Genomic DNA, 112,804 nt, shown 5'->3' with positions numbered 1-112,804 from the left:
AAGTCCCTCACTTCGGAGGCGCGCACCAGGCTGTTTGCCTGGTTGTCAAAGCCGGCGTACGGCGTTTCGAGCCGGCTCGGCACCAGCAAGGTCACGCCTTTCGGATGGATCACGGGGACCACATCGTTCCGGTTCGACAGGCTCATTGCGCTGTTATTTGCGCCAACGAAGGTGCGGAACGTATTGAGGCCACTGCCAACCATCTCGAACAAGGGGCTGACGCGGTCAGTTCCGATCTCCACTTTGCCATAGCTGAGGGCACCAAATCCCGAGCTCGTCAGCTGCTGCCACATCAGCGGCACTTCGGGCGTTCCCGCCAGCACCGTGCGCTGGGCCAGGTTGACAGCTTCATCGAAGCCAGCGCCCTTGCCCTGTATGGTACTGGTAGCGCGCATCGGGTAGTGACCGATCAGCGACACTTCATGGTTGCACATGCCGAAGCAATCGATCTGGGTCCGCGTCGGCACGGGCTTGTCGAACGCCCACGGGGTAATTTGAAAATCGGCCACGCTGGTCTTGATGCCCCGATCCCCATAGCCAATGGCAAACATGACGGTACCGGTGCGGAACGAATCGCTCAGCGGCGCCATGTCTGCAAAAATGGCCTGCGAATTGACGAAGACGGCACGGTCGTTATATTGAATGGACGACTTGCGCAGCGTCTCCAGTTCACCGGACGGCTTCCAGCGCGCCAGCGAATAGGTGTACACGCCGTCGCGCTCTGCGCGTCCGTGATCGGTCAGCTTTTGTACGAACCATTCGCCATTGCGCGGCGCCGGGCTGGCGAACAGGACGTCTTGCGGGCCCTCCGCCGAGCGCCCCGTGGAATCGAAGCCGACGTAATTCTTCAGGGTCAGGAAGCGATTGACGGCGCCTGCGCGCTGGGCGACAAAGATGGCCTTGTCGCTCACCGCCACGCCGGCGTCGATGACGGCAACCGTGCCGAGTCTGCGCGGATTTTTGCCGACGGCATCAATACGGTAGAACACTGCCTGGGCCCCCTGCGCAGTGGTGCTGACCGTGGCGGCGCCACGCGGGACCCCCTGCATTTTTGCCATCGCCTCCATGATACGCACTTGCTGTTCCGGCGTCATTTTCCTCAGAAGTTCCGGGTCGATCATCGGGGCCATGCTCACGCTATCGGCAGCCTGCACTTCCGATATCACCGCACCGCCGTGGGCGTCGAACAGCGCTACGATATAGCCGTCCGCCGCTGGCAAAAAGCCGATCACGTCCTGCGGTCCCTGGGGAAAAACCACCTTGCGCCCGCTGAGCCACAGGCTGCCGACGCCGGTATCGGCAAAACGGCCCGGAATGAACAGCGTGCGCGGACTGGCGATGCCGAGATCGGCCAGGCGGGTACTCGACCCGGCCTGTTCCAGGGCCGGCCACAAAGGCGGGCTGACGGGCGCCGCCGCAAAGGCGGTCGCCATGGCCATGAACAGGGTGAGAAACAATGGAGCTCGGCAGGTTTTTTTCATGGAGTGCTTTCTTTCTTTTGGTAAGTGCAAGATTGACCCTGTTTCGCCATGGATGGGGCGTGCAGGCCATCGCATGCGGGCCACGGCTTGCAGGTATGACGCGCTTTATTTAGCCGGCGCCTTCGCCGTCCTGGCCTGGTTGGTGGGTTCGTAGATACACGCCACGCCGCCATTGGTCAGCGCGATTGCATAGCGCATGTCGCAATTAACGGCTGCAAACAGGATTGGCAGCTGTTCGTTGCCGAACCTGTCCGGTGCGAAGATAATTTTCTGGCCGGGCATGCAGCCGGCTTGAACCGCGTTATCGTATTGCCAGCCTTTTACTTCGCAGACGTCGCCCTGATTGATAGCCAGGGCAGGCGCCACTGTCGTTGTTTGCTTGCAAGCGGACAGCGCCAGGGTCGCGGCTGTCATGAACAGTAAAGTCAAGCAGGAGGATTGTTTCATTGGTCATGCCTTTTGGAGTGGATGGAGATGGTCGTGTGTGAGGTTCGATGGCGGTCAATCCACGAACAAATGCTTACGGCAGCCCGTGCACTGGTGCCAGGTTGAATTCGACGCATATTGGCCCTGGCGGAACACGCCGCGGTGTCCGCAATACACGCAGCGGTGTTTACCGGATGTGTCGACAGAGCCGGGCAAGCTACGGTATTCCACTCCGCCGATGCCCTCCACGCTGGAATAGCTCTGGACCCAAAGCATTGCGGTGACCACCAGGCCGATGCCGGCGCCCGCCCAGCCGAACTTGAACGCGACAAGGCAGATAATTGGCGCGGCCAGTACCAGCACGATGCGCGAGACGCCCTTGGCGTGGTGGAGGCGCGCCGCCCGGACTGCCGCGCGTGCCGCCGTCAGGTCGGGGTGGGGCCAGGCATGGCGCCTTTCGTTGGCAGTCTTGTTGGCAGTCTCGTTGGCAATCGCCGCCGGCAACTCCGCCATCGCCATCGGCGACGCGGCAACCGGCACCGGATTCAATGCGGCGCGGCGATTTTTCACCCGAATCCACCACACCGGCAGGCCGACACTGGCGCCGCAGCCGCCGATGAGCAGTAACCAGTAGGCGCTGGCGCCCCATTGCGCAGGAAGTACGATATTCAGGCCAGCGGCCGCCGTCGTGGCGCCCAGCAGCATGGCCACCAGGCCGAATGCCAGGGTCGCCACGCGGCGCAGTTCGGGCACCTTCCCGGCCAGCACAGTGGCCATGGCTTTGGCGCTCAGGCCGGCCATCACGAGGCCGCAGACGGTCAAGCCAAGGAAAATAATAGTAATGGGTTGCATAGTATCCCTGTCATAAAAAGAGCCAGCTGGACGCTGGTCCGATGAAGTCATTATCGCGGCCGCGGCCGCCGAAAAAACGCGGCAATTCCAGCCTCGATTTGTCGACTATTCACGGGTGCCGCCGCGCCGCTGCATGTTATGCAGCGCCGGTCAGCGCATGCCAGTCATGGTGAACGAGGCCCAATAAAACGGGTGGCCCTGGCGCTGTTTGACGCGCAGTTTCGCCTGCCTCAGCGCCCCCGATTTGCTCGCGCCGCTGGCCAGTGCGCCATAAAAATCGGTCATGAGGAGGCGTGTTTCCAGATCAGGCACGGACCACAGCGAGGTCACCATGCTGCGCGCGCCGGCCACTTCGAGCGCCTGGCGCAGGCTGTCGACGCCTTCGCCCGGCAGCACTGGCCCGAGCGACGTGTCGCAGGCCGACAGCACTGCCAGTTCGGTTCCGGCCAGGTCGAGCTGGCGCAGCTTCGCGGCGTACATCAGGCCGTCGCCCGCGCCACTGGCCAGGGTGGCGTTCGCGCCCGCCAGGGCCAGGCCGCTGCTGCGTCCGGCCATGTAATCCTCGGTGACGTATTGCTGGCCGCCGTTGCCGGTGACACGCTGGCGCAGGATCCCTGCTTCCTCGACAAAAAACCCGTGGGTGGCAATGTGCAGGTAACGTGGCCCATGCAGTCGCGCGAGAGCCTCCATGCTGGCGCGCTCGCCGGTTAGCAGCTCGACGCCGGCTCCACCGCGTGCAAGTGCGGCGGCGACGGCCTTGCCTTCTTCCAGCGCCTGCGGCAATGGCGCAAAACGCATCCCGCGCAGGGCCGCGGAGCGGTTCGGAACGGCGCCGGCACCGGCGCCGACTGCAACCGGACCATAATCGGGGTCGGCCAGCACCACGGCCTGGCTGGTCCCGGCGCGGGCCGCATCGGTGCGCAACAGGGTCCGCGCCGAACTGACATAACGCCACTCGCCGTCGTCGATCAGGTAGCGGGCGCCGGCGTCGGCCAGCGCTTCGAACGGCACCAGCGCCAGCGGGCCGTCGAGGTCGGCGACATACGCGGCTTTGGCCGCGCGCGCACCGAGGAGGGGCTTGAGCAGCGCGTCATAAGCAGCCCGTGCCGACGCCAGGGCCGGCGCCATAGTCCCGGTCGCGGGCCGGCGTGCCAGGTCGGCACGCAGTCGGACCGCGGACGCGTCGAGCGCTTCGGCCGCGCCAAGGTCGTTCACCTGAACGCCGTCGCGCCCTATTTTCGCGCCCAGATAATGCGCCGCACCGAATTGCTGGCGCTCGAAGTCGAACGGCGTGAAGCGCGATATCGACACCAGGGTTTCGGTGCCGAGGCGTGCCTGGACCAGATCCATAAAGTGGGCGCCTTCCTCGAATTGCAGCGGCGGCATCAGCTTGCCGACCTTCTGCTGCAGCTCCACTGCAAGGTTGGCGCGCCGGGAAAACTGCACCATCCCGCCCGTCTCATCGATCGCTTCCATCTGCGCGGACAGCCGGGTGATGGCGGGATCGCCCGACAAGCCTATGGCGCGCGTGCGCCGCGCGAGAAAATCGCTTTGCATGCTTTTACTCTGCAACAGGTCGCCCAGTGCACCGCGCCACTGGGCGGGCGAGGCATGTTCGGCCAGGCGCAGCGATAGCAACAGGTCGAGCAGTTGGCGCCGGATCGCGAACGATCCCGCCAGCAGTTCCGGCGGCACGTCGGCGGCGCTGGCCTTTAGGCGCCGCGCATTGAGGCTCTGGGCCTGCGCGAATGCCTGCCCGGCCGGCGCATACTGTCCCAGCCCGGCGAACCAGGCGCCAAATCGCGCATATTCTTTTTCCAGCTGTGCCGGCGCGCCAAACGCGTTTTTCACTTCGCCCGTCCGGGCCGCATAGTCGCTGAACATCCCCGAATAAAGCCGCTGCAGCGCTGCTGCATTGCGCTGGCGATAATACAGCGCTGCCAGGTCGAACAGCGCCCCTTCCGTGTCAAGGATGCCTGCCGGCTTTGCATTCATGCCGGGCACGGCAACCAGCGCGCCGTCGCCGTCGGTGAGCGCGTGCTGGTTGCGAAGGGAAGCCATCGTCTCGTCGATCAGGCCCTTGACGCCGCCCATCGTGGCCATGGCGCCGACAAAACCGCTGTCCCGCACTGCCGGTGCCTGGGTCTGGGCGGCATCGTCCGCAATCGCCAGCAGCAGCATGGCTTCGGCCTGGCCATCGTCTCCCAACTGCAGCGCTGCGCGGCCCAATCCCGCATAAATGCTGCTGCGCAGCGGCCGTAGCATCGGCGAGGCGCTCTCTGGCGCCGCAAGCAATGCCTGGTAATCCTGGATCGCGGCCCGGGCGCCCCCTGTTTTCAAACGCAGGTCAGCAATTCTGAGGCGGGTCGAAAAAACGTCCGGCGCGAATGACATGGGCGGCCGCGGCATCGCCAGCACCATCTGGTACAAGACAATCGCCCGCGCCGGGTCGCCGCTGCGTTCGTGCAGCCCGGCCGCATACATGGCCGACTGGCGCAACCAGGGAGAGCCGGGAACATGTGCCTGTTCGTCGGCGACCAGAGCGTCGGCCAGGCGCAGCGCTTCCCGCATGTCGCCCTGGTTGGCACTGCGCACGACCAGGTCGAGTGCCTCGCCATGCCTGGCGCCGCCAGGCGCATACAGGCCCGCCAGCGGGTTGGACGGTATCAGTTGGCGCAGCAAGTCGAACTGGGCGTGGGCCGGGATTGCCGTGGCAAGGGCCAGCGCCACGCCAGCCGGGGCCAGCATCTGTGATAGACGTTTCATTGGGTGGGGTCCAGTTGATTGAGTTCGGGCGCGATCCGGGCAGCCAGCCCGCGTATGCCCAGTCGGTGCAAGTACAGCGCATACAGCACCCGGCTGGCGCTGTCCGCATTGGCAGGCGGCGCCAGGCGGGTCAGTTCTGCCTCCTCGTCGGCGCCAAGTGCCTGCACCGGCGCGACGTCGGTCTGCACGACGCCATCGCGGCCTTCCCAGCGCAGCTCCCGAAGGTAATGCTGGCCGGGCTGTAGCTGCAGCGCCGGCGGCAGGGTGAGGTTGGTTTGCGCCAGCGTTGTCGCGAACAATACCTGGCCCGCCGCGTCGGTAAAGCGAAGTTGCCACTGGCCACGATGAGGACGTGCCCGCCATTTCAGCACCGGCTGGGACAGCGCGATGCGTTCGGTGGTGTCCGCGCCGTCCGCGCGCACGACCGCGCCGGCGGCCACCTGGCCGCGTCCGCGCAGCACGCCGGCAAACACGAGATCGCGGCTTACGACGCGCACCGTGCCGCTTGCACCCTGGCGCCTGACGCCGTCGGCAGTGGTCACGAAACGGCCGGGGCCGGTCAAACTGAATTGCTGCCCATGCACCGTGTAAAACAGGACGAGGACGGCGCCGGCCTCCAGTTCAAGCGCCGCGCCGGGCTCGATTTGATCGAGTAGGGCAAGCTGACCCTGTCCCGCGCGCGCGCTGCCGTGCACTTCGGTCACCAGCACCGGCCGCGGTTCGCCGGCGCGGGCCGTCGCGCCAGCCACGCACAGCACCGCGCAGGCCAGCAAGCGCACCGCCGTTGAGATCAAAAAGCGCAGGCGATTATTCATGCTGTTCTCCTCCTTCGATACAGGCGGCCATCATCAGTTGGCCGTGTTTTTCCAGGTCCACGGCCAGCCTGCAAAAACGTGCGCGCTGCGTCGGTGTCAGTTGTGCCAGTTCGAATGCCCCCTGCTCGACCAGCAGCGCGTGTGGCACCCGTTTGCAGTGCTGCTGGATGTGGGCCGCCAGCGTGGTCGCGGCGCCGGTGGCGGTGTAATCGTGGCGCGTGGGCGAGCCGACGTTGCCCAGCACCGCGTCGCCGTACGCGATCCCGATCCCTACCTTGACCGGCTGCCCGCCTTCGCTTTCGAGCGTGCGGTTCCAGGCCGCCAGCGCGTCGAGCATCGCCAGCGCGGCCAGCACGGCGTCGCGTGCCGGATTGTCGCTGGGCTGGGGCGCGCCGAAGAACACCATGATGCCGTCGCCGCTGAACTTGTCGATGGTGCCGCCGTGGCGGTGCAGGGCCGCCGTCACCACGGTGTAGTAACGGTTCAGGAAGCCGATAACCTGCTCGGGCGGATTGGCGGCGCAATAGGCGGTGAAGCCACGGATGTCGGCAAACAGGAAGGCCAGTTGCTGGCGGGTGCCGACCCGGCCATCCTTCAGTGCGCCGCTCAGGATCGTGTCGAGGATGGCCGGGCTGACATAACCGGAAAAGATTGAGCGGATGCGGCGCTGCTCGCCCAGTTCGCGCCGGTACGCCCTTGCGCCCAGACAGCCAAGGCCGATAGCCAGCGCCAGCAGTGGTGCCATGATCGGCACATACACGCCCCCTGCCAGCAGCAAAACACTGGCGGCCGGCATACTGGCCCCCAGTGCCACGGAAACTACGACTGCCCGGCCCAGCCGGCGCCGCAGCGCCCACAGCAAGGCGATAGCGGCCAGTGCGGCGCCGTCGCCCAGCAGGGGCAGGCTGCGCAGCATGCCGTTTTGCATCAGGGTGCGCACAGCCTGGCCCTGGAACAGCACGCCGGGCGCCAATGCATCTTCCTCCCAGCGCGCCAGTGCGACCGGCAAGCGCTGACGGTCCTGGTCGGGCAGGATCGCGCCGATCAGCACGATTTTTCCCGCAAAGCGCTGGCGCAGGCCGGCCACGTCGCCGGCTTGCGCGAGGGTGGCGATACTGTGTAGTGACAGGTAATCGAACGGCGCGCCGATAGAGAAATCGACCAGGCCAGGCACCGGGTGCTGGCCCAGCCGCGAGGCAATGCGCGGCGCCAGCAGCGAAGCCAACTGGCCTTCGCCTTCGCCTTCGCCTTCGCCCAAGCGGCGCAAACTGCCGTCGGTGTCGACCGGCACTAGCAGCAAGCCTTCGCCACCGGCGCCGGCCATGGCGGAATACAGGCTGCTGGCCGCCCCTGTCGGCTGCCCCGCGGCGTCGAGGCGTCCCAGCACCAGCGGCGTGGCCGCGCGCAACCGGCCGATGGCCAGCGCCAGCCGCCGCCCCGCGCCAGGAATCAACCCGTCGAAATCGGCCGCCGGGAAAACCAAGTCGACCCCGACCGCCCGCGCCGCGCCAAGCCGCATGCCGTCCAGCGCCAGCGCGAATTCATCGAGCATCAGCGCAAACGGCTTGCCGCTCGCGCTGATCGATGCCTGGTCGACGCCGACGATGACCACCTGTGCCAGCGCCGGCTTTGCGTGCCAGTGGCGCAGCAGGCGAAACGAGGTGTCGAGCCATTGCAGCTGAAGGCGTTCAACAGGGTGCGCGCGCGCCAGCAGCATGCATATGCACGCAATCGCCGGCGCGAGCAGCAGCAGCGCGTGGCGCCTGCCCGCCACTACCATCTGGCTGGCAACGACCGCAGCAGGGTAATGCGCGTCTTGTGGTAATGCAGGTATTCGCCTTTGACCAGTTCCTTGAACAGCTTCGACACCATGTCGCGCGAACTGCCGATGCGGTCGCCAATGGCTTGCTGGCTCAGCGGCTGGTCGATGATGCGCACGCCGTCCTGCTCTACGGCAAGACTGTTGAGCAGGGCGACCAGACGCTGGTAGGCGCTGTCGAGCGCGAGGCGGCGCGATGACGTCGTCGTGTTGCGGCTGCGCTGGATCAGCGTGCAGATCAATTCAGTGGTGAAGCTGCTGTCTTCGCTGAGCATGCGCCGCAGCACGTCGATCGGCACGATCGCGCAACAGACGTCGGTGAGTGCTTCGACAGATGCGCTGCGCGCCATGCCATCGAGCGCCATCTCACCCAGGATGGTGCCGCTGTCATAGGTGCCGAACAAAAACTGTTTGCCTTCGAGGTCACTGGTGAACACCTTGACGCGCCCGGACAACACCACGTAGATCGAGGTGCCGGCGTCGCCCTCTGTAATGAAGCGGGTGCGCCGCGGGAAATGCCGTGTGACGCCAGCGTTGGCCAGCTGCCGCATGGAGGGCGAAAGATGATCCAGATTGAGGGAGGAAGTCATAAAGGCTCTCTTACATCTAGCCTCCATTATACGGCAATATAACTTTCTTATTGGCAATTTCAGTGCCGAAAATTCGACAAATTACCTTCGCATTAGTCACCAGACACCGCTGCACCGTTTGCCGAAAATGGCAACACGACATAGCGCAATCACGCGCCATGAACTGGAGAAAAGCATGACTGTAAAACTGATAGCAACACTCGCCGCGGCTTTCCTGGCACTTGCCACGTTGAGCGGCTGCGCCAGCACTGGCCGCAAGCTTAACCGCGAGGCACTGGTTTCGGCAGCGCAATTAGAGCGGGCGCGGTTCCAAGTGACGACGACGCGCCAGACCAACCTCCTGGTGTACCGGCTAAGTACCGCGGCGGTGGCCCAGTGTGCCGATGCCGGCGTCCGCCTTCGCGCACCGCTGTCGCTGCTTTTCAACGAGAGCCCGTCCGACGAGATGCGCACCGCCATCTACCGCGTGTCCGGAATGGCCGACTTACCCGTCATCCAGGCGCATACGTCGGCGTTGGCTCCCTATGAAGGCGCAAGAATCGTGTCTATCAATGGCCAGGACACCAGCAAGCCGAACAAGGCAGTCAATGCCATGTACGATGCCGTGCGCGCTAACAAGCCGGTTGAATTGGCGCTGGAAGACGGCACGCTGGTCAAGGAACTGCCGGTGGCCGGTTGCCCGACGATGGTATTAACCGATTACTCCACGCATCTAAAAGAAGCCTTCAACACCTTGGGCGGCACCGAGGTCACCCCCCAATCGTGGCTGCAACTTGCGCATGACGATAACGAGCGCGCTTTTATCCTGGCGCGCTCCATTTACTTCACCGGTGCCGCGGGAGAATCGCGATTGCGTTTTGCGCTGTACGGCGGCGCAGCGGTATCGGGCGTGGTTCGGGCGCTGACTTTTGGCGTCGGTACTTTACTGGTTGATCCGAAGACCGTCGCCATACGTATGCGGCGCCGTGCCAACCGCACCGAAGCCGATGCCTTTGCCGTCGTCGCGATGCGAAGCGCCGGCTTCGACCCGCAGGCCGCACTCGTCTTCGCACAACGATCGTTGGTCGAGAGCAGGGCATGGCCGGCGGACAGCGACGAACTCAAGTTTGACTCTGAGCGAATTGCGGCGCTGAAACGCAGCATCCAGTGAAGACGCTGGCAGGCGGCCATTCAGCAGGCTTCAGGCAAATCGTAGGGATGCCTCCATGTCCAACTGCGGGCGGCACATAACGTACTACAGACTTTTGTTGCAGCATGGGATTGTCGAACGGCAAAAAATGACATGAGGGAGACGCAGGTACCCAGCCAGCAACTACTTTGTGCGCTCGTCGCCATTACGGTAAGCCGAACAGAAAACCCGCGCTTCTTTGACGAAGGCAGCTTTGAGAAACGCATCGATGTGATCCTGGTCTGCGTTCGCTGGACAACCAAGCGCGACATGATGCTGAACAGTTAAAAACCCCTACGGCACCATGAAAGTCTGGATAGTGGCAACGCATTTTCTGAGCAAGGGTTTGAGGCGTGTGAAGAACGAAGTGAACGCAGTACAACACGTTTTCTCGCTCCAAACATAGCTTGGCGGCCCGAGTTGCCAGATGCAGAAACAGAATTGCGTTTTTATACAGACTAGGCAGGAAGCGGAAGTGCCCGAGAGCACGTTCGCCGCGGCTTCTTGTATCGGCATTATTGTTTTGTGTCTGACCTTATTGCCTGTCCATCCTTGTGCTCCAGTCACCGGATGCTCAGTGAGTTCTAACTGAGAAGAAGCTGGCCGATAAAAAAAGAAGTTGATTAGGCATCAGTACACGTCGCGCCGGTAGCGGCCATCCGCCATCATGGCATCGACCGTGGCCGCGCCCAGCACCTCGACCAGTGCATCATGCACGCCGCCAGCCATCCCCTGCAGGCTGCCGCAGACATAGATCGCCGCACCATCCTGCACCCACTGGCGCAGCCGCTCGCCCTGCGCGGCAACCAGGTGCTGGACATAACGCGCCGTGCTGCCGTCGCGCGAAAACGCCAGATCGAGGCGGGAGAGGGCGCCGCTGTCGCGCCACCCTTCGAGTTCGCCCCGGCATAGAAAATCGTGGGCCGCATTGCGCTCGCCAAACAGCAGCCAGTTGTCGTGGGTGCCGGCGTCGATGCGCGCCCTGAGCAGCGCGCGCAGGCCGGCCAGACCGCTGCCGTTGCCGATCGCGATCAATGGCCGTAGTGCATTCTCACCCAGCCGGAAGCGTGCATGCGTGCGCACCCGTAGCCGGATCGTGTCCGTCGCGAGCGCGTTCGTGCATAACCAGCCCGACGCTGCGCCTGGCGTTCCGTCGGCACGCTGCTGTAGTCGCACCAGCAACGTGAGCTGGCCTTCTGCAGGTACCGAGGCAATCGAATACTCGCGCGGATGCGCCGGGTCGGCTGGCGCACTCACTTGCGCCAGGTCGCCTGCTTCCCACGCCAGCAGCGCGCCATCCTGCGGGATCAACGCGAGGCGGTACAGCGGCGCGCCGGCGCTGCCGGGATTGAGCAGCGTGCGTTCGGCGATGCGCCAGGCGCCGTAGGCGGGTGCTTCCCAGTCCGGTGCGTCGCTCGTGCCGGCCAGATGGCTCAGGTGGTGCTGCCAGGCGGCCAGCGCATCCGGTGCACCGCGGTCGACGTCGATCCGCTCGAACAGGCTCGTTGCGCCGCGTTCGCGCAGCCAGGCATCGAGCGCGCGACCGAAGCCGCAGTAGTTGGTGTAGGTGATGTCGCCCAGGGCCAGCATGCCGAAGTGCAGCTGCGACAGGTCCGGCTGCGTGCTCATCGTCTGCGTGGCAAAGCGCGCGGCGGGATCGGGCGCGTCGCCTTCGCCGTAGGTGCTGCAGATGAACAGGATGCGGCTGGCGCTGGACAGGGTTGGCAGGTCGAGCGTCGAGATGCAGGCTGCGCGCGCGTCCAGGCCCCCAAGCGCCAGCGTCGCGGCCGTCCGTTCGGCCAGAAATTCTGCGCTGCCGGTCTGGCTCGCGTAGACCACGAGCCAGTCGGCGGCCACGCTTCTGGGGCGTGCCTTGGCCAGATGCATGCGCCACAGTCCCAGGCACATCGCAAGATAGGCGCCGGAGAGCGCCAATGCACTGCCCCAGCGCAGCGGTTCGATTGTCAACATCATTGGAGCATCATTGGAGCAAAAGGCGCCAGGCGCCCGTCGTGGTTTCTTTCAAGCCGGATCCAGTACGCACGAGAAAGCGCGCCACAATCCCGCGTTGTTCCGCAAACGCCAGCCCATCGTCAGGTCCGAGCACCGTCAGCGCAGTGGACAGCGCGTCGGCGGCCATGCAGGTCGGCGCCAGCACCGTGACCGAAGCCAGGTCGTGATCGACCGGGTAGCCGCTGCGCGGGTCGAGTGTGTGCGTCATGCGCCGCATGCCATATTGAAAACTGCGCCGGTAGTCGCCTGAGGTGGCGATCGCCAGCCCATGCAGGGCGACGACCGTCTGCCCGACAGCCTCGCAATCCGGCACGCCCTCGACCTCGACCCACCACGGCTGGCCATCCGGCTTGACCCCGGCGCCGCGCAATTCGCCACCCGCTTCGACAACGAAATGGCGCACGCTGCGCTCCTCGAGGCAGGCAGCCATGCGATCGACCGCATACCCCTTGGCCACCGATGAAAAATCCAGGGTTGCGCCGCCCGGTTGCAGCAGGCGCCGCCCGGCATGGTCGAGCAGCGGCTGGCGCTCGCCCCGGCGCGCAAGGAACCCTTCGACCAGCCCCGCCTGCGGCGCCTGGAACCCTGGCTGGTCGTAGCGCCCGCGGGCACCGAAGCCCCACAAATCGACGAGCGCGCCGGCTGCCGGATCGTAAGCGCCGCCGCTATCGGCTGCCACCTGCAGCGCATACTCGGCGACGGCAAAAAACTGTGGCGGCAGCGCGTGCCAGCTGCCGGCCGGCGCGCGGTTGTAGCGCGACAGCAGGGAGTCAAGCTCCCAATGGCTCATTTGCGCAACGATCTCGTCCAGCTCGCCTTGCAGCGCGCCGGTGAGAACGGCGCCATCGGCCCCTGGCGGCAGCATCAGCCGCGCCGACCAGGTCGTGCCCATCGACGTGCCGGATGTGGTGAACAGCGAGCTGCCGCCGGGCGGCATGGCCGCGTCGACGCTCAGGGGAACAAGAATGGTGCGCATTGAGCCTTTTCGCCCTTACTGCGGCAGAACGTCGAGCGTGGCCGTGTAGCTGTAGCGCTTCGCGCCCGGCGCTGGCGGACCTTTTTGCGTCTCAAGCGGGAACTTGGCCGAAAGCCAGTACATATTCGCTTCCGGCAGCGTGAACTTGACCTCGCCCTTGGCATCGGTGGTAAAGCGCAGCTCGCCCAGCGTGCCACGGTACTTGACGGCGCCCGGCACCATGCTGAACGGGAAGTTCGGCAGCGGCTTGCCGTCGAGCTGGAAGCGGAAGGTGATCGGCTCGCCCGCGCGCAGGTCGGACGGATTGGTGACCGGGACCATTTCGAGGCCGACGCCGCTCGGCTTGAGCGCCGTGTCGTTCATGTCATTGGCAGAGACGAAGGTTTCCAGGCGCGTGTGCGTGGTGCTGGTGGTCACGTCGGTGGCGCCGGCCGGCACTTGCGCGCCCGGTGTGCCTTCGACGCCGCGGAAGCGCTTGATCTCGCCGCCCAGCTTGTAGCTGCCCATCACGTTGTTGCTGACGATGGCCAGACGGTAGGTACCGTTCTTCGGCAGGGGAATGTCGATCGTGCTGCGGAATTTGCCAAGCACGGCGCCTTCGGCCTTGGTCGTCACGCCATCGGGCCCCGTGATCGTCAGGTTGTCCAGGCGCAGCGGCACGTGGTGGAATTCGAACAGGCCTTCCGAGATCGCGCCGTCAAGCGTGACCCACGGTTCCTTCGCTTCGACCATGGCCGTGCTGGGCAACAGCCAGCCACGGTGCGCCTGCGCGCTCATCGACATGCCGGCCAGGGCCAGGCCGAGCAGGGCGCCCTTGAGGATACGGTTGTGCATGGGATTCTCTCTGGATTGTTGTTATTGGAGTTCGAGGGCGACGGCGCCCAGTTCTTCCTTGCCTGCCGCATTGGCTGCGACCTTGCCCTTGCCGGTCCACGTGAACGGCACCTTGACCAGTTCACGCCCGCCCGCTTCGCGTGCTGCTTCGATGACCAGCTTGTAGTCGCCGGCCGGCAGTTTGTCGAGGCCATGCTTGGCGCCGTCGAACTTCATCGTCTGGCTACCCGCCGGGCGGGTCGCGCCGCTGACGCCATCGAGCGGGAACTTGGCATCGCGCCCGGCCTTGCGCCACCACGTGCGCAGATCCTTGACCCACTTCTCGCCGGCGGCGTCCTTCTTCAGGTCGTACAGCACGGCGAGATTGGCCGCGACGCTCTGGTCGGCGCGTTCGAGCCAGATCGCCACATACGGCTTGTGGTATTCGGCCACGTTCAGTTGCGGCAGGTCGAATTTGACCGACAGGTCGGCGGCCACGGCCCAGCCGGAAACGAGCGGCAGGGTCAGGACGAGCGAGTGGGACAGTTTCATTCTTGGTCTTCTCTCAGGTTGGAAATAGATGAATAGCTCAGTTGGACAAACTTCAGTGGACAAACAGCAACGCCAGCACGGCCGGCAGCACAATGCCGAACCCGATCACCGGCCAGGTCGACGGCCGGTTGGCGGCGTGATATTTCATGATCAAAAAGCCCGTGATGCAGAACACGATGCAAGCGACCGAAAAAATGTCGATGAACCAGCTCCAGACCGCGCCCGTGTTGCGGCCCTTGTGCATGTCGTTGAGCCACGAAATCCAGCCGCGGTCGGTGCGCTCGAATTCGGCGCTGCCGTCGACGGCGATGCGCAGCCAGGCGTCGCCGCCGGGACGGGGCAGGGCGATGTAGGCGTCTTCTTCGGTCCATTCGGCGCGCTGGCCGCGCACATCGACGGGGAATGCGCTGTTGGTCCAGTCGGCGATGCTGCTGGGCAGCGGCACCTTGGCGTCGGCATGTTCTTCGGCCCATTGCCTGAATTGCGGAAGCAGCGGTGCCGGCAACGTGGCTTTCAGGCGCGTGACCTCGGGCGTGGCCTTGATCAGCGCCGCGTTGTTCAGCGTCAGGCCCGTAAAGCTGAACAGCAGCATCGCCATCAGGCAGATCGCCGAGCTGATCCAGTGCCACTGGTGCAACTGCTTGAGAAACATGGCGCGGCCCGCGCCTGGGAGGCGCTGGGGCATGCCGCCAGTAGCGGGAGCGGGGGCGGTCGCGCTGGTTGCTTTGGTCGATGCCGGCAACACGGGCTGGACAACATCAGGGGACGGGGCAGAGGTAGACATGCGATAAATGATAACGATTATCATTTACATGGTCAATGTGGTATTGACGACAACCGCAAATTTGCCGCTCGGCAGCGAGTGTTCAAAAACACATTTGGAAATAAATTATTCTAGGAATGTAATCTGCCCTGCGGGAGATCATGCGTTACAATCATGAGCGCAAACAGGCAGGATTTTGCACATGTATCGGTACTGAAACAGTCCTTCCCCCACAACTTGATGTCTTGAAGTGCAATCCGCTAAACGGTCAGGCCGTGTCGCGGAAGGTTAAATAACCCGCCCAACCCTCGCGAAGCGCGAAAAGAAAGGTGAGCAAGAATGATGCAACAACAAAACGCCAACTCATACCTGTTCGGCGGCAATGCCCCGTACGTGGAAGAGTTGTACGAGGCCTATCTGGACAATCCGACGTCGGTGCCAGAAAACTGGCGCGCCTACTTCGACCAGATGCAGCACGTGCCGGCCGTCGATGGCTCGAACCGTCCTGACGTCGTCCACTCATCGGTCATTGCGTCGTTCGCCGAACGCGCCAAGCAAGGCCCGATCCGCACCGTAGTCGCCTCGGCTGACTCCGAACTGGGCCGCAAGCGCGTCGCCGTGACCCAGATCACCGCCGCCTACCGTTACCTCGGTTCGCGCTGGGCCAACCTGGATCCGCTGCAGCGCCAGGAACGTCCACTGCTGCCAGAACTCGATCCTGCGTTCTATGGCTTCACCGAGTCCGACATGGACACGGTCTTCAACATCACCAATACGTATTTCGGTCAAGACACCGCGCCACTGCGCGATATCCTGAACATGCTGCGTGACACGTACACCCGCTCGATCGGTGCCGAGTTCATGTACATCAGCGACCCGACCGAAAAGCGCTGGCTGCAAGAGCGTCTGGAATCGATCCGTTCGACCCCGACCTTCTCGGCTGAAAAGAAAAAACACATCCTCGAACGCCTGACCGCGGCCGAAGGCCTCGAGCGCTACCTGCACACCAAGTACGTCGGCGCCAAGCGCTTCTCGCTCGAAGGTGGCGAATCGTTCATCGCGTCGATGGACGAAGTCATCCAGCGCGCCGGTGAAAAGGGCGTCCAGGAAATCGTTATCGGCATGGCCCACCGCGGCCGCCTGAACGTCCTGGTCAACACCTTGGGCAAGAGCCCGGCCGACCTGTTCGAAGAATTCGAAGGCAAGCACGCCGACGACCTGCCAGCCGGTGACGTCAAATACCACCAGGGCTTCTCGAGCGACATCACCACGCCGGGCGGCCCGGTTCACCTGTCGCTGGCCTTTAATCCGTCCCACCTCGAGATCGTCAACCCGGTCGTCGAAGGTTCGGTCAAGGCGCGTATGGAACGCCGTGGCGACCGCAAGGGCAAAGAAGTCTTGCCGATTCTCGTGCACGGCGATGCTGCATTCGCCGGCCAGGGCGTCGTCATGGAAACCCTGAACCTGGCGCAGACCCGCGGCTACGGTACGGGCGGTACGGTCCACATCGTCATCAACAACCAGATCGGCTTCACCACGTCCGACCCGCGCGATGCGCGCTCGACGCTGTACTGCTCGGACGTCGTCAAGATGATCGAAGCGCCGGTGTTGCACGTGAACGCCGACGATCCTGAAGCCGTCGTGCTGGCCAGCCAGATCGCACTCGACTACCGCGCCGAATTCGGCAAGGACGTCGTCGTCGACATCATCTGCTACCGCAAGCTGGGCCACAACGAACAGGATACGCCAGCGCTGACCCAGCCGCTGATGTACAAGAAGATCGCCAAGCACCCGGGCACCCGCAAGCTGTACGCCGAAAAGCTGGCAGCGCAGGGCACCATCGAAGCCGACGGCGGCGACAAGCTCGTCGCTGCGTTCCGCGATGCGATGGACGCCGGCAAGCACACGGTCGATCCGGTGCTGACCAACTTCAAGAACAAGTACGCCGTCGACTGGGCGCCGTTCCTGAACAAAAAGTGGACCGATGCGGCCGATACCGCCGTGCCACTGACCGAACTGAAGCGCCTGGCGCAACGCATCACCACCACGCCAGAAAACTTCAAGCCGCACTCGCTGGTCGACAAGGTGCTGGCCGACCGCGCCAATATGGGCCGCGGCGACGTCAACCTCGACTGGGGCATGGGCGAACATCTGGCCTACGCGTCACTGTTGTCGTCGGGTTACGCCATCCGCCTGTCGGGCCAGGATGCCGGCCGCGGCACGTTCGTGCACCGCCACGCCGTGCTGCACGACCAGAACCGTGAACGTTGGGACCAGGGCATCTACCTGCCACTGGCCAATGTGTCCGAGAACCAGGCCAACTTCACCGTGATCGACTCGGTGCTGTCCGAAGAAGCCGTGCTCGCGTTCGAGTATGGTTTCTCGACCGCAGAGCCAAACACGCTGACGATCTGGGAAGCCCAGTTCGGCGACTTCGTCAACGGCGCGCAAGTCGTGATCGACCAGTTCATCGCCTCGGGCGAAGTGAAGTGGGGCCGCGCGTCGGGCCTGGTCATGATGCTGCCGCACGGCTACGAAGGCCAGGGTCCGGAGCACTCGTCGGCACGTATCGAGCGTTTCCTGCAACTGTGCGCAGACAACAATATGCAAGTGGTCCAGCCAACGACCGCCGCCCAGATCTTCCACCTGCTGCGTCGTCAGATGGTGCGTCAGTTCCGCAAGCCTCTGGTGATCTTCACTCCGAAGTCGCTGCTGCGTAACAAGGATGCCGGTTCGCCGCTGACCGATCTGGCCAAGGGCGGTTTCCAGACCGTGATCGGCGAATGCGACGAGAAGATCGACGCATCGAAGGTCAAGCGCGTGCTGGTCTGCTCGGGCAAGGTCTACTTCGACCTGGTCAATGCACGCAAGGCGCGCGCTGTCACCGACACCGCGATCATCCGCATGGAACAGATGTACCCGTTCCCGCACAAATCGTTTGGCGCCGAACTCAAAAAGTTCCCGAACGCCGGCGAAGTGGTGTGGGTGCAGGACGAGCCGCAGAACCAGGGCCCGTGGTTCCAGATCCAGCACAACATCTTCGAAGGCATGGAAGATGGCCAGCGCCTGGCATACGCCGGCCGCGCCGCCTCGGCGTCGCCTGCGGTCGGTTATGCCGACAAGCATATAGCGCAGCAGAAAGAACTGCTGGAGACGGCGTTCTCGAAGCTCAAGGGCTTCATTCTGACGAAGTAAGCACAAGCATAAGTAAGACCACGACCCCGGCGCAGCGCGTCGGGGTTTCTTGCAAAGAATAATTACTGGAGTTTTAAATGGCACAAATCGAAGTCAAGGTCCCTGTATTGTCGGAATCGGTTGCTGAAGCGACCCTGCTGTCCTGGCACAAGAAAGTCGGCGAGTCCGTCGAGCGCGACGAGAACATGATCGACATCGAGACCGACAAGGTGGTCCTGGAACTGCCAGCGCCAAGCGCCGGCGTGATCGTGCAACTGCTCAAGGCCGACGGCGCAACCGTCGTCGCCGGTGAAGTCATCGCCGTCATCGACACCGAAGCATCGGCGCAGACCAGCCCGCTGCCAGTGAAAGCCATTCCCTCGGCCGCGCCAAACGCACCGATCGCTGCCGCGCCATCGCAAGCCGCCCCGGAAGCTGCATCGAACCAGTCGAAAGCCGGCGTGGCAATGCCTGCCGCTGCCAAGATCCTGGCTGACAACAACATGAACGCCGCCGGCGTTGACGGCTCGGGCCGTGACGGTCGCGTGACCAAGGGAGACGCCCTGGCCGCTGTCGCCAACAAGCCAGCCGCTGCAGCAGCACCTGCACCAGCCGCCGCACCTGCCAAGGCGCCACTGCAGCAAGTCGCTGCCGCCGCCCCTGCCAGCCAGGGCGACCGTCCGGAAGAGCGCGTGCCGATGAGCCGCCTGCGCGCCCGTATCGCCGAGCGCCTGCTGCAATCGCAGTCGACCAACGCCATCCTGACCACGTTCAACGAAGTGAACATGGCGCCAGTCATGGAGCTGCGCAACAAGTACAAGGACAAGTTCGAGAAAGAGCACGGCGTCAAGCTGGGCTTCATGTCGTTCTTCGTCAAGGCTGCCGTTGCCGCACTGAAGAAGTACCCGGTGCTGAACGCATCGGTCGACGGCAACGACATCGTCTACCACGGCTACTTCGACATCGGTATCGCTGTCGGTTCGCCACGTGGTCTGGTGGTGCCGATCCTGCGCAACGCCGACCAGATGTCGATCGCCGATATCGAAAAGAAAATCGGTGAATTCGGCCAGAAAGCCAAGGAAGGCAAGCTGACCCTGGACGACCTGAACGGCGGTACGTTCTCGATCTCGAACGGCGGCGTGTTCGGTTCGATGATGTCGACCCCGATCATCAACCCACCACAGTCGGCCATCCTGGGCGTGCACGCGACCAAGGACCGCGCGGTTGTCGAAAACGGTCAGATCGTGATCCGTCCGATGAACTACCTGGCCATGTCGTACGACCACCGCATCATCGACGGCCGCGAAGCCGTCCTGGGCCTGGTCGCGATGAAGGATGCGCTGGAAGATCCGGCCCGCCTGCTGCTGGACCTGTAAGTCTCAACCTGGCCGGCGCCCCGTGGCGCCGGCCATAGTTTGCCGGAGAACGACATGCTGTCAGACGAAATCAAGCGGCTGCACGAACTGCACCAGGCCGGCGCGCTGACCGACGCCGAATTCGAGCAGGCCAAGGCGCGCATTTTATCCGGCGCGTCCACCGTCAGCCTGACGAAGGAGAGTGCGTTCAAGAGCGGCTCATCGTTCGACACGCACCGTGACGACCTGCTCAGCGGCCTGCGCCGCACGCGGCTCGATCGCTGGCTTGGCGGCGTGTGTGGTGGCCTGGCCCGCACCTATGGCCTCGAGTCATGGGTCTGGCGCCTGATCTTCGTGCTGTTCGTCCTGACGTTCGGCTTCGGCATCCTGATCTACCTGCTGCTGTGGGTATTTGTTCCGGAAGAATAAAAAAGGAATCATGTAATGAGCGATAAACAATTTGACGTCGTCGTCATCGGCGGCGGTCCTGGCGGTTACATTGCTGCCATCCGCGCAGCCCAGCTGGGCTTCAAGGTTGCCTGTATCGACGAATGGAGCAACGCCGCCGGCAAGCCTGCCCCGGGCGGAACCTGCACCAACGTCGGCTGCATCCCGTCGAAAGCACTGCTGCAGTCGTCGGAGCACTTCGAGCACGCCGGTCACGCGTTTGCCGACCACGGCATCAACGTCTCGGGTCTCGAACTCGACCTGGGCAAGATGCTGGGTCGCAAGGACACGATCGTCAAGCAGAACAACGACGGCATCCTGTTCCTGTTCAAGAAGAACAAGGTCACCTTCTTCCACGGCCGCGGCGCGTTCGCCGGCACTGCCGAAGGCGGTTACACCATCAATGTCAGCGGCCCGACCACCGACACGCTGACCGCCAAGAACGTGGTCATCGCGACCGGTTCGAACGCACGCCAGCTGCCGGGCGCCGAATTCGACGAGAAACTGATCCTGTCGAACGTGGGTGCACTGGCCATCGATGCGGTCCCGGGCAAGCTGGGCGTGATCGGCGCCGGCGTCATCGGCCTCGAAATGGGCAGCGTCTGGCGCCGTGTCGGCGCTGACGTCACCGTGCTCGAAGGTCTGCCGACCTTCCTGGGCGCAGTCGATGAGCAGATCGCCAAAGAAGCGCACAAGCTGTTCGTAAAGCAGGGCCTCAAAATCAACCTCGGTTGCAAGATCGGCGCGATCACAAAGGGCGAGAACAACGTCACCGTGGCGTATGCCGACAGCACCGGCGCCGAGCAGAGCACCACGTTCGACCGCCTGATCATCTCGATCGGCCGCGTGCCGAACACGATCGGCCTGAACGCCGAAGCCGTGGGCGTGCAGCTCGACGAGCGCGGCTTTGTCGTCGTCGACGACGAGTGCCGCACCAATCTGCCGGGCGTGTGGGCAGTGGGCGATGTCGTGCGCGGCCCGATGCTGGCGCACAAGGCCGAAGAAGAAGGCGTTGCTGTGGCCGAGCGTATCGCCGGTCAGCACGGTCACGTCAACTTCAACACGATTCCTTGGGTCATCTACACGTCGCCAGAGATTTCGTGGGTCGGCAAGACCGAGCAGCAGCTCAAGGCCGAAGGCATCGCCTACAAGGCCGGTACCTTCCCGTTCATGGCCAACGGCCGTGCGCGCGCACTGGGTGACACGTCGGGCATGGTCAAGTTCCTGGCCGATGCCACGACCGACGAAATCCTGGGCGTGCACATCGTGGGCCCAATGGCGTCCGAGCTGATTTCGGAAGCCGTCGTGGCGATGGAATTCAAGGCATCAAGCGAAGACATCGCCCGCATCTGCCACGCGCACCCGTCGCTGTCGGAAGCCACCAAAGAAGCCGCTCTGGCGGTGGACAAGCGTTCGCTGAACTTCTAAGCAGCAGAAACTTCGCCGGCATGCTTGCCGGCGCGTGAATTCCATGGGGTGGACGGCGTCGCCGTCCACCCCATGTTTTTATCGGTATCCCATGAACGTTCAAGAATATTATGTACACGAGCTCAACGCGCGTGGTTTCACGTCCGACCCCGCGCAGCAAATGGCGGTGGATCGCCTGCAGCAGGCGTACGACGACTGGGTCGCCTACAAGGCCCAGCGGTCGTCCGCTTTCAAGCGCCTGATCAACCGTCCCACGGTGCCCAAGGGCGTGTATATGTGGGGCGGGGTGGGGCGCGGCAAATCGTTCCTGATGGACTCGTTCTATTCGGTCGTGCCAGTGGTGCGCAAGACGCGCCTGCACTTCCATGAATTCATGCGCGCCGTCCACGGGCAACTCGATGAATTGAAGGGCGTGGCCGATCCGCTCGACGAAGTCGCCAAGCGCATCGCCAAGAAATACCGGCTGATCTGCTTCGACGAATTCCACGTCTCGGACATCGCCGATGCGATGATCCTGTACAACCTGCTCAAGGCGCTGTTCGACAATGGCGTGAGCTTCGTGATGACGTCGAACTACGAGCCGTCGACGCTGTACCCGGACGGCTTGCACCGCGACCGCATGCTGCCGACCATCGCGCTGCTGCAGGACAAGCTGGACGTGCTGAACGTCGATGCCGGCAACGATTACCGCAAGCGTGCGCTCGAGCAGGTGGAGGCGTATTACACGCCACTGAATGCCGCGTCCGACCGCGCCCTGCGCGACGCCTATGCCAAGGTGGCCGACATCGCGGACGAAGCGCCGGTCGTGCACATCGAAAACCGCGAGATCCGCGCGCTGCGCCGTGCCGGCGGCGTGATCTGGTTCGATTTTGCCACGCTGTGCGGTGGCCCGCGCTCGCAGAACGATTACCTGGAACTGGCCAGCCAGTTTCACACGGTGGTGCTGTCGGGTATTCCTGCGATGTCGGCGGCGCAATCGTCCGAAGCACGCCGTTTCACCTGGCTGATCGACGTGTTCTACGACCACAAGGTCAAGCTGATCATGTCCGCAGCCGTCGAGCCCGAAGAGCTCTACACGCAGGGCCAGCTGGCCAATGAATTTCACCGGACCGTATCGCGTATCATCGAGATGCAGTCGCGCGAATACATGCTCTCCGAGCGGCGCGGCGCGGCCGACAAGATCGCCTGATACGGCCAGGCACGACAACAAGGATCCACATGACACGCATTACCACGCTGCGCGCAGGCGCGCTGCTGGCCCTGGCAAGCCTGCTGGCGGCCTGCTCGACGACACAGCCGGCGGCGCCGGATGTGCCGCCTCCCGCATCGACCTCGACCGCGCAGGCCGAACAACGCCTGGCAGCGGTGGCCGCCGAGCGCCGCGCCATCGAAACCCGTTACGCCGAACGCGAAGTGGTCTGCTACGAGAAGTTCTTCGTCACCCGTTGCCTGGACGAGGCAAGCGAGCAGCAGCGCGTGGCGCTGCTGGAACAGCGCGCCATCGAGATCGAAGCATCGCGCTATCTGCGCCAGGCCAAGGTCGACGAGCGCGATCGCGCGCTGGCCGTGTCCGAGGCCGAGTTCCAGAAAGAAGAAGCCGAACTGGCGGCCAATCCACCGGCCGTCAAGGCGCCGCCAAGCACTGCCTTGCCGGCCGCGCGCACGACGCCGACTGAATCGCGCGCAGCCCGCACCAAGCGCCTGCAGGAGAATGCCGCCCGTACCCAAAGCGCCCAGGCGAGGGCGGCGCAGAATGTGGCCGCGGCCGAAGCGCGGCGTGTGGAATCGATCGAGCGACAGAAGCAGGTCGCACGCCGTGTCGCCGATCGTGAAGCAAAGGCTGCCAAGCGCGCGGCGGATGACGCCGCGAAGAAGGCGGGTCAGCCGCCGGCAGCGAGCAACTAGGCGCCGGGGGGGTTGACCAGCTTGACGATCGCCATCGTGCAGTTGCCGCCCTTGCCCTGAGAACGCTCACCGGCTTTGCTGATGAGCTTTTCGGCGGCCTGGCGCGGTGTGGACTTGGCGGTCACGGCGGCCAGTTCGGCGTCGGTGAAGAAATGCCACAGGCCATCGGAACCGAGCAAAAAGCTGTCGCCAGCGACCAGGCCCGTATGGCTGCCGGTCGTGACGAACGGTTCCTTGCGGCTGTTTCCCAGTACATTCAGGAGCAGCTTGGAGCGGCGGTGGTTGCGCGCCGCATCGGCCGGCAGGCGGTCGCTCGAAATCAGGTGCTCGACATAGGCAACGTCGCTGGTGCGCATTGCGCATTTGTCGTGCTCGAAGCGGTACAGACGCGAATCGCCCACATGGGCCCAGACCGCCTCGCCATGCGGACTGATGACCAGCCCGACGAAGCTGGCGTGCAGTTCGGTCTTGCCGGCGATGGCGTTCATCTTGATCACCGTGTGGGTTTCGCTGATGATTTCGTGCAGCAGCTGGGCGAGGCGCTCGATGTCCGGATGGTCGCCCGGCTTGAATTCGTCGAATACCTGGCGCGCCGTGTGCAGCACCTGTTCGGCGCCGGCGGGGCTGGCGATGCCGTCGGACAGCACCGCGAGCACATAGCCAGGCGCGCGCGCGCCCGTAAACAGGGCGGCGCGATCGTTCTGTTGGGGGCGGTTACCGATGTGTTGCGCGGTGCCCGCTTCAATCCTGTAGGAAGTCATAAATGCTTGTTTTCTTAGGCCTAACGCCAATCTTTGTTGGCGGCAATGACCGCGTGGATTAAACTATGCACCGAGAACCAAGCAACAAGCAAGAAGATTTGCTTGCAGCAATACTGGAAGGCCCGCTGCGCCAGCGCCGACCGGCTCCCATTTCCGCAATCCCATCTGTAAACACTGTTTGGAACAGACCATCATGATCGATGTCCAGGACATCCAGCGCCGTATTATTGAACTCGACGTGGAACACCGCGACCTTGACGCCGTCATTGCCCTGTTGACGGCGGACGGCCACGCGGACGGGTTACAACTGCGCCGCCTCAAAAAGCGTAAACTGCAGCTCAAAGATCATATTACGCTGCTGAAGATGCAGCTGGTCCCCGATATCCCGGCCTGAGCCATTGCTTCAAGCCACGTCTTACAAGCAAAGTTACGACACATACATTGACCGACCATCTCCCTGTTCCCGGCCCTGCCGCAGAGCCGGTCGGGACGGCTGGGTCGGCCACTGGCGCCGTGGAAGCACTTTCCGCCGCGTCGACCGACTCCGTTGTCCCCGCCGGCAAGTACGACGCTGACCTCGACCGCCTGTTCGGTGCGGGCGGCCCGCTCGCGCCCGCCGTCGGCACCTTCAAGCCACGCCAGGCTCAGACCGAGATGGCCAAGGCCGTCGCCCACGCCATCGACAACCAGCAAGTGCTCATGGCCGAGGCCGGTACGGGCACGGGCAAGACCTTCGCCTACCTGGTCCCGGCGCTGCTGTGGGGCGGCAAGACGATCGTCTCGACCGGCACCAAGAACCTGCAGGACCAGTTGTTCATGCGCGATATCCCGACCATCCGCGCCGCGCTGCGCGCGCCGGTCTCGGTGGCGCTGCTCAAGGGCCGCTCGAACTACGTCTGCCATTTTCATCTGGAGCGCACACTGCAGAATGGCCGCCTGACGTCGCGCGACGACGTCGGCCACCTGCGCGAAATCTCGCGCTTCATCAAAATGACGAACTCGGGCGACAAGGCCGAGCTGGCCAAGGTGCCGGAAACCGCCACGGTCTGGAACCTCGTCACGTCCACGCGCGACACCTGCATGGGCGCCGAGTGCCAGTACTACCAGGACTGTTTCGTCATGAAGGCGCGGCGCGAAGCGCAGCAGGCCGACATCGTCGTCGTCAACCACCACCTGTTCTTTGCCGACGTGGCGCTGAAGGACACCGGCGTGGCCGAGCTGCTGCCGTCGGCCAACACCATCATCTTCGACGAGGCGCACCAGCTGCCCGACACGGCGACGCTGTTCTTCGGCCAGTCGGTGTCGACCTCGCAAGTGCTCGAACTATGCCGCGATGTGCTGGCCGAGGGCCTGGCCCATGCACGGGGCGGGCCGGACTGGGCCAAGGTCGTCACCGTCGTCGAGAAAGCGGCGCGCGACCTGCGCCTGGCGTTTGGTGAAGGCAATCTGCGCCTGTCGCTGCCGCAGATCATGCCGACGTCGCAATTCTTCCCGGCGCTCGACAGGCTCAAGGCCGAGCTGGCGGGGATGATCACCGTGCTCGAAGAAAACGCCGCGCGCGCCGAAACGATCGAAGCCTGCCGCGTGCGGGCGCACGACCTGGCGGCGGCCATCGACGGCTGGAAGCCCGACGCCAAGGCGCCGGCAGCCGAGCAGGCGGTACTGTGGGCCGAAGCGTTCGCGTCGTCGCTGCAGCTGCACAAGACGCCGCTGTCGATCGCGCCGATCTTTTCCAACCAGCGCGAAGGCACGCCGCGCAGCTGGATATTCACGTCGGCAACCCTGGCCGTTAAAAACGATTTCAAGCATTTCTCCGATCAGCTGGGCCTGACGGGCGAGCCGGCCAAGACCTGGCCAAGCCCGTTCGACTACGTGAACCAGGGCTTGCTGTACGTGCCAACCGGCTTGCCGGAGCCGCAGGCAGCGGTCTACACCGATGCCGTCGTCGACGCCGCTCTGCCGGTGATCAAGGCCGCTGGCGGACGCACGTTCTTCCTGTGCACGACGATTCGCGCCGTCAACAAGGTGGCGGAACGCCTGCGGGTGGAGTTTGCCGAGCGCGGCTGGGATTTCCCGCTGTTCGTGCAGGGTGAGCGGGGCCGCACCGAATTGCTCGACTCGTTCCGCACGGCCGGCAATGCCGTGCTGGTGGGCAGCCAGAGTTTCTGGGAAGGTGTCGACGTGCGCGGCGATGCGCTGTCGCTCGTGATCATCGACAAGCTGCCATTCGCGCCGCCGGACGATCCGGTGCTGGCCGCGCGCATCGAGGTCATGGAAAAGCAGGGCCTCAACGGCTTCATGCACCACCAGTTGCCCGAGGCGATCATCACGCTCAAGCAGGGCGCCGGACGCCTGATCCGCGACGTCGACGACCGGGGCGTGTTGATGATCTGCGATCCGCGCATCATCACCAAGCCGTACGGACGCCGCATCTGGCAGAGCCTGCCGTCGTTCAAGCGCACGCGGGTGCAGGAAGAGGTGCTGCGCTTCTTCGATCCGGCGGCGGCAGAGGCCGGTGACAGCGACGCTGGCGTGACGTGATCCCGCTCAGGGCTGGTCTTCTCCTGTCCGACCGCAATCGATGGTCCCGACGGGGACGCTAGGATCGACAGGATCGCGCCGTTCTTTACCGCCTGGCACGCCATCCTTCCATTCACGAGGCGCCGCATGGACCAATCCAGCCTGTCATTCGCCTCGCCTGCGGCGCTCGATGCCCACGAAGCCTTCGCGCAGACGCTCGCGCGGCAGCACGCGCTCGCACATGCGCGGACGGTGCTGGAAAGCGTCGTCGCGGCGCGCCGTTGTCAGCAGGGCAGCGAGCATCGCGATACGTTGCGCTGCAGTTACCGGCTGGCGCTGCTGTTGGTCCAGACCGGCGAACTCGGTAGCGCACGCCGCTTGCTCGAAGCGGTACTGCGCGCCTGCGCACGGCAAGCCACCTGTGATGTCGCTGCCCGCCTTGCGGCGCGCCGGGCGCTGGCCGACATCTTCGCCACGCAAGGGGACATGGCGGGGTTGGGGCAGTTGAACGACAGCTAGTAGGCGTGGTTTTTTGGCCGTTGCCGCTCTTGCCATCCTGATTGTTAATTCGGCAAGATCCTCCCTTTAGTGACGTGTCAAACCGGCATTCAACGTTCCGGATCATGAAATCCGGGTGCATTTTTCCGCCGCCAAGTGTCGATAGAAGCGTTGCTTCAGGTAAAATCGCCTTCATGCGGATACTGATTAGCAATGACGATGGCTATCTCGCGCCCGGCATCCAGGCGCTGGCGGACGCGCTCGCGCCGATCGCCGAGATCGTCGTGGTCGCGCCGGACAGCAACCGTTCCGGCGCCTCCAATTCGCTGACGCTCGATCGCCCGCTGTCGGTCCACAAGGCCGCCAACGGCTTTTACTTTGCCAACGGCACGCCGACCGACTGCGTGCACATCGCGCTGACCGGGATGTCCGACGCGCTGCCCGACCTCGTTGTTTCCGGCATCAACAATGGCCAGAACATGGGTGACGACACGCTGTATTCGGGCACCGTGGCCGCTGCCACCGAAGCGTACCTGTTCGGCGTGCCGGCCATCGCGTTCTCGCAGGTCAACAGCGGTTGGGCCCACATCGACGATGCAGCGCGCGTGGCACGCGACATCGTCGAGCGCTTCGCGGCGGGCGGTTTTGCCGCCTTGCCGTCGCCGTTCCTGCTCAACGTGAACATCCCGAACCTGCCGTACGAACAGATCGGCCCGTTGACGCCGACACGTCTCGGCCGTCGCCACCAGGCCGAGCCCGTCATCCGCGCGCAGGATCCGCGCGGGCGCGAAATCTTCTGGATCGGCGCGCCTGGCGCTTGCCTCGATGCAGGCGAGGGCACCGATTTCCACGCGACGTCGCAGGGGCGCGTCTCGATCACGCCGCTGCAGATCGACCTGACCCACAAGACCCAGCTCGATTTGCTGGCTGGAGCCTTGCCATGAAGGACGCGCGTCCGAACTTCCCGTTGCCCCTGTCGTCGACGACGGGCGCGGCGCGTAAACCCGGGGCCCCGTCGCCCGTATTCACGCCGCAGACCGCCACCCGCAATGCCGCCAGCGGCAACATGGCGCCGCCAGCACCCGGACCGGGCGCGCGTGCCCCCGGTTACGTGCCGGCCGCTACCGGCGCGCCGACTGCCCAGCGTTCGGACCTGGCTGCCACCGAAGCGGTGCGCCGCGCGATGGTGGCCCGCATCGTGCGCCAGGGCGTGAATGACCCGCAGGTGCTGCGCGCCATGGAAATCGTGCCGCGCCATCTGTTCCTGGAGCCCGCCATGTCGGGCCAGGCGTATGTCGATGCGTCACTGCCGATCGGTCATCAGCAGACGATCTCGCAGCCGTACATCGTGGCGCGCATGATCGACATCCTGTGCGCGGGCCGCAAGCTCGATCGCGTGCTCGAGATCGGCACGGGCTGCGGCTATCAGGCTGCAGTGCTGTCGTTTGTCGCGAAAGACGTGTATTCGATCGAGCGCATCAAGCCCCTGCATGAGCTCGCCAAAACCAATCTGCGCCCGATGCGCATATCGAACCTGCGTTTGCAGTATGGCGATGGTATGTTAGGCTTGCCGCAGGTGGCGCCGTTCGACGGTATCATTCTCGCGGCCGCCGGCCTCGAAGTGCCGCGCGCGCTGCTCGAGCAGCTGGCCATTGGTGCGCATCTCGTGGCGCCCATTGGTGCCGAGGTGCAGCATCTGCACCGCATAACCCGCACCGGCAAGGCCGAGTGGACCAGCGAAACGCTGGAAGCGTGCCACTTCGTGCCACTGCGTCCGGGCACCATCTAATTTCAATCCGGGCCGCCAGGCCCGCAGCATGCCGACAAGACTAAAGAATGCCAATGACACAAGCACCGCGTATCGCTCTCCTGACGATTTTCATCGGCCTCGTGGCCGGCTGTTCCACCACTTCCCGCCAGGCGCCTGTCGTCGAACGCGGTACCCCGCCTGTCCAGACCCGTCCGGCCCCGGTGCGCGTCGACGAGGCACCCAAGCATGACGAGCGCGGCATGTACACCGTGCGCAAGGGCGACACGCTGCTGCGCATCGCCTTCGACTTCGGCCAGAACTACCGCGACCTGGTCGACTGGAACAAGCTGGCCAATCCGGACGACATCAAGGTCGGCCAGGTGCTGCGCGTGAGCGCGCCGGGCGGCGAACGCACCGCCAACGTCCAGACCCAGCCGATTCCGATGCCGCCGGCCGCCACCACGCCGCGCAAGACCGAGCCGCGCGTCGACAAGAAGCCATTCACCGAGAGCGCCGCAGCCGACACGCGCCCGAGCGTTCCTGCCGTCACGCCGGTCGTGCCGGCGGCGCCGGCAGCCCCGGCTGCCGCTGCCAGCGACGAAGCACGCCTGAGCTGGATGTGGCCATCGGACGGGCGCGTGATCGCCACCTTCGACGACGGCCGCAACAAGGGTCTGGATATCGCCGGCAAGGCCGGTCAGCCAGTGGTCGCCGCCGGTTCCGGCAAGGTCATGTACGCGGGCAGCGGAATTCGCGGTTATGGTAACCTCGTCATCGTCAAGCATAGCAACAGCCTGTTGTCGGCCTACGCGCACAATCGCAAGATTGTCGTGAAGGAAGGCGACAACGTGGCCAAGGGCCAGCTGATCGCCGAAATGGGCGATTCCGACGCCGATCTGGTCAAGCTTCACTTCGAGATCCGCCAGCAGGGCAAGCCGGTCGACCCGACGAGGTTCCTGCCCGTTCGATAGGATGGTATGACGCAGCCGCCGCACTCGCTCGATTCGCAGGATACCGACGAGTTTCCGGATGATCCGGAAAGCGAAGCGGCGCCTGCTGCGGACGACGGCGAACCGACGGCGGTTGCCGTGGTCGTCGACACGGTCGACGAGCTGCGCAAGGTCTTGCAGGCCGAGCTCGCGACCGACACCACCCAGCACTACCTGAACCAGATCGGTACCCGCGCGCTGCTCACGCACGCCGAAGAAGTCCATTTCTCCACGCTGGCCAAGGCCGGGGATTTTGGCGCGCGCCAGACGATGATCGAGCACAATCTGCGTCTGGTCGTCTCGATCGCCAAGCATTACATCAACCGCGGCGTGGTGCTGCTGGATCTGATCGAGGAAGGCAATATCGGCCTGATGCGCGCGATCGACAAGTTCGAGCCCGAGCGGGGCTTTCGCTTCTCGACCTATGCGACCTGGTGGATTCGCCAGAGCATCGAGCGCGCGATCATGAACCAGGCGCGCACGGTGCGCCTGCCGGTGCACATGGTGCGCGAACTCAATGGCGTGCTGCGCGCCAAATACCACCTCGAAGCGCAAACCCGCAACGGCAAGGACGCCTCGAGCGAGGACATCGCCAGCCTGATCGGCCGCCCGGTCGAAGAAGTGCAGGATATTTTGATGCTGTCCGAACACCCCACCTCGCTCGACGCGCCGCTCGACAACGACCCGCAGTCGAGCCTGATGGACGTGCTGCCCGACGATGGCGAGAGCAGTCCCGACGCCCACGCCGAGCAGCAGGAAGCCGCGCTGCTGGTGCGCGACTGGCTGGCTCGGCTACCCGACAAGCAGCGCCTGGTCGTCACGCGGCGCTTTGGCCTGGACAACGACGAGCCGGCCACGCTCGAGACGCTGGCCGACGAGCTGGGCGTTACGCGCGAGCGGGTGCGCCAGATCCAGCAGGAAGCGCTCATCAAGCTCAAGCGGGCAATGGCCGCCCGCGGCGTCCACCGCGATTCTCTGCTGTAACGGGTCCGGGGCCGCTGGTAGCGCCTCATCCGTTTCCTTGCTATCATGCGCCGCCTGTACGGCCGCGCCGCCAGCGCATCCTCCTCCCGACGTTCACTCCTTTCTGATCGCCCATGCACGACATTTTCATCGACATCAAATCCCTCGACATGGACGGGCGCGGCGTTGGCCACCTCGAGAACGCCGACGGCTCCCAGGGTAAAGTCGTCTTCGTCGAAGGCGCGCTGCCGGGCGAGCGCGTCAGCTACGAACTGCTGAAGAAAAAGAAGAACTGGGAAGCGGGCCGCATGGTCACGCTGCAGCGCGCGTCATCGATGCGGGTGGAGCCGAAATGCATCCATTTCGGTGACTGCGGCGGCTGCTCGATGCAGCACCTGGAGCCGGGCGCGCAGGTGGCAATGAAGCAGCGCGTGCTTGAAGATAACTTGAAGCACATCGCCAAGGTGAAGGCCGAGACCATCCTGCGGCCGATGTACGGCCCGACCTGGGATTACCGCTACCGCGCGCGCCTGTCGGTGCGTAACGTGCCGAAGAAAAACACGGTGATGGTGGGCTTTCACGAAAAATCCTCCGCACTGGTGGCCGACATCGTCACCTGCGAAATCCTGCCCGACCACGTCGCGCGTCTGATCGTGCCGCTGCGCGAATTGATCGCGGCGCTGTCCGTGATCGACCATGTGCCGCAGATCGAAGTGGCGATCGGCGAAGAATCGACCGTGCTGGTGCTGCGCATCATGGCACCGCTTAGCCGCCAGGACGAAACCCTGCTCAAGGCATTCGCCGATGAATGGAAGATCCATTGGTGGCTGCAGCCGAAGGGCCCCGATTCGGCGCATCCTTACTATCCGCTGGGTACCGACTTGTATTACACGCTGCCCGAGTTCGGGATCCGCATGCCGTTCAAGCCGACCGACTTCACCCAGGTCAACCACCAGATCAACCGCGTGCTGGTCTCCAAAGCGCTGCGCCTGCTGGACGTGCAACCGACCGACCGCGTGGCCGACCTGTTCTGCGGCCTGGGCAACTTCACGCTGCCGCTGGCCACCCAGGCGCGCGAAGTCGTCGGTATCGAAGGCAGCACTGCGCTGACCGAGCGCGCCCTGGACAATGCCCGCGCCAACGGCCTGGCCGCCAAAACGTCCTTCTCGACCCGCAACCTGTTCGACGTGACGAAAGAAGACCTGGTGGCGCTGGGCCGGTTCGACCGCATGCTGATCGACCCGCCCCGCGATGGCGCCATGGCGCTGGCGCAGGCACTTGCCGATCTGCGCGTCACCCACGAGCACCTGATGCCGCAGCGGATCGTCTACGTCTCGTGCAGCCCATCGACACTGGCACGCGACGCCGGCATCCTCGTGCACGAAGCCGGTTACGTGATGACCAAAGCGGGCGTCGTGAACATGTTCCCGCACACATCGCACGTCGAATCGATCGGCGTGTTCGAGCTGGGCGAAAAGCCTGCCCCGGTAGAAGAGTGGACCTGAAAGCCGGGGTCAGGTCTGACATTCGGACACAAGCTCGACTGCAAAGCCGGGGTCAGGTCTGACATTCGGACACGTGCTCGACAGTCGGGCAGTGGAAGCTAGCCGGCATCGGACCATGCTAATTTTGAGCGAGACACCGTTGAAGATGGCTAAGGCTGAGGTCGTGTCTGAATGTCAGACCTGACCCCTGCTGTGGAGGTGGTCACGGCTGGGGCCGTGTCCGAATGTCAGACCTGACCCCCCGCTGTGGGTCGAGAAATGGGTGAAAAAAAACCGGCCACTGGCCGGTTTTTTTATCGGGGCAGGGGACGATCAGTCGTCGCCGCCCACGATGCCCAGCAGGCGCAGCAGGCTGGAGAAGATGTTGAAGACGTTCAGGTAGATCGACAGCGTGGCGGTGACGTAGTTGGTTTCGCCGCCGTTGACGATGCGCTGCACGTCATACAGGATGAAGGCCGAGAAGATACCGATCGCCAGGATCGAGATCACGATCGACAGCACCGACATCTGCAGGAAGATGTTGGCGACGACCGCCAGCAGCAGCACGACGACGCCGGCCATCAGCCAGCTGCCCATCCCCGAGAAGTCGCGCTTGGTCGTGGTGGCGATGCTGGCCATCACGGCGAACACGATCGCGGTGCCGCCGAAGGCGGTCATGATCAGGCTGCCGCCGTTCGAATAGTTCAGCGTGTGCGTCAGCAGCGGGGCCAGCATCAGGCCCATGAAGAACGTGAAGCCCAGCAGCAGGGCAACGCCCAGACCGGAGTCCTTGTTCTTTTCGATCGCCCACATGAAGCCGAATGCCACGGCCAGGAAGATCACGAAGCCGAGCATGCCGCTGAACAGCGCGACACCCATGGACACGCCAAGGAAGGCGCCTGCCACGGTCGGGATCATCGACAGCGCCAGCAACCAGTAAGTATTGCGTAGCACTTTGTTACGCGAGGCCTGGCCACCTTTGGTCAGGTCGATGGTACTTTGGGTACTAGGATACATAGTGCCTCCGGAGAAATGAATAACTGCAGGTACTGTACAGCAACTACCTATCATCCTATAACACGCAGCTTAAACGAGCATGAAGGTTGATGAAGAAACTGGACGTAAGTTTGCTGCCACTGTACCACCTTGCCGACCGCCACTGCAATATGAGCTTTTCGGGTCGGATATGGTAAAATTGAAGGTTAATTGAGTCCCAAAGTTTGTTTACATCGCTCAGTTCTAAACCTTTCATTTTATTGGAGTTTTCTCATGGCAATCGAACGCACCCTGTCCATCATCAAGCCTGACGCAGTCGCAAAAAACGTGATCGGCAAAATCTACAGCCGTTTCGAAGAAGCAGGCCTGAAGATCGTCGCTGCACGCATGGTGCAACTGTCGCGCGCTGAAGCCGAAGGCTTCTACGCTGTGCACGCTGCACGTCCATTCTTCAAGGACCTGGTCGAGTTCATGATCTCGGGCCCAGTCATGGTCACCGCCCTCGAAGGCGAAGGCGCGATCCTGAAAAACCGCGACCTGATGGGTGCAACCGATCCAAAGAAAGCTGACGCTGGCACCATCCGCGCTGACTTCGCTGATTCGATCGATGCCAACGCTGTTCACGGTTCGGACGCTGCCGAAACCGCTGCTGTGGAAATCGCTTACTACTTCCCGGCACTGAACGTCTACTCGCGTTAATTAGTAAGGGGGAGCGCAGTCCGGGCGCGCCCCGGAGCATTCTCCCCGGACTAATGCAATGAGTAACCCGCTCGCCTGCGGCCAAGGGCCGATGCGAGCGGGTGCTGAAACTGAGGAATTTTTGCCATGACGACGCTCACCAACCTGCTGGACCTCGATCCCGCGCAACTCGTCGCTTATTGCGCCGACTTGGGTGAGAAGCCGTTCCGCGCCAAGCAACTCCAACGCTGGATCCACCAGTTTGGCGCCGCGGACTTCGACAGCATGACCGACCTGGCCAAATCGCTGCGTGAAAAGCTGAGCACGCGCGCCGAAGTGCGCGCACCAGCCATCGTCAGCGACAACACGTCCACCGACGGCACGCGCAAGTGGCTGGTCGATGTCGGCAATGGCAACGCGGTCGAAACCGTGTTCATCCCGGAAGAAAATCGCGGCACGCTGTGCATCTCGACGCAAGCCGGCTGCGCCGTCAATTGCCGCTTCTGCTCGACGGGCAAGCAGGGCTTCAACCGCAACCTCACAGTCGCCGAAATCATCGGCCAGCTGTGGATGGCCGAGTTCGAGCTGCGCCGCACCAAAGGCATTGAGCCAGGCCCGAAAGGCGAACGCCAGATCACCAATGTGGTGATGATGGGCATGGGTGAGCCGCTGCTGAACTACGAACCCACCGTTACCGCGCTCAAGCTGATGCTCGACGATAACGCCTACGGCCTGTCGCGCCGCCGCGTGACCCTGTCGACCTCGGGCGTGGTGCCGAACATCGACAAGCTGTCGCAGGATGTGCCGGTGGCCATGGCGGTGTCGCTGCACGCGTCGAACGATGCGCTGCGCGATATCCTGGTGCCGCTGAACAAGAAATACCCGCTGCGCGAATTGATGGCCGCCTGCAAGCGCTATCTCGAGTTCGCGCCGCGCGACTTCATTACCTTCGAATACTGCATGCTCGACGGCTTCAACGACAGCGACGAGCACGCACGCGAGCTGATCGCACTGGTCAACGACCCGGTGGTCGGCGTGAACTGCAAGTTCAACCTGATTCCGTTCAATCCGTTCCCCGAGTCCGGCCTGTTCCGCTCCAAGAATCCCCGCATCAAGGCGTTTGCCCAGGTGCTGATGGATGCCGGTATCGTCACCACCGTGCGCAAGACGCGCGGCGACGATATCGACGCCGCCTGCGGCCAGCTGGCCGGTGAGGTCAAGGACCGCACCCGGGTGGTCGAGCGCATGGAAAAAATGGCCGAGTACCAGAAAAAGTTTGGCGCCGACTTCGGGCGCATCGTGGAGATCCCGACCTGATGAAGCTTGCCGCCGCCGCGCTTGCACTCGCCTCGACCCTGACCCTGCTGGCCGGATGCGCCAGCAACGCGGGCGACGGGTCGGGTACTACCGGTGAGCTCAAGACGGCGTCGGACCAGACGGCGGGCGAGAAGCGTGCGTCGATCCGCATTCAACTGGCGGTCGGTTATTACCAGCAGGGCAAGTACGAAATCGCACTCGACGAAATCAAGAAGGCGCTGGCGGCCGATGCCGCCTATGCCGATGCGTACGGCTTGCGCGCGCTGGTCTACACGTCGATGGGCCAGTATCCGTTGGCCGAAGAGAATTACCAGCAGGCGCTGCGCCTGCGCCCGAACGATCCGGAGTTTTCCAACAACTTCGGTTCGTTTTTGTGCCAGTCGGTCAACCGTCCAGCCGAGGCAATGCGTTATTTCGATGCCGCACTGAAGAACCCCACTTACCAGACGCCGCTCAGCGCGCTGGTGAATGCGGGCGTGTGCAGCATCAAGAACCGGAACAACGATGCGGCCGAGCGTTATCTGCTCGAAGCCTTGCGTCTGAACCCCGGTCTGCCGACGGTCAATACCGGATTGGCGCGGGTGTATTACGAGCGGCGCGACCTTGAGCGCGCCGGTTTTTTCATCAACCGCCTGCTCGAGACAGCCAAGCTCGAGACGCTGCCGGCTGATGCGCTGTGGCTTGCCATGCGCATCGGCCGCAAGGCGGGTGACCGGACTCATGAAGCGTCGCTGGCAGCCCAGCTGCGGCGCCGCTTCCCCGGTTCGCCCGAGTACGCAGCGTACGAGCGCGGGGCGTTTGGTGAGTAAAGAAGAACAAGGACAAGGACAAGGACAATGAACGAGCAAGCAGACCAGCCAGCCGCACCGGGCAACGCGTCCGGCATCCCTGGCAAGACCCTGCAATCCCAGCGCGAGACCATGGGCTGGAGCGTCGAGCAGGTTGCCGACCAGCTCAAGCTGGCGCCGCGCCAGGTGCTGGCGCTGGAAGCGGGCGATTACGCCTCGCTGCCCAGCCCGGCCGTCACGCGCGGTTTCGTGCGCGCCTACGCCAAGCTGCTGCGCATCGACGCGGCGCCCTTGGTGTCGATGATCGAACTGAACATGCCGCCGGAAGCCCGTGCTGGCGCCCAGTCGGCGATGGCTGCTGCCCGCCGTGAACAAAAACCGGCGGCGTTCTCGGAAACCCGGTTCCCGATCAACGGCAAGCGCCGCAGCCTGCCGCTGGGCTGGATCGCCGCCGTGGTCGTCGTGGCCGGTGCTGCAGTTGCGGCCTGGCAGTTCAACCTGATACCAAGTCTGAACCGCGATGTCGAATCGGGCGATACGATGGTGCTCGAGAATCCGGCTGCCGGCGTCGTGGCACCGGGCGTTGCTGCGCCAGGCGCCGCCGCGCCGGTCCAGCAGGGCCTGATCAATCCATCGGTGCCGCTCATTTCGGTGCCGTCGCCGTCGAGCCAGGGCACGGCCCCGGCGGGCGCGCCAACGACGGCGCCAACCACACCAACCACGCCAACCGCACCTGCTGCCGCACCTGCCGCGGCGCCGGTCACTGCACCGGCGACGGCCACGCCGACACCAGTCGCGGCGGCGCCGGCTGCCGTAGCACCGGCTGCTGCCGGCGTCAACACCCTGGTGCTGAACGTGCGCGCCGATTCGTGGATCGAAGTGCGTCCGAGCGGCGGCGGTCGTCCGCTGATCTCGCGCCTGGTCAAGGCCGGCAGCACCGAGTCGGTCGAGGTCGCCGGCCCGGTCAACCTGACCGTCGGCGTGCCGGGCGCCGTGACCGCGACCCTGCGCGGCGCCAACGTCCCGCTGCCACAGCAGCCGGGCAAGACCATCGCACGCGTGGCCCTGAAATAAGCTGATCACTCGCTGGAACCAACATGAATTCCTTGAACGAAACCTCTGTCCCCGAGTTCGCATCGGCCGCCGCCATTCCGTCGGGCCCGATGGCCCGCCGCGCCAGCCGCAAGGTCCTGGTCGCGCATGGTGCGCGCCAGGTGTGGGTCGGCGGCGATGCACCGGTCGTCGTGCAGTCGATGACCAATACCGATACCGCCGATGCGATCGGCACCGCGATCCAGATCAAGGAGCTGGCACGCGCCGGCTCCGAGATCGTGCGCATCACCGTGAACACGCCGGAAGCCGCAGCGGCCGTGCCGGCGATTCGCGCCCAGCTCGACCGCATGGAAGTCGATGTGCCGCTGGTCGGCGACTTCCACTACAACGGCCACCTGCTGCTGCGCGACTATCCCGAGTGCGCGCAGGCGCTGTCGAAATACCGGATCAATCCGGGCAATGTGGGGCAGGGCGCCAAGCGCGACACCCAGTTCGCCCAGATGATCGAGATCGCTGCCAAGTACGACAAGCCGGTGCGCATCGGCGTGAACTGGGGCAGCCTGGACCAGTCGCTGCTGGCGCGCATCATGGACGAGAACGCATTGCGCGCCAATCCATGGTCGGCCCAGGCCGTCATGTATGAAGCGTTGATCACGTCGGCCATCGAAAACGCGATCCGCGCCGAAGAAGTGGGCCTGGCGCGCGACAAGATCATCCTGTCGTGCAAGGTCTCGGGCGTGCAGGACCTGATCGCCGTGTACCGCGAGCTGGCCCGCCGCTGCGATTATCCGCTGCACCTGGGCCTGACCGAAGCGGGCATGGGCAGCAAAGGCATCGTCGCCTCGACCGCCGCGCTGTCGGTGCTGCTGCAAGAAGGCATCGGCGACACGATCCGTATTTCGCTGACGCCCGAGCCGGGGGGCGATCGCACGCGCGAAGTCATCGTCGGCCAGGAAATCCTGCAGACGATGGGCCTGCGCAAGTTCACGCCGATGGTCATTGCGTGCCCTGGTTGCGGCCGCACGACGTCGACCGTGTTCCAGGAGCTGGCGGACAATATCCAGACCTTCCTGCGCGACCAGATGCCGGAATGGAAAAAGACCTATCCGGGCGTGGAAGGCATGAACGTGGCCGTGATGGGTTGCATCGTCAATGGTCCGGGCGAATCGAAGCACGCGAACATCGGCATCAGCTTGCCGGGCACGGGCGAATCGACGGCGGCGCCGGTGTTTGTCGATGGCCAGAAGTTTGCCACGCTGCGCGGCGAGCGAATCGTCGAAGAATTCCAGACGATCGTGCTCGATTACGTGAAGAAGAATTACAGCCGCGAGTCGGTCGCACAATAAAATTCGCCGCGGTGTCAAAACGCGGTGATCGAAGAATTTACTTACCATGTCCAAACCAGAAAAAATCGTCGCCATCAAAGGCATGAACGACATCCTGCCCAGCGATGCACCGCTGTGGGAGTTGTTCGAGAACACCACTGAAACGATCCTGAAAAGCTACGGCTACCAGAAGATCGTCACGCCGATCGTCGAGCAGACGAGCCTGTTCTCGCGCGCCATTGGCGCCGTGACCGACATCGTCGAAAAAGAGATGTATTCGTTCGAAGATTCGATGAACGGCGACCAGCTCACGCTGCGCCCGGAAGGCACCGCGAGCGTCGTGCGGGCCGTGCTCGAACACAATCTGGTCTACGACGGCCCGCGCCGCCTCTGGTACAAGGGCCCGATGTTCCGCCACGAGCGTCCGCAGCGCGGCCGCTATCGCCAGTTCTTCCAGTTCGGCGCGGAAGCCATCGGTTTTTCGGGCCCGGACATCGATGCCGAGCTGATCATGATGTGCCGTCGCCTGTGGGATGACCTGGGCATCGAGAACGTGCGCCTGGAGCTGAACTCGATCGGCAATGCCGAAGAGCGCCAGCGTCACCGCGCCGACCTGATCGCCTACCTCGAGCAGCACGAAAGCATCCTGGACGCCGAAGCCAAGCGCCGCCTGCACAGCAATCCGCTGCGTATCCTCGACACCAAGAACCCGGCCATGCAGGAGATGGTCAACGCGGCCCCGCGCCTGCTCGACTATCTGGGCGAAGAATCGCTGGCGCACTTCAACGGCGTCAAGTTCCTGCTGGACCAGAACGCGGTGCAGTACACGGTAAACCCGCGCCTCGTGCGCGGCCTGGACTATTACAACCGCACCGTGTTCGAGTGGGTCACCGATGCACTCGGCTCGCAAGGCACGATCTGCGCTGGCGGCCGCTACGATCCGCTGGTGGAAACCTTTGGCGGCAAGGCCACGCCAGCCGTCGGTTTCGCGATGGGCATGGAGCGCATCATCGAGCTGATGAAGGCAATGGGTGAGCCGGCCGAGCCGAACCAATGCGACGTCTACATGGTCCATCAGGGCGAGAAGGCGCAGCTGCAAGCCTTCATCCTGGCCGAGCGCATTCGGGATGCCGGGCTGGATGTTGTGTTACATTGCGCAACGCCAGCGGGTGCCGGCAGCTTCAAGAGCCAGATGAAGAAGGCTGACGGGTCCGGCGCAGCGTTTGCCGTGATCATTGGCGAGGACGAAGTCGCCAACGAAACCGCGGCCGTGAAGACCATGCGCGGCGAGATCGGCGAGCAGCAGCAGAGCACCGTGCCGTTCCTGGAAGTGGTCGATTACCTGGTCGACCAGATCACCGGCGCGCACGTGCATGACGAACACTGCGGTCACGACCACGATCACGTGCACAAGCATTAACATCCGTCGTACCTCGCAAACCATTCAACCACTACAAGAACACGCACATGGCATACGATCACCAAGAGCAGGAACAGCTTGATTCCTTCAAGGCGTTCTGGTCGAAATACGGCAACATCATCGTCTGGGTTTTGATCCTGGCGCTCGGTTCCTTCGCCGGCTGGAATTTCTGGAAGACCCACCAGGCCAACAAGTCAATCGAAGCTTCGGCGCTGTACGACGAACTGCAGACATCGCTGCTGGCCAACGACAACGCCAAGGTGCAGCGTATCGCCGGCGACATCCGCAGCAAGTACGAAAGCTCGCCGTACACCCAAATGGCAGCCCTGGCCGCGGCCAAGACGGCGTTCGAGGCGAACGACCTGAAAACCGCCAAAGCCCAGCTGCAATGGGCAGCCGACAACGGCAACGATGAGTACAAGTCGATCGCCAAGCTGCGTCTGGCTGGCGTGTTGCTCGATGAAAAAGCCTTCGATGAGGCCCTGAAAGTCTTGAACGGCACCTTTCTGCCGCAGTTCACTGCTGAAGTGAACGACCGCAAGGGCGATGTGCTGGTCGGCCAGAACAAGCTGAACGAAGCGCGTGCTGCGTATGTCGCCGCACTGGCCGCGATGGATGCCGCCAGCCCGGCCCGTCAACTGGTGCAGGTCAAGCTTGAAGCCATCGGCGGTACCGTGCCGGCAGACAAGAACACGGCACCATCGCCAGCCGCAGACCAGAAAGCGGCTGCGTAAATTTTTCGCATGAGATGGCCCGCGTCCGCCTTCGAGCGGCCGCGGGCTTTGCGTCCTTTATAGTCCAGGAACAAGGTAGAACATAATGCGTATTAGCAGCAAGCTTGTTGGCGTCGGCGTACTGGCCCTGATGACGGGTTGCTCGACCCTCAATTCGCTCAATCCATTTGCATCCGACAAGAAGGGCGATCAACCCGCCAAGCTCGTCGAACTCAAGGGCAGCATGGCCGTGCGCACCGCATGGAAACTCGACATCGGCAAGGCCAAGGGCTACCAGTTCACGCCTGCGCTGAGCGGCAACACGCTCGTCGTGGCCGCAGCTGACGGCGCCATCGCGCGCGTCGACGCCGCCACCGGCAAGCAGCTGTGGCGCGTCAAGGCCGAGAGCGACCTGTCGGCGGGCGTGGGCACGGATGGCAACCTGATCGTCGTGGGCGCCGAAAAGGGCATCCTGATGGGCTACGACATGGACGGCAAGCTGCTCTGGAAAACGCAGCTCTCGAGCGAAATCCTGTCGGCGCCGGTCGTGTCGCAAGGCATCGTCGTCGCCCGTTCGATCGACAACCGCATCGTCGGTGTCGATGCGACCGATGGCAGCAAGAAATGGACCGTGCAGAAGGTCGCGCCACCACTGACCCTGCGCAATGCGCCGGGCATGATCGTGGCCGGCACCGACGTCATCGTCGCGCAGCCGGGCGGCAAGCTGTCCGCACTGATCATCGCCACCGGCGCACCGCGCTGGGACGTCGAGGTCGGCATCTCGCGCGGCGCGACCGAACTGGAGCGCGTCACCGATATCGGCGGCGCCCCGGTGCTGTTCGAAAACGAGGTGTGCGCCGCTTCCTACCAAGGGCGCGTAGGCTGCTTTGACCTGGTGACCGGTTCGGCGCGCTGGACGCGCGACCTGTCCTCCAGCGTCGGCGTGGCCGTCGACCAATTGTTCGTGTTCGCACCGGACGACAAGGGAGCACTCAATGCATTCACCCGCGACACGGGCGCCAGCAGCTGGAAGAACGACAAACTGTCGTTCCGCCGCCTGTCGACCCCGCTGTCGTATGGCCGCGCCGTCGCGGTCGGCGACTACGAAGGCTACGTGCACTTCCTGTCGCGCGAAGATGGCTCTTTCCTGGCGCGCGCCGCAACCGACGGGAGCCCGATCGTGGGCACGCCGCTGGTGGCCGGCACAAACCTGATTTTTCAAACACAAAACGGAACTGTGACCGCCATCGCGGTCGAATAAGAAAACATGAAGCCGGTAATCGCACTCGTAGGTCGTCCCAACGTCGGGAAATCGACCTTATTTAACCGCATGACCCGTTCGCGCGACGCGTTGGTGGCCGACATGCCAGGCCTGACGCGCGACCGCCACTACGGCGAAGGCCGCATTGGCGAACGACCATTTTTGGTCATTGACACGGGCGGTTTCGAGCCGGTCGCCAAAGAAGGCATCATGCACGAAATGGCGCTGCAAACGCGCCAGGCCGTCGCCGAAGCCGACGTGGTCGTGTTCATCGTCGACGGCCGTCAGGGCCTGACCCCGCACGACAAGACCATCACCGATTTCCTGCGCAAGAGCGGCCGCAAGGTCATGCTCGTCGTGAACAAGTCCGAAGGCATGAAGTACACGGCCGTCACGGCCGACTTCTATGAACTCGGCATGGGCGACCCGTACGTCATCTCCGCCGCCCACGGCGACGGCGTGACCGACCTCGTGGTCGAAGCGCTCGACGCCGCGTTTGCCGCACGTCCGGACGAACCGGCTGAACTCGAGCACGTCGACCATGGCATCAAGATCGCCATCGTCGGCCGCCCGAACGTGGGCAAGTCGACCCTGATCAACACGCTGGTCGGCGAGCAGCGCGTGATTGCCTTCGACATGCCGGGCACCACGCGCGACTCGATCGAAGTGCCGTTCGAACGCGACGGTAAAAAGTTCACGCTGATCGACACCGCCGGTATCCGCCGTCGCGGCAAGATTTTCGAGGCCATCGAGAAGTTCTCGGTTGTCAAGACGATGCAGTCGATCGCCGACGCCAACGTCGTCGTGCTGCTGCTCGATGCCCAGCAGGACATCTCGGAACAAGACGCGCACATCGCCGGCTTCATTCTGGAATCGGGCAGGGCGCTGGTCGTGGCCGTGAACAAATGGGATGGCCTGAAGACCGACGAGCGCGATGAAGTCAAAATCGACCTCGACCGCAAACTCGACTTCCTCAGCTTTGCCAACACGCACTTCGTCTCGGCATTGCGCGGTACCGGCATTACGCAACTGATGAAATCGGTCGAGGCAGCCTACGCTGCCGCCACCGCCAACCTGTCGACGCCGCGCCTGACGCGCGCTCTGCAAGAGGCCGTGGAGAAGCAGGAGCCGAAACGCAAGGGCTCGGGTCGTCCAAAGATGCGCTACGCCCACCAGGGTGGCCAGAACCCGCCGATCATCGTCATCCACGGCAATGCCCTGGACGGGATCAGCGAGCCGTACAAGCGCTATCTCGAGAAGCATTTCCGCGAGACGTTCAGCCTGGTCGGCACCCCGCTGCGGATCGAGCTGCGCAGTGGCAAGAACCCGTTCGCGAAGCCTTAGCAGTACGACAAAAAGTGGCGAAACAGGTTACAGTAGTTCAGGGCCGCATTCGCTTTGGCAGAATATGGCCTCACCCATGTGGCATGACTACTTGAAAATCGGCAAATCGCCTCAAACTTTTAACTACAACAACATCACGGAGCTGTTATGAGCAACAAAGGGCAACTGTTACAAGACCCATTCCTCAACGCCTTGCGCAAGGAACACGTCCCTGTCTCGATCTACCTGGTCAACGGTATCAAGCTGCAGGGTCATATCGAATCCTTCGACCAATACGTCGTTTTGCTTCGCAACACCGTGACCCAGATGGTCTATAAACACGCCATCTCAACCGTCGTGCCGGCCCGCGCCGTCAACCTCAATCTTGACTCCAGCGAAGCCGAGTAAGGCCGATGGCTGACGCCCCCGGCACGCCGCTCATGCGCGCAGCCCTGGTCGGCATCGACTTCGGGACTGGCGACTTCAACGCCAGTCTCGAAGAGTTGTCCCTGCTTGCGCAGTCCGCTGGCGCTGAACCGATCACCACGATCACGGCCAAGCGCTCAAGCCCCGATCCCGCACTCTTCATCGGCAGCGGCAAGGCCGATGAAATCGCCCTCGACGCCAAGGCACTCGGCGTTGACATCGTCATCTTCAATCACGCACTCTCGCCTGCCCAGCAGCGTAACCTCGAGCGTCGTCTCGAATTGCGCGTCGTCGACCGTACCAGCCTGATCCTCGATATCTTTGCGCAGCGCGCCAAGAGTCACGAGGGCAAGCTGCAGGTCGAGCTGGCGCAGTTGCAGCACCTGGCCACGCGCCTGATTCGCGGCTGGACCCACCTTGAACGGCAAAAGGGCGGTATTGGCCTGCGCGGTCCGGGTGAAACCCAGCTCGAGACCGACCGCCGGCTGATCGGCGAGCGGGTCAAGGCACTGCGTGCGCGCCTGACCAAACTGCGCAAGCAGCACGAGACGCAACGCCGCCAGCGCGGCCGCAACAACACGTTCTCCGTTTCGCTGGTTGGCTACACCAACGCCGGCAAATCGACGCTGTTCAATGCGCTGACCAAGGCCGGCGTGTATGTGGCGAATCAATTGTTCGCGACACTCGATACCACCAGCCGCCGCATGTACCTGGGCGACGACGTCGGCAGTATTGTGATTTCTGACACGGTCGGGTTCGTGCGCGACTTGCCGCACCAGCTGGTGGCGGCGTTCCGCGCCACGCTCGAAGAGACGATCCACGCCGACCTGCTGCTGCACGTGGTCGATAGTGCGTCGCCGACGCGCATGGAGCAGGTCGAACAGGTCAACGAGGTATTGCGCGAGATCGGCGCCGATCATGTTCCTCAAATTTTGGTCTGGAACAAGATCGATGCGGCGGGGCTGGAGCCTGAAATCGAGCGTGATGAGTATGATAAGATCAACCGGGTGTTTATCAGTGCCCATAGCGGCGCCGGCCTGGATCTGCTGCGTTCGGCGATCGCCGAAACGGCCCGATCCGCGCCTGGTCAAAGCTACCGGACTACCCCGGAAAACGAAGAACAGGACGAAGCTTTCGAGCTCGCCGAGGACGATGCGTCGGTGGACGCACTGCCTGGCGCGCTACCCGAAAGTCCTGCCGACCATCTGCCAACTTCCACCCTTGTCGGGCCACGCTAAGCCTATGTTTGTTTCCATACTAAAAAGATTCGGCGTCAAACTGTCGCTGAACGACCCACGCTGGGGCCGCAACCCAGAAGATGACCGCAAGGCCCAGGACGGTCGCCGTCCGGGCGACGGTCCGCCCGACCTCGACCAGATGTGGCGCGACTTCAATGCGCGCCTCAACAAGATGTTCGGCAACCGTGGCAACAATAACGGTGGTGGCGACAGCGGTGGTCCGAACCGCGAAATGCGCGGCGCGGGCATTGGCGCCGGCGTTATCGCGATCATTGTCGGTTTCATCTGGCTGGCCTCTGGTGCGTTCATCGTGCAAGAGGGTAAAACCGCCGTGGTCACGACATTCGGCCAGCTGAGCCACACGACGACGCCGGGCTTCAACTGGCGTTGGCCGTACCCGATCCAGGCCCACGAAATCGTCGATGTCTCGACGATCCGTACCGCCGAGATCGGCTACCGTGGCACCGCGACCAACAAGCAATCGCAAGAATCGCTGATGCTGACCGACGACGAAAACATCGTCGACATCCAGTTCGCCGTCCAGTACACGCTGAAAGACCCGGTCGCCTGGGTGTTCAACAACCGTGACCAGGACGACACCGTGCGCCAGGCCGCCGAGACGGCCATCCGCGAAGTGGTCGGTCGCAGCAAGATGGACTTCGTCCTGTACGAAGGCCGCGAGAAAGTCGCCGCCGATGTGCAGACGCTGATCCAGACGATCACCGATCGCTACAAGCTGGGCGCCCTGATCAGCAACGTGACGATGCAGGGTGTGCAACCGCCGGAGCAGGTGCAGAACGCGTTCGACGACGCCGTGCGCGCCAGCCAGGACCGTGCCCGCGCCCGCAACGAAGGTGAAGCGTATGCCAACCAGGTGATCCCGGCCGCGCGCGGCCAGGCGTTCCGCCTGCAGCAGGATGCCGAAGCGTATCGCTCGATGGTGGTTGAAAACGCGACGGGTAATGCGTCGCGCTTCGATCAGGTCGTCGCTGCCTACGCCAAGGCCCCGGGCGTGACCCGTGACCGCATGTACGTCGACACGATGCAGCAGATCTTCTCCAGCACCACCAAGGTGATGATCGACTCGCGTGCCAACAACAATATGCTGTACCTGCCGCTCGACAAGCTGATGCAGCAGGTTGCGGCCAACGATGCCCAGGTCGGCAGCAAGTCGGGTCCGGTGCAGGTGCCAAGCACTGCCCAGCCGGCCGAAGTGACCCAGGCCCTGGAAGCGGTGCGCCAGCGTGATGAGCGCAGCCGTGATTCCTCACGTGATCGGGAGACCCGTTAATGAACCGCCTCGTTACCATCTTCGTGGCCGGCTTCATCGCACTGATGCTGCTGTCGTCCACCATTTTCGTCGTCGACCAGCGCCGCTTCGCGATCGTGTTCGCGCTTGGCCAGGTCAAGGAAGTGATCGACACGCCGGGCCTGCACTTCAAGCTGCCGCCACCGTTCCAGAACGTGGTCTATATGGATAAGCGCATCCTGACGCTCGACACGCCTGACGTGAATCGCTTCATCACGTCCGAAAAGAGCAACGTGCTGGTCGACTCGTTCATCAAGTGGCGCATCAGCGATCCGCGCCTGTACTACGTCAGTTTTGCGGGTGACGAAACGCGCGCGCAGAACCGGCTGTCGCAGGTCATCAAGGCAGCGCTCAGCGACGAGATCACCAAGCGCACGGTGCGCGAAGTGATTTCGGGTCAGCGTGCAGCCGTGATGGCAGCAGTTCAGGCCAAGCTCGTATCTGAAGCAAAGGAAGTCGGCATCGGCATCGTTGACGTGCGCCTCAAGCGCGTCGAGTACACCGAGCAGAACATCAACTCGGTGTACGAACGCATGCGCGCCGAACGTGTCCGCGTCGCCAACGAATCGCGTTCGACCGGTGCTGCCGAATCCGAGCAGATCCGCGCCGACGCCGACCGTCAGCGCACCGTGATCATCGCCGAAGCGTTCCGCGACGCTGAAAAAGTCAAGGGTGACGGCGATGCCAAAGCATCGGCCATCTACGCCGAAGCCTTCGGCAAGAACCCGGAATTCGCGCGCTACTACCGTTCGCTCGAAGCCTACCGTGCGAGCTTCAAGGATCGCAGCGACGTCCTCGTCGTCGATCCGAACTCGGAGTTCTTCAAGTACTTCAAGGCGCCTGCAGGCGGCGGCAAGTAACGCCGTTCCTGCTTCATTGCGGGAGTAATTGAACAAGCTGGGGGAGCAGGGCCATTGGTCTTGCTCCCCCAGTGTCGTCTGCGGCAGGCATTGCCCGTACCGTCCGGCGTCGTGGCAGATTATCAACCTTGAACCCCGCCGGTCCCGCTTTCGCTGCCTCATTCGGGTGGTTTTCGGTTAAAATCACCGATTCGGCGTTCGCGTCGTGCGCTGGCACGCCTGTCGTACGAAGCTTGCCATTGACTATCCCAAACCCATAACGTCGTTGCCCATGCCGAATTGGCTATTGCCTGAAAATATCGCGGATGTCTTGCCGTCCGAAGCGCGCAAGATCGAAGAGTTGCGCCGACTGATGCTCGACAACTTCCGGCTCTACGGTTACGAACTGGTGATGCCGCCGATGCTCGAGTATCTCGACTCGCTGCTGGCTGGCGCCGGTGCCGACACCGACCTGAAAACCTTCAAGGTCATCGATCCGCTGTCGGGCCGCCTGCTCGGCCTGCGCGCAGACATGACCACGCAGGTGGCGCGCATCGACGCGCACTTGCTCAACCGTGAGTCGATCACCCGCCTGTGCTATGCCGGCAGCGTGCTGCATACCCGCCCGTCGGGCCTGCATGCCACGCGCGAGCCGATGCAGATCGGCGCCGAGATCTACGGCCACGCGGGCCTCGAAGCCGATGCCGAGATCCAGGAACTGGCGCTGGGTTCGCTGGCCCTGGCCGGCTTCACGAACGTGCGCCTGGACCTGGCCCACGTCGGCGTGCTGCGCGCACTGCTCGACGACGACCCGGCTGCCAAGCGCGACGAGAACCAGCTCTACAGCCTGCTGCGCGCCAAGGATGCGCCGGGCCTCGACGCCATCTCGCAGAATTACTACCCGCAGACCCGCAAGGCGCTGCTGGCCTTGCCGCGCCTGTACGGCAATATCGACGTGCTGGCCGAAGCCCGCGACGCGCTGCCGGCGCTGCCGGGCGTGCAGCGCGCGCTGGCCGAGCTGGCGGCGCTGGCCGCCGGCGCACTGGGCCGCGCCGAGATCGCGATCGATCTGGCCGACCTGCGCGGCTACCAGTACGAAAGCGGGGCCATGTTCGCACTGTACGTGACGGGCTTGCCGAATGCAGTTGCGCGCGGTGGTCGCTACGACCATGTGGGCGAAGCGTTCGGCCGTGCGCGGCCCGCGACGGGCTTCTCGCTCGACCTGCGCGAACTGGCCCGGCTGCTGCCGATGGCCGAGCGCAAGCATTCCATTCGCGCGCCGTGGGGCAATGCCCCCGAGCTGAAGGAAAAAATCGCTGACCTGCGCAAGGCAGGCGAAGTCGTGATCCAGAGCATGCCGGGTCACGACAATGTTCAGGACGAGTTCGAGTGCGACCGCGTACTCGTCCTCGAAAGTGGAAATTGGATTCTCAAAAACTTAGGTTAAGTGATGTCAAATACTAACGTGGCAAAGAACGTCGTTGTCATCGGCACCCAGTGGGGCGATGAAGGCAAGGGCAAGATCGTCGACTGGCTCACCGACCACGCCGCTGGCGTGGTGCGTTTCCAGGGCGGCCATAACGCTGGTCATACCCTGGTGATCAAGGGCCAGAAAACCGCGCTGCAACTGATCCCGTCGGGCATCATGCGCGAAGGCGTCGCCTGCTACATCGGCAACGGTGTCGTGGTCTCGGTGCCGGACGTCATGCGCGAAATCGACAAGCTGGCTGCGGCCGGCGTCGAAGTCGTCTCGCGCCTGATGATCTCGGAAGCCTGCCCGATCATCCTGCCGTACCACGTCGCCATCGACAAGGCACGCGAACTCAAGCGTGGCGAGAACAAGATCGGTACCACGGGCAAGGGCATCGGCCCGGCCTACGAAGACAAGGTCGCCCGCCGCGCCATCCGCATCGCCGACCTGCTCAATGCAGAACGCTTTGCCGAGAAGCTCAAAGAGAACCTCGACTATCACAACCACGTGCTGGTGAACTACCTGGGCGCCGAAGCGATCGACTTCCAGACCACGTTCGACGACGCGATGGCTCTGGTGCCACGCCTGCGTCCGATGGTCGGCGACGTGTCGTCCGCCCTGTACGCCGCGCACAAAGCCGGCGGCAAGCTGCTGTTCGAAGGTGCACAGGGCTCGCTGCTGGACGTCGACCACGGCACCTATCCGTTCGTCACCTCGTCGAACTGCGTGGCCGGCAATGCCGCTGCCGGCGCTGGCGTCGGTCCGAACATGCTGCACTACATCCTGGGCATCACCAAGGCCTACACCACCCGCGTCGGTTCGGGCCCGTTCCCGGCCGAACTGCCAACCGACGCTGGCGTCGGCGAGCACCTGTCGCGCGTGGGCCACGAGTTCGGCACCGTCACGGGCCGCGCCCGTCGCTGCGGCTGGTTCGACGCCGCGCTGCTGCGCCGCTCGGTCCAGATCAACGGCGTGTCGGGCATGTGCCTGACCAAGCTCGACGTGCTGGACGGCATCGAGTCGCTCAAGCTGTGCACCGGCTACAAGATCGACGGCCGCGCGGTCGACATCTTCCCGGTCGGCGCTGAAGACGCAGCCCGCTGCGAGCCAGTGTACGAAGAGATGCCAGGCTGGACCGAGAGCACCGTCGGCGCCAAGTCGATGGAAGAGCTGCCGGCCAACGCCCGCGCCTACATCCAGCGCATCGAAGAGCTGGTCGGCGTGCCGATCGACATGGTCTCGACCGGTCCTGACCGCGAAGAAACGATCGTGCTGCGCCACCCGTTCGCGGCCTAACGACAAAATCTGGAGTCAAAAAAGATGAATTCCCCTGTATCGACGGAAAAAGACCTGTGGGTCTCGTGGGACGAATACCACCGCCTGATCGAGCGCCTGGCGCTGCAAGTGTATGAATCGGGCTGGAAGTTCGACCAGGTGCTGTGCCTGGCGCGCGGCGGTGTCCGTCCAGGCGACGTGTTCTCGCGCATCTTCGATGTGCCACTGGCGATCCTGTCGACCAGCTCGTACCGCGAAGAAGCCGGCACCAAGCAAGGCGACCTGGACATCTCGAAGTACATGACGATGACCAAGGGCCCGCTGGCCGGCCGCGTGCTGCTGGTCGACGACCTGGCCGACTCGGGTGTGACGCTGCGTAAAGTCAGCCAGCACCTGACCGAAAACTACCCGCAAGTCACCGAAGTCAAATCGGCGGTCATCTGGGTCAAGGGCACGTCGTCGATTCGTCCGGATTACTTCCTGGACGATCTGCCGCACAATCCGTGGATCCACCAGCCGTTCGAAGAGTACGACGGCCTGCGCCCGCATCAGCTGTCGGCCTGGCTGAAGAAGTTCGAGAAGTAATTCACCCGCTCAAGCGGGCGACGAGCGGGGAAGGGCAGATGCCTTTCCCCGCTTTTTTATTGGCGCTTCACTGTGTCAACCGAGCTCACCAACAGATAACGTTACAGCGCCTTCTTTTTCTTCTTGGGCAGCGGTAGTTCCTGCGCAGTGATGCGCACCAGCTGGCTTAGCCATTCCCGGTCTTCGCACAGGTCGCCGTCAATCTGGAAACAGGGTTTCGCACCCGCGTAGGGCGGCGCCTCGACAGCGGTTCCGATATGGGATCGGCCGCCCTCCGTCGGCTTGATGAACAGGACATCGTCGCACACCAGCGCGACCATCTTCTCGTCGAGATAGACACCGTATTCGCCGAACATCTTTTTGGCGCTGACCGCCCCGGCAGCGCTCATCTGGTCGAGGACGAAGTCGACCGTGCTTTGTTGTGATCCCATGTCTGCTTTCGATGGTGAGGTGATCGGCCTTGGTGCCAGATCGTCCGGCACGTTGATGCACTCTGGTAAGATTACGCCTTTACTGTAGTCGCGTATTCAAAAGAATAATAGGCCATGACCCAAAGCTTTTTCTCCACCTTCATTCTGCTCATCCTCGTGACGGACCCGTTCGGTAACGTCCCGCTGTTCGCCGCTGCCCTGAGAGACACGCCAATCGAGCGCCGCAATCGCATCGTGATCCGCGAGTGCGCCATTGCCTTCGTGCTGCTGCTGGTGTTCATGTTCTTCGGCAAGCACTTCCTGGAAGCGTTGCACCTGAGCCCTATCGCGCTGCGCATCGGCGGCGCCGTGATCCTGTTAATGATCGCGATCCGCATGATCTTCCCGCACCCCGATGGCGTGCTGGGCAAGAGCGAGGGCGGCGAGCCGTTTATCGTGCCGCTGGCGATTCCTGCGCTGGCCGGCCCATCGGCGCTGGCCACTGTGCTGCTGCTGTCGGCCACCAGCTTTACTGAAACAATGGTGCATGTGGCCGCGCTGGCGGCGGTCGGTATCGTCTGGCTGGCCGTGTTCCTCAGCGCCGAGAAGCTGCAGCAAAGGCTTGGCCCGCAAGTCATGACGGCCTTCGAACGCCTGATGGGCCTGATCCTGACGGCGATGGCGGTCGAAATGCTGCTGGGCGGTATCCGCGAGTTTGTGCGCACGCTGTAACGCTCGTGTCACGCTGGCGTGCGTGAGCGGCGCTGCAAATCTGGCACACTTCGGTTGCGCGATGTGCGCGGATCAACACGAAGCATCATGGGTATGAATCAGGTAGTGGGAGCGCCGACGGACGTGCGGCAAGAACCGACATTATTCCTCGGCGACGGCACGGTGCGTGCGCTGATGCGCGAACACGACTGGACTACCTCGCCACTCGGTCATCCGCGCGACTGGCCGCAGGCCTTGTGCACGACCGTTGCGTTGATGCTCGACGCCAAATTCCCGATGTTCGTCGCCTGGGGCGACGAGCTGGGCTTCCTGTACAACGACGCTTACAGCGTGATCCTGGGCGCCAAACATCCTGCCTCGCTCGGCCTGCGCTTTCGCGATGTGTGGCCGGACATCTGGGATGACATCGCGCCACTGGTCGAACGTACGATGGGCGGCGAGTCCATTTACCTGGATCGCTTTCCACTGACCGTGCGCCGCCATGGGTACGATGAGGCAACCTGGTTCCGCTTTTCGTATTCGCCCGTGCGGCACGAAGATGGCCTGATCGCCGGTATGTTCTGCACCTGTGTCGAGACCACCAACGAAGTGCTGGCGCAGCGTTACCGCGAGGAAGAACACAGCCGCCTCATCAACCTGTTTGAAGAAGCGCCCGGCATCATCGCCGTGTTGCGCGGCCCCGATCATGTATTTGAACTGACCAACCGTTCTTTCCTCACGCTGGTCGGCCATCGCGATCTGATTGGCAAGCCGGTGCGCGACGCGATGCCCGAGGTCCAGGGGCAGGGCTATTTCGAGCTGCTCGATCAGGTCTATACCAGTGGCCACCCGTTTGTCGGTCATGCCGTGCCGCTGCGCGTGCAGCGCGAGCCGGGCGGCCCGCTCGAAGAATGCTTTCTCGATTTTGTCTACCAGCCGATCCGCGACCAGTACGGTAAGGTGACGGGTATTTTCCTGGAAGGCAGCGACGTCACGGTGCGCAAGCGCATCGAAGACGAACTGCGCGAAGCCAACCGTCAGAAGGATGACTTCTTGGCAATGCTTGCGCACGAACTGCGCAATCCGCTGGCGCCCATCACCACCGCCGCGCAACTGCTGCAGCGCGGCCAGATGGACGCGCCCGGCATCGCGCGCGCCAGTGCGATCATCGCGCGCCAGGCCGAGCACATGACGGCGCTCGTCAACGATTTGCTGGACGTCTCGCGCGTCACGCGCGGGCAGGTCACGATGGCACAGGAAACCGTGGCGGTCGAGCCGCTCGTGCAGGAAGCGGTGGAGCAGGTGCGGCCGATGCTCGACAGCTGCCACCATGAACTGTTCCTCGACGTCGAACCGGGCCTGTACGTGCTGGGCGATCGCACGCGCCTGATCCAGGTGCTGTCCAATATCCTGAACAACGCCGCCAAGTACACGCCGGCAAGGGGCCGCATCGTGCTGAGCGTGCGTCCGGACGGCGGCGACGTGCGCATTGCCGTGCGCGACAATGGCCAGGGCATCGACTTGCCCGTACTGCCGTATATCTTCGACCTGTTCACACAGGCCGAACGCACGCCGGACCGCTCACAAGGCGGGCTGGGCCTCGGGCTGACGCTCGTCAAGAGCCTGGTCCTGCTGCATGGCGGCCGCGTCGATGCGCTCAGCGACGGGCTGGGAGAGGGCAGTGAATTTGTCGTGTACCTGCCGCTGCTCGAGCCGGTCGCGCCCGTAGCGGCTGCCGAGTCGGCCGCCCCCGTGACGCAAGCGTCCGGTTTACGCGTGCTGGTGGTGGATGACAACGTCGATGCGGCCGAGATGCTGGCCACGCTGCTGGAGATGAATGGGTACAAAGTCCGTGTCGAGTTCGATGGCGCGAGCGCGCTGACGACGGCATTGCGCGAGCCGCCCACCGTGGCGCTGCTTGATATCGGCTTGCCCGATATGGATGGCCACGAACTGGCGCGCCGCCTGCGCGCGCAGCCCGCGACAGCGGGAGCCGTGCTGGTGGCGCTGACCGGGTATGGCCAGGCCGAAGACCAGCAGCGTGCGCACGACGCCGGCTTCGACCATCACATGGTCAAGCCGGCCGACCTGGACCGATTGCTGACGTTGCTGGCCAGCATAGAGCGCTAAGCCGGCAACGCACTGCTGGCCTTATTTGCCCAGCATTGAGACGACGTTGTCGGCGCCCGGCGCACCGAACGCCTGCTGCTTGAGCACATGCAGCTGGTCGCGCACCTGCGCGGCTTTCTCGAACTCCAGGTTCTTGGCGTGATCGACCATGAGTTTTTCGAGGCGCTTGATCTCTTTGCTGATCTGCTTCTCGCTCATCGATTCGATCTTCGCCGTTTCCTTGGCGTCTTGCAGCACCTCGCGCTCCGTATTCGGGTTGTACACGCCGTCGATCATTTCCTTGATCTTCTTGTGCACGCCTTTCGGGATGATGCCGTTCTCGAGGTTGAACGCAATCTGCTTGGCACGCCGGCGTTCGGTCTCGTCGATGGCGCGCCGCATCGAATCGGTGACGCGGTCCGCATACAGGATCGCCACGCCGTTCAGGTTACGCGCCGCGCGGCCGATCGTCTGGATCAGCGAACGCTCGGAGCGCAGGAAGCCTTCCTTGTCGGCGTCGAGCACCGCCACCAGCGACACTTCCGGCAAATCGAGGCCCTCGCGCAGCAAGTTGATACCGACCAGCACGTCAAAGGTGCCCAGGCGCAGGTCGCGCAGGATTTCCACGCGCTCGACCGTGTCGATATCGCTGTGCAGGTAGCGCACCTTGATGCCGTGGTCGCCCAGGTATTCGGTGAGCTGCTCGGACATGCGCTTGGTCAGCGTCGTCACCAGCACGCGTTCGTCCTTGGCGATGCGGTCGTTGATCTCGCCCATCAGGTCGTCGACCTGCGACAGGGCAGGGCGCACGATGATCATCGGGTCGACCAGGCCCGTCGGGCGCACCACTTGTTCAACGACGTTGTCGGCGCGGCCCTGTTCGTACTCGGCCGGCGTGGCCGAGACGAAAATCGTCTGGCGCATCTTGCCTTCGAACTCGACGAATTTCAGTGGCCGGTTGTCCAGCGCCGATGGCAGGCGGAAGCCGTACTCGACCAGGTTTTCCTTGCGCGAACGGTCGCCGTTGTACATCGCGTTGAGCTGGCCGATCATCACGTGCGACTCGTCCATGAACATCAGCGCGTCTTTCGGCAGGTAGTCGATCAGCGTCGGCGGCGGCTCGCCCGGCATCGCGCCGGACAGGTGGCGCGAATAGTTCTCGATGCCCTTGGTGAAACCGATCTCGGCCATCATCTCGAGATCGAAGCGGGTGCGCTGCTCAAGGCGCTGCTCTTCGATCAGCTTGTTTTGCTGGCGGAATTCTTCGAGGCGGTCGCGCAGCTCGGCCTTGATCGATTCGACCGCGCGCAGCACCGTCGAGCGCGGCGTCACGTAATGCGAGCCGGGATACACGGTAAAGCGCGGGATCTTCTGGCGCACGCGGCCCGTCAGTGGATCGAATAATTGCAGCGATTCGATCTCGTCGTCGAACATCTCGACGCGGATCGCCAGCTCGGCGTGCTCGGCCGGGAAGATGTCGATCGTGTCGCCGCGCACGCGGAACGAGCCGCGTGAGAAATCCATTTCGTTGCGCGTGTACTGCATCTGGATCAGGCGCGCAATGATGTCGCGCTGGGCCACCTTGTCCTTGTGGCGCAGCGTCAGAATCATCTTGTGGTATTCGTTGGGATTACCGATACCGTAGATCGCCGAGACGGTGGCCACGATAACCACGTCGCGCCGCTCCATCAGTGACTTGGTGCACGACAGGCGCATCTGCTCGATGTGCTCGTTGATCGACGAGTCCTTTTCGATGAACAGGTCGCGCTGCGGCACGTAGGCTTCGGGCTGGTAGTAATCGTAGTACGAGACGAAATACTCGACCGCGTTTTGCGGGAAGAATTCGCGGAACTCCGAATACAACTGGGCCGCCAGCGTTTTATTGGGCGCAAAAATGATCGCGGGCCGGCCGGCCTGCGCGATCACATTGGCCATCGTGTAGGTCTTGCCGGAGCCCGTGACGCCCAGCAGGGTCTGGTACATCAAGCCGTCGTCGATGCCTTCCATCAACCCCTTGATCGCGGTGGGCTGGTCGCCCGCCGGCTCGAACGGCTGGTGCAGTTTGAACGGCGAATCCGGGAACGTGATGACGGTCGGTTCGGGAGAAGTTGCGATGGATAATTCAGCCATGCTTACAGACCTTTGTTAGAATGAGAATCCGCTCGCGGCCCCGCAGGTTCAAGGGCCGCTGTCTATACAATTGCAAACCCCGCCGCTGTCAATCCAGCCAACAAAACCGAGTTTATCAGATGACTTCCACTGCCTCCGCCAGCTTGTTCAGTGCCATTGAAATGGCCCCACGCGACCCGATCCTGGGCATCACCGAAGCCTTCAACGCCGACACGAACACCGCGAAAATCAACCTCGGCGTGGGTGTCTATTATGACGACAAGGGCAAAGTGCCGCTGCTCGAGTGCGTGCAGAAAGCGGAAGCGAAACTGATGGAGCAGCCGACGCCGCGAACCTACCTGCCGATCGAAGGCCTGGCAGCGTACGACAAGGCGGTGCAAGAGCTGGTATTTGGTGCCGACAGCCCGGTAATTCAAGAGAAACGGGCGCTGACTGTGCAAGCCATTGGCGGCACCGGCGCACTGAAGATCGGCGCCGACTTCCTCAAGCGCTTCCTGCCAGCGTCCGATGTGTATATCAGCGATCCGAGCTGGGAAAACCACCGCGCGCTGTTCGAAAGCGCCGGTTTCACGGTCCATAACTACGCGTATTATGATGCGGCCACCCGCGGCGTGAATTTCGACGGCATGCTGGCCGCCCTGAAAGCAATGCCGGCCGGCGCCATCGTCGTGCTGCACGCGTGCTGCCACAACCCGACCGGCGCCGACCTGACGCAAGACCAGTGGGATCAGGTGATTGCTGCCGTCCAGGCCGGCAATCTGGTGCCATTCCTCGACATGGCCTACCAGGGATTTGCCAACGGCATCGATGAAGACGGCGCCGTCGTGCGTCGCTTCGCCGCAACCGGCATGGCGATGCTGGTGTCGAACTCGTTCTCCAAATCGTTCTCGCTGTACGGCGAGCGTGTCGGCGCGCTGTCGATCGTGGCCACCACGAGCGAAGAAGCCACGCGCGTGCTGTCACAACTCAAGCGCGTCGTGCGCACCAACTACTCGAACCCGCCAACCCATGGCGGCAAGGTCGTCGCCACCGTGCTGGCAACCCCTGAGCTGCGCAAGCTGTGGGAAGAAGAACTGGCCGGCATGCGCGTGCGCATCCGTGAAATGCGCGGCGCGATGGTCGAAAAGCTCAAGGCCAAGGCGCCAGGCCACGACTTCGAATTCGTGCGCGAGCAGGTCGGCATGTTCTCGTACTCGGGCTTGACCAAGGAGCAAGTGGGCAAGCTGCGCGACGAATCGATCTACGCCGTGGACACGGGCCGCATCTGCGTCGCGGCGCTCAATTCGACGAACATCGATCGCGTCGTTGACGCCATCGCCAAAGTTCTCTAAAATCCTGGCTCTCTTGATCGCTGCAAGCGCGCAAGAGGGCAGCAGTAGATGGAAAACGAAACGCCTGTGCTGATTTGACAGAAACGTTTCATGAACCATATAATGCCAGCTTCAATTCCCTGATAGCTCAGTTGGTAGAGCGACGGACTGTTAATCCGCAGGTCCCTGGTTCGAGTCCAGGTCGGGGAGCCAGAATATAGAGAAGGCCGCATCGAAGGATGCGGCCTTTTTCGTTGTGCGGCGCCATGTCGGCTCACAGGAGATATCGCTTGAAGCAACCACTCAAGAGTCACGCCACCCTGATCGAAGGGCAGATGTTCCGCTTTGCGCGAGCCGGGCAGGGCAGCCCCTCGATCGTGCTGATCGGCGGCGCCGGTGGGCCACTTGATGGCTGGTTCAAGCTGTATCCCGAGATCGAGGCGCTGGGCACCGTGTTCAGCTACGACCGGCCGGGTACGGGCGGCAGTCCGAAGCCGACGGAAGCGCAGTATGGCGAGACCGTCGTCGCGCAGCTGCGCCTGTTGCTGCAGTTCGCCAAGGTGCCGCCGCCGTTCGTGCTGGTGGCGCATTCGTTCGGCGGCCTGCACGCCAACCTGTTCGCGCGCGAGTTCGCCGATGAGGTGGCAGGCGTGCTGTTCATCGAGGCGACGGCGCCGCAGGACGTCGACAATCTGAAGCAGCACCAGTCGGCGCTGCAGCGGGGCTTCGTCAAGCTGCTCGACCGCGTGTCGCCGCGCGATGCGTTCGACGAGCTGCGCAACGAGCGCGAGACCGTCAGGGATATTCTCGAGGCGCCGGCGTTCCCGCCCGTGCCGGTGACGGTGCTGTCGGGTACGAAGCGCCTGCCGCGCTGGCTGGTGCCGGCGGCGCTGGTGCGTGAACGCGAACGTTCGCAGCTGGCGCTGGCGGCCTTGTCGCCGTTGGGCGAGCGGGTCGTGGCCGAGCGCAGCGCGCATTTCCCGCAGTTGTCCGAGCCGGAACTGGTGATCGATACGCTCAAACGCTTGCTGGCGCGGATCCCTCGCTAGATTTTCTTTTCGAAAAATTTGCGAAATCGACACCAGCAGGTATAATGCGGCCTCAATTCCCTGATAGCTCAGTTGGTAGAGCGACGGACTGTTAATCCGCAGGTCCCTGGTTCGAGTCCAGGTCGGGGAGCCAGAATACGAAGGGCCGCATGCAAATGCGGCCCTTTTTGTATTCCGCGCGTGATGCGCTTATTTGCCCGACACCGGTTTGACCTTCGCCGCCGCCGCCAGCGCACGTTCACGCGCCGTAGCGATATCGTCCGCCGTCGCCAGTGCCACGCCCATGCGCCGCCGCGCAAACGACTCCGGCTTGCCAAACAGGCGCACATCCGCGCCAGGCACCTGCAGCGCCTCGGCCACGCCCTCGAACGCAATCCCGGCTTCATCGAGCTGACCGTAGATCACGGCCGATGCGCCTGGCGCGCGCAGGGCCACGTTCACCGGCAGGCCGAGGATCGCCTTCGCATGCAGTTCGAACTCGCTCTGCACCTGGCTGGCCATCGTCACCATACCCGTATCGTGCGGGCGCGGGCTCACCTCCGAGAACCACACCATGTCGCCCTTGACGAACAGTTCGACGCCGAACACGCCCAGACCGCCCAGATTGCCGGTCACCTTGGCGGCGATCTCGCGCGAGCGCTCCAGGGCCAGCGGCTGCATCGGATGCGGCTGCCACGATTCGACGTAGTCGCCCTGGACTTGCTTGTGCCCGATCGGATCGCAGAAGCTCGTTATGACCTCGCCATCCGCGCCCAGCGAGCGCACCGTCAGCAACGTGATTTCATAATCGAAGTCGATGAAGCCTTCGGCAATCACGCGCCCGGCGTCGACACGCCCGCCACTGGCAGCGTATCCCCAGGCTGCAGCCACGTCATCCGCGCCATCGAGCTTCGACTGGCCCTTGCCCGACGACGACATCACCGGCTTGACCACGCACGGAAAGCCCACGGCAGCGCAGGCAGCCTGCAGTTCGGCCAGGCTGCTGGCGAACTGGTACGGCGATGTGGCCAGGCCCAGTTCTTCGGCGGCCAGGCGGCGGATGCCTTCGCGGTTCATCGTCAGTTGCGCTGCGCGTGCGGTCGGGATGCAGGTGATAACACCCGCCGCTTCCAGTTCGGCCAGCTTGTCGGTGGCGATCGCCTCGATTTCCGGCACCACGAGGTGAGGGCGCTCCTGCGCGATCAGCGCTTCGAGCGCCGCGCCGTCGGTCATGTCGATCACGTGCGCGCGGTGCGCGACCTGGTGGCCCGGGGCGTTTGGATAGCGGTCGACGGCGATCACCTCGACGCCCAGGCGTTGCAGCGAGAGGATCACTTCCTTGCCCAGTTCGCCCGAGCCGAGCAGCATGACGCGGGTTGCGGATGGGGAGAGCGGGGTGCCGAGGGTGCGTGAAATGGTCATGGTGGTTCGGGGATCAAGGAGGGTGATGGGAAGCTGCGACTATAGCAAAATGGCTCTTTCGAAGCTGGCGGCCAGCCAATGCACACACTGCACTGGTCAAACCGCAAATCCCCGGCTATAATATTGCCTCAATTCCCTGATAGCTCAGTTGGTAGAGCGACGGACTGTTAATCCGCAGGTCCCTGGTTCGAGTCCAGGTCGGGGAGCCAGAACAAGAGAGGGGCCGCATGCGAATGCGGCCCTTTTTGCATTTCCGGCGTCATTCACTCCGTCAGCGCCCCTTCTTCTTGTTCGCGGTGTAGGTGCGCGTATAGAACCCCGCCGGCTTCTTCGCTACCCACGCGATGAACGCCGCGATATCTGCGTGCCCGCGCAGCGCTTCCCACGTGTGATAGGTCTGCAGCAATTCGCGCTCGGTGAATGCCGAGTGGATCTTGCGATGGCAGATCTTGTGGATCGGGTACTGGTCGCGTCCCTTGAACGTCTTCGGGATCAGGTGATGGCGGTCGACGTGCTCCGTTCCCAGCGGCCGTCCGCACAGCGGGCAGGGGTCCTCGGGCGTGGTGGTGGCGTGGTGATGTGGCATGCGCGCCATATGCAGGGCGATTTTTTACCGCACAAGTCTTGACCGTGTTTGCCGGAATGATACCAATCGTGACGAACCCTTGTTAAATGGTATTAGTGTAGAATTAACCCTGAATTCTCGCGCAGCACGCAACCCCTTCAGCCTAGAAAGCGACGTAGTTTGCAATGATCGAAGACAACTCCACCGTTTGTTCCGTGCTGTTGATCGACGACGAGTCGTTTGCCCAGGACATCATCGCCCATGGCCTCAAGAGCTGTGTCGGCCACCAGCTCCGCTATGAATCCAGCGCTTCACGCGCGGTCGAGGTCGCGCGCGATGTCGATGCAACGGTCGTGATCGTCGACCTGCGCATGCCGGGTGGCGTCGACGGCTTTGACGTGATCGCGATGTTGCGCGCCCACCCGGACACGCATGACGTGCCGGTCATCCTGCTCTCCTCCGAAGACGACCCCGACACCAAAGCCAAGGCTTTCGCCGTTGGCGCCAACGACTATATGGTCAAGTGGCCCGACCCGCGCGAACTTGTCGCGCGCGTCCGCTATCACAGCGGCGCCTGCATCGCACGACGCGAGCGCGACGAAGCCTTCGCATCGCTGCGCCTGAGCCAGGAGCAGCTCGCTGCCAGCCAGTTGGCGCTGCACCAGGCGCAAAAGATGGAGGCGATCGGCCAGCTTACCGGCGGCGTGGCCCACGATTTCAACAACGTCCTGCAAATCATCGGCGGCAATCTGCAATTGCTGAAAATGGTCGGCAATCTGGGCGACGCTGCGCGCACCCGCGTCGAGATGGCGCTGTCGGGTGTCGAACGCGGTGCCAAGCTGGCCGCGCACCTGCTGGCCTTTGCACGCCGCCAGCCACTGCAGTCGGTCGTGATCGATCCGACCCACCTGGTGCGTGAACTCGACGACATGGCCCGCCGGGTTCTTGGCGCCGGCACCCGTGTCGAGACCGAGGTCGCTCCTGAGCTGGGTAGCACCATGGTCGATCCCAATCAGCTCAACAACGTGCTGCTGAACCTGGTCATCAATGCGCGCGACGCAATGCCCGATGGCGGCACGCTGACCATCCGCGCCGTCAACGCTGCGGCGGACGACGATTTGCCGGCCGACGTCCCGCACAACGATTACGTGATGCTCGAGATCGCCGATACGGGCAAGGGTATGCCGCCGGACGTGCTGCGCCGGGCGTTCGAGCCGTTTTTCACCACCAAGCCCACTGGCCAGGGCACGGGCCTGGGGCTGTCGATGGCGTATGGTTTCGTCAAACAGTCGGGCGGCGAAATCGTGCTGCGCAGCGAGCCGGGCAAGGGCAGCAGCGTGCGCATCTATCTGCCACGCAGCACTGCGATCCCGGCCGAGCAAGCGGAGAGCGTCGTGCATTCATCGCTCGCTGGCGGCCTGGAAACGATCCTGGTGGTCGAAGACGAAGACGACGTGCGCTCGTCGACCTGCGGCATTCTGTCGGCGCTGGGCTACGACGTGCTGGAAGCGCGCGATGCGGCCAGTGCCGCGGCGCTGGTCGAAGAGGGCCGGCATATCGACCTGGTATTTACCGATGTGATCATGCCGGGGCCGCTGTCGAGCCTGCAACTGGGCGAGATCGTGCGGCGCCATCTGCCGGAATGTGAAGTGCTGTATACGTCGGGGTATGCCGAGGGCGTGCTGACCCATGAGGGCAAGCTGGACGCCTCGGTCCACCTGCTGCAGAAACCCTACCATCCGGACGCGCTCAGTGCGCGCATCCGTCATTTGCTGCGTCGTTCGCGGCGCGTGTCAGGCAAGCCGCAAACGGCCAGTCACTTCGGCTTGATGTAGCGGTGCGAGCCTGGTGGCGGCTCATTGAGCACCGCCCAGAAGATCCCCAGGTCGGCAATCGCGCGCACGAACTCGTTGAAATCGACCGGCTTGACCACATACGCATTCACACCCAGCTCATAGCTGCGGATCACGTCCTGTTCTTCTTTGGACGACGTCAGCATCACCACCGGCACTGATCGCAGTTCGGCGGTGGTGCGGATTTCCTTGAGCACTTCCAGACCATCGACCTTCGGTAATTTGAGGTCGAGCAGGATCACGGCCGGATTGCCGAGCTGGCGGCCGTCAAATTCGCCGCGCCGGTGCAGATAGTCGAGCGCCTCGGCGCCGTCGCGCGCGACCACGACTTCGTTGGCCAGCTGGCTCTTCGACAGGGCGATAAGGGTGAGCTCCAGGTCGTGTGGATTGTCTTCTACCAGGAGGATGGGCTTAAGCATGCGTGCCTTGTTCTGTGATGGCTTGTTTTGGGAGAGTAAAGGAGAAGGTCGCGCCTTCGCCTTGGATCGAGTCGGCCCAGACGCGGCCGTTGTGGCGTTCGATGATGCGCCGCACATTGGCCAGGCCGATGCCGGTGCCCTGGAAATCTTCCATCCGGTGCAGGCGCTGGAACACGCCGAACAGCTTGTGCACATAATCGCGGTTGAAGCCGGCGCCGTTGTCGGCCACGTGGAAGGCGATGTCGTCGCCGGCGTCCTCGGCCCAGATCCGGATCACGGCCGGGTCGCGCCCGTTCGTGAACTTGACGGCGTTGGACAGCAGGTTGAACATCGCCAGGTGCAGGAAGCTCGGATCGCCCTGCACGACGGGCATGCGGTCGATGTGCCAGTCGACGCGGCGCTGGCCGATCTCGATGCCCAGCTTGTCGATGCAGCCCGACACCAGGTCGGTCATGTCGATACTGGTGGGGCGCAGCGCGGCGCGGCCCATCTGCGAGAACGACAGCAGATCGTCGACCAGCTTGCCGGCCAGGCGCGCTGACTCCTTGATGTTCTTCAAAAAGCGCTGGCGCAGGGCCACGTCTTCGCTGCCGGCCGATTCGAGCAGCAGGTCGGAAAAGCCCGCAATGTGGCGCAGCGGCGCGCGCAGGTCGTGCGAGACCGAATACGAAAACGCTTCGAGCTCCTTGTTGGCGCGGCCCAGTTCTTCGGCCAGTTCGGCCATCTGCTCGGCGCGCTCGAGCGCGATGCCCAGCAGCGCGGTGCGGAACTCGGTGGTCAGTTCGATTTCGGCCACGTGCCATGGCAGGCTGTGGCCGTGGATGGTTTCGCGCCAGGTGGCAAAGCTCTGGCGCGGCGACAGCTGGCTCGGTGCACCGGGGGCGGCTTCCTTTTCGTACGGATTGCCGGCCCATTCGACGGTCTGGATCATTTCGGGGCGGAACCACAGCAGATAGTGCTGGTGGATGCGCGAGATCGGCAGCGCCAGCAAGCCGCTGGCATTCTGGATGAATGCCTCGGCAGGCGGGTATACGGTGGCCAGTTCGTCGGTGTGGAATACCTCGGTGTGGCCATGCACGGCAAGCCAGGTCGACAGGTCGCGAATGGCGGCGTCGTCCGGCGTGTCGCCGTAAGTGAAGATACGTTCTTCTGCCACGATCGCCACGCCGCCGGCGCGGGCAAAGCGCAGCAGCTCGCCGGACACGCCGCGCAGATTGTCGATGAAGTCGGCGCTTTTGGTCAGGCGGCCAAGGATTTCGACCATGATGCGGCGCACGTCGAGGCGGAACTGCAGCTCCGCGCTGTCTTCGCGGCTCTCGACGCACAACGCGAGGATCTGGCCGAGCTGTTCGCAGGCTGTGCGTTTTTCGACCGACACCGCGCGCGGGACGGCATTGTGGCACGCAATCAGGCCCCACAGCTTGCCACGGACGATCAACGAGACCGACATCGACGCCTGCGTGCCCATATTGCGCATGTATTGCAGGTGCACGGGCGAGACGCTGCGCAGCGCCGCATACGTCAGGTCGTTACGGGCACCGGTGGCTGGATTAACCTCTGGCACCAGCGGCGAGGAATGGTAATCGGCATCCTGGATGACGCGGATTGGCGAACTCACATACAGTTCGCGCGCCTGGGATGGGATGTCGCTGGCCGGAAACGACTGGTTCAGATACGAATCGTAGTCGGGCGCTTTTGCTTCGGCCACCACGCGGCCGTGGCCATCGGGATCGAACCGGTACACCATGACGCGCCCATAGCCGGTGACTGAACGAATGTGGCGGGCGGCCAGGTCGGTCAGCGCAGGGATCGATGCCTGCTCGCCGACCTTGGCGAGAAAGTCGGTAATGAGCGGATACAGGTGCCGAAAATCGGCCGGCTCGGCGCGCTCGACCGCTTCGAATTCGGCGATCACCAGGCCATCCCAGACGTGGCCCATCACATCGAAATGGCGGTCGTTGCCAAGCGTGACGGTGCCCAGATACATCGGGCGCTGGCCAAGCGTGTCGGTGGCCAGTTCGCGCGCCATGCGCTCGCCGCATGCCTTGCCGATGACGGCTGCCAATGGCAGGCCGATCGCTGCTTCTGCCGCCAGGCCGGCCAGCGGGAGCAGGTTGGCGCTGGCCTGCAACACGTCGAGTGCAGGCGATAGCGTCAGCATGAAGCCGTGCGGCTGGATACCGCCAGGCGTGCGGATGGGCTCGCTGGCGCAGCTGGAAAAGTCGAGTTGGTCGGGAGATGCCTGGGTCATGGGCCGTCGGGTTAACGCACAGGTGAGCAGGGCCATATTGTATCGTGAAAGTTTGTTCTCACGTCACGATGTGTCGATTTGTCCCTGCTTCGACGCACCCTTGAAATGAGAATCGTTCTCATCTAAGATGGGGCCTGGTTCAGTAACAGGAGGTGCAGATGGCCGCATACCGGGAAGCCGATGGCCTGGCTGGCGAGCACGTGACCTTGCTACGGGCGCATGCGCAGGCGCAGGAACGCTGCAGCGCATTGCTGCAGGCGCAGGCCACGCGCATTGCCGACATGGAAGCGCAGCTGATCCGCGCGCGAGGCGCAACAATCCGCACGACGACGGCGCTGGCCTGGGAACGCGAAGACCGCGCCGCCCTCGACGCGGCGCTGCCAGGCCTGGGCCGGCGCGTCGCGCTGGGCCGCCAGGTCGCCGCGCTGCAGGCGCGCGTGCACGACTTGATGCGCACGCTGCAGCGTCGTGAGCTGGCCGGGCAGACGGGCAGTGCGGGCGATCCGGCGCACACGCCAGCTGGCGTCGCGGCGGACCTGGAAGCGAGCCTGCAAGCAGCCGACCTAGTGATTTGCCAGACCGGGTGCATGAGCCACGGCGACTACTGGCGTGTGCAAGACCACTGCAAGCGTACCGGCAAGCTGTGCATGCTGGTGGACCAGCCCGATGGCTTGCAGATCGTGCGCATCCACCGGCCTGCCGAGGTGTTGTCACCCTGAGCTACAGTGCGAAGATGATGTCGCTGATCCGTTCGTACAGCGGATTGGCCGACGGCCCCTGGTTGGGCCAGTTCAGGATGTCGAAATGGTCGTACCCTTTATAGTTGCCCAGAAAATTCCACGTTCCCCGCAGCGCCGTCCCGTCGTAGTCGCGCGCCGGGTGCCCGCCGGGCGCACGCATGCTGACGGTGTTGACGACGCCATCGCTCGGGAACCAGTCGCTGTCGATGCGCACCCGTCGTGGCGCATTGACGGTGTAGCTGCCCATGCCGCGCTGCGCGGCGGAGGGCACGATCCACTCGCCCGCGAACGATTTAAAGTAAGGCATCATGTCGGCGCGCGCGTACTGGAACGCCGTCGTCTGGATCGGCGCGATCGCGCGGTCGGTGCCGTTGCAGCACCAGCTGCCGCTGGCGGTGGCAAGGGTACCTACTGAAAAATAGTAGACGTTGGGCGACGTCAGCGCCCACCGGTTGAATTCGCGCGCGCCGTCCGGCGCAAGCTCCCAGCTGGCAGCCCGGTGGCGCAGGATGTCGCGCAGCACGATGGGCACATTGGGCAGGATAGTCAAGACCGCGTCACTGAGCGTGGTGCCATCGTGCGGCGCCGAGATGGTTGTCGCGCTGCGGATCCAGCCCGTCTTGCCGCCCTTGAACAATGCGCCGTCACCTTCGTCGGTCATTGCGCCGTGCTCCAGCAGCTGGATCAGGGCGCGGATGGTCGTGCCGCCCTGGCTGTGGCCGATCATGTGGATCGGATGCTCACGGCCCCACCGCGGGTACAGCGCGAGCGGATAGGCTTGCGGGTTGTCGCGTGGATCGGTGGCCCAGCATTTATCGGGCGGCTTTTGCACCTGGCCGGGCACGCCCTGCGCGGCAACGTGCGCCTTGCCATAGTCGACACAGCCACCCTTGATCTGCGCATACAGCTCGGCGGCGCGGTCCCAGTTGGACGCGATCGGGCTGACGGCGGCGGCAACCACCGTGTGCGGGCCGCGGTAGGCCTGCATGTGCGCCGCGATGTCGCCGTAGCCGCCCCAGTAATTGAAGCCGCTCCCCTGGAACTCGTCGGGGCCGAAACCCAGAAAACCGTGCACCAGCACGACAGGATCGTTGTTCGCAGCAGGCGCGACAGGGGCTGCCAGCAGGCCGAGAACAAGAAGCGCGGCAGCGCAGACGTGGGCGAGGCGAACCATCGGTATGCTCCTGACAATGCGACAGCCGCATTGTCAGGCGCATCGCCAGGCGACGGTTTGCGCTGGATCGACCGGATGCGCGATAAAGCGAACTCGTGCAGAAACAACTGCGCAGGCCGCTTGACAAGCCCGCGCGATCAGCGCGCGGTCGTGCTGCCCACCGACGTCGTCGGGTCGGATTCGGCCATCGGGTTCGGCGCCGGTATCAGCGCCGCCGTGGCTGCGGCTTTTTCGGCCCTGTCGATGCGCTCGTCATGCCAGACGACATAGTCGTCGACGGAATACAGCCGGCACGGCTCCTTGCTTTTTGCCGAACAGGTCGCCAGTGCGCGCCCGTCCGGATCTTCGCCTTCCTCGGCCCAGGTCCAGCCGCCGCTGGCCGACACGGCAAATGCGCGTGGCGTCAGCTTGGTCAGGTAGTCGCGGTAGGCGCGGCGGCCGGTCTCGGACAGGAACGGCACCGCGGCGATATCGTCGACCTGCGCGTAATCGGTGCGCGCCGGGCTGGGCGGGGCAGGGACGTCGACCACGATCGCGGTCGGCATGCCGATCTCGCGCAGGAATTGTTCAGTATCTCGCAACCACACTTTCTCGCCGTCGCGGCTGGCCAGCATGCCGTGGGCATCGCGCTTGAAAGCGGGAAACTCGACCAGCCGGCCACGGCCCCCGGCTCCGACATAGGCGGCGTGCATGCGCGCGGCCAGTTCCGGGCCGAACAGCGAATCGTTCTGGCCATACAGCCACAGGCTCGGGACCTTCGCTTTGGCGCCATAGTCGGCAAAGGCCGCCACCAGTTGCGAGCGCCAGGCGCAGCGGTTGCTGTCGTCGCGCAAGCCCCCCGCGACATTGATCAGGCCGCGCACACCGGGCAGCGCCTCGGCGCCCAGCGCGATGGCCGCCAGCCCGCCATAGGACTGGCCGGCCACAATCATGCGCGCGCCGTCGATCCACGGCTGCTGGCGTGCATAGTCGAGGGTGGCGCGGATGTCTTCGGCCTGCGTGTAGCCATTGGCCGCCATGTCGCAGCCGCGATCGCGGTAGCGTCCGCCCGATTTCGAAAAACCCTGGCGCATCGGCACCATGACCGCGTAGCCGCGCTTCACGAATACCGACGCCATATGATAGAAGCGGTCCCGTGTCTGCAGGCTCGGGCGGCCCGGGTCCTTGCCATGGTTGATGACGATCAGGGGAAACGGGCCAGCGCCATCGGGCTGGAACACTGTGGTCTCGAGCAGCACATCGTCAGGGCCGGCCGGCACCTGGATGACGTGCTCGTTCATCCGGTAGTCAAGCGTGCTGGCGAGGGGCGTCGATGCCGGCAGGTCCTGCGACTGGGCAAATGCGGGCAGCATGGCCAGCCCGGCAATCGAAGCGGAGATCAGGGTGCGAATGGACTGGATTCTCGACATGGCTGACTCTGGAAGTGCTGCTTCACGGAACAATTTCCGCAAAGAACAAATCCGAGTCTAGAGCCAATAAATCCGTACGGCAATATCTGGTTAGCCAACTTTCGTAGAAAGTGTCCGGGGTGTGGCGAAAGCGCCATCCGACGCGATGTCGAGCAAAGGCGTAAGATAGCAAGCCTGACAATTATGGTGAAATAGCAGGATGAGCAAGTACGCGCCACGCGAATGGGCACCCGACGAAAAGCCGATGCTTCCCGGCTCCCCGTCCACGCCGGCGCACACGACAAAGCTGCGACTGGCCTACCTGGCGGTCGGCATCCTCGTCACGATCACGGGCGGCCTGGGCAATGCACTGGTTGCCGTCAATCTCATCAATCTGCAAGGTGTCCTGGGCGCGTACCAGACCGAAACGGCCTGGCTGCCGGCCGCCTACGTGATGGCCAACGCGTCGATGAACCTGCTGCTGGTGAAATTCCGGCAACAGTTCGGCCTGCGCCTGTTCACCGAGTGTTTCCTGGTGTTGTACGCGCTGGTCACGCTGGCCCACCTGTTCGTCAACGATCTCGGCTCGGCTATCGCCGTGCGCGCCGCCCACGGCATGCTGGCCGCCGCCGTCAGTCCGCTTGGCCTGTATTACACGTTGCAGGGGTTCAAGAAGGAGTGGCGCCTGAAAGGCATCGCGATCTCGCTTGGCACGGCTCAGCTGGCGCTGCCGCTGGCCTATATTTTCTCGGGTGACCTGCTGCGCATTGCCGAGTGGCGCGGCCTGTACATGTTCGAGCTGGGCCTGGCGCTGGTGTCGTTGGGCGCCGTGCTGCTGCTCAAGTTGCCACCGGGCGACCGGATCAAGGCGTTCCGCCCCACCGACTTCGTCACGTTCGCACTGTTTGCGCCGGGCATGGCGCTGCTGTGCATGGTGCTCACGTTCGGGCGCATCTTCTGGTGGACCGAGCAGGCGTGGATCGGCGTGGCGCTGGCGGTGTCGATCTTCCTGCTCGCGGCCGCGATGTGCGTCGAGCACAACCGGGCCAACCCGCTGCTCAACCTGCGCTGGCTGACCAACCGCAGCATCCTGCGCGTGGCGCTGTCGCTGCTGCTGGTGCGCATCGTGCTCTCCGAGCAGAGTGTGGGGGCAGTGGGCTTCCTGCGCGCCGTGGGACTGGACAATAACCAGATGCAGTCGCTGTTCCTGTGCGTGCTGGCGGCCACGGTCGCCGGCATCGTGGTGTCGGCCCTGACCGTCAACGTGAAGCACCTGATGGCGCCGCAGGTCATCGCGCTGGTGCTGATGGCGCTGGGCGCCTGGATGGATGCGCATGCCAATAACCAGACACGCGTCGAGCAGATGTACCTGAGCCAGAGTCTGCTGGCATTTGGCGGCACGCTGTTCATCGGGCCGTCGCTGATTTCGATGATCGTCACCGTGATCGGCAATCCCGGCGCCCTGATCAGTTTCTCGGTGCTGTTCGGCCTGACCCAGAATCTGGGCGGCCTGATCGGCTCGGCGCTGGTCGGCACGTTCCAGATCATGCGCGAGAAATTCCACTCCTCGTCGATCGTCGAGGGCCTGAGCTTGCTCGATCCGCTGGTGGCCGGGCGCATCCAGTCCGGCGCGGCGGCGGCCGGGCAATTGCTGGCCGACCCGGCGGCGCGCACGCGCCAGAGCCTGGCGTCGCTGGCCGCCAGCGCCACGCGCGAAGCCAACATCCTGGCCTACAACGACGTGTTCCTGATGATCGCCCTGATCGCCGCCGTGAGCGCGACCTGGATCTTCCTGCACGCTGTCTGGATGCATTACAACCCTCCGGCTACCGCGCCGGCTGCTGCACCCACACCCGCCGCACCTGTCAATAACATTCCCGCACCCATCACTGTGACCGATTGATATGTCAGAACCTGTTCCTACCCCCGCGCGCCCGACGCGCAAGATCATCCTCAGTGCGCTGGCCTTTGCCGCCATCGCGCTCGCCGGCATCCTGATCGTGCTGTACGCCTGGAACCTGCCGCCGTTTCGCAGCACGTTGCAGGCGACCGAGAACGCGCTGGTACGCGGCCAGGTGACGATCATAAGTCCCCAACTGAGCGGCTACGTGAGCGAGGTCCGCGTGCAGGATTTCCAGACCGTCAAGAAGGGCGAGCTGCTGCTGCGCATCGATGACCGGATTCCGATCCAGCGCCTGGCGCAGGCACGGGCCGAATTGGCCAACCGCAAGGCGGCGCTGGCCAACTTCGCGCAGACGAACGCCAGCGCCCGCGCCACCATTGCCCAGAACCAGGCGCTGCTGGCCTCGAACGAAGCCCAGGCCCGGCGCAGCAGTGCTGATTTGCGCCGCGTGGAAGAGCTGGCGGCCGACGGTTCGCTGTCGGCGCGTGAACTCGACGCTGCGCGCGCTACCCGCGCCCAGTCAGCGGCCAGCCGCGACCAGGCCCGCGCCTCGGTCGAGATCGCCCGCCAGAACCTGGCGTCGGTCGGCGTCAACCGCGCTGCCCTTGAAGCGGCGGTCGCCAGCGCCGAAGCGGCCGTCAAGCTGGCCGAGATCGACCTGGCCAACACCAACATCACCGCGCCGCGCGACGGCCAGTTGGGGCAGGTGACCGTGCGCCAGGGTGCCTTCGTCAATGCGGGTGCGCAGCTGACTGCACTGGTGCCGAACCAGATGTGGATCATCGCCAACCTGAAGGAAACGCAGATGGCGGGCGTGGCCGTCGGCCAGCCGGTCAGCTTTAGTGTCGATGCGCTGGGCGGCGCAAAGCTGCGCGGCCACGTCGAGCGCATCGCGCCGGCCACCGGTTCGGAGTTTTCGGTGATCGCACCGGACAACGCCACCGGTAACTACGTCAAGATCGCTCAGCGCATTCCGGTACGCATCAGTATCGATCCCAACCAGTCGCTGGCCAATCGCCTGCGGCCCGGGATGTCGGTGGTGACGACGATCGATACGGCTGCTGCCACGACGGCGAACGCGGGGCAGCGGTGAAGCGGCGGTTAGTGGTTCTGGCGGCGCCACTCCTGTTGGCCGCCTGCGCGATGGCGCCGCAGCCGGCGCCGCCGTCCTCGGTGACCGTGCCGGTGGCGTGGCGCACGACCTTGCCCGGCGCGAATGCCAGCGTCGAGCGTGACTGGTGGCGCGCGTTCGGCGATCCGGCGCTGGACGCCCTCGTGCAACAGGCGCAGGCGAACAATGGCGACCTCAAGATCGCCCGCGCGCGGCTGCAGGAATACCAGGCGCGCATTCGCGTGGCCGACAGCGCGCGTCTGCCGGCACTGAACCTGTCGCTGGCGCCGACCCGGGCGCGCGCCATCGGCCCGCAAGGCACGCCGGTCGAATCGACGTCGCTCGTAGGCGCCGTGCAGGCTAGCTACGAGCTGGACCTGTTCGGCCGCGTGGCCAACACCGTCGAGGCGGCGCGCTTCGAGGCGCTGTCGCAAGAGGCAGCGCTGGAAGCAGCGGCGCTGGCGGTGGCGGCCAATACGGCGTCGGGCTACCTGAACCTGCTGGGCCTGGACGCCCAGCTGGCGCTGGCCAAGGCCACGCTGGCCTCGCGCGAGCGCTCGTACAACCTGGCGCGGCATCAGTTCGAAGTGGGTTACAGCTCGCGCCTGGAAATGTCGCAGGCTGAGGCCGAATTGCACGCGACGGCCGGCACCGTGCCGCAGCTGGAACGGCAGGTGGCGCAGCAGGAGCAGGCGCTCAATCTGCTGCTGGGTGCAAGTCCAGGGGCGATTGCGCGCGGTACCGATCTGCTGTCGCTGCGCGAGCCGACCCCGGGCGCCGGCTTGCCGTCCGAACTGCTGCGGCGCCGGCCCGACATCGCCCAGGCCGAGCAGGCCATCGCTGCGGCCGACGCCAGCCTGGCCGTGGCGCGCGACGCGCTGCTGCCGTCGATCCGGTTGACGGCGTCGCTCGGGGCAGGGGCGGGCGGGATCTCGCAATTGCTGCGCTCGCCGACGGAACTGTGGAGCATCGGCGGCAGCGTGCTTGCGCCATTGTTCGACGCGGGCAGGCTGCGTGCGCAGGCGGAGATCGCCGGTACGGTGCGCGATCGCGCCATCTACGGCTATGAGACCGTGGTGCGCACGGCGTTTGCCGAGACCGAGAATGCCCTGGCGTCGATCGATGGCTTGCAGCGGCAACTCGTAGAAGCCGAGGCGCGCCGCGCGGCGGCCGGTGAAGTGCTGCGTGTGGCCCACAACCGTTACACGAACGGCTACGCGTCGTACCTGGAAGAGCTAGACGCGCAGCGTACGGCGTTCAGTGCCGATCTCGCGGCGCTGCAACTGCGCACGAGTTTGCTGGCGGCGCACGTCGATCTGTACCGGGCACTGGGCGGTGGCTGGACGCCGGCGCCGTGAGCGGTGCGGCTGGCTTGAAACGTGCTGTCTGCACGACGTGCCTGCGGGCGCAATCGGCCTGCATCTGTCGCTGGATCACGCCTGTGCAAGCGCAGGCGAACCTGCTGATCCTGCAGCATCCGCTTGAGGTGGGCAACGCCAAGAACAGCGCGCGCTTGCTGCACCTGTGCGTGAATGGCAGCGTGATGGCGACCGGCGAAGCCTTCGATGCCGGGGTGCTCGATGGACTGTTGCATGCGGATGGGCGCACGCCCGTGCTGCTGTATCCGGCCACACCAGATGATGCCGGCCTGCCCGCACCGCCGCCGATACCGGCGCTGCCTGTCGAGGCCCTGCGGCTGGTGCTGCTCGACGCCACCTGGCGCAAGAGCCGCAAGATGTTGTACCTCAACCCGGCGCTGCAACGGCTGGCGCGCCTGGGCCTGACGGACGTGGCGCCATCGAACTACCGCATCCGCAAGGCGCACGCGCCGCATCAGCTGTCGAGCCTGGAAGCGGCTGCGCTGGCGTTGGGTCAGCTGGAAGGCGCGCCCGGGCGCTTCAGCCCGCTGCTTGATGCCTTCGACGGGTTTGTCGCACAACAAGCGGCCTATGTACGCGCTTGCGCTGCCGGATCACGCGCAGACAACGCAAGTCAATCTGATGAACAGGGCGTGAACCGTTTAGCGGGGCATTAAACTGAAACACCCGTGACGGTGAACCGCATTTTGACCTGTTTCCTGTATGATCAAATCATGCAAGAACAATCCTCTACCTCCCCCACGGTGTACTACGACGGCGGCTGCCCGGTATGCACCCGCGAGATCGCCCTCTATCAGCGTCAGGACGGCGCAGACCAGGTTTGCTGGGTCGACGTCGCCCACTGCGCGCCCGAAGCGCTTGGCCCGGGACTGAACCGCGAGGCGGCCATGGCACGCCTGCACATGCGCCGTCCCGACGGGACCCTGGCCAGCGGTGCGGAGGCATTCACCCTGCTGTGGCGGTCCTTGCCGCGCTGGGCCTGGCTTGGACGGCTGCTGGGGTCCAGGCTCGCATTGGCGGTGCTGGAGCCGGCCTACCGCCTGTTCCTCGTCATGCGGCCGCTGTGGCGCGGCCGCGGCAGCAAGCGATGAGTGGCATGAGCCTGCGGGTGGCAGTGGTGGGGGCGGGCATTGCCGGGGCCACCTGCGCGCGTGCGCTGGCCGATGCCGGGCATGCGGTGCAGGTGTTCGACAAGTCGCGCGGGGTTGGCGGGCGCATGTCCACCAGGCGTGTGACGTCGGTTGCTGGCGCCAACGCCATGCTGGGTCTCGATCACGGGACGCCGGCCTTTGCTGCCCTGGGGGCCGACTTCCTGGGTTTCGTCGAGCAGGGGCAGCGCGCCGGGCTGCTGGCGCGCTGGACGCCGCGCCTGGCCCCACACGGCGAAGCCCTGCCTGGCGGCGCGATGTGGGTTGCCACGCCCGACATGCCGGCCCTGTGCCGCGCCTTGTTGAAGGACCTGCCGTTGCATACGTTGTGCACGGTCGATGGCGTGCGTCGCAGCGGCGCAACGTGGTCTCTGGAGAGCGCCGGTGTGTGCGTGGCCGATGGCTTCGATGCCGTGGTGTTGGCGATTCCGCCGCAACAGGCGGCCGCGCTGCTGGGCGCGCATCGTCCGGACTGGGCCGCGTGCGCGCAGGCCGTGCCGATGTTGCCCGTCTGGGTCTTGATGGGCATGACCGACGCGCCCGCAAGCGGCAGCGACTGGGAGCTGGCACTGCCCGCATCCGGCCCATTGGCGCTGGTGCTGCGCAACGATGCGAAGCCGGCGCGCACAGCGCTGGCGGGGCAGGCCCAATGGGTTGCGCATGCAACGCCCGACTGGACTGGCGCACATCTGGACACGCCGCACGATCAGGTGCAGGCGATGCTGCAGGCGGCGCTTGCCGATTGTATCGGCGGCGCTCTGGTCTGGCGCTTCGCGGCCGTGCATCGCTGGCTGTATGCAACGCTGGCAGCGGCGCCCGATGACGAGCGGGCCGCTGGTGCCTGGTGGGACGCGGGCATGGGGCTTGGCGTGTGCGGCGATGCCCTTGCCGGCGGCGGTGTGGAAGGCGCCTGGCGCTCCGGCCGCGCATTGGCAGCGCTAATGACCGCTGCTGCGAGCGGAGATCAGACATGAGCGCGCTTGCAGACGAAATCGCCCGCTTCGACCGACTCGGCGCCACCTGGTGGGACCCGAACGGCCCGATGCGGCCGCTGCATGTGACGAACGCACTGCGCCAGGCTTATCTGCTGGCATGCATGGCGTCGCATTTCGGTCGCCCCGATACGTCGCTGGCGGGTCTGCGCATCCTCGACGTCGGCTGCGGCGGCGGGCTGCTGTCCGAACCGCTGGCGCTGCGTGGCGCACACGTGGTTGGCATCGACGCCTCGCCTGGCAACCTGGCGGCGGCGCAACGCCACGCCGACGCCAGCGGCGCGGTAGTCGATTATCGCCTGGGCGAACTGGAGACTGTTCTGCAGCCCGATGAATGCTTCGACGTCGTATTGGCGCTCGAGGTGGCCGAGCATGTGGCCGACCCCGACGCCTTCATCGAAGAGGCAGCTCGGCGCGTTGCGCCTGGTGGTTTGCTGCTGGCGTCGACGATCGACCGCAGCTGGAAGAGCTATCTGTTGGCCGTCGTGGCGGCGGAGTACGTGTTGCGCGTGCTGCCGCGTGGCACGCACCAGTGGCGCCGCTTCGTGAAACCCGCCGAGATGCTGGCTGCAGCCACCGGGGCCGGGCTGCAGCGGATCGATCTGCGCGGCATGCGTTACCTGCCGGTGTTGCATCGCGCCTCATGGTGCAGCGATACGAGCGTGAACTATCTGGCAACGTTTGCCCGTCCGGCCTGACCGGAGCAGCTGGGAAAAGTAATCCGATGCTCATCGGGCAGCTGGCGCTTGAATTTGACGGGGTAGCGGCGTAATATACTGTATAAACATACAGTATGGAGCAGCGGCCATGATCGACACCGATGAGCCCATCCGCCGCGAGCGGGTAGAAGAACACATCATGCTGGCGCCGCCGCGCGTTGCACGCAAGGGGCGTGGTGCGGTGTCGAACCTGCAAGGACGCTATGAGGTCAACGGTCGCGAGCGTTTTGACGACGGCTGGTCTGATGCCGATTCTGAGTCGACTACCGGGGCTGCCGGTGAATCGGCCGCGTTCAAGACCGTGGTCACCGACGAGTTCGCCAAGACGATCCTGTCGCGCAACACGTCACCCGATATTCCATTCAGCGTGTCGCTCAATCCGTACCGGGGCTGCGAACACGGCTGCATTTATTGCTTCGCACGGCCCACGCACAGCTATCTTGGCCTGTCGCCGGGCCTTGATTTTGAATCCCGGCTCTTCGCCAAGGTGAATGCTCCCGAACTGCTGCGGCGCGAACTCGCCAAGCCCGGCTACGTCCCCGAACACATCGCCATTGGCGTGAACACCGACGCCTACCAGCCTTGCGAGCGTGAGCGCCAGATCACGCGGCAAGTATTGGAGGTATTGTCCGAATGCCGCCACCCGCTTGGCCTGATCACCAAGTCGTCGCTGATCGAGCGCGACATCGACCTGCTTGCGCCGATGGCGGCCAACAACCTGGCGTGCGCGGCGGTGACGCTCACGACACTCGATGCACAGATTTCGCGCACGCTCGAGCCGCGCTCGGCCGCGCCGATGCGCCGTCTGCGCACGATCCGTACGCTGACCGACGCCGGCATTCCGGTCAGTGTGAGCGTCGCGCCGATCATCCCGTTCGTGACCGAGCCCGAGATTGAACGCATCCTTGAAGCGGCGCGCGATGCCGGCGCGGTCGGCGCGCACTACACGGTGCTGCGCCTGCCGCACGAAGTCAATCCGCTGTTTCAAGAGTGGTTGCAGGCGCATTTCCCGGACCGCGCGCAGCGAGTAATGAACCGCATCCGCGAGATGCGCGGCGGCAAGGATTACGATGCCGACTTTGCACAGCGCATGCATGGTGACGGCGTGTGGGCCGACCTGATCCGGCAACGCTTTGAAAAAGCAGTCGAGCGCCTTGGCTACAAGTCATTGCGCGGGCGTTTCGGGCGGCTCGATCGCTCGCAATTCCGGCGACCAGTGGTGGTGCCTGCAACGACACGCCGCGGTAGTACTCAGGGGGCAGGGCAGCTGGACCTGTTTTGAGAATGCAGGAATAGCCCAGGACGTTGCTGACCAGCCCGGCTGCCGACCTGCGCAAGCTCGATGCAGCCGTCTACGCGGAAAACGCGACCGCGAACGCCGGGGACTGGTAACTGCGCGCCGTGTCGTTCGACGTAAACGACGGGCTGGCCGACAACCAGCGCATCCAGGTTTTAGGCCAGCTGGGCGGGCAACTGATGCGCTTGGTGTCGGAACACGGTCAGCGCGGTGGCGCCCAGGTGGACAACGTAACGAGCAGAACCGGCGGGGCGGGCAGGGCGACGGAACCGGCAACGGGTGTGGTCTGTGATTGAGCCTGGGCGCCATCGGCAATATGGGTGGCATGGGCGCCAGGCGGGGCGTCGATGAACTTCGGTCGCTGATGGTGCACCAGGGACATCGGTCCAGCGCAAATCGCTCGGCCCGAATACCCTTGGTAAAACGTCACTGAAGAGCTCGTTTTATTCTAAGATGCGGCATTGACAGGCGCGCCGCTCCGCGCGCCGTCCAGTCGCCTCGATAAGAATCCATGACCACACCAGTGACACCAGGGCAGCCCGGCCTTTCCGGCAACGGCCCGAACGAGGCCGGCGCTGCCGCCGTGACGATGGAGCAGGGCTTGCAGGCCGCCGGCGTCGGCAAGTTCCAATACCGAATCTTCCTGATCTTCGGCCTGGTCTGGCTGGCCGACGCGATGCAGGTACTGTCGATCGGCTTTTCTGCACCGTCGATCGCGAAGACCTTCGGGCTGTCGATGCCGCAGGCCTTGCAGACGGGGACCGTGTTCTTTGTCGGCATGCTGATCGGCGCCTTTGTCTTCGGGCGCCTGGCGGATCGCATCGGTCGCCGGCCCGTGCTGCTGATGGCAGTCGTGATCGACGCCTGCTTCGGTGTGGCGTCGGCGTTCGCGCCTGATTTCACTTGGCTGCTCGTGCTGCGCCTGATGACGGGCATCGGCGTGGGCGCAACGTTGCCCGTCGATTACACGATGATGGCCGAATTCCTGCCCAGCGACCGGCGCGGCCGCTGGCTGGTGCTGCTCGAATCGTTCTGGGCATTGGGCACGATCGCCCTGGCCGTGCTGGCCCTGTGCGCGGTCGGTTGGGGAGACGATGCGTGGCGCGTGATTTTCTTGGTTACCGGGATTCCAGCGCTGATCGGCATCGTGCTGCGCTGGTACATCCCCGAGTCGCCGATGTACCTGCATCGCAGCGGCAAACCGGACGAGGCGCGCGCCGTACTGGAACGCGTGGCCAGGACGAACGGCCGTACGCTGACGATGCCGCCGTTGCTGCCCGAGCCGCAAGTCAAAACGACGCTGTTATCGCTGTTCTCGGGCGGGCTGCGCCGGCGCAGCGTGGCGCTGTTCGTCGCCTGGGGCCTGATTTCGATTGCCTACTACGGCGTGTTCGTCTATCTGCCGATCCGGCTGAGCGCGGAAGGCTTCGGCTTCATGCGCGGTCAGGAGTTTCTGATCGTGCTGGCGCTGGTCCAGTTGCCCGGCTTCGCGCTGGCGGCGTATGGCGTCGAACGCTGGGGCCGCAAGCCGACACTGGTCGGTTTTCTGCTGCTGAGCAGTGTCGGATGCCTCGGCTACAGCCTGGGCAGCTCGACCGCACTGGTCGTCGGTTCGACGCTGCTGATGAGCTTTGCACTGCTGGGCACGTGGGGCGCGCTGTATGCGTTCACGCCCGAGGTGTACCCGACCCGCCTGCGCGCCAGCGGCATGGGCATGGCCGGGGCAGTTGCCCGGTTCGGCGGCCTGTTCGCGCCGGCGATCGTCGCCCCGGTGATGGCGACGCATTTCACGCTGGCGCTGATCATGCTCTCCGGCTTCCTGCTCATGGGCGCGATTGCCATCCTGTGCGTGGACACCGAGTCGCGCCAGCGCGCGCTCGACTGAACCGTTGAGTTGTCACGGCGGCTCGGCTAGGATGTCGCATCGATCGTTACAGGATGCAGGCATGGGTGAGCAGGGGGCAGATAGTCGGCTGGTGGTGTTTGTCGGCGCCGAGTCGACGGGGAAATCGACATTGGCCAGCATGCTGGCGCGTGAGCACGGCGCGCAGTTCGTGCCCGAAATCGGTCGCGTCATCTGGGAAGAAAAGCAGGGCCAGCTGGTGGCCGCGGATTATGTCGAGATCGCCGAACGGCACCGCGCTGCCGAAGACGCCGCTGTTGCCATCGCGGGCGGCGACTACATCTTCGTCGACACCAATGCACTGACCACGCTGCTGCTCGGCCTGCGTTTTGGTCAGGTCACCGAGCCGGTGCCACCGGCCTTGCTGCGCTACGCGCTCGAATGCCGCACGCGCTACTTGCACCATTTCGTGTGCGCTGACGACATCCCGTATGAAGAAGAGCCGGGCGTGCGCGAAAACGTGGCATGGCGCACGCAGATCCAGCAAATGGTACTGGAAGACCTGGACCGACGCGGCATCGTCTATACGATCCTGACGGGCTCGCTCGAGCAGCGTGCTGCGCGCGTGCTGGCCACGCTTGCGGCCATCGCGCAGCGGGCCGACTCAAACGCTGACACCATCAAGCGTACTGCTGCGTAACCCCCATGGCCGCCAAATGCCGCTCGATCTCGAACACGTGCGGATCGGGTTTGCCCAGTGCGCGCAACGACTGGGCCAGGCGGAGGAGGTAATCGCTGTTCGGGCCGCTCGGACCACGCGCCGTGGCAATCTGGCGCGCAATGGCGTGCTCGTCGGCCGGGCCCAGGTAGGCTGCGTTGTCATGCGTGGCGATGTACACGATGCCTTCGTCGCTGCTGCCGTCGTCAAAACGCATTTGTGTGGCCAGGCGCAGGTAGCCGTTCTTTTCGCGATGGTCGAGATGCGCGAATTCTTCGGGCGTGACGAGAAACGCCATACCATGGCAGACAGCGTCCGGGTCCGGCACTAGCGTCACCACGCGCCCCGGCGCCGTCTCGGTGCCGCGGTGATCGTGCGAGCCTTGCCAGAAGCGACGCGTCCAGCCGCGGATGGACGCAGCGCGCTGCTGAAGAAACGGGAAATCGGGCTTGAAGATCAGGGAGCCGTAGCCAAACAGCCAGACGCTGGCATGGCCATCGAACTTGTTCATCTGGCGGTTGATCGCGATGGTATCGTGGGACATCGTGGGTCCGATTAAAAAAGACACGACCCATTGTAGCGTGCCTTTTTGTGAGAATCAGCCTTTCACTTGCGCCCGTTTTACATATCCAAAGAGGAATTCCACATAACTCTCGGCGGCCGGCGACAGCGACCTGCCAGGCCGCGTGTAGACGAAAAAGCGCCGCTGCAGCGTCGGCGCATCGAGCGGGCGCATCGTCAATCCGTACAGCGTGGCCAGCGGCGCCGCATAGGGCAGGCACACCGTCACGCCCAGGCCGGCGCTGACCATGGCCAACGCCGTCGTCATGAACGTCACCTCGTGCGCCGGCGTGAGCGCAATGCCCGTGCGCGAGGGCTGCACCGCGTCGAGCAGCAATTCGGTGAACTGGCCCTGCAGCGAAATGAACGGGTAGGCCGCCGCATCCTGCCACGTCACCCGCTCGAGCGCGGCCAGCGGATGCTGGTGTGGAAACACGAGCGCGAACGGCATGGTAAACAGTTCGCGCGCCAGCAGCGGTGGCGCTGGCGTGCGCTCCGGGCCGATCCCCACATCGGCCTCGCCCGACAGTACGCGCGTAATGACACCCTCAACCTCAGTATCGGCCAGGCGCACGACGATCTCCGGGTGCTCCGCGCGGTAGGCGGCAATGCTGGGTGGTAGCAGCGTGCACGCCATCAACTGTGGCGCCGCGATGCGCACGACGCCTTTCTTCAGGCGCGTATGGTCGGCCACGTTAGCCAGCGCACCGTCCAGGTCGTCGATGATCTGGCTAAATAAGGGCAACAATTCGCGACCGATGTCGGTCAGGCCGATCCGGCGCGTGCTGCGGTCGACGACCCGGGCGTCCAGCGTCTGCTCGAGCTCCTTGATCAGGCCCGAGAGTGCCGATTGCGTCACGTGCAGTGTCTGCGCGGCCAGCGTGAAGTTGCCGGTGCGGGCCAGCGCAACGAAGGCACGCATTTGTCGTAATGTTGGATTCATCAGATAGGGTGATATATCGAGCTGAAAATATCGTTTGTATGATAGTGCGTTTTACCTTGTAATGGCGGCTACTCAGCAATAACAAAAGGACAGTCCATGAAACTCGCCACCCTCAAAGCCGGCGGCCGCGACGGCACCCTGGTCGTCGTCAGCCGCGACCTGGTCACTTGCCAGCAAGTCCCGACCATTGCGCGCACGCTGCAGGCTGCGCTCGATAACTGGGACGCCTGCAAGCCACAGCTCGAAGACGTCTACGCCCAGCTCAACGACGGCAATGCCGACAGCGCCGAGTCGTTCATCGAGGCTGCCTGCCACTCGCCGCTGCCGCGCGCCTACCAGTGGGCCGACGGCTCGGCCTACATCAACCACGTCGAGCTGGTGCGCAAGGCGCGTGGCGCCGAGGTGCCGGCGTCGTTCTATACCGATCCGCTGATGTACCAGGGCGGTGGCGATTCGTTCGTCGGTCCGACCGACCCGATTGCGGCCCTGTCCGAAGACTGGGGCATCGATCTCGAAGCCGAGGTGGCCGTGGTCACGGGCGACGTGCCGATGGGCGCTGATGCGGCCGAGGCCGCCAGTGCCATCCGCCTCGTCATGCTCGTCAACGACGTGTCGCTGCGCAACCTGATCCCGAACGAACTGGCCAAGGGGTTCGGGTTCTACCAGTCCAAGCCGGCCAGTGCGTTCTCGCCGGTGGCGGTCACGCCGGACGAGCTGGGCGACGCCTGGCAGGGCAACAAGCTGCATCTGCCGATCCTGGTCACGCTCAATGGCGCCGCGTTCGGCAAGCCGAATGCCGGCGAAGACATGACCTTCAGCTTTGCCCAGCTGATCGCGCACGCGGCGACCACGCGCGAACTGTGCGCGGGCAGCATCATCGGCTCGGGCACCGTGTCGAACAAGCAGGGCGGGCTGTATGGCTCGAGCGTCGAGCATGGCGGCGTGGGCTATTGCTGCCTGGCCGAAGTGCGCATGTACGAAACCATCGAAGGCGGCGCCCCCAAAACGCCGTACCTGTCATTTGGCGACACGGTGCGCATCGAGATGCTGGATGCGAGCGGGGCCAGCATCTTTGGCGCCATTGATCAGGAAGTCGTCCCTTACCACGAGAGACAACCATGAAACTGTATACCTACTTTCGCAGCTCGGCCGCCTACCGGGTGCGCATCGCGCTGAACCTGAAAGGACTGGCGTATGACGCGGTGCCGGTGCACCTGCTCAAGGATGGCGGGCAGCACCTGCAGGACGACTATCGCCAGATCAACCCGAGCGGCCTGGTGCCGGCGTTCCAGGATGACCGCATCACGCTGTCGCAGTCGCTCGCCATCATCGAGTATCTCGAAGAAGTGTATCCGGACGTGCCGCTGCTGCCGAAGGATGCACCGGGCCGGGCGCGCGTGCGCGAGCTGGCCCAGATCATCGGCTGCGATATCCACCCGATCACCAATCTGCGCGTGCTCAATTACCTGGCGCGCGAGATCGGTGTGCCCGACCAGGCAAAGAGCGAATGGTACCGTCACTGGGTGATCGAGGGGCTGCAATCGCTCGAAGCCCATCTGGCGCGCGATCCGGGCGCGGGGCCGTTCTGCCATGGCGCCCAGCCGACCATTGCCGATTGCTACCTGGTGCCGCAGGTATTCAATGCGCAGCGCTTCAATATCGATGTTTCGGCCTATCCGAATATCGACCGCATCAATGCGTTGTGCATCGCGTTGCCTGCGTTCCAGGCCGCGCACCCATCGCGCCAGCCCGATTCCGAATAGCGCGCGGGTGGCAGGACATGAGGGCGGCGCGCTACAATCGCCGCCTCTTTCCATTGCCATTTCGCCATGACCGATACCGCTTTTTCTGCTGCGATCCCTGCACCGATCCTCCAGGCCCTTGACCTGGCCGATGCCTCGTGGCGTCCGATCCTCGAAGCGGGGCTGCAGGCAGTGGCCCGCGCTGATCCTGATTATTTGCCTGCGCTGGCGCAGGACGATTACGTCCCCACCGAACACCGCATGTTCGCCGCCTTTGCCCAGCCGCTGGACAAGGTGCGTTACGTGCTGGTGGGGGAGGGGCCGTACCCGCGCGCTGCAAGCGCCACCGGCGTGAGCTTCATGGACGGCGCCGTCGGCGATCTGTGGAGCGATGCTGGCCTGTCCAAGCCGGTGAACCGGGCCACGTCACTGCGCAACTTCATGAAAATGCTGCTGGTGGCAAGCGGCCGGTTGCAGGCCGATGCGACGAGCGGGGAAGCGCTGGCGCCGGTCGCGCAGGCGGCGCGCGCTGACGGCTCGATCCAGACGCTGGCCCAGTTGCAGGACAATCTCATGCACGAGGGCTTCCTGCTTCTGAATGCCGCGCTGGTGTTTCGCAAGCATGTCAAGCCGGTCATCGATGCACGCGCCTGGTTGCCGTTCCTGCAGACGGTGCTGGCGGCGCTGGCCGCCCAGCCGCAAGTGCCGACGCTGGTCCTGTGGGGCAAGATCGCCGAGCAACTGCAGAAGCTGCCAGAGACGGCCGCGTTCCCGCAGGCGGTGGCCGAGCATCCCTATAACCTCAGCTTCATCGGGCATCCGGGCATGCAGGCGCTGTTCGGGCCGATGGCATTGTTACGGGCCCGTTGATAGTCGTGCGGACGACTTATTTAGTAAGAACGTGACTCGCCGTTTTTGGGGTGGTCCAAGACAAGATCATTGCGATTTGCTATACTTGACTAAATCGTTCAACTAATCAGGTCTTTCCCCGCTCTCAGAGGGAAACGTGCTGCAGACTGCGGTGCCGACTTGGTACTTGAACAAGAGAAATATTTTATCATTAACCGGGGTTGAAATGCGTCTGACCACCAAAGGCCGTTTTGCTGTCACTGCGATGATCGACCTTGCCATGCGTCAAGGCAATGGCCCGGTCACGCTGTCGGGCATCAGCCAGCGCCAGGCCATTTCGCTGTCGTACCTCGAGCAGCTGTTTGGCAAGCTGCGCCGCCACGAGATCGTCGAATCGATTCGTGGTCCGGGCGGCGGCTACAGCCTGGCGCGCGCGGCGGGCAAGGTGACGGTGGCGGATATCATTATCGCCGTCGACGAGCCGCTCGATGCAACCCAGTGCGGCGGTAAAGAGAACTGCCATGGCGCCCACACCGACGGCGCCCGCTGCATGACCCACGAACTGTGGACCACGCTGAACGAAAAAATGGTCGACTATCTCGATTCGGTATCGTTGCAAGACCTCGTCGACCAGCAGCGCCAGAAAGAACAGAACGTCGTGCACGTGCACCGCGGCGCCCCCGCCGCAGTCGGACAAAACTAAGTTACCGGAGTAAATCAGATGAACGCGCCAATGGACAAGACCACCGAGCAGAGCTTCGCGCCAGCTCCACATTTCCCGATCTACATGGATTACTCGGCCACGACGCCGGTCGATCCACGCGTCGCCGACAAGATGATCCCGTTCCTGCGCGAGCAGTTCGGTAATCCTGCGTCGCGCAGCCACGCCTACGGCTGGAACGCCGAAGCGGCCGTCGAAGAAGCGCGCGGCCACGTTGCCGCGATCATCGGCGCCGACCCGCGCGAAATCGTCTGGACCTCCGGCGCGACCGAAAGCAACAACCTGGCGATTAAAGGCGCGGCCCAGTTCTACAAGACCAAGGGCAAGCACATCATCACGGTGAAAACCGAGCACAAGGCCGTGCTGGACACCGTGCGCGAACTCGAACGTGTCGGCTTCGAAGCGACTTACCTCGAGCCGCAAGCCAATGGCCTGATCACCGTCGAGCAGCTGACAGCGGCGATCCGCCCTGACACGATCCTCGTGTCGGTTATGTTCGTGAATAACGAAATCGGCGTCGTGCAGCCGATCGCCGAAATCGGCGAACTGCTGCGCTCGAAGGGCATCATCTTCCACTGCGACGCGGCCCAGGCTGTTGGCAAGGTCGAGATCAACCTTGAAGTGCTGAAGGTCGACCTGATGACCTTCACCGCGCACAAGGCCTATGGCCCGAAAGGCATCGGCGCCCTGTACGTGCGTCGCAAGCCGCGCGTTCGCCTCGAAGCGCAGATGCACGGTGGCGGTCACGAGCGCGGCATGCGTTCGGGCACGCTGCCGACGCACCAGATCGTCGGCATGGGCGAAGCATTCCGCCTGGCCAAGGTCGAGATGGACAGCGAGCTGGCGCGCGTGCGCGCACTGCGCGATCGCCTGGCCCGTGGCCTGATGGAGATCGAAGAAGTCTATATCAACGGCGACATGGACCACCGCGTGCCGCATAACCTGAACGTCTCGTTCAACTATGTCGAAGGCGAGTCCCTGATCATGGCGATCAAGGATCTGGCCGTGTCGTCCGGTTCGGCCTGCACCTCGGCCAGCCTGGAACCGTCGTACGTGCTGCGCGCCCTGGGCCGCAGCGACGAGCTGGCGCACAGCTCGATCCGCTTCTCGATTGGCCGCTTCACGACCGAAGAAGAAATTGATTTTGCCGTCAACCTGCTCAAGAGCAAAGTTGGCAAGCTGCGTGAACTGTCGCCGCTGTGGGACATGTTCAAGGACGGGATCGACATCAGCTCGATCCAGTGGGCTGCACACTGATCTGCTCATACCGAGCGCGCATTTTCTAACATACTGGAGCATCACCATGGCATATTCGGACAAAGTACTGGACCACTACGAAAACCCACGCAACGTCGGCGCGTTCGACAAGGGCGACGATGACATCGGCACCGGCATGGTCGGCGCGCCGGCCTGCGGCGACGTCATGAAGCTGCAGATCAAGGTCAACGACCAGGGTCTTATCGAAGACGCAAAGTTCAAGACGTATGGTTGCGGTTCGGCCATCGCATCGAGCTCGCTGATCACCGAGTGGGTCAAGGGCAAGAGCCTGGACGAAGCACTCGCGATCAAGAACACGCAGATCGCCGAAGAGCTGGCACTGCCGCCAGTCAAGATCCACTGCTCGATCTTGGCAGAAGACGCGATCAAGGCCGCTGTGGCCGACTACAAGGCAAAGCACGCCGACAAAGCAGTTGCTGCAGCGTAATCCCTGGTAGCAGCGTAATTCCTGTAATAGAACAGAGCTGGAGAAGCACAACATGGCAATCACCCTGACCGAAAAAGCTGCAAAGCACGTCAACCGTTACCTCGAACGCCGGGGCAAGGGCATTGGCTTGCGTTTCGGTGTGCGCACCACCGGCTGCTCCGGCCTGGCCTACAAGCTCGAGTACGTCGATGAAAGTGCAAACGAAGACAGCGTCTTCGAATCGCATGGCGTGCAGGTGTTCGTTGATCCGAAAAGCCTGCCGTACATCGACGGCACCGAGCTCGATTTCGCCCGTGAAGGCCTCAATGAGGGCTTCCGCTTCAATAATCCGAACGTCAAGGACAATTGCGGCTGCGGCGAGAGCTTCCGCATCTGATCGCGCATGCAGAATCATTTCGAACTGTTTCAACTGCCGGCCCGTTTCGAGGTCGACCAGAGCGCCCTGGATACCGCCTACCGCGAAATCCAGGGCCGCGTCCATCCTGACCGGTTCGTCGGCAGCAGCGATGGCGAAAAACGCGTTGCGATGCAATGGGCGACGCGCGCCAACGACGCCTACCAGACCCTGCGCAATCCGCAAAAGCGCGCGCAGTATCTGTGCGAACTGAACGGCGTTGACCTGCAGACCGAATCGAACACCGCGATGCCTGCTGCGTTTCTGATGCAGCAGATGGAATGGCGCGAAGAGCTCGGCGATGCGCGTGCTGGCAAGGATGCCGCTGCGCTTGACGCCCTCGATGCGCAGGTGCGCGCCGAACGCAAGCAGATGCTGGTCACCGTTGGCCAGCAGCTCGATGCGGGCGACTACGCCGCTGCCGCGCAGGGCGTGCGCTCGCTGATGTTCCTCGACAAGTTCGGCGACGAAGTGCAGTACGCCTTCGAAGCGATCGAGGCATAACCTTCCCGCACTTCATCGTGGGCGGCAGCGTCGTCCACGCCCCGCTATGCCGGTCGGACGCGTAAAATAGCGTCCGCACCGTCCCCGGCACGCAAAAATAACACTGGTATCACGACTATGGCACTCCTCCAAATCGCCGAACCCGGCATGTCCACCGCCCCGCACCAGCACCGTCTGGCCGTCGGCATCGATCTGGGCACCACCAATTCGCTCGTTGCCACCGTTCGCAGCGGCAGCCCAGAAGTGCTCAGCGACGAGGAGGGCCGCTCACTGCTGCCGTCGATCGTGCGCTACCTGGATAACGGCCACGCGCATATCGGCCACAAGGCGCGCGCGCACCAGACCACCGACCCGAAGAACACGATCGTTTCGGTCAAGCGCTTCATGGGCCGCGGTCTGAAAGACATCGCGCACGCGGAAAACCTGCCGTACGACTTCGTCGAAGGCGAGGGCATGGTCCAGCTGAACACCGTCGCGGGCGTGAAGAGCCCCGTCGAAATCTCGGCCCAGATCCTGGCCACGCTGCGCCAGCGCGCCGAGGATTCGCTCGGCGACGACCTGGTGGGCGCCGTCATCACGGTGCCGGCGTACTTCGACGATGCACAGCGTCAGGCCACCAAGGATGCGGCCCAGCTGGCCGGCCTGAACGTCCTGCGCCTGCTGTCCGAGCCGACCGCCGCCGCCATCGCGTATGGCCTCGACCAGGGCAAGGAAGGCGTGTACGCCGTCTACGACCTGGGCGGCGGCACGTTCGACATCTCGATCCTCAAGCTGTCAAAAGGCGTGTTCGAAGTGCTGTCGACCGGCGGCGACTCGGCCCTGGGTGGCGACGATTTCGACCATCGCCTGTTCTGCTGGATCATGGAAAAGGCGCGCTTGGCGCCATTGTCCGACCAGGACACCGCGACGCTGATGGTCAAGGCCCGCCAGGCCAAGGAACTGCTGTCGACGAACGAAGAAACGACGATCGAGGCGATCCTGAAATCGGGTGAGCTGGTGCAGGTGACGATCACGGCGCGCGAATTCGTCGAAATCACCAAGCACCTGGTCGGCAAGACGATGAATGCAATCCGCAAGGCGATGCGCGATGCCGACGCCAGCGTGGAAGACGTCGATGGCGTGGTCATGGTCGGCGGCGCGACGCGCATGCCGCACGTGCGCCTGGCCGTATCGGACTTCTTCCAGACCATTCCGCACGCCAATATCGATCCGGACCGCGTCGTGGCGCTGGGCGCGGCGATTCAGGCCAATCTGCTGGCCGGCAACCGCGCCGACGGCGAAGACTGGCTGCTGCTGGATGTGACCCCGCTGTCGCTCGGCATTGAGACGATGGGCGGCCTGGTCGAAAAAATCATTCCGCGCAACTCGACGATTCCGGTCGCGCGCGCGCAGGAATTCACGACCTTCAAGGATGGCCAGACGGCGCTGGCAGTGCACGTGGTGCAGGGCGAGCGCGAGCTGGTATCGGACTGCCGTTCGCTGGCGCGCTTCGAGCTGCGCGGCATCCCGCCAATGGCGGCGGGCGCCGCGCGCATCCGCGTGACCTACCAGGTCGACGCCGATGGCTTGCTGGCAGTGGCCGCGCGCGAAATGCGCTCGGGCGTCGAGGCATCGATCACGGTCAAGCCGTCGTACGGCCTGGCCGACGATCAGGTGGCGCGCATGCTGCAGGAGTCGTACACGTCGGCCTCGAGCGACATGCAGATGCGCGCGCTGCGCGAAGAGCAGGTCGAGGCCGAGCGCATCCTGCTGGCGACGCAGTCGGCGCTGGACAGCGATACCGATCTGCTCTCGCCCGACGAGCAGGCCACGATTGCCGCGCAATTGCAACTGGTGCGCGACGCGGTGGCGATGTCGAACGATACTGCGCTCGAACCGGGCCTGCGCCAGAACGCGGTGCACGACGCAGTCCAGGCGCTGGCGCACGGCACCGAAGAATTCGCGGCGCGCCGCATGGACAAGAGCGTGCGCAAGGCATTGTCGGGCAAGTCGCTGGACGAAATCTGATCTGCACACCCGCACAAATACAACAATCAACCGAGGTAATCCAAGTGCCACAAATCGTCATCCTTCCCCATCCCGTGCTGTGCCCAGAAGGCGCCGTGCTTGAGGCGCCTAGCGGCAAATCGGTCTGCGACGTCCTGCTCGAAAACGACATCGACATCGAACACGCGTGCGACCGCGTCTGCGCCTGCACCACCTGCCACGTGATCGTGCGCGAAGGCTTCAATTCGCTGAACGAACAGCAAGAGCAGGAAGAAGACATGCTCGACAAGGCATGGGGCCTGGAGCCCAATTCGCGCCTGTCGTGCCAGGCGATCGTCGCTGATGAAGACCTCGTCGTCGAGATCCCGAAGTACACGATCAACCACGCTGCCGAAAAGAACCACTGATCTTCATGAAGCGTGTCGAGAACGTCAAGAAAGCCCCCGCTGTGCCGGAGCTGCCACCCGAGGTTCGCCCGGGCCAGTCGATTGAGCTGCTCAAAGAGCTGCACATCCTGACCCGCGACGGCAAGTTGAACCAGGACAGCCGCCGCAAGCTCAAGCAGGTCTACCACCTGTACAACTTCATCGAGCCGCTGCTGCGCGATGTGCAGGGAGCAAAAGGCAGCGTGTCGCTGGTCGACCATGGCGCCGGCAAATCCTACCTTGGCTTCATCCTGTACGACCTGTTCGTGAAAGCCCAAACCGAGGGTTCGCACATCTACGGTATCGAGACGCGCGAAGAGCTGGTCACTAAATCGACCGAGCTGGCTGCGCGTCTGGGTTTCAAGGGCATGTCGTTCCTGCCGCTGTCGGTGGCCGAATCGACCACCTCGAGCGCGCTCCCTGAATCGATCGACATCGTCACCGCACTGCACGCCTGCAATACCGCCACCGATGACGCCATCGACTTCGCGCTCAAGAAGAACGCGAAGCACATGGTGCTGGTGCCGTGCTGCCAGGCCGAAGTCGCCACTGTCCTGCGCAAGAACAAAGGCAAGGACGTGAAACGCAGCGCGCTGACCGAAATCTGGCGCCATCCGATCCACACGCGCGAATTCGGCAGCCAGATCACCAATGTGCTGCGCTGCCTGCAGCTCGAAGCGCATGGCTATCAGGTCACCGTGACCGAGCTGGTGGGCTGGGAGCACTCGATGAAGAATGAACTGATCATCGCCACCTACAAGAACCTGCCGCGCCGCCGCCCGACCGAACGCCTGCACGAGGTGCTGGGCGAACTGGGCCTGGCTGAGATGACCGAACGTTTCTACGCCCCACAAGCCGCCACCACGGAGTGACAACAAGCATGAGCGACAACACGCAAGGCTGGATCGACCTGCGCAGCGATACCGTGACGCAGCCAAGCGCCGCGATGCGCGCCACGATGGTGGCTGCCCACGTCGGCGACGATGTGTATGGCGACGACCCCACTGTCAACCGCCTGCAGGATTACGCGGCGGAGCTGTTCGGTTACGAGGCCGGCATGTTCGCCCCGAGCGGCACGCAGACCAACCTGATCGCCCTGATGACGCACTGCGGTCGCGGCGATGAATACCTGGTCGGCCAGGAGGCGCACACCTACAAGTACGAAGGCGGCGGCGCTGCGGTGCTGGGCAGCATCCAGCCGCAGCCGATCATCAATCAGCCGGACGGCTCGATCTCGCTTGCCGACATCGAGGCCTACATCAAGCCCGACGACATGCACTTCGCGCGCACGCGCCTGCTGGCGCTGGAAAACACGATCGGCGGGCGTGTCCTGAGCCAGGAGTACGTGGCTGCGGCAACGACGCTGGCACACGAGAAGGGCCTGGCCACGCACCTGGACGGCGCGCGCATCTGCAACGCAGCCGTCAAGCAGGGCATCAGCCTGGCGGACGCCGTCAAGGGCTTCGACACCGTGTCGGTCTGCCTGTCCAAGGGCCTGGGCGCACCGGTCGGCTCGGTGCTGCTTGGCCCGAAGGCCTTCATCGAGCAGGGCAAGCGCTGGCGCAAGATGCTGGGCGGCGGCATGCGCCAGGCCGGCGTGATCGCCGCTGCCGCGCACTACGCGCTCGAACACAATGTCGCGCTACTGGCGCAGGACCATGACAACGCGGCCGAACTGGCACGCGGCCTGGCCCTGATCCCGGCGCTCACCGTCAGCACCCCGCAAACGAATATCTTTTGGATCGACGTGCCGGCTGGCGCCTGCGCACCGCTGCGCGGGGCGCTCGAACGGGCGCAGATCCGCGCCACGGTCGGCCCCAGAATGCGTCTCGTGACACACCTCGATGTCTCCGCGCGCGATGTCCAGCGCACGGTCGACGTCTTCACCACATTTTTTACTGATTGGCGTGCATGACAACTGAAGAAGCAATCCGCCTGGCCAAGCGCGTGGCCGACGTGGCAGGGTGCTCGCGCGCCGATGCCGAGCGTTATATCGCCGGCGGCTGGGTCAGCGTCGACGGCGCCGTGGCCGAAGATCCCGCCACCCGCGTCACGCCAGAGCAAAAGGTCGAGATGCTGCCGGGCGCGACGCCGGTCGAACCGGACCCGGTGACGATCCTGATGCACAAGCCGGCCGGCATGGAAATCGAGGCGGCGCTCGCGAGCATCACCGCCGAGAACCAGGTGCTGGAACACGGGCGCGGCAAGCCGTTCCTGCGCCGGCACCTGTTCAAGACGACGGCCGCCACGCCGCTGGAAACCATGGCCTCGGGTCTGATCGTGTTCAGCCAGGATTTTCGGGTGATCCGCAAGCTGGTCGACGATGCATCGCGCAACGAGTCCGAGTACGTCGTCGAGGTCGACGGCCAGATCGCCGACAATGGCATGGCCAAGCTTGGCCGCATGTTCAAGGCCAGCTGGCAAAGCGAACAGCGCCTGCGCATCGCCGGCAAGAACATCCAGCGCGGCCAGATCGAGCGCCTGTGCGGCGACGTGGGCCTGCGCGTGACCGCATTGCGCCGCCTGCGCATCGGCCGCATCTCGATGGGCCCGATGCCGGCCGGTGGCTGGCGCTTCCTGCGCGACACCGACCAGTTCTGATTCTGATATAAGGATCGTGTTGATGACATGTCATGCTGCTGTCATCGACGCGTCCTATGCTGGCGGTTTTTCTTCCCTGGAAAACCGACCATCATGCTGCATCGCTCCCGTGCTACCACCCGTTACCTTCCGATGATTGCCACGATTGCACTGGCCTGCACGCTCGCTGCCTGCGGCGGCGACCATGACGACGAACCGACGCCCACCACACTGACGCTGGAAAAAATCGGCAGCTACAACGGCGGCGCCGTCGGCGCGGCCGAGATCACCGCTTACGATGCAGCCAGCAAGCGCCTGTTCGTCGTCAATGGCGCCAATGGCACCGTCGACGTGCTGGACCTGAGCGCACCGAATGCGCCCAAGCTGCTTGGCACGATCAGCGTCGCGGGCCTTGGCAAGGCCGTCAACAGCGTCGCCGTGCACGACGGTCTGGTGGCGCTGGCGATCGAAGCGGCGGTCAAGACTGACCCCGGCACCGTGGCGTTCTACAATGCGGCCGACCTCAAGCTGATCAACAGCGTGAAGGTCGGCTCGCTGCCCGACATGCTGGTGTTCACGCCGGACGGCAGCATGGTGCTGGTCGCGAACGAAGGCGAGCCAAGCGGCTACGGCGTGGCCGGGACGAGCGATCCGGAAGGCGCGGTCAGCATCATCACCGTGAATCGCGGCGGTGCACCGAGCGTCGCCACCGCCGACTTCCGCAGCTTCAACGGCCAGGAAACGGCGCTGCGCGCGCAGGGTATCCGCATCTTTGGCCCCAACGCCAGCGCGGCGCAGGACTTCGAGCCGGAATACATCACCGTCAGCGAAGACGGCAAGACGGCCTGGGTCACGCTGCAGGAAAACAATGCCATTGCCATCGTTGACGTCGCGAGTGCGAAGGTCACAGCGATCAAGCCGCTCGGCTTCAAGGACCACAATGTCGCCGGCTTCGGCCTGGACGCGTCGGACGAAGATGGCGGCACCAATACCAACAGCGGCACGCCGGCCACGAAGATCGGCCCGCAGCCCGTCAAGGGCATGTACCTGCCGGACGCGATTGCCGGCTACACGGTCGACGGCAAGCATTACCTGCTGACCGCAAACGAGGGCGATGCCCGCGCCGACTGGCCGGGCTTCAATGAAGAGACGCGCATCCGCGCCTATTGCACGGCAGGGCTGGATCCGAGCGTGTTCCCGAACGCCGGCAACGCGACGTTTGACTCGAACCTGGGCCGGCTGCGCGTGACGACGACGCCGAATGGCGGTGGCATGACCGGCAAGAACGCCGCCGGCCAGTGCACCGAGCTGTACACGTTTGGCGGTCGTTCGTTCTCGATCTGGGACACGGACATCAAGCGCGTCTACGACTCGGGTGACGAATTCGAACGCCGCACCAGCACTCTGCCGAACGCGCGCTTTAACGCCAGCAACGACAACAACAATCTGGAAGACCGCAGTGGCTCGAAAGGCCCGGAGCCGGAAGGCGTCGTGGTCGGCAAGTTCGGTGACAAGCAGTATGCGTTCGTCGGCCTGGAGCGCATCGGCGGCGTGATGGTCTACGACATCACGAAACCGGCAGCAGCGTCGTTCGTGACCTACCTGAACACGCGCGATGGCGACAAGGGCGACCTGGGACCGGAAGGTTTGACGTTCATCCCGGCGCACAAGTCGCCCAACGGCAAGCCGTTGCTGATCGTCGGTAACGAGGTCAGCGGAACGACTGCCGTCATGCAGGTTAATCTGACGTATTAATTGTCAGAGCGTTTGCCCAGCAAGGAGAGGCCGATGGCGGTCGCGATCAGCACGGCGCCCACGGCAAGCGTGCGGTCATTCGACGGCGCAGCAGGCTGAGCGTCGCGCCGCACTCTGGCAGGGACAGGGGCAGGGGCAGGGCGCTTCACCTGGCCGCTGTGCACGCCGCTGGCGCCTTGCTGCGGCTCGTACAGGGCGCCCACCGTGTCTTCGGTCGGGTCGGCCCGCCTGGCCCAGGTTTCCATGAAGCGGTTCACGCCCGATGCGATCAGGTCGGGCGCCAGTTGCGTCAGTTTCTTGGTCACGTCGGGCGCGCCCAGTAGCGTGACGGAGCGCGGCTTGCGCACCAGGGCGACGACGGCGTCGGCCACTTTCTCAGGCGTCAGCACGCCCGGCGGGAACGACAGCTTGGCGCCCGTGTAGTTGGCGGCGTGCCTGAAGCCCGGCGTATCGACGAAGGAGGGGTAGATGTCGCACACGTGGATGTTGCGCTTCTTGCCCAGTTCGGCGCGCAGCGCCTCACTGAAGCCGCGCAGCCCGAATTTGCTGGCGCCGTAGGCCGCCGCGTACGGCGTGGCGACGAAGCCGCCCGACGAAATCATGTTGACCCAGATACCGTAATCCTGCTCCAGGAAAATCGGGATCACGGCGTGCGCATCGTTCATGTGCGTGATCAGGTTGGTCTCGATGACCTGGCGATGGTGCGCGATCGGCACGTCGGCGAACCTGCCGACGACGCCGCTGCCCACATTGCTGAACCAGAGGTCGATCTGGCCGAGAAGGCCGCGGGCATCCTGTGCGAACGCGGCTACCGCGTCGGCATCGGTGGCGTCGACGACCAGCACGTCGGCATGGCCGCCGGCCTGGCGGCAGCGCCGGGCGATGTCGTCCAGGCCGGCCTTGCCGCGGGCGCCGAGCACGAGGTGGGCGCCCTGGCGGGCGAAGGCGATGGCAGTGGCGGCGCCGATGCCGCTGGAGCCGCCCATGATGACGACGCGAAGATGTGATTGCTTCATGGAATACCCTTATTCAATGATTGACGAGTTCGTAGACCGTTCAATTATTGGGGTATTTCCGCGACGACGTATTTCGAATTCCGCGTGACAAGTTAACGCTGTTGCAAGCGCAGCGCATCCGTCGCATCGACGGCGCCGGTGACCGTATCCGCAATGGCAAGCCGGACCGTGAACGTGCTACCGCGGCCGATACCGTCGCTGGCGGCGATGACGTCGCCGCCATGCAGGTCGATGATGCTCCTGACCAGCGCCAGTCCGATACCCAGGCCGCCCTGGGCCCGGTCCGGCGAGCGTTCGGCCTGGGTGAACAGGTCGAACATGCGCGGCAACAGCGACGCATCGATGCCGACGCCGTTGTCGCGCACGGTGATGGCCACCGTGTCCGGTTCGCGCGTCACCGTTACCTCGATGCGTCCGCCATGGGATGTGTACTTCGCTGCGTTGTTGAGCAGGTTGGCCAGCACCTGGACCAGGCGGTGCGCGTCGCCGGCAATGTGCGCGCCGGCAGCGTCGCCCGTCATGGTCAAGGTATGGCCGCGCGCCGTGATCAACGGCTGCGACTGCTCGACGGCATTGGCCACGAGCTGCATCGGGTCGAGCAGCGCGCGGTCCAGCTTGATCAGGCCCCGGGTCACGCGCGACACGTCGAGCAAGTCGTCGACCAGCGACGTCATGTGGCGCACCTGGCGGCTGATCACTTCGCTCGAGCGCCGTACCCGTTCTTCGTTCGCGGTGCCGAACTTGAGCATCTCTGCCGCTGCGGAGATCGGTGCCAGCGGGTTGCGCAGTTCGTGCGCCAGCATGGCCAGGAACTCGTCCTTGCGGCGGTCCTGATCCTGTAGCGAACCGTACAGCCGTGCGTTCTCGAAACCGGTGGCCGCGATCGACGCCAGTTGCACGAGGATGGCTTCGTCCTCGTCCGTGAAGTCGCCCTCGAACCGGTCCGACGCCTGGATCAGGCCGATGTTCTTGCCCATGCGGTCGATCAGCGGCACGGCCAGCCAGCCACGCAGCACCGGATGTGCACCGGCATGCTCGCCAAAGCCGCGCCAGGCGGGATGCGCCTCGAGCTGCGCCTGGGTCAGGCGCATGACGCGGTTGTCGCGGCATACCTGCGCGTAGATCCCGGAGCCGTCCGTCCTGGCGTCGTAGCCACGGTAAGCGGCGTACTTGTCCGACAGCGAGACGGCATTGATCGCCTGCGTCCAGCCGCCCGCTTCGGTCAGCGAAACGACCGCCTGGTGGGTCTGCAGGATGTCGCGTACGGCCGTCACCAGCGCCTGCGCGATGTCTTCGGCTGCCAGCACCGTGTGCAGCGTGCGCGCCGCCTGCGCGACCTTGGTCAGCAGGGCGCTGTTGCGTTTTTCGCGTTCGAGCCGCTGGGCCAGTTCGAGCTCGGCCGCGATCATGTCGTGGATGTCGGTGTTGGCGCCGATCCACTCGCGGATCGTGCCGTCGTCCGCCAGGATCGGGATGCCCTTGACCGCCGTCCAGCGGTAGCTGCCGTCGGCACTGCGCAGCCGGTACTTCGTCTCGAACACCGAGCGCGCGGCAACGCAGGCCAGCCACAGGGTCTGGGCCGGTGCGCGGTCATCGGGATGCAAGGCATCGACCCAGCCGAAATCCTTCCACTCGTCGTAGGTCTGGCCGGTATAGGCACGCCAGGACGGCGAGTCTTCCAGCACCCGGCCATCCGGGGTATTCGACCAGACGATCTGCGACGTGGCCATCACGAGCGAGCGAAAGCGCTGTTCGCGCAGGCGCAGCGCACTGTCGGCCGCCATGCGCTCGGTGATGTCCTCGTGCATGAGCATCACTTCGAGGATGTTGCCGGCCTTGTCCTTGATCGGCCGCGCCTTCGCGGTGACCCATCGCTTCGGACCGTGGCCATCGAGCGCGCTGACGTCGTACAGCGCGGCCGGCAATTCAACCCGCTCCCCCTGCAGTGCCCGCGCCAGCAGCGCGGCGATGCCGTTGTCGGCCAGTTGCGGATCGTGCAGCACGTTGTAGTCGCTGAGAACGTAGGCCATCAGCGGCGTGCCTTCGTGGATCTGCCACAGGTTTTCCCATGCCTTGTTGACACGCGTGGTGTGGCCCGATGGCGCGAGGATCTGGATGCTGATTGGCGCCTGTTCGAACAGGGCCTGGAAACGGGTGTCGGGCATGCTTGCTGCTTCTATTTCTGATTCTGAAAACGTGACGTCTGCGGTGGAAAACAAAGCAAGCTCGCGCCGATTGTGACGTCGCGACCCGCATGATGTCACAGCCCGGGCGCTTTGCCCTCGCGTCGTACCGGTTTGGGCAGGCTGATCTGGCGGGTGCCGGCCAGGCGGTCATGCAGGAACTGGCGGTCGCGGTCGAACCAGGCGGTCGCGGCCCAGACCGCAATACCGAGCGCGAGCGCGCTGACGATACCGGCTTTGGCATGCAGCCCGAAAACAGCGCAGACGATCAGCGCGGGCGCGAACCAGCCCCAGGCTGCCAGGTAGCGCACGATGGCGACGCGCCAGGGCAGGCGGGCATGCCCCGGCATCACGAGCTTGATGCGCCAGGTCTTCATCGCCAGCGTGTGGCCGCTGTCGCGCCAGCACCAGGTGAAGTACAGGCCCGTGATCACGAACAGGTACACCTTCAGCCCGTGCTGGAAGGGCGCGTCCTGACGGTTACCGGTCATGAACAGATACAGCAGGACGGCCAGCATCTCGACCGCGAACAGCAGAAAAAATTCGTAGACCATCACGGCCAGGCGCCGCTTGATCGTGGGCGTGCCGGTAAGTGGCGAGGCTGCCTCGGCCACGATGACCGGCGGCTCAGTTGCCTGCATTTGTGGCCTGGGCGGTGCCTGACGGGGTGCCGGGTGTGACGACTGCACCGCCATTGCCGGGTGCCACCGGGGCAGGGGCTGGCGCAACCGGCGGCGTCACGCCGGCAGGCGCTGGTGTCCCGGCAATCGCCGACGGCGCCGCTGCGTCGGGCGTGCCGATCAGCACGCACTCGGCGCCACGGCGCGTGGTGTTCGATGCGCATGGCATTGGCACGACCAGCAGCGGCGTGTCCGGCAGCGCGACCGGCGCACTGTTACGAATGCCGGGCGGCTTGCTGGCCAGCTTGCGCTTTTGTTCGGCCGACAGCTGCTTGTAGTTTTCCCAGTTGGCAGCCTTGTCGCCCTGCGCCAGCTTGTTGGTCTTGCTGAAGTTTTCGCGCGCAAGGTCACGCTGCTTCGGCGTGAGCTTCATCCACTGGCGCATGCGCTCGTGCACGCGTTGCTGCTCGGCCGCGTCCAGCGAGCCGAAGCGGGCCGATACCTCGATCCAGCGGCGCTTGCGCGGGCCTTCCATGCGGTCCCATTCAGATTCGAGTGGTGCCAGCGCCACGCGTTGTGCATTGCTCAGGTCGCGCCACAGCGGCTTGTCTGGGGCCTTGCGCAGCGGGCGCGCGCTGGCGATGGTCTCGGTCGCCACAGGTACGATGGACGGCTTCTCGAAGCGATCGACGATGATCCAGGCCAGCGCAGCAGCGGCCACGACGCCGATGACGATCTTCAGCACGGGAGAGCGCGATGTCGAGACGTTCTTCTTGGTCATTGCTGGCGCTGCTGCGACTCCAGATAGGCGTTGAAACCCGGATCGAGGTAGGCGGTCAGCGGCAATTCGTCGGCCAGCACGGCGGCGTCGATGTCGGCCAGTGCTGCCAGTTGCTGCTGTTGTTCGTGCTGGTAAAAGCCGCCCATGCCAATCACCAGCGCCAGCAGTGGCACGGCAATGGCCAGGCGCGACACGGTCGGCCCGGCAAGGAATGCGCCGACCCCGCGCCAGCCGAAGCCGGCCCGGGCGTCGGGCTTCTTGCGCTTCATGGCGGCAGCGCGTGCAACGGCCAGCCGGTCAACGGTCGAAGCCGGCAAGTGGTCGAGCTGTTCGTCCAGCGCGTGGCGTATCTTGTACGCCAGATTGATGTCGTCGGTATTCATAGTGTGATTCCCTTGGCCTGGAGCGCTGCCGCGAGGGCGTGGGTGGCGCGCGAGCAATGCGTTTTGACGCTGCCCTCCGAGCATCCCATTGCTGCCGCCGTTTCGGCGACGTCCATATCTTGCCAGTAACGCATGAGGAAGGCTTCCCGTTGACGCGTGGGGAGTTTTTGTACTTCGTCATCGATCAGGCGCAAGGTCTGGGCACGCTCGACCTGGTCCGCGCTCGACTCTGCGGCCGCCGAACCCTGCTCGGCTTCGAGTGAGGCAAGTATGTCGAAGTCATCATCGTCGTTTCCCTCGCCCCGCCCGAAGCCGGAGAACAGGCTAACCCAGGTATTGCGCACTTTTTCGCGGCGGAAGTAGTCGAGGATCGTGGTCTGGAGGATGCGCTGGAACAGCATCGGCAGCTCGGCCGCCGGCTTGTCGCCGTATTTCTCGGCGAGCTTGATCATCGCGTCCTGCACGATGTCCAGCGCCGATTCGTCCTTGCGGACTGCATAGACCGCCTGCTTGAACGCGCGCCGTTCGACATTCTGCAGAAAGTCGTTAAGTTCTTTGTCTGTGGCCATGCAGGTTCAGGGGGAGGCGCGCAAGTGGGTCGTGCTTTAGGGAAAACTGTCGCATCCTAGCAAAAAACCACCCGGCCTGCATCGGAATCGCTCAGGGCGGGTTCCCGCCATGCCCGGTGCATGGGACGCGAAAACCGCATGACGATAGCTGAAATCATTCGTTGTTGGTGCCGGTGGGCGTGGCTATCGTAACAACACGATCATTCAGCCATGCCATCGCCATGCCACTCGATTCTGCAAGCCAGTCCTTTGCCATCCATCCCTTCACCGACGCGCCGCTGGGCGCCGAAGTCCTCGGCCTCGACCTGTCGCTGCCGCTGGCCACGTCCGATCTTGCGCGGCTGCACCGCGCGCATCTCGATTATCACGTGCTGGTGTTTCGCGACCAGCACATCACGCCCGCGCAGCAGGTGGACTTCAGCCGCCACTTCGGCGCCCTGCAGATCCACGTACTGCGCAATTTCCAGCTGCCCGAACAGCCGGAGGTGCTCGTTATCTCGAATATCCAGCAGGACGGCAAGCCGGTCGGACTGGGCGACGCCGGTCATTTCTGGCATTCCGACCTGTCGTATAAAGAGACGCCCAGCCTGGGCTCAATGCTGCATGCGCAGGAGTTGCCGGCCGAGGGCGGCGACACGCTGTTCGCCAACCAGCACGCGGCATGGGATGGCTTGCCCGATGACCTCAAACGCGAGGTCGAAGGCCTGCAGGCCGAGCACTGGTACCTGGCGCGCTATGACGAACTGCGCCAGCGCAACCCGTATCGCCCGCAGCTGACGCAGGCGCAGATCGACGAAGTCAGGCCGGTCAGCCACCCGGTCGTGCGCACGCATCCCGAGACGGGCCGGCGCGCGCTGTTCGTCAGCGAGCATTTCACGACCCGCATCCTGGGCGTGTCCGAACAGCGCAGCCGTGAGCTGCTCGACTTGCTGTTTGATTACGGCACCCGCGCCGAGCATGTCTACCGCCATCAATGGCAGCCGCACGACATGGTGTTCTGGGACAACCGTTCGCTGATGCACCTGGCTGGCGGTTGCCCGGACCACCTGCGCCGCAAGCTGTACCGCACGACGATCGAAGGCGACGTGCCTTTCTGACCTCATTCCAGGACACCCATGAATCTCAATAAAAAATTGTTGGCACTGGCTGCAGCGCTGACGCTGGCGCTGCCGTCAACGGCGCAGGCTGAAGGCAAGATCCGCGTGGCCGAGCAGTTCGGTGTTGTGTATCTGCTGCTGAACGTGGCGCAGGACCAGAAGCTCATCGAAAAGCATGGCAGGAAGCAGGGGATCGATGTCGACGTGGACTGGGTCAAGCTGTCGGGCGGCGCGGTCGTCAACGATGCGCTGCTGTCCGGCTCGATCGACGTGGCCGGCGCCGGCGTCGGCCCGTTGATGACGATCTGGGATCGCACGAAGGGGCGCCAGAACGTGCGCGGCATCGCGTCGCTGGGGAGCTTTCCGTATTACCTCGTCAGCACCAATCCGGCCGTGAAGACGATTGCCGACTTCAGCGCGAAGGACCGGATTGCGTTGCCGGCCGTGACGGTGTCGGTGCAGGCGCGCATCCTGCAGATGGCGGCGGCAAAACAGTGGGGCCTGGCCGAGTTCAAGAAGCTCGATCCGCTCACGCAGACGGTGCCGCATCCGGATGCGGCCGCTGCCCTCATCGCCGGCAAGACCGAGCTCAACGGGCACTTCGCCGCGCCGCCGTTCCAGCAACTCGAGCTGGCCGGTAATCCCAATGCGCACGTCGTGCTCGACTCGTACCAGGTGCTGGGCGGGCCGTCGTCGGCCACGGTGCTGTATGCCACCGAGAAGTACGTGAAAGACAATCCGAAGACCTACCGCGCCTTCATCGATGCGCTGGCCGAGGCGGCCCAGTATATTGCGGCCAATCCCGAAGGCGCGGCCGATGCCTATCTGCGCGTGAACAAGGGCAGCGTCGACCGGGCGCTGCTGCTCAAGGTCATCAAGGATCCGAAGACGCAGTTCGGCGTGGCGCCGCAAAACACGCTGGGCCTGGCGCAGTTTCTGCACCAGGTCGGTGCCATCAGGAACAAGCCGGCGTCGTGGCGCGATTACTTCTTCGCGCATCCGGCCATCGCCAACGGAAGCTGATATGCGCGCCATTGTCCCCTTCAACCTGGTGCCGCCGGAACCGCTGCTGCGCGCCCAACATGTCACGCTGGAATACGCCAGCGAGCGCGGCGTCGTGCGCGCGACCGACGACGTGAGCTTCGACGTCTACCGGGGCGACCGCTTCGTGCTGCTGGGGCCGTCGGGCTGCGGCAAGTCGACGCTGCTCAAAGCCATCGGCGGCTTCATCGCGCCGCGCGCGGGCAGCCTGCACCTTGGCGGCAAGCCCGTCACGGGGCCGGGCCCGGACCGCATCGTCGTATTCCAGGAATTCGATCAACTGCCGCCATGGAAGACGGTGAAGCAGAACGTCCTGTTCCCGATGCTGGCCGGTGGCGTTGCGCGGGCCGAGGCCGAGGTGCGCGCCCGCCACTGGCTCGGCAAGGTCGGGCTGGCGCGGTTTGCCGATGCCTATCCGCACACGCTGTCGGGCGGCATGAAGGCACGGGTGGCGATTGCCCGCGCGCTGGCGATGCAGCCGGCCGTGCTGCTGATGGACGAGCCGTTTGCCGCGCTCGATGCGCTGACCCGGCGCAGCATGCAGGAAGAGCTGCAGGCGCTTTGGGACGAGATCGGCTTCACGATGCTGTTCGTGACCCACTCGATCGAAGAGGCGCTGGTGGTGGGCAACCGCATCCTGCTACTGTCGCCGCACCCGGGGCGCGTGCGCGCCGAACTCAATAGTCATCAGTTCAGCCTGGCCAGTGCGGGCAGCCACGAGTTCCAGGCCGCCACGCAGCGTATCCACGCGCTGTTGTTCGGCGCTGATGCTGAGGCGCCCGCCGTTCAACCACAACCCGCGCAGGCGCAACCATGAGTGCCGTGCACGAACCGCCGGTCCGGCCCGAATACGTCGCGCCGCAGCGTGCAGCGCCGGCGCCCGCCGTGGTCAACACTGGGCCGGTCAACCGCTGGGGCTGGTTGAGCAAGCCCGCGATCCTGCTGGCGCTGGTCATCCTGTGGGAGTTGCTGGCACGCTGGGTCGACAATGATCTGCTGTTGCCGGGCGCGCTGCAGACGGCGCGCGCTTTCATCGATGGCATCGCGTCGGGCGAGCTGATCGGTTATGTGATGGTGTCGCTGGCCATCCTCGTGCAGGGATTCCTGTTGGGTGTGGCGATCGCGTTCCTGCTGATCTGGCTGGCCGTGTCGAACCGTTTTGGACGCGAGTTGATCGACACCCTGACGTCGATGTTCAATCCGCTCCCGGCCATTGCGCTGCTGCCGCTGGCGCTGCTGTGGTTCGGCCTGGGCAAGGGCAGCCTGCTGATGGTGCTGGTTCATTCGGTCGTGTGGCCGCTGACGCTCAATGCCAGCGCGGGCTTTCGCGCCGTACCCGAAACGCTGCGCATGGCCGGGCGTAACTATGGCCTGGGCGGCTTGCGCATGGTGCTGCAAATCCTGGTGCCGGCGGCGCTGCCGTCGATCCTGTCGGGCCTGAAGATCGGCTGGGCCTTTGCCTGGCGCACGCTGATCGCGGCGGAGCTGGTCTTTGGCAGCACGTCGGGGCAGGGCGGCCTGGGCTGGTACATCTTCCAGAACCGCAACGAGCTGTTCACCGATAAAGTGTTCGCGGGCCTGGCCACGGTGATCATGATTGGCCTGGCGATCGAGCGCTGCGTGTTTCGGACGCTGGAGCACGTGACAGTGCGGCGCTGGGGCATGCAACGCTGAAGTGCAAGGTGGCCGGGGTCAGTTCGCCGCTTGCAGCGCGCTTAGAGTCGCAATGCGATACGTGGCTTCCTGTCCGCCATCGTCTGTCGTGATGAACTCTGTGCCGTTGGCACCCATGTTGAACATGCGACCGGCCCCGGCCGGAATCAGCGACTGCACGCGGCGCACGACGTGACCGGCCAGCCCGTGCGCACCCTGCGCCACCAGCACCGTGCCATCCGTGCCATCCGCGCCGGGTGCCTCCCCACGCAGGTCGATCAGCGGGATCGCCGCCCCCTGCCAGGCCATGGTGGCGCTGAGCGGTAGGTCCAGCGGCACGATCTGTTCGATTGCGGAGAGCGGCAGCGCCTGCAGGCCGGCGGCATCGAACACGATATAGGCTTCGGCATTGCTGGTGCCCGCACCGACGCTGGCGGATGCAATGGACGTGACGCTGTCGCCGCGCGCCAGGGCCGCCTCGGGATGCCGCGCCAGCAAACGCGTGACGTCGACCAGCAGCACCGTGGCACCGCTGGCGTCGATGACATTTTCGCCAAGCCCGTCCGTGCTGGGTACGCCGGGACCAAATTCCTCGAGCCGCAGCACGGCCTGCACCGGCACACCCAGCGCCAGGTCGGCATGTTGCAGCACGGCGAGCAGTGGCGCAGCAGCGACGCGCGTGTCGGCGCCAGGTGCCTGGAACAACGCGGTGCTGGCAATCAGCGCAAGCTGGCTGTCGTGCCAGCAGCACCAGGCGCTGCTGCCGATATGCGTCAGCGGCGGCAAGGCAAGCACTTCGGCCAGCGCGGCCGGTGGCACGCCGATCAGACCGTGGCCGGTGTCGAGCAGCGCATAACAGGTGCACGGCAGCGTGTCGGCCACGGGCAGTGCTGCAGACGCAGCGGCCGTGGCGGCCGTCGGGGCCGTGCTCCAGCACTGTGCCAGATCGGCCAGCCGGGTCACTTCCAGCAGGCTCAGAAGCACGCCGTTCCCGGCCGGCACGGCGCTGTGGAACACGTCGTCCGGGTCGTCGCCGTGATGCAGGCGCTGCAGCGCCGCTGCCTCGACCTCGACCAGCTCCTCGAGCGCATCGACGCGCAGGCCGACGGTACGGTCACCGTCGCGCAGCAACAGCAGTTGCGGGACGGCCCCCGCCGGCGCTGCGCCGACGTCGAGCCAGCGCGCCAGGTCGACCACCGGCACGGCCATGCCTTCGTGGTCGACCATGCCGAGCAGGGCGTGGGTGCGCAGGGGCAGGCGACTGAACGTCTCTGGCAACGGCAGCGCCTGGAGCACGGCCTCGATCCGTATGCCGATCCCGACTTCGCCGATCCGGATGCGCGCCAGCGTCAGCTGCGCGCTGCAGGTGGCCGGCATGGCCTAGCGCTCTCGCGCTACGGCCTCGAGCTCTGCCAGCAGGCGCGAAGCGTCGCGGGTGGAGTCGGCCTGGTGGTGGGTGGCGCTGCCGATGCCGGCTATCGAACTGCTGGTGGCGACCGATTCGAGGATGCGCTCGAACGCATCTTCCACATCGCCGGCCAGGCGGGTGCCTTCGTCGACGCGGCTGACCGTCTCGTTGATCAGCTTGGAAATCTCGCGTGCCGCCAGGGCCGACTTTTCGGCCAGCTTGCGCACCTCGTTGGCCACCACTGAAAAGCCGCGCCCATGCTCGCCCGCGCGCGCCGCCTCGATCGCAGCATTGAAGGCGAGTAAATGGGTCTGGCCGGCGATGCTGGTGATGGTGTCGATGATTTCGCGCACGTCGCCGGACGAGGTCTGGATGGCTTGCATGGCGCCCTTGGAGCGTTCCAGCAAGCGGCTGCCGCTGGCCGCACCGTCCTGGGTACGCGCCGCCATCGCGGCGGACTCGCGCGCGCCGTCGGCGATCGTGGTGATCGAGCGGCCCAGGCCGTCGAGAGCCGTACCGATGGCGTCGATCTTGGCGCTCACCAGTTCTTCGCGCCGCACCTGGGCCGTCACGTCCATCGCGAACTTGACGACCTTGTACGGTTTACCGGTGGCATCGAGGATTGGATTGTAGGTGGCCTGGATCCAGATGTCGGCGTCGTGCTTGCCACGGCGCTGGAAGCGTCCAGCCTGGAACCGGCCCTGGCCCAGGTCGGCCCAGAAGTGCCGGTATTCGGCGCTTTTGGCCAGTTCCGGGTCGCAGAACATGGTGTGATGGCGCCCGACGATCTCGTCTGCGGTATAGCCCATCGTGCGCAAAAAATTTTCGTTGGCAGACAAGACGTTGCCGCGCATATCGAATTCGATCACCGCCTGCGAGCGTCCGATCGCATCGAGCTTGCCGCGCGACTCGGCTGCCAGCAGCTTCTGCTCGGTGATGTCGGTGGCGAACTTGACCACCTTGACCGGCTTGCCATCGGCGTCGAAGATCGGGCTGTAGGTGGCCTGGATCCAGACCGGCGTGCCGTCGCTGCGGATGCGCTTGAATTCGCCGCTATGGAACTCGCCCTTGGCCAGGCTGTGCCAGAACATCTGGTATTCAGGCGAGCGCTGGTAGGCGGGCTCGCAGAACATCGCATGCTGGCGCCCGATGACCTGATCCTGCTCGTAACCGAGGGTGAGCAGGAAATTGCGGTTGGCGTGCAGGATGCGGCCTTCGAGATCGAACTCGATTACCGCCTGTGCGCGGTCGATGGCCGTCATCGCGGCCATGGCCATTTCCTGGAGAGTTTCGTTGAGCGCTTGCATAGCTGAATCCGGGGCAGAAGGTGGGTAAAAAACCGTACTTACGATGAAATCATCTTAAGCGGTTTTTTCTTCGAAGTATGATTTCCATGTAGCAATAAGACGTATTCTAATGCGGTGCACCCTATTTACAACACGCGCACTCTACGTGCACCAAAAACGAGCGGGTCAGATCCCGCGCGCTGCGCCGCAGTGCGGTGCTTGCCTCCAGCGCTTACCCGGCAGGCGCGCCCTGCCTGCTATTTGCGCCAACAAAGGTCTCATCTTGTCGAAAGACAAAGCTTGACCAGAATGGTGCGGCGCGGTATGGTGTTCCTCACGCTTTGCACCCTCAAAGCATCAACGTCATGCGGGAGTCGCCCACAACGCCCCGTCCGCCATGGCACGCTTTCATTTGTAGGCAGTTTGCTCCGACCCGTGCCACAAGCGCGAGAGATGCGTCCAACCGCTACAAACACTCAAGCCTAACGAGTTGCGCCCAGCGTCAATGCGTACGGTCCCTACGGCGACCCGAACCATCGACGTGCACGCAGAAAGAAGTGGAGCCTGAGGGTTGTAAGCGCAGCACGCATATCGCCAGGAACGAGCATCCGATCAATCAACCCTATGGGTTTTGAAAGGAATGGTTATGAGTTTCGATCCAACAGTCCCCATCACGGGCGCTGAAATCGTTGTCCGTTGTCTGGCAGAAGAGGGCGTCAAGCACGTTTTCGGTTATCCGGGCGGCGCGGTTCTGTATATCTACGACGCGATCTTCCAGCAAGATAAATTCCAGCACGTTCTCGTTCGCCACGAACAAGCCGCGGTGCATGCCGCCGATGCCTATTCGCGCAGCTCGAACACCGTGGGCGTCGCTCTCGTCACGTCCGGTCCGGGCGTCACCAATGCCGTTACCGGCCTGTCGACCGCCTATATGGATTCGATTCCGATGGTCGTGATTTCGGGCCAGGTGCCGAGTCACGCGATCGGCCAGGATGCGTTCCAGGAATGCGACACCGTCGGCATCACCCGCCCGGTGGTCAAGCACAATTTCCTGGTCAAGGACGTGCGTGATCTGGCGTCGACGATCAAGAAAGCCTTCTTCATCGCCCGTACCGGCCGGCCCGGTCCGGTGCTGGTCGATATCCCGAAGGACATCACGGTCAACAAATGCCTGTTCGAGTACCCGCGCGAGATCGAGATGCGCTCGTACCGTCCGGTCGACAAGGGCCATGCCGGCCAGATCCGCAAAGCGGTCGCGCTGCTGCAGAATGCCGAGCGGCCGATGATCTATGCGGGCGGCGGCGTCATCCTGGCCAATGCCTCGAACGAGCTCAACCGCATGGTCGAGACCACCGGCTTTCCGATCACGAACACGCTGATGGGCCTGGGCGGATCGCGTTCGTCCGATCCGCACTTCGTCGGCATGCCGGGCATGCACGGCACCTATGAAGCGAACATGGCAATGCAGCACTGCGACGTGTTGATCGCCATCGGCGCGCGCTTCGACGACCGCGTGATCGGCAACCCGAAGCATTTCGCCTCGCATCCGCGCAAGATCATCCATATCGACATCGATCCGTCGTCGATTTCCAAGCGCGTGAAAGTGGATATTCCGATTGTCGGCAACGTCAAGGACGTGCTGATCGAACTGCTCTCGCAGCTCGACGCCGGCAATGGCCACGCCAATGCGCCTGCGCTGCAAAGCTGGTGGAAGCAGATCGCCGAATGGCGTGGCCGCGACTGCCTGGCATATGCAAGCTCCGACACGCTGATCAAGCCGCAGTCCGTGATCCAGCAGCTGCACAAGGTCACCGGTGGCGACGCGTTCATCACGTCCGACGTCGGCCAGCACCAGATGTGGGCCGCGCAGTACTACCCGTTCGACAAGCCGCGCCGCTGGATCAATTCCGGTGGCCTGGGCACGATGGGTGTGGGCCTGCCGTTCGCGATGGGCGTGCAGATGGCCAATCCGGACGCCACCGTGGCCTGTGTCACCGGCGAAGGCTCGATCCAGATGTGCATCCAGGAGCTTGCCACCTGCAAGCAATACCACCTGACGCCGAAGATCATTCTGCTCAACAACCGCTTCCTGGGCATGGTCCGCCAGTGGCAGCAGATCGATTACGGCTCGCGCTATTCCGAGTCATACATGGATTCGCTGCCCGACTTCGAAAAGCTGGCCGAGGCCTATGGTCACGTCGGCATGAAGATCGAGAAACCGGGCGATGTCGACGGCGCGTTGCGCGATGCATTCGCCATGAAAGACCGGCTGGTGTTCATGAACTTCATTACCGACCAGAGTGAAAACGTGTGGCCGATGGTCAAGGCGGGCCGCGGCCTGAACGAAATGCTGCTTGGCTCGGAGGACCTGTAAATGCGCCATATTATTTCTGTCCTGCTGGAGAACGAAGCCGGTGCACTGTCGCGCGTGGTTGGCCTGTTCTCGGCGCGCGGCTACAACATCGAAACGCTGACCGTCGCGCCGACCGAAGACGCGACGCTGTCGCGCATGACGATTGTCACGTCCGGCTCGGATGACATCATCGAGCAGATCACGAAGCACCTGAACCGCCTGATCGAGGTGGTGAAGGTGGTCGACCTGACCGAAGGCCAGCACATCGAGCGCGAGCTCATGCTGATCAAGGTGCGGGCGGTTGGCAAGGAGCGCGAAGAAATGAAGCGCACCGCCGATATTTTCCGTGGCCGCGTCATCGACGTCACCGAAAAGACCTACACGATCGAGCTGACCGGCGCCAAATCGAAGCTGGACGCCTTCATCGACGCCATCGACCGCGCCTCGATCCTCGAGACGGTGCGCACCGGTGGTTCGGGCATCGGCCGCGGCGAACGCATTCTGAAAGTTTGAGCGACGCTCAACATCACACAATTCAAATCAAATAACAGGATAAAAAAATGAACGTTTTCTACGACAAGGACTGCGACCTCTCCCTCATCAAGGGCAAGAACGTTGCCATCATCGGTTACGGCTCGCAAGGCCACGCGCACGCACAGAATCTGAGCGAATCAGGCGTCAATGTCACCGTCGGCCTGCGTCGCGGCGGCGCCTCGTGGGGCAAGGTCGAGCAAGCCGGCCTGAAAGTGGCGGAAGTCGATGAAGCAGTGAAAAACGCCGACGTCATCATGATCCTGCTGCCGGACGAAAACATCGCCGAAGTCTACAAGCAGAATATCGAGCCGAACGCCAAGCAGGGCGCCGTGCTGGCCTTCGCCCACGGCTTCAACGTGCACTACGGCCAGGTCGTCCCACGCGCCGACCTCGACGTGATCATGGTCGCGCCGAAAGCGCCGGGCCATACGGTGCGCGGCACCTACACGCAAGGTGGCGGCGTGCCGCACCTGATCGCCGTGTACCAGGACAAATCGGGCGCTGCCCGCGATATCGCCATGTCGTACGCGATGGCCAACGGTGGCGGCCGCGCTGGCATCATCGAAACCAACTTCCGCGAAGAAACCGAGACCGACCTGTTCGGCGAGCAGGCCGTGCTGTGCGGCGGCGCGGTCGAACTGATCAAGGCGGGCTTCGAGACGCTGACCGAAGCCGGTTACGCGCCGGAGATGGCGTACTTCGAGTGCCTGCACGAACTCAAGCTGATCGTCGACCTGATCTATGAAGGCGGCATCGCCAACATGAACTACTCGATCTCCAACAACGCGGAATACGGCGAATACGTGACCGGCCCGCGCGTCGTGACCGAAGACACCAAGAATGCGATGCGCCAGTGCCTGAAGGACATCCAGACCGGCGAATACGCCAAGAGCTTCATCCTGGAAAACAAGGCTGGCGCACCGACCTTGATCTCGCGTCGTCGCCTGACCGCCGAGCATCCGATCGAAGAAGTCGGCGCGAAGCTGCGCGCGATGATGCCGTGGATTGCGAAGAACAAGCTGGTGGATCAGTCGAAGAATTAATGTCGATGTAGTGGACAGGAACGGCGCCTTCGGGCGCCGTTTTTCATGGGGCGCCGGTTGTTACAAAGCACGTCAAAAGCTACTCATTTGCAACTGTCCATTACAAAGTACCGATGTTTTCCCTGTGCAAGGTATCGTATAACCAAGTCGGACATACGTCGCAACTCACAGGAGAACAACAATGGCATTCACCAAATCCCTCGTCGCTGCCGCCCTCGTGCTGGCCTTCAGCGCTGCCCAGGCGCAGACCGCGCCGTCGACCGCGACCACCGGCACCATGGTCATCGTTCCGGCCTTCGGCGAAGTCAAGCATGTCAATGACGAAGCGACGATCACGTTCGCCGTCGAAGAGCACGACAAGGACAAGAACGCCGCCGCCGACCGCGTCAACCGCAAGATGAAAGAGGGCACCGAGATCGTGCGCCGAGCCGATCCGAAAGCCGAACTGAAAACCCAGGGCTATTACACGTACCCGGTGTACCCGGAAGTGCAGCCACAGCCGGTCGGCCGCGTGGTCGCGCCGGTCAAGCCGGTGCCGATCGCCTGGCGCGTTGGCCAGTACCTGGAAGTCAAGACCACGAATCTGGCCGCGCTGCCGAAAACGGCCGCCGCCGCGCAGAAGGTCCTGCAGATCAATAACATCAACTTCGGCCTGACCCCGGCGACCGAGAAGCGCCTCGACGACCAGCGCATCGCTGCGACGTACCAGAACCTGAACGAGCGCATCGTCTCGATCGCCAAGGCGATGGGCCGTCAGCCTGGCGACGCCGTGCTCGATACGGTCGACTTCGAGGGCTCGGGCAATTATGCGGGCGACGCCCAGGCCGCGCCGGCCATGATGATGCGTTCGAGCGCCAAGCGCGAGATGGATGATGGCATGGCTGAACCGAGCTTCGAACCAGGCGAAACCACGCTGCAGATGCGCCTGGTGGGCAAGGTCAAGTTCAAATAGGCGCAGTCAGCGTTGTCTGTTGATGACGCCGATTGCGATGCAAAACAATTGTTCTGCCGAACTGACCCGCCCGCCATCCAGTGCCCAGCGCCACCCCAGGTAATTGGGCAGGTAGCGCGATGCCACCCCGCGAAAGCCCAGTAGCCAGGCCTTGAAGCGCCCGTGGTAGGCGTTCACGTTTTGTACGTGGATGGCGCGGCTACCCGAATGCCTGACGCGCACGCCGGCGCGCAGATTGACTGTCTCGTGCGCAATCCTGTGCTTGCGTGCAAAGGCCCGGTACGCGGCGTGGCTGTCGCTGACCAGGAGCGCCTGCGGATCGAGGCTGGGCAGCAAATCGCGTTCGAGTTGCGCGGCTGTCAGTGCGCCACGGCCAGTGACGGCATCGATGGTGCGGCCATTCCGGTCGCGCGCCACCAGGATGCAATCGAGATGGCGGGAAATGCCACGCTTGGGCGCGCAGCCGCCCCGTCGGCGTGGCGGGCGGTCGAGCGTGCGTGATCCTTTTTGCGATTCGAGCAGGAATGTCTCATCGGCCTCCACGATGCCGTTGAGCGATGCAGGCCGGTCGAGCTTGACCCATTTGAGAAAGCGGTGGCGCCATCGGAAAGCCGTGTTGCGGTGCACGCCGACCTGGTCTGCGCCCTTGCGCACGGACAGTGAATCGAGCAGCACCTGTGAATACGCGAGCCATTTGGCCTTGTGCCTGAGCCGCGCCAATGGCGTGCCGCTCAGGTCGTTGAATGTGCGGCCACAGGCGCAGCAGCGAAAGCGCTGCAGGTCGTTGGCGAACCCGTGCCGATTGCAGCGTTCGTTGCCACAGCTGGGGCAGCAGCGCGCTGGCGCTCTTGCCTGCGCGATCAGTGCGACCACCTGAGCGAGGCCAGCTGCGGGATGCAGGGCGTCGAGCACTTGCCGGCGCTGTGGCGGATTCAGCGCTGACAACCTGGCAAACCAGTTCTTGAAACGGGGCGCTTTCATGGGCGATTCCTGATGCTGGCGACAGGCGTTGGACCACGAAATCGCTCATCAGTTCATGGCTCGGCTCTATTTAACGTTGACTGCGCCTTCAAATAGGCGCCATCCGGCACGGTCGTGTTCAAGTAGGCGACATGCAATTGCCAGCCGGGTTAGCGTAGTGTTTCGCTAACACGGGTCCCGCCTCTATAATGGGTGGGAACAGTCGCTCGGCGGCTCACTTGAATACGATTGCTTATGCCAACTTTTCCACGAAGAAGAAAGCCAGGGACCCCGCCCAAGGGTCCACGATTCTCCCGCCTGAAAAAGCGTTTCGCGCCCCGTACGCAAGGACGGGCTGCCGGTGAGCGCAGCCGCGGCATCTACCTGCTGCCCAATGCCTTCACCACGGCCGCGCTGTTCTGTGGGTTCTACGCCATCGTCATGGCAATGAATCAGCGTTTCGACCAGGCGTGCTGGGCCGTGTTCATCGCGATGATCCTCGACGGCCTGGACGGGCGCATCGCGCGCCTCACCAATACCCAGAGTGAATTCGGCGCGCAATACGACAGCCTCGCCGACATGGTCTCGTTCGGCGCTGCACCGGCGCTGGTGATGTACGAATGGTCGCTCAACGGCCTTGGCAAGGTCGGCTGGGTCGCGGCCTTCATCTACTGCGCCTGCGCCGCCTTGCGCCTTGCACGCTTCAATACCAATATCGAAGTGGTCGACAAGCGTTTCTTCCAGGGCTTGCCCAGCCCGGCTGCAGCGGCGCTCGTGATCGGCTTTATCATGATGATGATCGATCCCGATATCAGCGTCATCCCGCGCAAGGTTGAGTGGGTGTCGTGGGGCATTACGGTCTTCGCCGGCCTGACGATGGTGTCGAACGTGCCGTTCTACAGCTTCAAGGACATCAACTTCCGCAAGTCGGTGCCATTCATCGCGGTGTTCCTGATCGCGCTGGTGCTGGCGCTGCTGGCAATCGATCCGCCCAAGGTCCTGTGGCCGATCTTCGTGATCTACGGCCTGTCGGGTTACGCCGTGTATGTGTGGCAGCGTGCGAAGGGCAAGCGGGTCAGCATTATCCCGCTCGACGACGCCGACGACGACCTCCATCGCTGATCACCGGGCGCCCGCAACCATGAGAGCTCCTTACTTCGCGGCCTGCGCCGCCACCGTCCTGCTCCTGTCGGGGCTGCTTGCTGCCTGCTCACCGCTGTCGCTGGTCAATGCGGTCTCGCCGAGCGGCGCCACGCGCACGGTGGCCTCGGCCGCCTACGGCACCAATCCGCGCCACGTGCTGGATATCTACCGGCCCGAAAACTGGACCGGCCCGGCGCCCGTCATCGTGTTCTACTACGGTGGCAACTGGGTCGACGGCGAGCGCGCCGACTATGCCTTCGTCGGCCGCGCACTGGCGGCGCGTGGTTTCGTGGTGGTCATTCCCGACTATCGCCTGTATCCGCAGGTGCGCTATCCCGACTTCCTGACCGACAGCGCCGAAGCACTGGCCTGGACATCGCGCCGGATCAAGGCATATGGCGGCGATCCGAAGCGCATCTATGCGATGGGCCACAGTGCCGGCGCCTACAACGCCGCGATGCTGGCACTCGACCCGCGCTGGCTGCGCGCGCAGGGCACGGCCCCGAGCATCCTGCGTGGCTGGATCGGCATGGCCGGTCCCTACAACTTCCTGCCCGTGGAAAATGAAACGACGCGCCCGGTGTTCCTGTACCCGAATACGCCGCGCGATTCGCAGCCGATCAACCACGTGACGGTCAATGCGCCGCCCGCGCTGTTGATCGCGGCGCGTAA

At 64.0% G+C, this 112,804-nt stretch carries 105 protein-coding genes and 3 tRNA genes (2 of these 108 only partly in view); 75 read left to right on the top strand and 33 right to left on the bottom strand.

Annotated features, from left to right (window positions below; genetic code table 11):
- The 7 genes from AC56LY_RS13235 to AC56LY_RS13205 all read right to left on the bottom strand — a co-directional run.
- On the bottom strand, window positions 1-1,556 hold the 5' portion of the coding sequence (locus AC56LY_RS13235) for a hypothetical protein (protein ID WP_499580216.1). 31 nt of this gene lie to the left of the window's left edge; only the first 1,556 of its 1,587 coding nucleotides appear in the window; the start codon lies at window positions 1,554-1,556; the stop codon falls past the left edge of the window.
- Between the two features lie 30 nt (window positions 1,557-1,586).
- Entirely contained in the window at window positions 1,587-1,928 is a 342-nt protein-coding gene (locus AC56LY_RS13230; RefSeq protein WP_499580213.1) for a hypothetical protein, read from the bottom strand.
- A 54-nt stretch (window positions 1,929-1,982) separates the two neighbouring features.
- Entirely contained in the window at window positions 1,983-2,759 is a 777-nt protein-coding gene (locus AC56LY_RS13225) for a hypothetical protein (RefSeq protein WP_499580210.1), read from the bottom strand.
- Window positions 2,760-2,909: 150 nt separating this feature from the next.
- A complete protein-coding gene (locus tag AC56LY_RS13220; RefSeq protein ID WP_499580206.1) occupies window positions 2,910-5,525 on the bottom strand; it encodes a CHAT domain-containing protein in 2,616 nt (871 codons plus the stop codon).
- Complete coding sequence (locus tag AC56LY_RS13215) at window positions 5,522-6,340, bottom strand: hypothetical protein (RefSeq protein WP_499580204.1); 819 nt, start codon at window positions 6,338-6,340, stop codon at window positions 5,522-5,524. Before AC56LY_RS13215 ends, AC56LY_RS13220 begins: the two co-directional genes overlap by 4 nt.
- The gene (locus AC56LY_RS13210; RefSeq protein WP_499580201.1) at window positions 6,333-8,114 is read right to left on the bottom strand and encodes a CHASE2 domain-containing protein; all 1,782 of its coding nucleotides are present in this window, start codon (window positions 8,112-8,114) and stop codon (window positions 6,333-6,335) included. Before AC56LY_RS13210 ends, AC56LY_RS13215 begins: the two co-directional genes overlap by 8 nt.
- Window positions 8,114-8,749 carry a Crp/Fnr family transcriptional regulator gene (locus AC56LY_RS13205; RefSeq protein ID WP_499580197.1) on the bottom strand — a complete coding sequence of 212 codons (636 nt, stop codon included), beginning with the start codon at window positions 8,747-8,749 and terminating at the stop codon, window positions 8,114-8,116. Before AC56LY_RS13205 ends, AC56LY_RS13210 begins: the two co-directional genes overlap by 1 nt.
- A gap of 175 nt (window positions 8,750-8,924) precedes the next feature.
- On the opposite strand from AC56LY_RS13205, the gene AC56LY_RS13200 reads away from it, so the two are divergent.
- Together AC56LY_RS13200 and AC56LY_RS13195 are read left to right on the top strand one after the other, a co-directional pair.
- On the top strand, window positions 8,925-9,899 hold the full coding sequence (locus AC56LY_RS13200) for a M48 family metalloprotease (protein WP_499580195.1): 975 nt from the start codon (window positions 8,925-8,927) through the stop codon (window positions 9,897-9,899).
- Window positions 9,900-10,031: 132 nt separating this feature from the next.
- The gene (locus AC56LY_RS13195; RefSeq protein ID WP_499580194.1) at window positions 10,032-10,205 is read left to right on the top strand and encodes a hypothetical protein; all 174 of its coding nucleotides are present in this window, start codon (window positions 10,032-10,034) and stop codon (window positions 10,203-10,205) included.
- Between the two features lie 342 nt (window positions 10,206-10,547).
- Here the strand turns inward: AC56LY_RS13195 and AC56LY_RS13190 are convergent, their stop codons facing one another.
- The 5 genes from AC56LY_RS13190 to AC56LY_RS13170 are packed head-to-tail and all read right to left on the bottom strand — an operon-like array spanning window position 10,548 to window position 14,956.
- Window positions 10,548-11,891: a sulfite reductase subunit alpha gene (locus AC56LY_RS13190; RefSeq protein WP_499580192.1), complete on the bottom strand. Its 1,344-nt coding sequence runs from the start codon at window positions 11,889-11,891 to the stop codon at window positions 10,548-10,550.
- A gap of 7 nt (window positions 11,892-11,898) precedes the next feature.
- The gene (locus AC56LY_RS13185) at window positions 11,899-12,906 is read right to left on the bottom strand and encodes an FAD:protein FMN transferase (protein WP_499580189.1); all 1,008 of its coding nucleotides are present in this window, start codon (window positions 12,904-12,906) and stop codon (window positions 11,899-11,901) included.
- Window positions 12,907-12,921: 15 nt separating this feature from the next.
- Entirely contained in the window at window positions 12,922-13,740 is an 819-nt protein-coding gene (locus AC56LY_RS13180) for a DUF4198 domain-containing protein (RefSeq protein WP_499580185.1), read from the bottom strand.
- Between the two features lie 21 nt (window positions 13,741-13,761).
- Entirely contained in the window at window positions 13,762-14,271 is a 510-nt protein-coding gene (locus tag AC56LY_RS13175; protein WP_499580182.1) for a DUF2271 domain-containing protein, read from the bottom strand.
- A gap of 52 nt (window positions 14,272-14,323) precedes the next feature.
- Window positions 14,324-14,956, bottom strand: coding sequence for a PepSY-associated TM helix domain-containing protein (locus AC56LY_RS13170; protein WP_499580179.1), 633 nt, complete (start codon window positions 14,954-14,956; stop codon window positions 14,324-14,326).
- Window positions 14,957-15,373: 417 nt separating this feature from the next.
- Between AC56LY_RS13170 and AC56LY_RS13165 the strand changes: the two genes are divergently transcribed.
- The 6 genes from AC56LY_RS13165 (at window position 15,374) to AC56LY_RS13140 (ending at window position 23,343) form a co-directional block, all read left to right on the top strand.
- Window positions 15,374-18,229, top strand: coding sequence for a 2-oxoglutarate dehydrogenase E1 component (locus AC56LY_RS13165; protein WP_499580177.1), 2,856 nt, complete (start codon window positions 15,374-15,376; stop codon window positions 18,227-18,229).
- A 77-nt stretch (window positions 18,230-18,306) separates the two neighbouring features.
- The gene (gene odhB, locus AC56LY_RS13160) at window positions 18,307-19,584 is read left to right on the top strand and encodes a 2-oxoglutarate dehydrogenase complex dihydrolipoyllysine-residue succinyltransferase (RefSeq protein ID WP_499580174.1); all 1,278 of its coding nucleotides are present in this window, start codon (window positions 18,307-18,309) and stop codon (window positions 19,582-19,584) included.
- 54 nt (window positions 19,585-19,638) lie between these two features.
- Window positions 19,639-19,992, top strand: coding sequence for a PspC domain-containing protein (locus AC56LY_RS13155; protein ID WP_499557407.1), 354 nt, complete (start codon window positions 19,639-19,641; stop codon window positions 19,990-19,992).
- 15 nt (window positions 19,993-20,007) lie between these two features.
- Window positions 20,008-21,438 (top strand): dihydrolipoyl dehydrogenase, encoded by a 1,431-nt coding sequence (lpdA, locus tag AC56LY_RS13150; RefSeq protein WP_499580172.1) that lies wholly within the window; start codon window positions 20,008-20,010, stop codon window positions 21,436-21,438.
- 91 nt (window positions 21,439-21,529) lie between these two features.
- Window positions 21,530-22,627: a cell division protein ZapE gene (gene zapE, locus AC56LY_RS13145; protein ID WP_499580170.1), complete on the top strand. Its 1,098-nt coding sequence runs from the start codon at window positions 21,530-21,532 to the stop codon at window positions 22,625-22,627.
- Between the two features lie 29 nt (window positions 22,628-22,656).
- Window positions 22,657-23,343 carry a hypothetical protein gene (locus tag AC56LY_RS13140; protein ID WP_499580168.1) on the top strand — a complete coding sequence of 229 codons (687 nt, stop codon included), beginning with the start codon at window positions 22,657-22,659 and terminating at the stop codon, window positions 23,341-23,343.
- Here the strand turns inward: AC56LY_RS13140 and AC56LY_RS13135 are convergent.
- Entirely contained in the window at window positions 23,340-24,104 is a 765-nt protein-coding gene (locus AC56LY_RS13135; protein WP_499580165.1) for a PP2C family protein-serine/threonine phosphatase, read from the bottom strand. The genes AC56LY_RS13140 and AC56LY_RS13135 overlap by 4 nt on opposite strands.
- 193 nt (window positions 24,105-24,297) lie before the next feature.
- Here AC56LY_RS13135 and AC56LY_RS13130 point away from each other — a divergent pair, with 193 nt between their 5' ends.
- From AC56LY_RS13130 to rlmD, 8 genes are all read left to right on the top strand, one after another.
- Window positions 24,298-24,498 carry a YdcH family protein gene (locus tag AC56LY_RS13130; protein WP_343025543.1) on the top strand — a complete coding sequence of 67 codons (201 nt, stop codon included), beginning with the start codon at window positions 24,298-24,300 and terminating at the stop codon, window positions 24,496-24,498.
- Between the two features lie 119 nt (window positions 24,499-24,617).
- Entirely contained in the window at window positions 24,618-26,645 is a 2,028-nt protein-coding gene (gene yoaA / locus AC56LY_RS13125) for a DNA repair helicase YoaA (RefSeq protein WP_499580162.1), read from the top strand.
- Window positions 26,646-26,771: 126 nt separating this feature from the next.
- Window positions 26,772-27,143, top strand: coding sequence for a hypothetical protein (locus tag AC56LY_RS13120; protein WP_499580158.1), 372 nt, complete (start codon window positions 26,772-26,774; stop codon window positions 27,141-27,143).
- 173 nt (window positions 27,144-27,316) lie between these two features.
- Window positions 27,317-28,066: a 5'/3'-nucleotidase SurE gene (gene surE, locus AC56LY_RS13115; RefSeq protein WP_499580155.1), complete on the top strand. Its 750-nt coding sequence runs from the start codon at window positions 27,317-27,319 to the stop codon at window positions 28,064-28,066.
- Window positions 28,063-28,911, top strand: a complete 849-nt coding sequence (locus tag AC56LY_RS13110; protein WP_499580153.1) for a protein-L-isoaspartate(D-aspartate) O-methyltransferase — start codon at window positions 28,063-28,065, stop codon at window positions 28,909-28,911. The genes surE and AC56LY_RS13110 overlap by 4 nt, the downstream gene beginning before the upstream one ends.
- Window positions 28,912-28,964: 53 nt before the next feature.
- Window positions 28,965-29,843, top strand: coding sequence for a peptidoglycan DD-metalloendopeptidase family protein (locus AC56LY_RS13105; protein ID WP_499580151.1), 879 nt, complete (start codon window positions 28,965-28,967; stop codon window positions 29,841-29,843).
- A 6-nt stretch (window positions 29,844-29,849) separates the two neighbouring features.
- Window positions 29,850-30,845, top strand: coding sequence for an RNA polymerase sigma factor RpoS (rpoS, locus tag AC56LY_RS13100; protein WP_499580149.1), 996 nt, complete (start codon window positions 29,850-29,852; stop codon window positions 30,843-30,845).
- 113 nt (window positions 30,846-30,958) lie between these two features.
- On the top strand, window positions 30,959-32,329 hold the full coding sequence (rlmD, locus tag AC56LY_RS13095) for a 23S rRNA (uracil(1939)-C(5))-methyltransferase RlmD (RefSeq protein WP_499580147.1): 1,371 nt from the start codon (window positions 30,959-30,961) through the stop codon (window positions 32,327-32,329).
- Between the two features lie 312 nt (window positions 32,330-32,641).
- Here the strand turns inward: rlmD and AC56LY_RS13090 are convergent, their stop codons facing one another.
- Entirely contained in the window at window positions 32,642-33,325 is a 684-nt protein-coding gene (locus tag AC56LY_RS13090) for a Bax inhibitor-1/YccA family protein (RefSeq protein ID WP_499580145.1), read from the bottom strand.
- 252 nt (window positions 33,326-33,577) lie between these two features.
- On the opposite strand from AC56LY_RS13090, the gene ndk reads away from it, so the two are divergent.
- From ndk to AC56LY_RS13010, 16 genes are all read left to right on the top strand, one after another.
- Window positions 33,578-34,003, top strand: coding sequence for a nucleoside-diphosphate kinase (gene ndk / locus AC56LY_RS13085; RefSeq protein ID WP_183555425.1), 426 nt, complete (start codon window positions 33,578-33,580; stop codon window positions 34,001-34,003).
- A gap of 126 nt (window positions 34,004-34,129) precedes the next feature.
- Window positions 34,130-35,299, top strand: a complete 1,170-nt coding sequence (rlmN, locus tag AC56LY_RS13080; protein WP_258835036.1) for a dual-specificity RNA methyltransferase RlmN — start codon at window positions 34,130-34,132, stop codon at window positions 35,297-35,299.
- Window positions 35,299-36,108: a type IV pilus biogenesis/stability protein PilW gene (gene pilW / locus AC56LY_RS13075; protein WP_499580142.1), complete on the top strand. Its 810-nt coding sequence runs from the start codon at window positions 35,299-35,301 to the stop codon at window positions 36,106-36,108. Before rlmN ends, pilW begins: the two co-directional genes overlap by 1 nt.
- Window positions 36,109-36,135: 27 nt before the next feature.
- A complete protein-coding gene (locus AC56LY_RS13070) occupies window positions 36,136-37,161 on the top strand; it encodes a RodZ domain-containing protein (protein ID WP_499580140.1) in 1,026 nt (341 codons plus the stop codon).
- A 23-nt stretch (window positions 37,162-37,184) separates the two neighbouring features.
- Window positions 37,185-38,486: a flavodoxin-dependent (E)-4-hydroxy-3-methylbut-2-enyl-diphosphate synthase gene (gene ispG / locus AC56LY_RS13065; protein WP_499580138.1), complete on the top strand. Its 1,302-nt coding sequence runs from the start codon at window positions 37,185-37,187 to the stop codon at window positions 38,484-38,486.
- A gap of 46 nt (window positions 38,487-38,532) precedes the next feature.
- A complete protein-coding gene (hisS, locus tag AC56LY_RS13060) occupies window positions 38,533-39,885 on the top strand; it encodes a histidine--tRNA ligase (RefSeq protein WP_499580135.1) in 1,353 nt (450 codons plus the stop codon).
- Between the two features lie 47 nt (window positions 39,886-39,932).
- Window positions 39,933-40,619: a YfgM family protein gene (locus AC56LY_RS13055; RefSeq protein ID WP_499580133.1), complete on the top strand. Its 687-nt coding sequence runs from the start codon at window positions 39,933-39,935 to the stop codon at window positions 40,617-40,619.
- Window positions 40,620-40,704: 85 nt separating this feature from the next.
- The gene (gene bamB, locus AC56LY_RS13050; RefSeq protein WP_499580131.1) at window positions 40,705-41,859 is read left to right on the top strand and encodes an outer membrane protein assembly factor BamB; all 1,155 of its coding nucleotides are present in this window, start codon (window positions 40,705-40,707) and stop codon (window positions 41,857-41,859) included.
- 6 nt (window positions 41,860-41,865) lie between these two features.
- Window positions 41,866-43,203 carry a ribosome biogenesis GTPase Der gene (gene der, locus AC56LY_RS13045; protein ID WP_183555417.1) on the top strand — a complete coding sequence of 446 codons (1,338 nt, stop codon included), beginning with the start codon at window positions 41,866-41,868 and terminating at the stop codon, window positions 43,201-43,203.
- A 147-nt stretch (window positions 43,204-43,350) separates the two neighbouring features.
- On the top strand, window positions 43,351-43,590 hold the full coding sequence (gene hfq / locus AC56LY_RS13040) for an RNA chaperone Hfq (RefSeq protein WP_183555416.1): 240 nt from the start codon (window positions 43,351-43,353) through the stop codon (window positions 43,588-43,590).
- Window positions 43,591-43,622: 32 nt separating this feature from the next.
- Window positions 43,623-44,846 (top strand): GTPase HflX, encoded by a 1,224-nt coding sequence (gene hflX, locus AC56LY_RS13035; RefSeq protein ID WP_499582041.1) that lies wholly within the window; start codon window positions 43,623-43,625, stop codon window positions 44,844-44,846.
- A gap of 4 nt (window positions 44,847-44,850) precedes the next feature.
- Window positions 44,851-46,137 (top strand): FtsH protease activity modulator HflK, encoded by a 1,287-nt coding sequence (gene hflK / locus AC56LY_RS13030; RefSeq protein ID WP_499580129.1) that lies wholly within the window; start codon window positions 44,851-44,853, stop codon window positions 46,135-46,137.
- The gene (gene hflC / locus AC56LY_RS13025) at window positions 46,137-47,015 is read left to right on the top strand and encodes a protease modulator HflC (protein ID WP_499580127.1); all 879 of its coding nucleotides are present in this window, start codon (window positions 46,137-46,139) and stop codon (window positions 47,013-47,015) included. The genes hflK and hflC overlap by 1 nt, the downstream gene beginning before the upstream one ends.
- Before the next feature lie 271 nt (window positions 47,016-47,286).
- Complete coding sequence (locus AC56LY_RS13020) at window positions 47,287-48,441, top strand: ATP phosphoribosyltransferase regulatory subunit (RefSeq protein ID WP_499580125.1); 1,155 nt, start codon at window positions 47,287-47,289, stop codon at window positions 48,439-48,441.
- Window positions 48,442-48,444: 3 nt separating this feature from the next.
- Window positions 48,445-49,761 (top strand): adenylosuccinate synthase, encoded by a 1,317-nt coding sequence (locus AC56LY_RS13015; RefSeq protein ID WP_183555412.1) that lies wholly within the window; start codon window positions 48,445-48,447, stop codon window positions 49,759-49,761.
- 24 nt (window positions 49,762-49,785) lie between these two features.
- On the top strand, window positions 49,786-50,325 hold the full coding sequence (locus AC56LY_RS13010) for a phosphoribosyltransferase (protein WP_183555411.1): 540 nt from the start codon (window positions 49,786-49,788) through the stop codon (window positions 50,323-50,325).
- Between the two features lie 101 nt (window positions 50,326-50,426).
- Here the strand turns inward: AC56LY_RS13010 and AC56LY_RS13005 are convergent, their stop codons facing one another.
- Window positions 50,427-50,756, bottom strand: coding sequence for a TfoX/Sxy family protein (locus AC56LY_RS13005; RefSeq protein ID WP_499582039.1), 330 nt, complete (start codon window positions 50,754-50,756; stop codon window positions 50,427-50,429).
- A 114-nt stretch (window positions 50,757-50,870) separates the two neighbouring features.
- Between AC56LY_RS13005 and AC56LY_RS13000 the strand changes: the two genes are divergently transcribed.
- Window positions 50,871-51,467 (top strand): MarC family protein, encoded by a 597-nt coding sequence (locus AC56LY_RS13000; protein ID WP_499580123.1) that lies wholly within the window; start codon window positions 50,871-50,873, stop codon window positions 51,465-51,467.
- 87 nt (window positions 51,468-51,554) lie between these two features.
- Window positions 51,555-53,576, top strand: a complete 2,022-nt coding sequence (locus tag AC56LY_RS12995; RefSeq protein WP_499580119.1) for a hybrid sensor histidine kinase/response regulator — start codon at window positions 51,555-51,557, stop codon at window positions 53,574-53,576.
- Between the two features lie 21 nt (window positions 53,577-53,597).
- Here the strand turns inward: AC56LY_RS12995 and uvrB are convergent, their stop codons facing one another.
- Complete coding sequence (gene uvrB, locus AC56LY_RS12990) at window positions 53,598-55,685, bottom strand: excinuclease ABC subunit UvrB (protein WP_499580114.1); 2,088 nt, start codon at window positions 55,683-55,685, stop codon at window positions 53,598-53,600.
- Window positions 55,686-55,804: 119 nt separating this feature from the next.
- Here uvrB and AC56LY_RS12985 point away from each other — a divergent pair, with 119 nt between their 5' ends.
- From AC56LY_RS12985 to AC56LY_RS12970, 4 genes are all read left to right on the top strand, one after another.
- Entirely contained in the window at window positions 55,805-57,016 is a 1,212-nt protein-coding gene (locus AC56LY_RS12985; protein WP_499580111.1) for an amino acid aminotransferase, read from the top strand.
- A 116-nt stretch (window positions 57,017-57,132) separates the two neighbouring features.
- Window positions 57,133-57,208: transfer RNA gene (locus tag AC56LY_RS12980), tRNA-Asn, on the top strand.
- A gap of 77 nt (window positions 57,209-57,285) precedes the next feature.
- Complete coding sequence (locus AC56LY_RS12975; RefSeq protein WP_499580108.1) at window positions 57,286-58,044, top strand: alpha/beta fold hydrolase; 759 nt, start codon at window positions 57,286-57,288, stop codon at window positions 58,042-58,044.
- Window positions 58,045-58,101: 57 nt separating this feature from the next.
- Window positions 58,102-58,177, top strand: a tRNA-Asn gene (locus AC56LY_RS12970).
- A 56-nt stretch (window positions 58,178-58,233) separates the two neighbouring features.
- Here the strand turns inward: AC56LY_RS12970 and purT are convergent.
- Window positions 58,234-59,445, bottom strand: coding sequence for a formate-dependent phosphoribosylglycinamide formyltransferase (purT, locus tag AC56LY_RS12965; protein ID WP_499580105.1), 1,212 nt, complete (start codon window positions 59,443-59,445; stop codon window positions 58,234-58,236).
- A gap of 133 nt (window positions 59,446-59,578) precedes the next feature.
- Here purT and AC56LY_RS12960 point away from each other — a divergent pair.
- A tRNA-Asn gene (locus AC56LY_RS12960) sits at window positions 59,579-59,654 on the top strand.
- A 62-nt stretch (window positions 59,655-59,716) separates the two neighbouring features.
- Here the strand turns inward: AC56LY_RS12960 and AC56LY_RS12955 are convergent.
- On the bottom strand, window positions 59,717-60,031 hold the full coding sequence (locus tag AC56LY_RS12955) for a hypothetical protein (RefSeq protein WP_499580103.1): 315 nt from the start codon (window positions 60,029-60,031) through the stop codon (window positions 59,717-59,719).
- A 164-nt stretch (window positions 60,032-60,195) separates the two neighbouring features.
- Between AC56LY_RS12955 and AC56LY_RS12950 the strand changes: the two genes are divergently transcribed.
- The gene (locus tag AC56LY_RS12950) at window positions 60,196-61,845 is read left to right on the top strand and encodes a response regulator (protein ID WP_499580101.1); all 1,650 of its coding nucleotides are present in this window, start codon (window positions 60,196-60,198) and stop codon (window positions 61,843-61,845) included.
- Here the strand turns inward: AC56LY_RS12950 and AC56LY_RS12945 are convergent.
- Both AC56LY_RS12945 and AC56LY_RS12940 read right to left on the bottom strand, forming a co-directional pair.
- Window positions 61,827-62,282, bottom strand: a complete 456-nt coding sequence (locus AC56LY_RS12945) for a response regulator (protein WP_258835020.1) — start codon at window positions 62,280-62,282, stop codon at window positions 61,827-61,829. The two genes, AC56LY_RS12950 and AC56LY_RS12945, sit on opposite strands and share 19 nt — an antisense overlap.
- Complete coding sequence (locus AC56LY_RS12940) at window positions 62,275-64,533, bottom strand: ATP-binding protein (protein ID WP_499580096.1); 2,259 nt, start codon at window positions 64,531-64,533, stop codon at window positions 62,275-62,277. The genes AC56LY_RS12945 and AC56LY_RS12940 overlap by 8 nt, the downstream gene beginning before the upstream one ends.
- A gap of 158 nt (window positions 64,534-64,691) precedes the next feature.
- Between AC56LY_RS12940 and AC56LY_RS12935 the strand changes: the two genes are divergently transcribed.
- Entirely contained in the window at window positions 64,692-65,252 is a 561-nt protein-coding gene (locus AC56LY_RS12935) for a DUF2325 domain-containing protein (RefSeq protein ID WP_499580093.1), read from the top strand.
- Between the two features lies 1 nt (window position 65,253).
- Here the strand turns inward: AC56LY_RS12935 and AC56LY_RS12930 are convergent, their stop codons facing one another.
- Together AC56LY_RS12930 and AC56LY_RS12925 are read right to left on the bottom strand one after the other, a co-directional pair.
- A complete protein-coding gene (locus AC56LY_RS12930; protein ID WP_499580090.1) occupies window positions 65,254-66,447 on the bottom strand; it encodes an esterase/lipase family protein in 1,194 nt (397 codons plus the stop codon).
- Between the two features lie 137 nt (window positions 66,448-66,584).
- Window positions 66,585-67,856 (bottom strand): dienelactone hydrolase family protein, encoded by a 1,272-nt coding sequence (locus AC56LY_RS12925; RefSeq protein WP_499580089.1) that lies wholly within the window; start codon window positions 67,854-67,856, stop codon window positions 66,585-66,587.
- Window positions 67,857-68,055: 199 nt separating this feature from the next.
- Between AC56LY_RS12925 and AC56LY_RS12920 the strand changes: the two genes are divergently transcribed.
- From AC56LY_RS12920 to AC56LY_RS12875, 10 genes are all read left to right on the top strand, one after another.
- Entirely contained in the window at window positions 68,056-69,738 is a 1,683-nt protein-coding gene (locus AC56LY_RS12920; protein ID WP_499454909.1) for an MFS transporter, read from the top strand.
- Window position 69,739: 1 nt separating this feature from the next.
- Complete coding sequence (locus tag AC56LY_RS12915; RefSeq protein WP_499580087.1) at window positions 69,740-70,831, top strand: HlyD family secretion protein; 1,092 nt, start codon at window positions 69,740-69,742, stop codon at window positions 70,829-70,831.
- On the top strand, window positions 70,828-72,207 hold the full coding sequence (locus tag AC56LY_RS12910) for an efflux transporter outer membrane subunit (protein ID WP_499580085.1): 1,380 nt from the start codon (window positions 70,828-70,830) through the stop codon (window positions 72,205-72,207). Before AC56LY_RS12915 ends, AC56LY_RS12910 begins: the two co-directional genes overlap by 4 nt.
- 14 nt (window positions 72,208-72,221) lie before the next feature.
- On the top strand, window positions 72,222-72,884 hold the full coding sequence (locus tag AC56LY_RS12905) for a tRNA-uridine aminocarboxypropyltransferase (RefSeq protein WP_499580083.1): 663 nt from the start codon (window positions 72,222-72,224) through the stop codon (window positions 72,882-72,884).
- Window positions 72,885-72,896: 12 nt separating this feature from the next.
- The gene (locus AC56LY_RS12900; protein WP_499580081.1) at window positions 72,897-73,319 is read left to right on the top strand and encodes a thiol-disulfide oxidoreductase DCC family protein; all 423 of its coding nucleotides are present in this window, start codon (window positions 72,897-72,899) and stop codon (window positions 73,317-73,319) included.
- A complete protein-coding gene (locus AC56LY_RS12895; protein WP_499580079.1) occupies window positions 73,316-74,350 on the top strand; it encodes an NAD(P)/FAD-dependent oxidoreductase in 1,035 nt (344 codons plus the stop codon). Before AC56LY_RS12900 ends, AC56LY_RS12895 begins: the two co-directional genes overlap by 4 nt.
- Window positions 74,347-75,066: a bifunctional 2-polyprenyl-6-hydroxyphenol methylase/3-demethylubiquinol 3-O-methyltransferase UbiG gene (gene ubiG / locus AC56LY_RS12890; RefSeq protein WP_499580077.1), complete on the top strand. Its 720-nt coding sequence runs from the start codon at window positions 74,347-74,349 to the stop codon at window positions 75,064-75,066. Before AC56LY_RS12895 ends, ubiG begins: the two co-directional genes overlap by 4 nt.
- A 109-nt stretch (window positions 75,067-75,175) precedes the next feature.
- Window positions 75,176-76,369, top strand: coding sequence for a PA0069 family radical SAM protein (locus AC56LY_RS12885; protein WP_499580073.1), 1,194 nt, complete (start codon window positions 75,176-75,178; stop codon window positions 76,367-76,369).
- Between the two features lie 604 nt (window positions 76,370-76,973).
- Entirely contained in the window at window positions 76,974-78,269 is a 1,296-nt protein-coding gene (locus tag AC56LY_RS12880; protein ID WP_499582037.1) for an MFS transporter, read from the top strand.
- A 61-nt stretch (window positions 78,270-78,330) separates the two neighbouring features.
- Window positions 78,331-78,927, top strand: coding sequence for an AAA family ATPase (locus tag AC56LY_RS12875; RefSeq protein WP_499580070.1), 597 nt, complete (start codon window positions 78,331-78,333; stop codon window positions 78,925-78,927).
- Here AC56LY_RS12875 and AC56LY_RS12870 read toward each other — a convergent pair.
- Both AC56LY_RS12870 and AC56LY_RS12865 read right to left on the bottom strand, forming a co-directional pair.
- Window positions 78,908-79,489: a gamma-glutamylcyclotransferase gene (locus tag AC56LY_RS12870; protein ID WP_499580067.1), complete on the bottom strand. Its 582-nt coding sequence runs from the start codon at window positions 79,487-79,489 to the stop codon at window positions 78,908-78,910. The two genes, AC56LY_RS12875 and AC56LY_RS12870, sit on opposite strands and share 20 nt — an antisense overlap.
- A 54-nt stretch (window positions 79,490-79,543) precedes the next feature.
- Window positions 79,544-80,449, bottom strand: coding sequence for a LysR family transcriptional regulator (locus AC56LY_RS12865; RefSeq protein ID WP_499580064.1), 906 nt, complete (start codon window positions 80,447-80,449; stop codon window positions 79,544-79,546).
- Between the two features lie 96 nt (window positions 80,450-80,545).
- Between AC56LY_RS12865 and AC56LY_RS12860 the strand changes: the two genes are divergently transcribed.
- From AC56LY_RS12860 to AC56LY_RS12795, 14 genes are all read left to right on the top strand, one after another.
- On the top strand, window positions 80,546-81,571 hold the full coding sequence (locus AC56LY_RS12860) for a fumarylacetoacetate hydrolase family protein (protein WP_499580060.1): 1,026 nt from the start codon (window positions 80,546-80,548) through the stop codon (window positions 81,569-81,571).
- Entirely contained in the window at window positions 81,568-82,212 is a 645-nt protein-coding gene (gene maiA, locus AC56LY_RS12855) for a maleylacetoacetate isomerase (protein WP_499580057.1), read from the top strand. Before AC56LY_RS12860 ends, maiA begins: the two co-directional genes overlap by 4 nt.
- A gap of 66 nt (window positions 82,213-82,278) precedes the next feature.
- Entirely contained in the window at window positions 82,279-83,061 is a 783-nt protein-coding gene (locus AC56LY_RS12850; protein WP_499580054.1) for a uracil-DNA glycosylase family protein, read from the top strand.
- 205 nt (window positions 83,062-83,266) lie between these two features.
- Complete coding sequence (gene iscR / locus AC56LY_RS12845; RefSeq protein ID WP_183555382.1) at window positions 83,267-83,743, top strand: Fe-S cluster assembly transcriptional regulator IscR; 477 nt, start codon at window positions 83,267-83,269, stop codon at window positions 83,741-83,743.
- Between the two features lie 18 nt (window positions 83,744-83,761).
- Window positions 83,762-85,018, top strand: coding sequence for an IscS subfamily cysteine desulfurase (locus AC56LY_RS12840; protein WP_499580049.1), 1,257 nt, complete (start codon window positions 83,762-83,764; stop codon window positions 85,016-85,018).
- Window positions 85,019-85,064: 46 nt separating this feature from the next.
- A complete protein-coding gene (iscU, locus tag AC56LY_RS12835; protein WP_367610878.1) occupies window positions 85,065-85,466 on the top strand; it encodes a Fe-S cluster assembly scaffold IscU in 402 nt (133 codons plus the stop codon).
- 52 nt (window positions 85,467-85,518) lie between these two features.
- Complete coding sequence (gene iscA / locus AC56LY_RS12830; RefSeq protein ID WP_183555379.1) at window positions 85,519-85,842, top strand: iron-sulfur cluster assembly protein IscA; 324 nt, start codon at window positions 85,519-85,521, stop codon at window positions 85,840-85,842.
- A 6-nt stretch (window positions 85,843-85,848) separates the two neighbouring features.
- Window positions 85,849-86,364, top strand: coding sequence for a Fe-S protein assembly co-chaperone HscB (gene hscB / locus AC56LY_RS12825; protein ID WP_499580045.1), 516 nt, complete (start codon window positions 85,849-85,851; stop codon window positions 86,362-86,364).
- 117 nt (window positions 86,365-86,481) lie between these two features.
- Entirely contained in the window at window positions 86,482-88,371 is a 1,890-nt protein-coding gene (gene hscA / locus AC56LY_RS12820) for a Fe-S protein assembly chaperone HscA (protein ID WP_499580041.1), read from the top strand.
- A 44-nt stretch (window positions 88,372-88,415) separates the two neighbouring features.
- The gene (gene fdx, locus AC56LY_RS12815; RefSeq protein WP_258834957.1) at window positions 88,416-88,757 is read left to right on the top strand and encodes an ISC system 2Fe-2S type ferredoxin; all 342 of its coding nucleotides are present in this window, start codon (window positions 88,416-88,418) and stop codon (window positions 88,755-88,757) included.
- Between the two features lie 5 nt (window positions 88,758-88,762).
- Window positions 88,763-89,647: a class I SAM-dependent methyltransferase gene (locus tag AC56LY_RS12810; RefSeq protein WP_499580036.1), complete on the top strand. Its 885-nt coding sequence runs from the start codon at window positions 88,763-88,765 to the stop codon at window positions 89,645-89,647.
- A gap of 8 nt (window positions 89,648-89,655) precedes the next feature.
- Window positions 89,656-90,690, top strand: coding sequence for a low-specificity L-threonine aldolase (ltaE, locus tag AC56LY_RS12805; RefSeq protein WP_499580033.1), 1,035 nt, complete (start codon window positions 89,656-89,658; stop codon window positions 90,688-90,690).
- Window positions 90,687-91,376 carry an RNA pseudouridine synthase gene (locus tag AC56LY_RS12800; RefSeq protein WP_499580030.1) on the top strand — a complete coding sequence of 230 codons (690 nt, stop codon included), beginning with the start codon at window positions 90,687-90,689 and terminating at the stop codon, window positions 91,374-91,376. The genes ltaE and AC56LY_RS12800 overlap by 4 nt, the downstream gene beginning before the upstream one ends.
- Before the next feature lie 93 nt (window positions 91,377-91,469).
- A complete protein-coding gene (locus AC56LY_RS12795; protein WP_499580026.1) occupies window positions 91,470-93,110 on the top strand; it encodes a choice-of-anchor I family protein in 1,641 nt (546 codons plus the stop codon).
- On the opposite strand, the gene AC56LY_RS12790 is transcribed toward AC56LY_RS12795, so the two are convergent.
- From AC56LY_RS12790 to AC56LY_RS12765, 6 genes are all read right to left on the bottom strand, one after another.
- Window positions 93,107-94,126, bottom strand: coding sequence for an SDR family oxidoreductase (locus AC56LY_RS12790; RefSeq protein WP_499580022.1), 1,020 nt, complete (start codon window positions 94,124-94,126; stop codon window positions 93,107-93,109). The genes AC56LY_RS12795 and AC56LY_RS12790 overlap by 4 nt on opposite strands.
- A 92-nt stretch (window positions 94,127-94,218) precedes the next feature.
- Window positions 94,219-96,291, bottom strand: coding sequence for a PAS domain-containing sensor histidine kinase (locus tag AC56LY_RS12785; protein WP_499580020.1), 2,073 nt, complete (start codon window positions 96,289-96,291; stop codon window positions 94,219-94,221).
- A gap of 95 nt (window positions 96,292-96,386) precedes the next feature.
- The gene (locus AC56LY_RS12780; protein WP_499580018.1) at window positions 96,387-96,950 is read right to left on the bottom strand and encodes an RDD family protein; all 564 of its coding nucleotides are present in this window, start codon (window positions 96,948-96,950) and stop codon (window positions 96,387-96,389) included.
- Window positions 96,937-97,710: a DUF3106 domain-containing protein gene (locus AC56LY_RS12775; RefSeq protein ID WP_499580014.1), complete on the bottom strand. Its 774-nt coding sequence runs from the start codon at window positions 97,708-97,710 to the stop codon at window positions 96,937-96,939. The genes AC56LY_RS12780 and AC56LY_RS12775 overlap by 14 nt, the downstream gene beginning before the upstream one ends.
- Window positions 97,707-98,093: a DUF3619 family protein gene (locus tag AC56LY_RS12770; RefSeq protein WP_499580012.1), complete on the bottom strand. Its 387-nt coding sequence runs from the start codon at window positions 98,091-98,093 to the stop codon at window positions 97,707-97,709. The genes AC56LY_RS12775 and AC56LY_RS12770 overlap by 4 nt, the downstream gene beginning before the upstream one ends.
- The gene (locus tag AC56LY_RS12765; RefSeq protein WP_499580009.1) at window positions 98,090-98,662 is read right to left on the bottom strand and encodes an RNA polymerase sigma factor; all 573 of its coding nucleotides are present in this window, start codon (window positions 98,660-98,662) and stop codon (window positions 98,090-98,092) included. Before AC56LY_RS12765 ends, AC56LY_RS12770 begins: the two co-directional genes overlap by 4 nt.
- A gap of 221 nt (window positions 98,663-98,883) precedes the next feature.
- Between AC56LY_RS12765 and AC56LY_RS12760 the strand changes: the two genes are divergently transcribed.
- From AC56LY_RS12760 to AC56LY_RS12745, 4 genes are read left to right on the top strand one after another with little or no spacing between them, the layout of a single operon-like run.
- A complete protein-coding gene (locus AC56LY_RS12760) occupies window positions 98,884-99,759 on the top strand; it encodes a TauD/TfdA dioxygenase family protein (RefSeq protein WP_499580005.1) in 876 nt (291 codons plus the stop codon).
- A gap of 18 nt (window positions 99,760-99,777) precedes the next feature.
- Window positions 99,778-100,782 carry an ABC transporter substrate-binding protein gene (locus AC56LY_RS12755; RefSeq protein ID WP_499580002.1) on the top strand — a complete coding sequence of 335 codons (1,005 nt, stop codon included), beginning with the start codon at window positions 99,778-99,780 and terminating at the stop codon, window positions 100,780-100,782.
- 1 nt (window position 100,783) lies between these two features.
- Window positions 100,784-101,617 carry an ABC transporter ATP-binding protein gene (locus tag AC56LY_RS12750; RefSeq protein ID WP_499580000.1) on the top strand — a complete coding sequence of 278 codons (834 nt, stop codon included), beginning with the start codon at window positions 100,784-100,786 and terminating at the stop codon, window positions 101,615-101,617.
- Window positions 101,614-102,474 carry an ABC transporter permease gene (locus tag AC56LY_RS12745; protein ID WP_499579997.1) on the top strand — a complete coding sequence of 287 codons (861 nt, stop codon included), beginning with the start codon at window positions 101,614-101,616 and terminating at the stop codon, window positions 102,472-102,474. Before AC56LY_RS12750 ends, AC56LY_RS12745 begins: the two co-directional genes overlap by 4 nt.
- An 18-nt stretch (window positions 102,475-102,492) precedes the next feature.
- On the opposite strand, the gene AC56LY_RS12740 is transcribed toward AC56LY_RS12745, so the two are convergent.
- Both AC56LY_RS12740 and AC56LY_RS12735 read right to left on the bottom strand, forming a co-directional pair.
- Window positions 102,493-103,830, bottom strand: a complete 1,338-nt coding sequence (locus AC56LY_RS12740) for a chemotaxis protein CheW (RefSeq protein ID WP_499579994.1) — start codon at window positions 103,828-103,830, stop codon at window positions 102,493-102,495.
- A gap of 3 nt (window positions 103,831-103,833) precedes the next feature.
- A complete protein-coding gene (locus tag AC56LY_RS12735; protein WP_499579992.1) occupies window positions 103,834-105,132 on the bottom strand; it encodes a methyl-accepting chemotaxis protein in 1,299 nt (432 codons plus the stop codon).
- A 661-nt stretch (window positions 105,133-105,793) separates the two neighbouring features.
- Between AC56LY_RS12735 and AC56LY_RS12730 the strand changes: the two genes are divergently transcribed.
- The 4 genes from AC56LY_RS12730 (at window position 105,794) to AC56LY_RS12715 (ending at window position 110,029) form a co-directional block, all read left to right on the top strand.
- Window positions 105,794-107,521, top strand: a complete 1,728-nt coding sequence (locus AC56LY_RS12730; protein WP_499579989.1) for an acetolactate synthase 3 catalytic subunit — start codon at window positions 105,794-105,796, stop codon at window positions 107,519-107,521.
- Entirely contained in the window at window positions 107,522-108,013 is a 492-nt protein-coding gene (gene ilvN, locus AC56LY_RS12725) for an acetolactate synthase small subunit (protein ID WP_183555358.1), read from the top strand.
- A gap of 47 nt (window positions 108,014-108,060) precedes the next feature.
- Window positions 108,061-109,077, top strand: a complete 1,017-nt coding sequence (gene ilvC / locus AC56LY_RS12720; protein ID WP_183555357.1) for a ketol-acid reductoisomerase — start codon at window positions 108,061-108,063, stop codon at window positions 109,075-109,077.
- A gap of 181 nt (window positions 109,078-109,258) precedes the next feature.
- Window positions 109,259-110,029 (top strand): SIMPL domain-containing protein, encoded by a 771-nt coding sequence (locus AC56LY_RS12715; RefSeq protein ID WP_499579987.1) that lies wholly within the window; start codon window positions 109,259-109,261, stop codon window positions 110,027-110,029.
- Window positions 110,030-110,035: 6 nt separating this feature from the next.
- Here the strand turns inward: AC56LY_RS12715 and AC56LY_RS12710 are convergent, their stop codons facing one another.
- A complete protein-coding gene (locus tag AC56LY_RS12710) occupies window positions 110,036-111,010 on the bottom strand; it encodes an IS1595 family transposase (RefSeq protein WP_499579984.1) in 975 nt (324 codons plus the stop codon).
- Window positions 111,011-111,244: 234 nt separating this feature from the next.
- Here AC56LY_RS12710 and pssA point away from each other — a divergent pair, with 234 nt between their 5' ends.
- Together pssA and AC56LY_RS12700 are read left to right on the top strand one after the other, a co-directional pair.
- Window positions 111,245-112,111: a CDP-diacylglycerol--serine O-phosphatidyltransferase gene (pssA, locus tag AC56LY_RS12705; protein WP_258834937.1), complete on the top strand. Its 867-nt coding sequence runs from the start codon at window positions 111,245-111,247 to the stop codon at window positions 112,109-112,111.
- A 19-nt stretch (window positions 112,112-112,130) separates the two neighbouring features.
- Window positions 112,131-112,804 carry the 5' portion of an alpha/beta hydrolase gene (locus AC56LY_RS12700; protein ID WP_499579976.1) on the top strand. The gene runs 217 nt beyond the window's last position, so 674 of the gene's 891 nt are visible here — the first part of the coding sequence; the start codon lies at window positions 112,131-112,133; its stop codon lies beyond the right edge, outside the window.

Source organism: Telluria sp. ZT3P25 (assembly GCF_059685895.1).
This window is presented reverse-complemented; position numbering and strand designations above follow the sequence as displayed.

What these genes read in the sequence shown, in the direction of transcription:
- ispG (WP_499580138.1), top strand. Translation starts at nt 37,185, where the DNA reads ATGAATTCCTTGAACGAAACCTCTGTCCCCGAGTTCGCATCGGCCGCC.
- pssA (WP_258834937.1), top strand. Translation starts at nt 111,245, where the DNA reads ATGCCAACTTTTCCACGAAGAAGAAAGCCAGGGACCCCGCCCAAGGGT.
- AC56LY_RS13225 (WP_499580210.1), bottom strand. Translation starts at nt 2,759, where the DNA reads ATGCAACCCATTACTATTATTTTCCTTGGCTTGACCGTCTGCGGCCTC.
- odhB (WP_499580174.1), top strand. Translation starts at nt 18,307, where the DNA reads ATGGCACAAATCGAAGTCAAGGTCCCTGTATTGTCGGAATCGGTTGCT.
- AC56LY_RS13180 (WP_499580185.1), bottom strand. Translation starts at nt 13,740, where the DNA reads ATGCACAACCGTATCCTCAAGGGCGCCCTGCTCGGCCTGGCCCTGGCC.
- AC56LY_RS13015 (WP_183555412.1), top strand. Translation starts at nt 48,445, where the DNA reads ATGTCAAATACTAACGTGGCAAAGAACGTCGTTGTCATCGGCACCCAG.
- AC56LY_RS12755 (WP_499580002.1), top strand. Translation starts at nt 99,778, where the DNA reads ATGAATCTCAATAAAAAATTGTTGGCACTGGCTGCAGCGCTGACGCTG.
- AC56LY_RS13130 (WP_343025543.1), top strand. Translation starts at nt 24,298, where the DNA reads ATGATCGATGTCCAGGACATCCAGCGCCGTATTATTGAACTCGACGTG.
- AC56LY_RS12760 (WP_499580005.1), top strand. Translation starts at nt 98,884, where the DNA reads ATGCCACTCGATTCTGCAAGCCAGTCCTTTGCCATCCATCCCTTCACC.
- AC56LY_RS13135 (WP_499580165.1), bottom strand. Translation starts at nt 24,104, where the DNA reads ATGACTTCCTACAGGATTGAAGCGGGCACCGCGCAACACATCGGTAAC.
- ilvN (WP_183555358.1), top strand. Translation starts at nt 107,522, where the DNA reads ATGCGCCATATTATTTCTGTCCTGCTGGAGAACGAAGCCGGTGCACTG.
- AC56LY_RS13205 (WP_499580197.1), bottom strand. Translation starts at nt 8,749, where the DNA reads ATGACTTCCTCCCTCAATCTGGATCATCTTTCGCCCTCCATGCGGCAG.
- AC56LY_RS12875 (WP_499580070.1), top strand. Translation starts at nt 78,331, where the DNA reads ATGGGTGAGCAGGGGGCAGATAGTCGGCTGGTGGTGTTTGTCGGCGCC.
- AC56LY_RS12895 (WP_499580079.1), top strand. Translation starts at nt 73,316, where the DNA reads ATGAGTGGCATGAGCCTGCGGGTGGCAGTGGTGGGGGCGGGCATTGCC.
- AC56LY_RS12715 (WP_499579987.1), top strand. Translation starts at nt 109,259, where the DNA reads ATGGCATTCACCAAATCCCTCGTCGCTGCCGCCCTCGTGCTGGCCTTC.
- AC56LY_RS13090 (WP_499580145.1), bottom strand. Translation starts at nt 33,325, where the DNA reads ATGTATCCTAGTACCCAAAGTACCATCGACCTGACCAAAGGTGGCCAG.
- purT (WP_499580105.1), bottom strand. Translation starts at nt 59,445, where the DNA reads ATGACCATTTCACGCACCCTCGGCACCCCGCTCTCCCCATCCGCAACC.
- AC56LY_RS12750 (WP_499580000.1), top strand. Translation starts at nt 100,784, where the DNA reads ATGCGCGCCATTGTCCCCTTCAACCTGGTGCCGCCGGAACCGCTGCTG.
- surE (WP_499580155.1), top strand. Translation starts at nt 27,317, where the DNA reads ATGCGGATACTGATTAGCAATGACGATGGCTATCTCGCGCCCGGCATC.
- hscA (WP_499580041.1), top strand. Translation starts at nt 86,482, where the DNA reads ATGGCACTCCTCCAAATCGCCGAACCCGGCATGTCCACCGCCCCGCAC.
- lpdA (WP_499580172.1), top strand. Translation starts at nt 20,008, where the DNA reads ATGAGCGATAAACAATTTGACGTCGTCGTCATCGGCGGCGGTCCTGGC.
- bamB (WP_499580131.1), top strand. Translation starts at nt 40,705, where the DNA reads ATGCGTATTAGCAGCAAGCTTGTTGGCGTCGGCGTACTGGCCCTGATG.
- AC56LY_RS12765 (WP_499580009.1), bottom strand. Translation starts at nt 98,662, where the DNA reads ATGGCCACAGACAAAGAACTTAACGACTTTCTGCAGAATGTCGAACGG.
- ltaE (WP_499580033.1), top strand. Translation starts at nt 89,656, where the DNA reads ATGAGCGACAACACGCAAGGCTGGATCGACCTGCGCAGCGATACCGTG.
- maiA (WP_499580057.1), top strand. Translation starts at nt 81,568, where the DNA reads ATGAAACTGTATACCTACTTTCGCAGCTCGGCCGCCTACCGGGTGCGC.
- hscB (WP_499580045.1), top strand. Translation starts at nt 85,849, where the DNA reads ATGCAGAATCATTTCGAACTGTTTCAACTGCCGGCCCGTTTCGAGGTC.
- hflC (WP_499580127.1), top strand. Translation starts at nt 46,137, where the DNA reads ATGAACCGCCTCGTTACCATCTTCGTGGCCGGCTTCATCGCACTGATG.
- AC56LY_RS13195 (WP_499580194.1), top strand. Translation starts at nt 10,032, where the DNA reads ATGAGGGAGACGCAGGTACCCAGCCAGCAACTACTTTGTGCGCTCGTC.
- AC56LY_RS12770 (WP_499580012.1), bottom strand. Translation starts at nt 98,093, where the DNA reads ATGAATACCGACGACATCAATCTGGCGTACAAGATACGCCACGCGCTG.
- AC56LY_RS13215 (WP_499580204.1), bottom strand. Translation starts at nt 6,340, where the DNA reads ATGAATAATCGCCTGCGCTTTTTGATCTCAACGGCGGTGCGCTTGCTG.
- rpoS (WP_499580149.1), top strand. Translation starts at nt 29,850, where the DNA reads ATGACGCAGCCGCCGCACTCGCTCGATTCGCAGGATACCGACGAGTTT.
- AC56LY_RS12995 (WP_499580119.1), top strand. Translation starts at nt 51,555, where the DNA reads ATGGGTATGAATCAGGTAGTGGGAGCGCCGACGGACGTGCGGCAAGAA.
- AC56LY_RS12740 (WP_499579994.1), bottom strand. Translation starts at nt 103,830, where the DNA reads ATGCCGGCCACCTGCAGCGCGCAGCTGACGCTGGCGCGCATCCGGATC.
- AC56LY_RS13220 (WP_499580206.1), bottom strand. Translation starts at nt 5,525, where the DNA reads ATGAAACGTCTATCACAGATGCTGGCCCCGGCTGGCGTGGCGCTGGCC.
- AC56LY_RS12955 (WP_499580103.1), bottom strand. Translation starts at nt 60,031, where the DNA reads ATGCCACATCACCACGCCACCACCACGCCCGAGGACCCCTGCCCGCTG.
- AC56LY_RS12810 (WP_499580036.1), top strand. Translation starts at nt 88,763, where the DNA reads ATGAAGCGTGTCGAGAACGTCAAGAAAGCCCCCGCTGTGCCGGAGCTG.
- AC56LY_RS12885 (WP_499580073.1), top strand. Translation starts at nt 75,176, where the DNA reads ATGATCGACACCGATGAGCCCATCCGCCGCGAGCGGGTAGAAGAACAC.
- AC56LY_RS12945 (WP_258835020.1), bottom strand. Translation starts at nt 62,282, where the DNA reads ATGCTTAAGCCCATCCTCCTGGTAGAAGACAATCCACACGACCTGGAG.
- AC56LY_RS12985 (WP_499580111.1), top strand. Translation starts at nt 55,805, where the DNA reads ATGACTTCCACTGCCTCCGCCAGCTTGTTCAGTGCCATTGAAATGGCC.
- AC56LY_RS12940 (WP_499580096.1), bottom strand. Translation starts at nt 64,533, where the DNA reads ATGACCCAGGCATCTCCCGACCAACTCGACTTTTCCAGCTGCGCCAGC.
- AC56LY_RS12795 (WP_499580026.1), top strand. Translation starts at nt 91,470, where the DNA reads ATGCTGCATCGCTCCCGTGCTACCACCCGTTACCTTCCGATGATTGCC.
- iscA (WP_183555379.1), top strand. Translation starts at nt 85,519, where the DNA reads ATGGCAATCACCCTGACCGAAAAAGCTGCAAAGCACGTCAACCGTTAC.
- rlmD (WP_499580147.1), top strand. Translation starts at nt 30,959, where the DNA reads ATGCACGACATTTTCATCGACATCAAATCCCTCGACATGGACGGGCGC.
- AC56LY_RS13010 (WP_183555411.1), top strand. Translation starts at nt 49,786, where the DNA reads ATGAATTCCCCTGTATCGACGGAAAAAGACCTGTGGGTCTCGTGGGAC.
- AC56LY_RS12860 (WP_499580060.1), top strand. Translation starts at nt 80,546, where the DNA reads ATGAAACTCGCCACCCTCAAAGCCGGCGGCCGCGACGGCACCCTGGTC.
- iscU (WP_367610878.1), top strand. Translation starts at nt 85,065, where the DNA reads ATGGCATATTCGGACAAAGTACTGGACCACTACGAAAACCCACGCAAC.
- AC56LY_RS12935 (WP_499580093.1), top strand. Translation starts at nt 64,692, where the DNA reads ATGGCCGCATACCGGGAAGCCGATGGCCTGGCTGGCGAGCACGTGACC.
- hflX (WP_499582041.1), top strand. Translation starts at nt 43,623, where the DNA reads ATGCGCGCAGCCCTGGTCGGCATCGACTTCGGGACTGGCGACTTCAAC.
- hisS (WP_499580135.1), top strand. Translation starts at nt 38,533, where the DNA reads ATGTCCAAACCAGAAAAAATCGTCGCCATCAAAGGCATGAACGACATC.
- AC56LY_RS13020 (WP_499580125.1), top strand. Translation starts at nt 47,287, where the DNA reads ATGCCGAATTGGCTATTGCCTGAAAATATCGCGGATGTCTTGCCGTCC.
- ubiG (WP_499580077.1), top strand. Translation starts at nt 74,347, where the DNA reads ATGAGCGCGCTTGCAGACGAAATCGCCCGCTTCGACCGACTCGGCGCC.
- der (WP_183555417.1), top strand. Translation starts at nt 41,866, where the DNA reads ATGAAGCCGGTAATCGCACTCGTAGGTCGTCCCAACGTCGGGAAATCG.
- AC56LY_RS13230 (WP_499580213.1), bottom strand. Translation starts at nt 1,928, where the DNA reads ATGAAACAATCCTCCTGCTTGACTTTACTGTTCATGACAGCCGCGACC.
- AC56LY_RS12735 (WP_499579992.1), bottom strand. Translation starts at nt 105,132, where the DNA reads ATGGCCGCGATGACGGCCATCGACCGCGCACAGGCGGTAATCGAGTTC.
- AC56LY_RS13200 (WP_499580195.1), top strand. Translation starts at nt 8,925, where the DNA reads ATGACTGTAAAACTGATAGCAACACTCGCCGCGGCTTTCCTGGCACTT.
- iscR (WP_183555382.1), top strand. Translation starts at nt 83,267, where the DNA reads ATGCGTCTGACCACCAAAGGCCGTTTTGCTGTCACTGCGATGATCGAC.
- AC56LY_RS12870 (WP_499580067.1), bottom strand. Translation starts at nt 79,489, where the DNA reads ATGTCCCACGATACCATCGCGATCAACCGCCAGATGAACAAGTTCGAT.
- AC56LY_RS13155 (WP_499557407.1), top strand. Translation starts at nt 19,639, where the DNA reads ATGCTGTCAGACGAAATCAAGCGGCTGCACGAACTGCACCAGGCCGGC.
- ndk (WP_183555425.1), top strand. Translation starts at nt 33,578, where the DNA reads ATGGCAATCGAACGCACCCTGTCCATCATCAAGCCTGACGCAGTCGCA.
- AC56LY_RS12730 (WP_499579989.1), top strand. Translation starts at nt 105,794, where the DNA reads ATGAGTTTCGATCCAACAGTCCCCATCACGGGCGCTGAAATCGTTGTC.
- AC56LY_RS13105 (WP_499580151.1), top strand. Translation starts at nt 28,965, where the DNA reads ATGACACAAGCACCGCGTATCGCTCTCCTGACGATTTTCATCGGCCTC.
- hflK (WP_499580129.1), top strand. Translation starts at nt 44,851, where the DNA reads ATGTTTGTTTCCATACTAAAAAGATTCGGCGTCAAACTGTCGCTGAAC.
- AC56LY_RS13055 (WP_499580133.1), top strand. Translation starts at nt 39,933, where the DNA reads ATGGCATACGATCACCAAGAGCAGGAACAGCTTGATTCCTTCAAGGCG.
- AC56LY_RS13000 (WP_499580123.1), top strand. Translation starts at nt 50,871, where the DNA reads ATGACCCAAAGCTTTTTCTCCACCTTCATTCTGCTCATCCTCGTGACG.
- AC56LY_RS13170 (WP_499580179.1), bottom strand. Translation starts at nt 14,956, where the DNA reads ATGCCCCAGCGCCTCCCAGGCGCGGGCCGCGCCATGTTTCTCAAGCAG.
- AC56LY_RS12920 (WP_499454909.1), top strand. Translation starts at nt 68,056, where the DNA reads ATGAGCAAGTACGCGCCACGCGAATGGGCACCCGACGAAAAGCCGATG.
- AC56LY_RS12850 (WP_499580054.1), top strand. Translation starts at nt 82,279, where the DNA reads ATGACCGATACCGCTTTTTCTGCTGCGATCCCTGCACCGATCCTCCAG.
- zapE (WP_499580170.1), top strand. Translation starts at nt 21,530, where the DNA reads ATGAACGTTCAAGAATATTATGTACACGAGCTCAACGCGCGTGGTTTC.
- AC56LY_RS12745 (WP_499579997.1), top strand. Translation starts at nt 101,614, where the DNA reads ATGAGTGCCGTGCACGAACCGCCGGTCCGGCCCGAATACGTCGCGCCG.
- AC56LY_RS12790 (WP_499580022.1), bottom strand. Translation starts at nt 94,126, where the DNA reads ATGAAGCAATCACATCTTCGCGTCGTCATCATGGGCGGCTCCAGCGGC.
- hfq (WP_183555416.1), top strand. Translation starts at nt 43,351, where the DNA reads ATGAGCAACAAAGGGCAACTGTTACAAGACCCATTCCTCAACGCCTTG.
- AC56LY_RS13110 (WP_499580153.1), top strand. Translation starts at nt 28,063, where the DNA reads ATGAAGGACGCGCGTCCGAACTTCCCGTTGCCCCTGTCGTCGACGACG.
- AC56LY_RS13140 (WP_499580168.1), top strand. Translation starts at nt 22,657, where the DNA reads ATGACACGCATTACCACGCTGCGCGCAGGCGCGCTGCTGGCCCTGGCA.
- AC56LY_RS13185 (WP_499580189.1), bottom strand. Translation starts at nt 12,906, where the DNA reads ATGCGCACCATTCTTGTTCCCCTGAGCGTCGACGCGGCCATGCCGCCC.
- pilW (WP_499580142.1), top strand. Translation starts at nt 35,299, where the DNA reads ATGAAGCTTGCCGCCGCCGCGCTTGCACTCGCCTCGACCCTGACCCTG.
- AC56LY_RS13190 (WP_499580192.1), bottom strand. Translation starts at nt 11,891, where the DNA reads ATGATGTTGACAATCGAACCGCTGCGCTGGGGCAGTGCATTGGCGCTC.
- AC56LY_RS12780 (WP_499580018.1), bottom strand. Translation starts at nt 96,950, where the DNA reads ATGCAGGCAACTGAGCCGCCGGTCATCGTGGCCGAGGCAGCCTCGCCA.
- AC56LY_RS12800 (WP_499580030.1), top strand. Translation starts at nt 90,687, where the DNA reads ATGACAACTGAAGAAGCAATCCGCCTGGCCAAGCGCGTGGCCGACGTG.
- AC56LY_RS12880 (WP_499582037.1), top strand. Translation starts at nt 76,974, where the DNA reads ATGGAGCAGGGCTTGCAGGCCGCCGGCGTCGGCAAGTTCCAATACCGA.
- AC56LY_RS12915 (WP_499580087.1), top strand. Translation starts at nt 69,740, where the DNA reads ATGTCAGAACCTGTTCCTACCCCCGCGCGCCCGACGCGCAAGATCATC.
- AC56LY_RS13165 (WP_499580177.1), top strand. Translation starts at nt 15,374, where the DNA reads ATGATGCAACAACAAAACGCCAACTCATACCTGTTCGGCGGCAATGCC.
- AC56LY_RS12865 (WP_499580064.1), bottom strand. Translation starts at nt 80,449, where the DNA reads ATGAATCCAACATTACGACAAATGCGTGCCTTCGTTGCGCTGGCCCGC.
- AC56LY_RS13005 (WP_499582039.1), bottom strand. Translation starts at nt 50,756, where the DNA reads ATGGGATCACAACAAAGCACGGTCGACTTCGTCCTCGACCAGATGAGC.
- AC56LY_RS13120 (WP_499580158.1), top strand. Translation starts at nt 26,772, where the DNA reads ATGGACCAATCCAGCCTGTCATTCGCCTCGCCTGCGGCGCTCGATGCC.
- AC56LY_RS12775 (WP_499580014.1), bottom strand. Translation starts at nt 97,710, where the DNA reads ATGACCAAGAAGAACGTCTCGACATCGCGCTCTCCCGTGCTGAAGATC.
- AC56LY_RS12710 (WP_499579984.1), bottom strand. Translation starts at nt 111,010, where the DNA reads ATGAAAGCGCCCCGTTTCAAGAACTGGTTTGCCAGGTTGTCAGCGCTG.
- rlmN (WP_258835036.1), top strand. Translation starts at nt 34,130, where the DNA reads ATGACGACGCTCACCAACCTGCTGGACCTCGATCCCGCGCAACTCGTC.
- AC56LY_RS12840 (WP_499580049.1), top strand. Translation starts at nt 83,762, where the DNA reads ATGAACGCGCCAATGGACAAGACCACCGAGCAGAGCTTCGCGCCAGCT.
- AC56LY_RS12950 (WP_499580101.1), top strand. Translation starts at nt 60,196, where the DNA reads ATGATCGAAGACAACTCCACCGTTTGTTCCGTGCTGTTGATCGACGAC.
- AC56LY_RS13175 (WP_499580182.1), bottom strand. Translation starts at nt 14,271, where the DNA reads ATGAAACTGTCCCACTCGCTCGTCCTGACCCTGCCGCTCGTTTCCGGC.
- AC56LY_RS13070 (WP_499580140.1), top strand. Translation starts at nt 36,136, where the DNA reads ATGAACGAGCAAGCAGACCAGCCAGCCGCACCGGGCAACGCGTCCGGC.
- AC56LY_RS12925 (WP_499580089.1), bottom strand. Translation starts at nt 67,856, where the DNA reads ATGTCGAGAATCCAGTCCATTCGCACCCTGATCTCCGCTTCGATTGCC.
- uvrB (WP_499580114.1), bottom strand. Translation starts at nt 55,685, where the DNA reads ATGGCTGAATTATCCATCGCAACTTCTCCCGAACCGACCGTCATCACG.
- ilvC (WP_183555357.1), top strand. Translation starts at nt 108,061, where the DNA reads ATGAACGTTTTCTACGACAAGGACTGCGACCTCTCCCTCATCAAGGGC.
- AC56LY_RS12930 (WP_499580090.1), bottom strand. Translation starts at nt 66,447, where the DNA reads ATGGTTCGCCTCGCCCACGTCTGCGCTGCCGCGCTTCTTGTTCTCGGC.
- AC56LY_RS12785 (WP_499580020.1), bottom strand. Translation starts at nt 96,291, where the DNA reads ATGCCCGACACCCGTTTCCAGGCCCTGTTCGAACAGGCGCCAATCAGC.